General features: G+C 70.2%; 108 protein-coding genes, 5 pseudogenes and 1 riboswitch (2 of these 114 running past the window's edge). Of the genes and pseudogenes, 70 read left to right on the top strand and 43 right to left on the bottom strand.

The genetic code is table 11. From position 1 onward, the window contains the following. Together OG285_RS04540 and dmpI are read left to right on the top strand one after the other, a co-directional pair. On the top strand, positions 1-624 hold the 3' portion of the coding sequence (locus OG285_RS04540) for a LysR family transcriptional regulator (protein ID WP_371790224.1). The gene continues 267 nt to the left of window position 1, outside the view; only the last 624 of its 891 coding nucleotides appear in the window; the start codon falls outside the window, past its left edge; it ends in the stop codon at positions 622-624. Positions 625-739: 115 nt separating this feature from the next. Next, positions 740-922 (top strand): 4-oxalocrotonate tautomerase DmpI, encoded by a 183-nt coding sequence (gene dmpI, locus OG285_RS04535; RefSeq protein ID WP_266851622.1) that lies wholly within the window; start codon positions 740-742, stop codon positions 920-922. A 95-nt stretch (positions 923-1,017) separates the two neighbouring features. On the opposite strand, the gene OG285_RS04530 is transcribed toward dmpI, so the two are convergent. Next, positions 1,018-1,872 (bottom strand): GNAT family N-acetyltransferase, encoded by an 855-nt coding sequence (locus OG285_RS04530; RefSeq protein WP_371790223.1) that lies wholly within the window; start codon positions 1,870-1,872, stop codon positions 1,018-1,020. A gap of 146 nt (positions 1,873-2,018) precedes the next feature. After that, the gene (locus tag OG285_RS04525) at positions 2,019-2,846 is read right to left on the bottom strand and encodes a LuxR C-terminal-related transcriptional regulator (protein ID WP_371790222.1); all 828 of its coding nucleotides are present in this window, start codon (positions 2,844-2,846) and stop codon (positions 2,019-2,021) included. Positions 2,847-2,987: 141 nt separating this feature from the next. Here OG285_RS04525 and OG285_RS04520 point away from each other — a divergent pair, with 141 nt between their 5' ends. Together OG285_RS04520 and OG285_RS04515 are read left to right on the top strand one after the other, a co-directional pair. After that, entirely contained in the window at positions 2,988-4,667 is a 1,680-nt protein-coding gene (locus OG285_RS04520; RefSeq protein ID WP_371790221.1) for an AMP-binding protein, read from the top strand. Continuing rightward, positions 4,664-6,283, top strand: coding sequence for an AMP-binding protein (locus tag OG285_RS04515; protein ID WP_356831203.1), 1,620 nt, complete (start codon positions 4,664-4,666; stop codon positions 6,281-6,283). The genes OG285_RS04520 and OG285_RS04515 overlap by 4 nt, the downstream gene beginning before the upstream one ends. Positions 6,284-6,394: 111 nt before the next feature. On the opposite strand, the gene OG285_RS04510 is transcribed toward OG285_RS04515, so the two are convergent. Next, positions 6,395-7,225 carry a hypothetical protein gene (locus OG285_RS04510; protein WP_371790220.1) on the bottom strand — a complete coding sequence of 277 codons (831 nt, stop codon included), beginning with the start codon at positions 7,223-7,225 and terminating at the stop codon, positions 6,395-6,397. A 204-nt stretch (positions 7,226-7,429) separates the two neighbouring features. On the opposite strand from OG285_RS04510, the gene gcl reads away from it, so the two are divergent. The 4 genes from gcl (at position 7,430) to OG285_RS04490 (ending at position 11,875) form a co-directional block, all read left to right on the top strand. Further along, entirely contained in the window at positions 7,430-9,220 is a 1,791-nt protein-coding gene (gcl, locus tag OG285_RS04505) for a glyoxylate carboligase (RefSeq protein WP_356831199.1), read from the top strand. Positions 9,221-9,360: 140 nt separating this feature from the next. After that, positions 9,361-9,807, top strand: a complete 447-nt coding sequence (locus OG285_RS04500) for a MarR family transcriptional regulator (protein ID WP_356831197.1) — start codon at positions 9,361-9,363, stop codon at positions 9,805-9,807. Next, on the top strand, positions 9,800-11,221 hold the full coding sequence (locus OG285_RS04495; RefSeq protein ID WP_371790219.1) for an MFS transporter: 1,422 nt from the start codon (positions 9,800-9,802) through the stop codon (positions 11,219-11,221). Before OG285_RS04500 ends, OG285_RS04495 begins: the two co-directional genes overlap by 8 nt. 99 nt (positions 11,222-11,320) lie before the next feature. Further along, a complete protein-coding gene (locus tag OG285_RS04490) occupies positions 11,321-11,875 on the top strand; it encodes a cysteine hydrolase family protein (RefSeq protein ID WP_371790218.1) in 555 nt (184 codons plus the stop codon). Between the two features lie 419 nt (positions 11,876-12,294). Here OG285_RS04490 and OG285_RS04485 read toward each other — a convergent pair whose 3' ends face one another. The 3 genes from OG285_RS04485 to OG285_RS04475 all read right to left on the bottom strand — a co-directional run bounded on the left by OG285_RS04485 (position 12,295) and on the right by OG285_RS04475 (position 15,698). Next, complete coding sequence (locus OG285_RS04485; protein ID WP_356831191.1) at positions 12,295-13,752, bottom strand: catalase; 1,458 nt, start codon at positions 13,750-13,752, stop codon at positions 12,295-12,297. Between the two features lie 198 nt (positions 13,753-13,950). Beyond that, complete coding sequence (locus OG285_RS04480; protein ID WP_356831189.1) at positions 13,951-14,841, bottom strand: 2-hydroxy-3-oxopropionate reductase; 891 nt, start codon at positions 14,839-14,841, stop codon at positions 13,951-13,953. A 35-nt stretch (positions 14,842-14,876) separates the two neighbouring features. After that, the gene (locus OG285_RS04475; protein ID WP_356831187.1) at positions 14,877-15,698 is read right to left on the bottom strand and encodes a TIM barrel protein; all 822 of its coding nucleotides are present in this window, start codon (positions 15,696-15,698) and stop codon (positions 14,877-14,879) included. A gap of 125 nt (positions 15,699-15,823) precedes the next feature. On the opposite strand from OG285_RS04475, the gene OG285_RS04470 reads away from it, so the two are divergent. The 7 genes from OG285_RS04470 (at position 15,824) to OG285_RS04440 (ending at position 21,881) form a co-directional block, all read left to right on the top strand. Next, positions 15,824-16,084 carry a hypothetical protein gene (locus OG285_RS04470; RefSeq protein ID WP_356831185.1) on the top strand — a complete coding sequence of 87 codons (261 nt, stop codon included), beginning with the start codon at positions 15,824-15,826 and terminating at the stop codon, positions 16,082-16,084. Then, positions 16,081-16,458 carry a helix-turn-helix domain-containing protein gene (locus OG285_RS04465; RefSeq protein ID WP_356831183.1) on the top strand — a complete coding sequence of 126 codons (378 nt, stop codon included), beginning with the start codon at positions 16,081-16,083 and terminating at the stop codon, positions 16,456-16,458. The genes OG285_RS04470 and OG285_RS04465 overlap by 4 nt, the downstream gene beginning before the upstream one ends. 178 nt (positions 16,459-16,636) lie before the next feature. Further along, on the top strand, positions 16,637-17,206 hold the full coding sequence (gene uraD, locus OG285_RS04460) for a 2-oxo-4-hydroxy-4-carboxy-5-ureidoimidazoline decarboxylase (RefSeq protein ID WP_356831181.1): 570 nt from the start codon (positions 16,637-16,639) through the stop codon (positions 17,204-17,206). Positions 17,207-17,210: 4 nt separating this feature from the next. Beyond that, a complete protein-coding gene (uraH, locus tag OG285_RS04455; protein WP_356831179.1) occupies positions 17,211-17,600 on the top strand; it encodes a hydroxyisourate hydrolase in 390 nt (129 codons plus the stop codon). 7 nt (positions 17,601-17,607) lie between these two features. After that, entirely contained in the window at positions 17,608-18,531 is a 924-nt protein-coding gene (pucL, locus tag OG285_RS04450) for a factor-independent urate hydroxylase (protein ID WP_356831177.1), read from the top strand. A 173-nt stretch (positions 18,532-18,704) separates the two neighbouring features. Beyond that, positions 18,705-20,090, top strand: coding sequence for an 8-oxoguanine deaminase (locus OG285_RS04445; protein ID WP_356831175.1), 1,386 nt, complete (start codon positions 18,705-18,707; stop codon positions 20,088-20,090). A gap of 441 nt (positions 20,091-20,531) precedes the next feature. After that, positions 20,532-21,881, top strand: coding sequence for a nucleobase:cation symporter-2 family protein (locus OG285_RS04440; RefSeq protein ID WP_356831327.1), 1,350 nt, complete (start codon positions 20,532-20,534; stop codon positions 21,879-21,881). Positions 21,882-21,969: 88 nt separating this feature from the next. On the opposite strand, the gene OG285_RS04435 is transcribed toward OG285_RS04440, so the two are convergent. Then, positions 21,970-22,839, bottom strand: coding sequence for a chitosanase (locus OG285_RS04435; RefSeq protein ID WP_371790217.1), 870 nt, complete (start codon positions 22,837-22,839; stop codon positions 21,970-21,972). A gap of 266 nt (positions 22,840-23,105) precedes the next feature. Between OG285_RS04435 and OG285_RS04430 the strand changes: the two genes are divergently transcribed. Both OG285_RS04430 and OG285_RS04425 read left to right on the top strand, forming a co-directional pair. After that, the gene (locus OG285_RS04430) at positions 23,106-23,789 is read left to right on the top strand and encodes an alpha/beta hydrolase (RefSeq protein WP_356831171.1); all 684 of its coding nucleotides are present in this window, start codon (positions 23,106-23,108) and stop codon (positions 23,787-23,789) included. A 118-nt stretch (positions 23,790-23,907) separates the two neighbouring features. Next, positions 23,908-24,002, top strand: a riboswitch (TPP riboswitch). Next, complete coding sequence (locus OG285_RS04425) at positions 23,985-25,388, top strand: cytosine permease (protein ID WP_371790216.1); 1,404 nt, start codon at positions 23,985-23,987, stop codon at positions 25,386-25,388. It overlaps the preceding riboswitch by 18 nt. Before the next feature lie 26 nt (positions 25,389-25,414). Here OG285_RS04425 and OG285_RS04420 read toward each other — a convergent pair whose 3' ends face one another. From OG285_RS04420 to OG285_RS04410, 3 genes are read right to left on the bottom strand one after another with little or no spacing between them, the layout of a single operon-like run. Further along, on the bottom strand, positions 25,415-25,945 hold the full coding sequence (locus OG285_RS04420) for an adenylate kinase (RefSeq protein WP_356831167.1): 531 nt from the start codon (positions 25,943-25,945) through the stop codon (positions 25,415-25,417). A 57-nt stretch (positions 25,946-26,002) separates the two neighbouring features. Next, positions 26,003-26,623, bottom strand: coding sequence for a TIGR03086 family metal-binding protein (locus tag OG285_RS04415; protein ID WP_356831165.1), 621 nt, complete (start codon positions 26,621-26,623; stop codon positions 26,003-26,005). 29 nt (positions 26,624-26,652) lie between these two features. Continuing rightward, entirely contained in the window at positions 26,653-27,189 is a 537-nt protein-coding gene (locus OG285_RS04410; protein WP_356831163.1) for a GNAT family N-acetyltransferase, read from the bottom strand. 190 nt (positions 27,190-27,379) lie between these two features. Here OG285_RS04410 and OG285_RS04405 point away from each other — a divergent pair, with 190 nt between their 5' ends. Both OG285_RS04405 and OG285_RS04400 read left to right on the top strand, forming a co-directional pair. After that, the gene (locus OG285_RS04405; RefSeq protein WP_371790215.1) at positions 27,380-27,703 is read left to right on the top strand and encodes a hypothetical protein; all 324 of its coding nucleotides are present in this window, start codon (positions 27,380-27,382) and stop codon (positions 27,701-27,703) included. Further along, positions 27,700-29,229: a YfcC family protein gene (locus tag OG285_RS04400; protein WP_371790214.1), complete on the top strand. Its 1,530-nt coding sequence runs from the start codon at positions 27,700-27,702 to the stop codon at positions 29,227-29,229. Before OG285_RS04405 ends, OG285_RS04400 begins: the two co-directional genes overlap by 4 nt. 61 nt (positions 29,230-29,290) lie before the next feature. Here OG285_RS04400 and OG285_RS04395 read toward each other — a convergent pair. The 3 genes and pseudogenes from OG285_RS04395 to OG285_RS04385 all read right to left on the bottom strand — a co-directional run. Further along, positions 29,291-29,560 (bottom strand): annotated as a pseudogene (locus tag OG285_RS04395) (cytosine permease); the annotation flags it as partial. A gap of 309 nt (positions 29,561-29,869) precedes the next feature. Further along, on the bottom strand, positions 29,870-31,492 hold the full coding sequence (gene aceB, locus OG285_RS04390) for a malate synthase A (RefSeq protein WP_356831157.1): 1,623 nt from the start codon (positions 31,490-31,492) through the stop codon (positions 29,870-29,872). Positions 31,493-31,706: 214 nt separating this feature from the next. Beyond that, positions 31,707-32,276, bottom strand: a complete 570-nt coding sequence (locus OG285_RS04385; protein WP_356831325.1) for a nucleotidyltransferase family protein — start codon at positions 32,274-32,276, stop codon at positions 31,707-31,709. A gap of 281 nt (positions 32,277-32,557) precedes the next feature. Between OG285_RS04385 and OG285_RS04380 the strand changes: the two genes are divergently transcribed. Next, positions 32,558-32,866, top strand: coding sequence for a DUF5955 family protein (locus tag OG285_RS04380; protein WP_356831155.1), 309 nt, complete (start codon positions 32,558-32,560; stop codon positions 32,864-32,866). Then, on the top strand, positions 32,866-33,222 hold the full coding sequence (locus OG285_RS04375; protein ID WP_356831153.1) for a VOC family protein: 357 nt from the start codon (positions 32,866-32,868) through the stop codon (positions 33,220-33,222). Before OG285_RS04380 ends, OG285_RS04375 begins: the two co-directional genes overlap by 1 nt. Here OG285_RS04375 and OG285_RS04370 read toward each other — a convergent pair. Further along, positions 33,191-33,835 (bottom strand): response regulator transcription factor, encoded by a 645-nt coding sequence (locus OG285_RS04370; protein ID WP_356831151.1) that lies wholly within the window; start codon positions 33,833-33,835, stop codon positions 33,191-33,193. The genes OG285_RS04375 and OG285_RS04370 overlap by 32 nt on opposite strands. Further along, positions 33,832-35,037: a sensor histidine kinase gene (locus OG285_RS04365; RefSeq protein WP_371790213.1), complete on the bottom strand. Its 1,206-nt coding sequence runs from the start codon at positions 35,035-35,037 to the stop codon at positions 33,832-33,834. The genes OG285_RS04370 and OG285_RS04365 overlap by 4 nt, the downstream gene beginning before the upstream one ends. A 135-nt stretch (positions 35,038-35,172) precedes the next feature. On the opposite strand from OG285_RS04365, the gene OG285_RS04360 reads away from it, so the two are divergent. Next, a complete protein-coding gene (locus OG285_RS04360) occupies positions 35,173-36,216 on the top strand; it encodes an ABC transporter permease (protein WP_371790212.1) in 1,044 nt (347 codons plus the stop codon). Continuing rightward, positions 36,213-36,890, top strand: a complete 678-nt coding sequence (locus tag OG285_RS04355) for an ABC transporter ATP-binding protein (RefSeq protein ID WP_356831144.1) — start codon at positions 36,213-36,215, stop codon at positions 36,888-36,890. The genes OG285_RS04360 and OG285_RS04355 overlap by 4 nt, the downstream gene beginning before the upstream one ends. A gap of 126 nt (positions 36,891-37,016) precedes the next feature. Here the strand turns inward: OG285_RS04355 and OG285_RS04350 are convergent, their stop codons facing one another. Further along, positions 37,017-37,820 carry an IclR family transcriptional regulator gene (locus tag OG285_RS04350; protein WP_356831142.1) on the bottom strand — a complete coding sequence of 268 codons (804 nt, stop codon included), beginning with the start codon at positions 37,818-37,820 and terminating at the stop codon, positions 37,017-37,019. A gap of 298 nt (positions 37,821-38,118) precedes the next feature. On the opposite strand from OG285_RS04350, the gene allB reads away from it, so the two are divergent. The 6 genes from allB (at position 38,119) to OG285_RS04320 (ending at position 44,501) form a co-directional block, all read left to right on the top strand. Next, positions 38,119-39,456 (top strand): allantoinase AllB, encoded by a 1,338-nt coding sequence (allB, locus tag OG285_RS04345; protein WP_371790211.1) that lies wholly within the window; start codon positions 38,119-38,121, stop codon positions 39,454-39,456. A gap of 482 nt (positions 39,457-39,938) precedes the next feature. Beyond that, positions 39,939-40,763 carry an AIM24 family protein gene (locus tag OG285_RS04340; protein WP_371790210.1) on the top strand — a complete coding sequence of 275 codons (825 nt, stop codon included), beginning with the start codon at positions 39,939-39,941 and terminating at the stop codon, positions 40,761-40,763. Between the two features lie 197 nt (positions 40,764-40,960). Then, positions 40,961-42,175 (top strand): histidine kinase, encoded by a 1,215-nt coding sequence (locus OG285_RS04335; RefSeq protein WP_356831136.1) that lies wholly within the window; start codon positions 40,961-40,963, stop codon positions 42,173-42,175. Beyond that, positions 42,163-42,846: a response regulator transcription factor gene (locus OG285_RS04330; RefSeq protein ID WP_356831323.1), complete on the top strand. Its 684-nt coding sequence runs from the start codon at positions 42,163-42,165 to the stop codon at positions 42,844-42,846. The genes OG285_RS04335 and OG285_RS04330 overlap by 13 nt, the downstream gene beginning before the upstream one ends. Positions 42,847-42,850: 4 nt before the next feature. Further along, positions 42,851-44,032 carry a cytochrome P450 gene (locus OG285_RS04325; RefSeq protein ID WP_371790209.1) on the top strand — a complete coding sequence of 394 codons (1,182 nt, stop codon included), beginning with the start codon at positions 42,851-42,853 and terminating at the stop codon, positions 44,030-44,032. A 43-nt stretch (positions 44,033-44,075) separates the two neighbouring features. Further along, a complete protein-coding gene (locus tag OG285_RS04320; RefSeq protein ID WP_356831132.1) occupies positions 44,076-44,501 on the top strand; it encodes a PaaI family thioesterase in 426 nt (141 codons plus the stop codon). A 67-nt stretch (positions 44,502-44,568) separates the two neighbouring features. On the opposite strand, the gene OG285_RS04315 is transcribed toward OG285_RS04320, so the two are convergent. Next, positions 44,569-45,573: a Gfo/Idh/MocA family oxidoreductase gene (locus tag OG285_RS04315; protein ID WP_356831130.1), complete on the bottom strand. Its 1,005-nt coding sequence runs from the start codon at positions 45,571-45,573 to the stop codon at positions 44,569-44,571. Between the two features lie 76 nt (positions 45,574-45,649). Here OG285_RS04315 and OG285_RS04310 point away from each other — a divergent pair, with 76 nt between their 5' ends. From OG285_RS04310 to OG285_RS04280, 7 genes are all read left to right on the top strand, one after another. Continuing rightward, positions 45,650-46,414: a GntR family transcriptional regulator gene (locus OG285_RS04310; protein WP_356831128.1), complete on the top strand. Its 765-nt coding sequence runs from the start codon at positions 45,650-45,652 to the stop codon at positions 46,412-46,414. A 290-nt stretch (positions 46,415-46,704) separates the two neighbouring features. After that, on the top strand, positions 46,705-47,709 hold the full coding sequence (locus tag OG285_RS04305; RefSeq protein WP_356831126.1) for a sugar ABC transporter substrate-binding protein: 1,005 nt from the start codon (positions 46,705-46,707) through the stop codon (positions 47,707-47,709). Continuing rightward, positions 47,706-48,743 (top strand): ABC transporter permease, encoded by a 1,038-nt coding sequence (locus OG285_RS04300; RefSeq protein ID WP_356831124.1) that lies wholly within the window; start codon positions 47,706-47,708, stop codon positions 48,741-48,743. The genes OG285_RS04305 and OG285_RS04300 overlap by 4 nt, the downstream gene beginning before the upstream one ends. Further along, positions 48,740-49,600, top strand: coding sequence for an ATP-binding cassette domain-containing protein (locus tag OG285_RS04295; protein ID WP_356831122.1), 861 nt, complete (start codon positions 48,740-48,742; stop codon positions 49,598-49,600). The genes OG285_RS04300 and OG285_RS04295 overlap by 4 nt, the downstream gene beginning before the upstream one ends. A gap of 25 nt (positions 49,601-49,625) precedes the next feature. Continuing rightward, positions 49,626-50,771: an ROK family glucokinase gene (locus tag OG285_RS04290; RefSeq protein ID WP_356831120.1), complete on the top strand. Its 1,146-nt coding sequence runs from the start codon at positions 49,626-49,628 to the stop codon at positions 50,769-50,771. Continuing rightward, the gene (locus OG285_RS04285; RefSeq protein ID WP_356831118.1) at positions 50,771-51,352 is read left to right on the top strand and encodes a hypothetical protein; all 582 of its coding nucleotides are present in this window, start codon (positions 50,771-50,773) and stop codon (positions 51,350-51,352) included. Before OG285_RS04290 ends, OG285_RS04285 begins: the two co-directional genes overlap by 1 nt. Positions 51,353-52,145: 793 nt before the next feature. Next, on the top strand, positions 52,146-54,368 hold the full coding sequence (locus OG285_RS04280; RefSeq protein ID WP_371790208.1) for a WD40 repeat domain-containing serine/threonine protein kinase: 2,223 nt from the start codon (positions 52,146-52,148) through the stop codon (positions 54,366-54,368). A 403-nt stretch (positions 54,369-54,771) separates the two neighbouring features. Here OG285_RS04280 and OG285_RS04275 read toward each other — a convergent pair whose 3' ends face one another. Together OG285_RS04275 and OG285_RS04270 are read right to left on the bottom strand one after the other, a co-directional pair. Next, a complete protein-coding gene (locus OG285_RS04275; protein ID WP_371790207.1) occupies positions 54,772-55,350 on the bottom strand; it encodes a hypothetical protein in 579 nt (192 codons plus the stop codon). Positions 55,351-55,416: 66 nt separating this feature from the next. Further along, positions 55,417-55,626: a hypothetical protein gene (locus OG285_RS04270; RefSeq protein WP_371790206.1), complete on the bottom strand. Its 210-nt coding sequence runs from the start codon at positions 55,624-55,626 to the stop codon at positions 55,417-55,419. A gap of 262 nt (positions 55,627-55,888) precedes the next feature. On the opposite strand from OG285_RS04270, the gene OG285_RS04265 reads away from it, so the two are divergent. Continuing rightward, entirely contained in the window at positions 55,889-56,269 is a 381-nt protein-coding gene (locus tag OG285_RS04265; RefSeq protein WP_371790205.1) for a hypothetical protein, read from the top strand. Positions 56,270-56,961: 692 nt separating this feature from the next. On the opposite strand, the gene OG285_RS04260 is transcribed toward OG285_RS04265, so the two are convergent. Further along, positions 56,962-57,975 (bottom strand): YdcF family protein, encoded by a 1,014-nt coding sequence (locus OG285_RS04260; RefSeq protein WP_371790204.1) that lies wholly within the window; start codon positions 57,973-57,975, stop codon positions 56,962-56,964. 301 nt (positions 57,976-58,276) lie between these two features. Between OG285_RS04260 and OG285_RS04255 the strand changes: the two genes are divergently transcribed. Then, positions 58,277-58,864, top strand: a complete 588-nt coding sequence (locus OG285_RS04255; RefSeq protein WP_371790203.1) for a M56 family metallopeptidase — start codon at positions 58,277-58,279, stop codon at positions 58,862-58,864. A 30-nt stretch (positions 58,865-58,894) separates the two neighbouring features. Here the strand turns inward: OG285_RS04255 and OG285_RS04250 are convergent, their stop codons facing one another. Continuing rightward, positions 58,895-60,322, bottom strand: coding sequence for a sensor histidine kinase (locus OG285_RS04250; RefSeq protein WP_371790202.1), 1,428 nt, complete (start codon positions 60,320-60,322; stop codon positions 58,895-58,897). After that, positions 60,319-61,053 (bottom strand): response regulator transcription factor, encoded by a 735-nt coding sequence (locus tag OG285_RS04245; protein ID WP_356831104.1) that lies wholly within the window; start codon positions 61,051-61,053, stop codon positions 60,319-60,321. The genes OG285_RS04250 and OG285_RS04245 overlap by 4 nt, the downstream gene beginning before the upstream one ends. Before the next feature lie 182 nt (positions 61,054-61,235). Here OG285_RS04245 and OG285_RS04240 point away from each other — a divergent pair, with 182 nt between their 5' ends. From OG285_RS04240 to OG285_RS04225, 4 genes are all read left to right on the top strand, one after another. Continuing rightward, positions 61,236-62,600, top strand: coding sequence for a ferric reductase-like transmembrane domain-containing protein (locus tag OG285_RS04240; protein WP_371790201.1), 1,365 nt, complete (start codon positions 61,236-61,238; stop codon positions 62,598-62,600). 17 nt (positions 62,601-62,617) lie between these two features. Then, positions 62,618-63,052, top strand: coding sequence for an FMN-binding protein (locus OG285_RS04235; RefSeq protein ID WP_356831100.1), 435 nt, complete (start codon positions 62,618-62,620; stop codon positions 63,050-63,052). Then, the gene (locus OG285_RS04230) at positions 63,045-63,812 is read left to right on the top strand and encodes an FAD:protein FMN transferase (protein WP_356831098.1); all 768 of its coding nucleotides are present in this window, start codon (positions 63,045-63,047) and stop codon (positions 63,810-63,812) included. Before OG285_RS04235 ends, OG285_RS04230 begins: the two co-directional genes overlap by 8 nt. Positions 63,813-63,947: 135 nt before the next feature. Continuing rightward, the gene (locus OG285_RS04225; RefSeq protein WP_371790200.1) at positions 63,948-64,466 is read left to right on the top strand and encodes a DUF2231 domain-containing protein; all 519 of its coding nucleotides are present in this window, start codon (positions 63,948-63,950) and stop codon (positions 64,464-64,466) included. Positions 64,467-64,786: 320 nt separating this feature from the next. On the opposite strand, the gene OG285_RS04220 is transcribed toward OG285_RS04225, so the two are convergent. Beyond that, positions 64,787-65,074 carry a TetR/AcrR family transcriptional regulator C-terminal domain-containing protein gene (locus tag OG285_RS04220; protein ID WP_371790199.1) on the bottom strand — a complete coding sequence of 96 codons (288 nt, stop codon included), beginning with the start codon at positions 65,072-65,074 and terminating at the stop codon, positions 64,787-64,789. A 126-nt stretch (positions 65,075-65,200) separates the two neighbouring features. Here OG285_RS04220 and OG285_RS04215 point away from each other — a divergent pair. Then, positions 65,201-65,644 (top strand): annotated as a pseudogene (locus OG285_RS04215) (IS5 family transposase); the annotation flags it as partial. A gap of 907 nt (positions 65,645-66,551) precedes the next feature. Further along, entirely contained in the window at positions 66,552-67,511 is a 960-nt protein-coding gene (locus tag OG285_RS04210) for an NAD(P)/FAD-dependent oxidoreductase (RefSeq protein ID WP_371790198.1), read from the top strand. 12 nt (positions 67,512-67,523) lie between these two features. Here the strand turns inward: OG285_RS04210 and OG285_RS04205 are convergent. Then, a pseudogene (locus tag OG285_RS04205) lies at positions 67,524-67,754 on the bottom strand (transposase); the annotation flags it as partial. 100 nt (positions 67,755-67,854) lie between these two features. Here OG285_RS04205 and OG285_RS04200 point away from each other — a divergent pair. After that, a complete protein-coding gene (locus OG285_RS04200; protein ID WP_356831091.1) occupies positions 67,855-68,205 on the top strand; it encodes a hypothetical protein in 351 nt (116 codons plus the stop codon). Positions 68,206-68,329: 124 nt separating this feature from the next. On the opposite strand, the pseudogene OG285_RS04195 reads toward OG285_RS04200, so the two are convergent. Next, positions 68,330-69,954 (bottom strand): annotated as a pseudogene (locus OG285_RS04195) (ISAzo13 family transposase). A gap of 66 nt (positions 69,955-70,020) precedes the next feature. Beyond that, positions 70,021-71,399 (bottom strand): annotated as a pseudogene (locus tag OG285_RS04190) (NF041680 family putative transposase). Positions 71,400-72,683: 1,284 nt separating this feature from the next. Between OG285_RS04190 and OG285_RS04185 the strand changes: the two are divergent. The 9 genes from OG285_RS04185 (at position 72,684) to OG285_RS04145 (ending at position 81,441) form a co-directional block, all read left to right on the top strand. After that, a complete protein-coding gene (locus OG285_RS04185) occupies positions 72,684-73,817 on the top strand; it encodes an alpha/beta hydrolase (RefSeq protein ID WP_371790197.1) in 1,134 nt (377 codons plus the stop codon). 45 nt (positions 73,818-73,862) lie between these two features. Next, positions 73,863-75,092 (top strand): IS4 family transposase, encoded by a 1,230-nt coding sequence (locus OG285_RS04180; protein ID WP_371790196.1) that lies wholly within the window; start codon positions 73,863-73,865, stop codon positions 75,090-75,092. Positions 75,093-75,384: 292 nt separating this feature from the next. Beyond that, positions 75,385-76,228, top strand: a protein-coding gene (locus tag OG285_RS04175) for an IS5 family transposase (protein WP_371793443.1) whose coding sequence is annotated in 2 segments (ribosomal slippage) — positions 75,385-75,717 and positions 75,719-76,228 — 843 coding nt in all. Because the reading frame shifts where the segments join, the coding sequence is not laid out codon by codon here. A 52-nt stretch (positions 76,229-76,280) separates the two neighbouring features. After that, positions 76,281-76,781, top strand: a complete 501-nt coding sequence (locus tag OG285_RS04170) for a DinB family protein (RefSeq protein WP_371790195.1) — start codon at positions 76,281-76,283, stop codon at positions 76,779-76,781. Between the two features lie 149 nt (positions 76,782-76,930). Beyond that, entirely contained in the window at positions 76,931-78,163 is a 1,233-nt protein-coding gene (locus tag OG285_RS04165) for an IS701 family transposase (protein ID WP_371790194.1), read from the top strand. A 13-nt stretch (positions 78,164-78,176) separates the two neighbouring features. Then, the gene (gene pcaC, locus OG285_RS04160; protein ID WP_356831085.1) at positions 78,177-79,478 is read left to right on the top strand and encodes a 4-carboxymuconolactone decarboxylase; all 1,302 of its coding nucleotides are present in this window, start codon (positions 78,177-78,179) and stop codon (positions 79,476-79,478) included. A gap of 18 nt (positions 79,479-79,496) precedes the next feature. Beyond that, positions 79,497-80,129 carry an MBL fold metallo-hydrolase gene (locus OG285_RS04155; RefSeq protein WP_356831319.1) on the top strand — a complete coding sequence of 211 codons (633 nt, stop codon included), beginning with the start codon at positions 79,497-79,499 and terminating at the stop codon, positions 80,127-80,129. A gap of 30 nt (positions 80,130-80,159) precedes the next feature. Then, the gene (locus OG285_RS04150) at positions 80,160-80,939 is read left to right on the top strand and encodes an exodeoxyribonuclease III (RefSeq protein ID WP_356831083.1); all 780 of its coding nucleotides are present in this window, start codon (positions 80,160-80,162) and stop codon (positions 80,937-80,939) included. A gap of 61 nt (positions 80,940-81,000) precedes the next feature. Next, complete coding sequence (locus OG285_RS04145) at positions 81,001-81,441, top strand: DUF6278 family protein (RefSeq protein ID WP_356831081.1); 441 nt, start codon at positions 81,001-81,003, stop codon at positions 81,439-81,441. Between the two features lie 207 nt (positions 81,442-81,648). Here OG285_RS04145 and OG285_RS04140 read toward each other — a convergent pair whose 3' ends face one another. Further along, on the bottom strand, positions 81,649-82,347 hold the full coding sequence (locus OG285_RS04140; protein ID WP_371793442.1) for a CocE/NonD family hydrolase C-terminal non-catalytic domain-containing protein: 699 nt from the start codon (positions 82,345-82,347) through the stop codon (positions 81,649-81,651). A 47-nt stretch (positions 82,348-82,394) separates the two neighbouring features. On the opposite strand from OG285_RS04140, the gene OG285_RS04135 reads away from it, so the two are divergent. Continuing rightward, positions 82,395-83,018 (top strand): hypothetical protein, encoded by a 624-nt coding sequence (locus OG285_RS04135; protein ID WP_371790193.1) that lies wholly within the window; start codon positions 82,395-82,397, stop codon positions 83,016-83,018. Here OG285_RS04135 and OG285_RS04130 read toward each other — a convergent pair. Then, positions 82,957-83,700 (bottom strand): hypothetical protein, encoded by a 744-nt coding sequence (locus tag OG285_RS04130; protein WP_356831077.1) that lies wholly within the window; start codon positions 83,698-83,700, stop codon positions 82,957-82,959. The two genes, OG285_RS04135 and OG285_RS04130, sit on opposite strands and share 62 nt — an antisense overlap. 117 nt (positions 83,701-83,817) lie before the next feature. Between OG285_RS04130 and ggt the strand changes: the two genes are divergently transcribed. From ggt to hydA, 6 genes are all read left to right on the top strand, one after another. Then, positions 83,818-85,644, top strand: coding sequence for a gamma-glutamyltransferase (gene ggt, locus OG285_RS04125; protein ID WP_356831075.1), 1,827 nt, complete (start codon positions 83,818-83,820; stop codon positions 85,642-85,644). 249 nt (positions 85,645-85,893) lie between these two features. After that, positions 85,894-86,145: a helix-turn-helix transcriptional regulator gene (locus tag OG285_RS04120; RefSeq protein ID WP_356831073.1), complete on the top strand. Its 252-nt coding sequence runs from the start codon at positions 85,894-85,896 to the stop codon at positions 86,143-86,145. A 65-nt stretch (positions 86,146-86,210) separates the two neighbouring features. After that, entirely contained in the window at positions 86,211-86,594 is a 384-nt protein-coding gene (locus OG285_RS04115) for a PPOX class F420-dependent oxidoreductase (RefSeq protein ID WP_371790192.1), read from the top strand. Positions 86,595-86,836: 242 nt separating this feature from the next. Next, positions 86,837-87,679: a nitrilase-related carbon-nitrogen hydrolase gene (locus OG285_RS04110; RefSeq protein ID WP_371790191.1), complete on the top strand. Its 843-nt coding sequence runs from the start codon at positions 86,837-86,839 to the stop codon at positions 87,677-87,679. Then, positions 87,676-88,956 (top strand): aspartate aminotransferase family protein, encoded by a 1,281-nt coding sequence (locus OG285_RS04105; RefSeq protein WP_371790190.1) that lies wholly within the window; start codon positions 87,676-87,678, stop codon positions 88,954-88,956. Before OG285_RS04110 ends, OG285_RS04105 begins: the two co-directional genes overlap by 4 nt. Positions 88,957-89,007: 51 nt before the next feature. After that, positions 89,008-90,411 carry a dihydropyrimidinase gene (gene hydA / locus OG285_RS04100; protein WP_371790189.1) on the top strand — a complete coding sequence of 468 codons (1,404 nt, stop codon included), beginning with the start codon at positions 89,008-89,010 and terminating at the stop codon, positions 90,409-90,411. Positions 90,412-90,415: 4 nt separating this feature from the next. Here the strand turns inward: hydA and OG285_RS04095 are convergent, their stop codons facing one another. After that, on the bottom strand, positions 90,416-91,000 hold the full coding sequence (locus tag OG285_RS04095) for a nuclear transport factor 2 family protein (protein WP_371790188.1): 585 nt from the start codon (positions 90,998-91,000) through the stop codon (positions 90,416-90,418). A 254-nt stretch (positions 91,001-91,254) separates the two neighbouring features. Between OG285_RS04095 and OG285_RS04090 the strand changes: the two genes are divergently transcribed. Beyond that, positions 91,255-92,253: a TIGR03842 family LLM class F420-dependent oxidoreductase gene (locus OG285_RS04090; protein ID WP_371790187.1), complete on the top strand. Its 999-nt coding sequence runs from the start codon at positions 91,255-91,257 to the stop codon at positions 92,251-92,253. Between the two features lie 70 nt (positions 92,254-92,323). Here OG285_RS04090 and OG285_RS04085 read toward each other — a convergent pair whose 3' ends face one another. The 5 genes from OG285_RS04085 to OG285_RS04065 form a co-directional block, all read right to left on the bottom strand. Further along, positions 92,324-93,373 (bottom strand): biotin/lipoate A/B protein ligase family protein, encoded by a 1,050-nt coding sequence (locus tag OG285_RS04085; protein WP_356831060.1) that lies wholly within the window; start codon positions 93,371-93,373, stop codon positions 92,324-92,326. Between the two features lie 101 nt (positions 93,374-93,474). Then, a complete protein-coding gene (locus OG285_RS04080) occupies positions 93,475-94,323 on the bottom strand; it encodes a hypothetical protein (RefSeq protein WP_371790186.1) in 849 nt (282 codons plus the stop codon). A 278-nt stretch (positions 94,324-94,601) separates the two neighbouring features. Continuing rightward, a complete protein-coding gene (locus tag OG285_RS04075; protein ID WP_356831058.1) occupies positions 94,602-95,315 on the bottom strand; it encodes a phosphatase PAP2 family protein in 714 nt (237 codons plus the stop codon). After that, positions 95,312-95,926, bottom strand: a complete 615-nt coding sequence (locus tag OG285_RS04070; protein WP_371790185.1) for a phosphatase PAP2 family protein — start codon at positions 95,924-95,926, stop codon at positions 95,312-95,314. The genes OG285_RS04075 and OG285_RS04070 overlap by 4 nt, the downstream gene beginning before the upstream one ends. Continuing rightward, complete coding sequence (locus OG285_RS04065; protein WP_356831054.1) at positions 95,923-96,582, bottom strand: DedA family protein; 660 nt, start codon at positions 96,580-96,582, stop codon at positions 95,923-95,925. Before OG285_RS04065 ends, OG285_RS04070 begins: the two co-directional genes overlap by 4 nt. A 268-nt stretch (positions 96,583-96,850) precedes the next feature. On the opposite strand from OG285_RS04065, the gene OG285_RS04060 reads away from it, so the two are divergent. From OG285_RS04060 to OG285_RS04050, 3 genes are all read left to right on the top strand, one after another. Continuing rightward, positions 96,851-97,237, top strand: coding sequence for a phage holin family protein (locus tag OG285_RS04060; protein WP_371790184.1), 387 nt, complete (start codon positions 96,851-96,853; stop codon positions 97,235-97,237). Between the two features lie 483 nt (positions 97,238-97,720). Further along, positions 97,721-99,523: a gamma-glutamyltransferase gene (locus OG285_RS04055; RefSeq protein ID WP_356831050.1), complete on the top strand. Its 1,803-nt coding sequence runs from the start codon at positions 97,721-97,723 to the stop codon at positions 99,521-99,523. Positions 99,524-99,565: 42 nt separating this feature from the next. Next, positions 99,566-100,393, top strand: a complete 828-nt coding sequence (locus OG285_RS04050) for an inositol monophosphatase (protein WP_371790183.1) — start codon at positions 99,566-99,568, stop codon at positions 100,391-100,393. Positions 100,394-100,402: 9 nt separating this feature from the next. Here OG285_RS04050 and OG285_RS04045 read toward each other — a convergent pair whose 3' ends face one another. Both OG285_RS04045 and OG285_RS04040 read right to left on the bottom strand, forming a co-directional pair. Beyond that, a complete protein-coding gene (locus tag OG285_RS04045) occupies positions 100,403-100,540 on the bottom strand; it encodes a hypothetical protein (protein ID WP_371790182.1) in 138 nt (45 codons plus the stop codon). A 99-nt stretch (positions 100,541-100,639) separates the two neighbouring features. Beyond that, the gene (locus OG285_RS04040) at positions 100,640-101,443 is read right to left on the bottom strand and encodes a DUF4037 domain-containing protein (protein ID WP_371790181.1); all 804 of its coding nucleotides are present in this window, start codon (positions 101,441-101,443) and stop codon (positions 100,640-100,642) included. An 87-nt stretch (positions 101,444-101,530) separates the two neighbouring features. On the opposite strand from OG285_RS04040, the gene OG285_RS04035 reads away from it, so the two are divergent. From OG285_RS04035 to OG285_RS04015, 5 genes are all read left to right on the top strand, one after another. Then, positions 101,531-102,946 (top strand): NAD(P)/FAD-dependent oxidoreductase, encoded by a 1,416-nt coding sequence (locus OG285_RS04035; protein ID WP_356831042.1) that lies wholly within the window; start codon positions 101,531-101,533, stop codon positions 102,944-102,946. Positions 102,947-103,062: 116 nt separating this feature from the next. Next, on the top strand, positions 103,063-104,532 hold the full coding sequence (locus OG285_RS04030; protein ID WP_371790180.1) for an AlkA N-terminal domain-containing protein: 1,470 nt from the start codon (positions 103,063-103,065) through the stop codon (positions 104,530-104,532). 32 nt (positions 104,533-104,564) lie between these two features. Further along, complete coding sequence (locus OG285_RS04025; RefSeq protein WP_371790179.1) at positions 104,565-105,095, top strand: methylated-DNA--[protein]-cysteine S-methyltransferase; 531 nt, start codon at positions 104,565-104,567, stop codon at positions 105,093-105,095. Positions 105,096-105,178: 83 nt separating this feature from the next. Beyond that, a complete protein-coding gene (locus OG285_RS04020; RefSeq protein ID WP_356831036.1) occupies positions 105,179-106,339 on the top strand; it encodes a glycerate kinase in 1,161 nt (386 codons plus the stop codon). Positions 106,340-106,487: 148 nt separating this feature from the next. Beyond that, complete coding sequence (locus tag OG285_RS04015; protein ID WP_371790178.1) at positions 106,488-106,934, top strand: MarR family winged helix-turn-helix transcriptional regulator; 447 nt, start codon at positions 106,488-106,490, stop codon at positions 106,932-106,934. 102 nt (positions 106,935-107,036) lie between these two features. On the opposite strand, the gene pssA is transcribed toward OG285_RS04015, so the two are convergent. The 7 genes from pssA to ccrA form a co-directional block, all read right to left on the bottom strand. Beyond that, positions 107,037-107,891 (bottom strand): CDP-diacylglycerol--serine O-phosphatidyltransferase, encoded by an 855-nt coding sequence (pssA, locus tag OG285_RS04010; RefSeq protein WP_356831034.1) that lies wholly within the window; start codon positions 107,889-107,891, stop codon positions 107,037-107,039. Further along, positions 107,878-108,525, bottom strand: coding sequence for a phosphatidylserine decarboxylase (locus OG285_RS04005; protein WP_164265481.1), 648 nt, complete (start codon positions 108,523-108,525; stop codon positions 107,878-107,880). Before OG285_RS04005 ends, pssA begins: the two co-directional genes overlap by 14 nt. A gap of 169 nt (positions 108,526-108,694) precedes the next feature. Beyond that, the gene (locus OG285_RS04000) at positions 108,695-109,900 is read right to left on the bottom strand and encodes an acyl-CoA dehydrogenase family protein (protein WP_371790177.1); all 1,206 of its coding nucleotides are present in this window, start codon (positions 109,898-109,900) and stop codon (positions 108,695-108,697) included. A gap of 42 nt (positions 109,901-109,942) precedes the next feature. After that, a complete protein-coding gene (locus tag OG285_RS03995) occupies positions 109,943-110,446 on the bottom strand; it encodes a MaoC family dehydratase (RefSeq protein ID WP_356831029.1) in 504 nt (167 codons plus the stop codon). Between the two features lie 2 nt (positions 110,447-110,448). Further along, on the bottom strand, positions 110,449-111,423 hold the full coding sequence (locus OG285_RS03990; RefSeq protein ID WP_356831027.1) for a CoA ester lyase: 975 nt from the start codon (positions 111,421-111,423) through the stop codon (positions 110,449-110,451). After that, positions 111,420-113,432 carry a protein meaA gene (locus OG285_RS03985; RefSeq protein ID WP_356831025.1) on the bottom strand — a complete coding sequence of 671 codons (2,013 nt, stop codon included), beginning with the start codon at positions 113,430-113,432 and terminating at the stop codon, positions 111,420-111,422. Before OG285_RS03985 ends, OG285_RS03990 begins: the two co-directional genes overlap by 4 nt. Positions 113,433-113,441: 9 nt before the next feature. Further along, positions 113,442-114,159, bottom strand: the 3' portion of a protein-coding gene (gene ccrA, locus OG285_RS03980; protein WP_356831023.1) for a crotonyl-CoA carboxylase/reductase. Its footprint extends 680 nt past the window's final position; 718 of the gene's 1,398 nt are visible here — the last part of the coding sequence; its start codon lies off the right edge, out of view — the gene reads right to left on this strand; the stop codon is at positions 113,442-113,444.

The following is a 114,159-nucleotide window of genomic DNA, read 5'->3' as shown; positions in this document are numbered from 1 at the left end:
CTGGGGACGAGCACCGGACTCGGCGAGCATCTGGACCGGGTCCTGACCGCGCTGGCCGGAATCGCACCGGACCTGGCGGTCGAGCTGGTCTCCGCGCCGACCAGGACCCGGCTGGAACAGGTCGCGGGCGGGCGGCTGGACGCGGCGTTCGTCCGGGCCGCCGAGCCGGTACGCGGGGTGCGGCTCATACCGCTCTGGGAGGATCCGCTGGTCGCGGCCGTTCCGGCCGGGCACCCGCTCGCGGCACGGCCGGATGTCGCCCTGGCGGACCTGGCCGGACTCCGGCTCAGGATGGTGGCCCGGCGCACCAACCCGCCCCTTGTCGACCTCGTGATGTCCGCCTGTGCCGCCGCCGGGTTCGAGCCACTGCCCGAAGCGGCCGGCGGCTCGCTCCAGGACAGCCTCGCCACCATCGGCACCTCCCCGGCGCCGCAGTGGACCGTCGTGTACGCCGCATACGCCCGCCAACTGCGCAGCCCCCGGGTGGCGTTCCGCCCGTTCCGGCCCGTCCCGCTCGCGCTGCCCACCGCGCTCGCCGTACGGCGGTCGGCCCCGCCCGCCGGTCTCGATCTGCTGCTCGAAGCCTGCGCCGCGCCGCTGGACAGCAGCGATCACGGAGACTGATCGCTGCGTTCGCGATCTGCCTGTTGGCCGCCCGCCGTCCTTCGGGTGGACTGGGGTCATGCCGGTGAGCGACCCGGAACAACCGGACAGCCGCCGTGGGAAAGGGAGTTCAGTCATGCCGATCGTCACCATCCAGCAGGGACCGCGCGACATCGAGCTCAAGCGCGAACTGGTCAAGCGCGTCACGGACGCCTTCGTCGACTCGCTCCGTATCCCCGCCGAGGCCGTCCAGGTCTGGATCCAGGAGGTCCCCACCGACAGCTGGGCCATCGGCGGCAAGCTCACGGCCGACAAGTAGCCCCCACATAGCCGACAAGCAGCCGCTGAGAGCCGGTGACCGTCCGAGGAACAGCCGGCGGGCAGCCGCACGGAGGGGCGCCCGCCCGGCAGGCCCTATCCGAGTTCGAGTGTGGTCACGCCGTAGACGCACTGGTCGGCGACCGGGCGGATCGGCCCCGTGTACATGCGGGCCGTCTCGAAGGAGGGCGTGAGGCCCAGCGATCCGGCCAGCGCCATGGCGGCAGGATTGGACTCGGGGACGTCCACGGCGACCTGCGCCGTACCGGCTTCCTCGGCCAGCGCCCCGTACAGCGCCTCGGCGGCGGTGGGCGAATCGGCGAACAGCGGCCCGATACGCAGGACGTCGCCCGCCGCCGGGCGGATCACCGCGTACCCGGTCAGCCGCCCTTCGTCGAAGCGTACGAACGCGCGGTGCCCGTCCGTGGTCAGCCAGCGCTCCAGGAAGCGCGGACGGTCGGCCGGGTAGCACGCGCTGTCGTACGCCGCGACGGTCTCGTGGTCCCCGGCCCGGACCGGCCGTACGCCCGTCGCCCCGCGGGGCGGCAGGACGCCGGTGTGGCGGAAGGTGCTGTGGGCGGGCGCGAACCCCGACCTGCGGTAGTTGTCCTGCTGGGCGACGACCCCGTCCAGGCCGATGGTCCGGCTTCCCGCGTGGGCCTGTGCGGCCTTCCAGGTGGCCAGGCCGTGGCCACGTCCCCGCAGGTCCGGGCGGACCAGGTACCAGCCGAGGAACGCGTAGTGCGCACCGTAGTTGACGACCGAGACCGCGGAGACGGGCTCCCCGTCGAGGCGTCCGAGGAAGAACCCGTCCGGGTCCTGGGCGAAGAAGCTCCGCGCGTCGTTGATCCCCGGGTTCCAGCCCTCGTCGTGCGCCCACCGGCTGATGACGGGCCAGTCCTCCTCGGCCGCCGGCCCGACCACGAGCTGCCCGGCGGATGAGTACGTCATGCATGCTCCGTAAGTCGTATGAAATCGCAACACGTGGGATGGAGGCCGTGGGGGCTCCCCGGGCGGCGTGCCCGCCCGGGGCTTCCGCGTGGGCCTTTCCCATGGGGCCGTCCCATGAGGCCTTCCGCACGGCTTCGGCCGGGATGTTACGGCAGCAGACCCGCCCGCCGGGCCGCCACGACCGCTTCGAGCCGGGTGTGTGCCCCCAGCTTGCGCATCGCGGACCGCAGATAGCCCTTCACGGTCTCCGGCTTCAGCCCCAGTCGCGCACCGGTCGCCGCGTTCGTCGCGCCGGTCGCCACCCAGGCCAGCACGTCCACCTCGCGCGGCGCCAGTGCGACAGGCCGCCCGGGCCCGGCGCCGCCACCGCCACCGGCCAGCCGGGCGCAGACCGCGAGAAGCTCACCGCGCAGCTCCGGGTCCGCGATGCGTGGTGCCAGCGCGCGCAGTTCACTGTGCGCCTCGCGCACCTGCTCCCACGCGCCGGGCTCGGCCACCGGCTCGCGCGCCGCCGCCAGGCACTGCTGCACCTCGTCCCGCAACACCAGCGACTGCTCCACGTCGCGGGCCGCCTCGACCGCCGCGTTGTACGTCCGGTCGCCGAACGACAGCCGCTCGCGTACCGCCCCGTACAGCACACCGCGCACCTTCCGCCGCACCACCACCGGCACGGCGAGTACCGCGTGCAGTCCCTCCGCGCCCACCGCCGTGTCGTACTCATGGCTGATGTGGAGCGACGAGCGGTAGTCGGTCACCGCGCACGGCCGGGACAGCGCTATCGACTTGCCGCCGAGACCGTTGCCCGCCGATACGGCGAGGCCGCGCAGCGCCGGTGTCGCCGTACCGCTCAGTTCGGCGATGCGCAGCTGCCCGCTCCCCGTCAGCAGACCGCCGAACGCGACCGGCAGCCCGGTGGCGCGGCGCATCCGCAGCAGCGCCGCCCGCATGTCCACTGCCTCGACCGGCTCCGGCACGCGGCCGCTCCTCTCCGCCGGGGGCGGGGGCCTCCGGCGCTCCTCGGCCGGGACACCGCCTTCCCCCCCCGTTCGGGGGTGGTGGGACCCGGGCCACTGATTACACGATGCTGGGCAGCAGTCCCGCAATGAGGAGGACACATGGCGCCGAACAACGCGACGGAGGAGTTCCGGGCCGCACGGGACTTCCTGCTCCTGCACCGTGAGGAGTACCGCACGGCCTACGAGGGCTTCAGCTGGCCGCGCCCCGAGCATTTCAACTGGGCGCTCGACTGGTTCGACACCATCGCCCGGGACAACGCGAGGACCGCGCTGCACATCGTCGAGGAGGACGGCACCGAGACCAGAGTCTCGTTCGCGGAGATGGCCGTGCGTTCCGACCGGGCGGCCAACTGGCTCCGGGCGCAGGGCGTCCGGGCGGGCGACCGCATCCTGGTCGTGCTCGGCAACCAGGAGGAGCTGTGGGAGACGGCGCTCGCCGCGATGAAGCTCCGGGCCGTCGTCATCCCGGCAACTCCGCTGCTGGGAACGGCGGATCTGCGCGACCGGGTCGACCGCGGCGGCGTCCGTCATGTGCTCGTACGGACCGAGGACACCGCCAAGTTCAGCGAGGTGGCAGGCGAATACACCCGGATCGCGGTCGGCGCGGACACCCCGGACGGCTGGCTGTCGTACGGCGACGCGGCGGCCGCCCCGTCCGGCTTCGTGCCCGACGGTGTCACCGGCGCGGACGATCCGCTGATGCTGTACTTCACCTCGGGGACGACCGCCCGGCCCAAGCTGGTGGAGCACACCCACACCTCGTACCCGGTCGGCCATCTGGCGACGATGTACTGGATCGGTCTGCGTCCCGGCGATGTCCACCTCAACATCTCCTCACCCGGATGGGCCAAGCACGCCTGGTCCAATCTGTTCGCGCCCTGGAACGCCGAGGCGACGGTCTTCATCCACAACTACACGCGGTTCGACCCGGCGCGGCTGATGGCCGAGATGGACCGGGTGGGAGTGACGTCCTTCTGCGCGCCGCCGACGGTCTGGCGGATGCTGATCCAGGCCGACCTCAGCCGGCTGGGGACGCCGCCGCGCGAGGTCGCCGCGGCGGGCGAACCGCTGAACCCCGAGGTCATCGAGACCGTACGGCGCGCCTGGGGCGTGACGATCCGGGACGGCTTCGGGCAGACGGAGACCGCCGTCCAGGTGGCCAACACCCCCGGCCAGCTCCTCAAGGCGGGCTCCATGGGCCGCCCGACCCCCGGGTACAAGGTCGAGCTGCTCGATCCGGTCACGGGGGAGCCGGGTGTCAGCGAGGGCGAGATCTGCCTCGACCTCTCCGCCCGGCCCGTCGGTCTGATGACCGGATACCACGGCGACCCGGACCGCACGGCCGAGGCGATGGCCGGCGGCTACTACCGCACCGGCGACATCGGCTCGCGCGACGCGGACGGCTACATCACGTACATCGGCCGCTCCGACGACGTCTTCAAGGCATCGGACTACAAGATCTCGCCGTTCGAGCTGGAGAGCGCGCTGCTGGAGCACGAGGCGGTGGCGGAGGCCGCGGTCGTGCCGGCCCCCGACGCGCTGCGGCTCGCCGTCCCGAAGGCGTACGTGGTCCTGGCCGAGGGCTGGGAGCCGGGCCCCGACGTGGCGAAGGTGCTCTTCGCGCACTCGCGTGCGGTCCTCGCCCCGTACAAGCGGATCCGGCGGATCGAGTTCGCCGAGCTGCCCAAGACGGTATCCGGGAAGATCCGCAGGATCGAACTGCGCCGGGCGACCGCTGAGGGCTCCACCGCCGAGTACGACGAGGGGGAGCTGCGATGACCCTCTCCTACGCGCACGGCACCGGGTCGACACCCCTCCTGGGCGACACGATCGGCGCGAACCTGGACCGCGCGGTCGCCGCGTTCCCGGACCGCGAGGCGCTGGTCGATGTGGGGTCCGGGCGGCGGTGGACGTACGCCCGGTTCGGTGCCGAGGTGGACGAGCTGGCCCGCGGCCTCATCGGCAGCGGGGTCCGCAAGGGCGACCGGGTCGGGATCTGGGCTGTCAACTGCCCGGAGTGGGTGCTCGTCCAGTACGCCACCGCGCGGATCGGCGCGATCATGGTCAACATCAACCCGGCGTACCGGGCACACGAGCTGGAGTTCGTGCTGCGGCAGGCCGGGGTCTCGGTACTGATCGCCTCGACCGGGCACAAGGGCAGCGACTACCGGGCCCTGGTCGGCGAGGTACGCGGCAGCTGTCCGGCCCTGCGGTCCGTCCACTACGCCGGCGACCCGACCTGGGACGAACTGATGGCCGCCGCCCGGCCGGTGGAGCTCGATGCGGCGCTGTCCTGCGACGACCCGATCAACGTCCAGTACACCTCGGGCACCACGGGTTTCCCGAAGGGCGCCACGCTCTCCCACCACAACATCCTCAACAACGGTTTCTTCGTGGGTGAGCTGGTGGGCTACACGGAGCAGGACCGGATCTGTCTGCCGGTGCCCTTCTACCACTGCTTCGGCATGGTCATGGGGAATCTGGCGGCCACGTCGCACGGCGCGTGCATCGTCATTCCGGCACCCTCCTTCGATCCCGGGGCGACGCTGCGCGCCGTCGAGCAGGAGCGCTGCACCTCGCTCTACGGGGTGCCCACGATGTTCATCGCGGAGCTGAACCACCCCGACTTCGCCGCGTACGACCTGAGTTCGCTGCGTACCGGGATCATGGCGGGCTCGCCCTGTCCGGCCGAGGTGATGAAACGGGTCGTCGCCGAGATGCACATGGCCGAGGTGTCGATCTGCTACGGGATGACGGAGACCTCGCCGGTGTCCACCCAGACCCGCCGTGACGACGATCTGGAGCGCCGTACCGGGACGGCCGGGCGGGTCCTGCCGCATCTGGAGGTGAAGGTCGTCGACCCCGCGACCGGGGTCACGGTGGAGCGCGGTGAGCCGGGTGAGCTGTGCACCCGCGGCTACAGCGTGATGCTCGGCTACTGGGAGGAGCCGCAGAAGACCGCCGAGGTGATCGACGCGGGCCGCTGGATGCACACCGGGGACCTGGCCGTCATCCGCGACGACGGCTACGTCCAGATCGTCGGCCGGATCAAGGACATGATCATCCGGGGCGGCGAGAACGTCTATCCGCGCGAGATCGAGGAGTTCCTCTACGGCCACCCCAGGATCGCCGACGTCCAGGTGATCGGCGTACCTGACGAGCGGTACGGCGAAGAGGTGCTGGCCTGTGTCATCCCGCGGGATCCGGCCGACCCTCCGACGCTGGACGGGATCAGGGAGTTCTGCCGCGACCGGCTGGCGCACTACAAGATCCCGCGCGGGCTGCGGATCCTGGAATCCTTCCCGATGACGGTCAGCGGCAAGGTCAGGAAGGTGGAGCTGCGCAATCGGTACGGGGCGGCCGATACCGGGATGCCGGGGGGCCCGCGGAGCTGAAGCCGGGCGGAGTGCGATGCCCGCGGCGCCGCCGTTCCCGCCCCGCGGAGCTGAAGCCGGGTGTGGTGCGACGCCCGTGGCATCGCTGTTCCCGGGCGGGGCGGCCGTCGCTCAGGTCTGTGCCGCGCCCGTACTGACCAGTTCGTCGGCCGGCCCGTTGACCGGCTGCGGGGTGCCGGTGAAGTCCAGCGCGAAGAGGGGCACGGCCAGTTCGTCGGCCCGGGTGCGCGCGTCGTCGGCGTACCCCGAGAGCGAGAAGAAGACGCACGCCGCCGCTGAACTCATCCCGTGCAGCCACAGGCACTCTATGTCCCGCAGGGCGGCGGGCCGGGTGGTGGCCTCCACCGCGGCGATCACGCCCGGGCCGTGCAGGTCGATCCCGGAGGCGGGCCGCCGCTCCGGCTGCACGATCTCGCGGAAGCCCAGCCACTCCAGATAGCGCGCCGCCGCCGACACCACGTCGCCCGCGGTGCGGATCGCCAGGGGCCGGAAGGCGGGCCGGGGCGCGGCGGCCGTGCGCGGCAGCGGGATGTGGCCCGGGGGCCGCGCCGTGGTGGAGGAGTCCGTGACGGTGAGGTCCGGGTCGGCGGGGTCCGTGGCCTGGCCGCCCGGGGCGTCCGCGTCCGGGGGAGCCGTCACCGGGCGCACCGCGAGGCGCAGGACCGTACCGCAGGAGCAGCCGAGCTCGGGCTGCGGCCATTCGTCCTGCCGTCCGCATGACGCACAGCGGACCGTGACCCACTCCTCCGACCAGCTCCGGCGGGTGAGTGGTACCGGCGGTGCGTCCGTCAGCAGCGGCGGCGCGAGCGGAGCGCCGCAGGCACAGGGCAGGACCGTCGCCAGATAGGCATGTTCCTTGCGGCAGACCGGGCAGCGCACGACCGCGCTCGTCGCCCACTCGTCCGCGCCTCTTCCCGCACCCTTTCCCGCTCTCTCTCCCATGGGGCCCATCGTCCACCAAGCGGCCCGGACCGGGGGCGTACTTCGGACAGGTGACGCAAGTCCGCGGTCCCTCCCTTGACGGCAGGTGCAGCCAGCTCTTACATTGCTTCCGTATAGCAGAAATGAACTTCCGTAATGCGGAATTGGGCGATCTCAGGTTGGCGCGACAGGAGGCCCACTCCGACTGGCGAGCAGGAGTATTCAATGCCTCGTATGACCGCTGCCCGAGCGGCAGTCGAGATTCTCAAGCGCGAGGGCGTCAGCGACGCGTTCGGCGTGCCGGGCGCGGCGATCAACCCGTTCTACGCGGCCCTCAAGGCCGCCGGCGGCGTGCGGCACACGCTCGCCCGCCACGTCGAGGGCGCCTCGCACATGGCTGAGGGATACACCCGCGCCAACCCCGGCAACATCGGTGTCTGCATCGGTACGTCGGGCCCCGCCGGCACCGACATGATCACCGGTCTCTACTCGGCGATCGCCGACTCGATCCCGATCCTCTGCATCACGGGCCAGGCGCCGGTCGCCTACCTCCACAAGGAGGACTTCCAGGCCGTCGACATCGCCTCGATCGCCAAGCCGGTCACCAAGGCGGCGACCACCGTCCTGGAGGCCGCGCAGGTCCCCGGCGTCTTCCAGCAGGCGTTCCACCTGATGCGCTCCGGCCGGCCCGGCCCCGTCCTCATCGACCTGCCGATCGACGTCCAGCAGACGGAGATCGAGTTCGACCCCGAGACGTACGAGCCGCTGCCGGTCTACAAGCCGGCCGCGACCCGCGCCCAGGCCGAGAAGGCGATCCGGTTCCTGCTGGAGTCCGAGCGCCCGCTGATCATCGCCGGTGGCGGCATCTTCAACGCCGACGCATCGGACCTGCTGGTCGAGTTCGCCGAGCTGACCAACACTCCGGTCGTTCCCACCCTCATGGGCTGGGGTTCGATCCCGGACGACCACGAGCTGAACGCCGGCATGGTCGGTCAGCAGACCGGTACGCGTTACGGCAACGCCACGTTCCTGGAGTCGGACTTCGTCCTCGGCATCGGCAACCGCTGGGCCAACCGTCACACCGGCTACAAGCTGGACGTGTACACCAAGGACCGCAAGTTCGTGCACGTCGACATCGAGCCGACCCAGATCGGCAAGATCTTCGCCCCGGACTACGGCATCGCCTCCGACGCCAAGGCCGCGCTGACGCTCTTCGTCGAGATCGCCAAGGAGCTGAAGGCCGAGGGCAAGCTGCCCGACCGCTCCGCCTGGGTCGCCTCGCACCTGGAGCGCAAGTCCACGCTGCACCGCCGCACGCACTTCGACAACGTGCCGATGAAGCCGCAGCGGGTCTACGAGGAGATGAACAAGGCCTTCGGCCCGGAGACGCGCTACGTCACCACCATCGGCCTCTCCCAGATCGCCGGCGCGCAGATGCTGCACGTCTACAAGCCGCGCCACTGGATCAACTGCGGCCAGGCGGGCCCGCTGGGCTGGACCATCCCGGCCGCGCTCGGCGCCGCCACCGCCGACCCCGAGACCCCCGTGGTCGCGCTCTCCGGCGACTACGACTTCCAGTTCATGCTGGAGGAGCTGGCGGTCGGCGCGCAGCACAACATCCCCTACGTCCACGTTCTCGTGAACAACGCCTACCTGGGCCTGATCCGCCAGTCGCAGATCGGCCTGGACATCAACTTCCAGGTCAACCTGGAGTTCGAGAACATCAACGCTCCCGAGCTGGGCGTCTACGGCGTCGACCACGTCAAGGTCGTCGAGGGCCTCGGCTGCAAGGCGATCCGGGTCACCGAGCCCGACCAGCTGCTCCCCGCGTTCGAGGAGGCCAAGAAGCTGGCCGCCGAGTACCGCGTCCCGGTCGTCGTCGAGGCGATCCTGGAGCGCATCACCAACATCGCGATGAGCCCGACCGCGGACATCAGCGCGGTCAAGGAGTTCGAGGAGATCGCGACCGAGCCGGGCCACGCCCCGACCGCGATTCTTCCGCTGAAGACTTCCTGACCTTCGCACCAGGAGGGGGCGGGTCGCCGGAAACGGCGGCCCGCCCCCTCGTGCGCTCCGGGCCGGGGGAGCTATTCGCACAGCCCATACTGTACAGGTGAAACTGGACAGTTCAGGCTGTGGACATTAGCGTGGACGGCATGAGTGAGAACCCGGGCCTGTCGCCCTCGGCCGTTCAGGCGTCGCGCGAGGTCCGTGCCGTCATCAGCCGCCTGCGCCGCCGCATCCTGAACGCCTCCGAGGTCGAGGACCTCACCCTGGGCCAGGCGTCCGTCCTGGCACGCCTGTCCGGCAAGGGGGGCGTCACCGCGAGTGAGCTCGCCTCCGCGGAAGGGGTGCGGCACCAGTCGATGACCGCGACGGTCGGCTCGCTGGCCACGATGGGCCTGGTGGAGCGGAGCCCCGACCCGGACGACGGGCGGCGCCTGCTGATCACGCTGACGGCGGAGGGCCACCGCAGGGTGGAGGAGGGGCGGCAGGCCCGGACGGAATGGCTGGCCGGCCAGTTGCAGGACAAGTGCACGGAAGAGGAACGCCAGGCCGTGATCGCCGCGACAGCCGTACTGGAGCGGCTGACTCATGACTGAGGCGAAGACGGACGTCGCCCAGAGCGGGACGGACAAGCCGGGCTTCGACCGGCGGCTGCTGCCGCCGATGTTGCTGGGCTCGGTCCTGAACCCGGTCAACTCGACGATCATCTCGGTCGCGCTCGTCCCCATCGGCAGGGCCCTGGGCGCGCCGTCCTCGCAGACGGCGTGGCTGGTCTCCGCCCTCTATCTGGCCACCTCGCTTGGTCAGCCGGTCGTGGGCCGGCTCATCGACATCTTCGGCCCGCGCCGGCTCTTCCTCCTCAGCACCGGCCTCGTCGGCGTCGCCGGAGCGGTAGGCACCCTGGCACCCGACCTGGGGGTGCTCATCGTCGCGCGCGTGCTGCTGGGGTTCGGTACCTGTGCCGGCTATCCCTCCGCGATGGCACTGCTGCGCAGCGAGGCCAAGCGCACCGGACGGGACAGTCCCGGCGGGGTGCTGACCGCACTGGCGGTCACCAACCAGACCATCGCCGTCGTCGGCCCGCTGCTGGGCGGCCTGCTGATCTCCGTGGGCGGCTGGCGCGCCACCTTCGCGCTGAATGTGCCGCTGGCCGCCCTGGCCGTACTGCTGGGGCTGCTGCGACTGCCCAGGTCGGCCGGAACGGGCGAGTCCCCGCGGCACGGCCGCCCGGTGGCCCAGCTCGACCTGCCCGGCATGGGCCTGTTCGCCGCGATGCTCACCTCGCTGCTGCTGTTCCTGATGAACCTGCACCTGCGCAACTGGTACCTGCTGGTGATCGTCGCCGCCGCGGGAACCGCGTTCGCCGTGCGGGAGCTGCGGGCCGCCACCCCCTTCATCGACCTGCGGGTCCTCGGCGGCAACACACCGCTCCTGGCCACCTACGGACGCGCGCTCGTCGCCTACGTCGTCTCCTACGCGTTCCTCTACGGCTTCAGCCAGTGGACCGAGGAGGGCTATGGGCTGACGCCCTTCCACGCCGGCCTGGTGCAGATCCCCATGTTCCTGCTGGCGATCGGTGCCTCGATCATCTCCGGGCGGCGACGGAGCGTACGGGGGAAGCTGCTGACCGGCGCGGTCGGGCAGATCGTGGCCTGTCTGGTGATGCTGACGCTCACCGGGACGAGCCCTCTGTGGATGCTGCTCCTCGTCGCCCTGATCTTCGGCCTCCCGCAGGGGCTGAACAGCCTGGCCCTGCAGAACTCCGTCTATTACCAGGCCGATTCCGAACGCACCGCCTCCTCGGCCGGGCTGCTGCGCACCTTCGCCTACGTCGGCTCGATGATCGCCTCCTCCGCGACCGCCTCGTCCTTCGGACAGCGTGCCGACACCGGCGGCATGCACCAGCTCGCCTGGGTCATGCTCGGCGCCGGTGTGCTCTACCTCCTGCTGACCGTCTTCGACCGCACGCTCGGCCGTGCGGCGAAAACGGCCTCCGGGGCGGCGGAGTAGGCGCTCCGGGCAGCCCGGCCACGGCTCTCACCCGCCGCTCACCACTCGGCGCCGCGAGGCCTCCACCAACAGCGCTCCACGCACACGAAAGGCACCCTCATGTCCCGCACCGCACTGCTGCTCATGGACCTTCAGGGCAACCACCTGGCCCACCTGCCCGACGACTACCTGCCCCACGCCGTGCACGCACTCGAAACGGCCCGCGCCGCCGGTGTCCCGGTCATCCACGTGGCACTCCGGCTGCGTCAGGGGCACACGGACGCCCACCCCCGCAACAAGATCTTCGGCGCCCTTCCGCCGCACCTCTTCACGGACGGCGATCCCGGCGCCGCCATCCACCCGGACGTCGCCCCCGCCGACGGCGAGTTCGTCGTTCACAAGAACCGGATCAGCGCCTTCGCCGGCAACAACCTCCAGCAGATCCTCGCCGCCCAGGACATCGGCCACCTGGTCCTGGCCGGCATCTCCACCGGCGGGATCGTCCTGTCCACCGCCCTGCAGGCCGTCGACCTGGACTACCGGGTCACCGTCCTGTCCGATGCCTGCGCCGACCCCAGCCCCGCCCTGCACGACACCCTCATCAACGAGATCCTCACCCGGCGCGGCGAGGTCAGCACGGTCGACGAATGGGGGCAGACCCTCAACGCCGCCTGACGCTCTCCGGCCGCGATGCCACGGGCGCACGCAGCGCAGGGCACACGAAAAGGAGTGCGGAACAAGGGATCGTGGACCTTGTTCCGCACTCCGGCTCGTGCTGCTTGATACCGCCCGGCGGCACGAGGCTGGGCGCGACAGGACGTTCGTGCCGCCGGGCGGGGTATGTGGTGAGGCTGCGGGGAGGGTTTTCGCGGTGGGACAGCAGGGGACCGCGGCGGAGTGCGATCGGCCCCCCGGTCCCTCTCCTTCACATCAGGAGAGCGCCGGGGGAGCCTTGACCACCGCACTGGCATCGTCATTCCGCCGCGGTCCGCAGGCTTGTCCGGACCACCGGCCACCCCTCATCGGGACGGCGGCCCGGACCGCGCCGATGACCTGACCTCCCGTCAAGTCACTGGCGCCGTCTTTCGGTTCGCTCAGGCCTCGCGCAGGGCGCGGACAGCTTCCTCGACGCGCTTGCCGTACTCCGTGTCGGCGGCGTGGAAGTGCGCGAGGTTCTTCTCGATGACCTCGTCGAGAGTGACCTGCGAGAGGCCGCCCGCGATGTTGGCGATCAGCCGCGACTTCTCGTCGGCGGACATGAGCCGGTACAGCTCGCCGGCCTGGAAGAAGTGGTCGTCCTTGACGTGCTCGGCGGCGCCCTGCGCTCCGGTCCAGCCGGTCACGGCGATCGGGGCGGCCAGGGGGGCGTCCGTCTGGGCCGGGCCCGAGTGGGAGTTGGGCTCGTAGTTCTTGTCGCCGCGCGAGCCGTAGCGGGTCGCCATGTGGCCGTCACGGCCGTAGTTGTCGACGGTCGCGTTCCGCGGCGCGTTGACCGGCAGCTGCGTGTGGTTGATGCCCACGCGGTAGCGCTGCGCGTCGGCGTACGCGAAGAGGCGGCCCTGGAGCATCTTGTCCGGCGAGGGACCGATGCCGGGGACGAAGTTGTTCGGCGAGAACGCCGCCTGCTCGACCTCGGCGAAGACGTTGTCCGGGTTGCGGTCCAGCACGAGACGGCCCACGCGCTGCAGCGGGTAGTCGCTGTGCGGCCACACCTTGGTGACGTCGAACGGGTTGAAGCGGTAGTCGGCCGCCTCGGCGGCCGGCATGATCTGGACGTGCAGCGTCCAGGACGGGTTGACGCCCCGCTCGATCGCCTGGAGCAGGTCGGTCTGGTGGCTGTTGCCGTCCTTGCCCACCAGCTCCGAGGCCTGGTCGGCGGAGAGGCTGCGGACACCCTGGTTCGTCTTGAAGTGGTACTTGACGAAGAAGGCCTCGCCCTGGGCGTTCGTCCACTGGTAGGTGTGCGAGCCGTAGCCGTTCATGTGCCGGTACGAGGCGGGGATGCCGCGGTCGCCCATCAGCCAGGTGACCTGGTGCGTGGCCTCGGGGGAGTGCGCCCAGAAGTCCCAGACGTTGTTGGGCTCCTGCTTGCCCGTGAACGGGTCACGCTTCTGCGAGTGGATGAAGTCCGGGAACTTGATCGGGTCCTTGATGAAGAAGACCGGGGTGTTGTTCCCGACGAGGTCGTAGTTGCCCTCGTCCGTGTAGAACTTCAGCGCGAAGCCACGGGGGTCGCGTACCGCGTCCGAACCGCCCAGCGAGTCGGCGACGGTCGAGAAGCGGATGAACGTGTCGGTGCGCTTGCCCACGCTGGAGAGGAAGTCGGCGCGGGTGAAGCCGGTGACGTCGTCGGTCACCTCGAAGTAGCCGTAGGCGCCGGAGCCACGAGCGTGGACGACACGCTCCGGGATGCGCTCCCGGTTGAACCGGGCGAGCTTCTCCAGCAGGTGCTGGTCCTGGATGAGGACCGGACCACCGACGCCGGCGGTGGCTGAATTCTGGTTGTCGGCGACCGGGGCGCCTGACTCGGTCGTAAGCACGCGCTTCGACATCGTGGACCTTCCGTACTGGGGCTGCTGACGGCTTGAGGAGCGTAAATACGCTGCGAACGCCACGTCAACAGTTTGTTGAAATTGAAGTGTGAGGAGACCGGACCGCGGCAGCGCCTGGGCGCGACAGGACAGGTGTCAGCGCTGCCGCGGACCGGAGTTCGGAGGGGGCCGGAGCCCCGGAGGGTGGCGCGGGGTGGGTCAGACCTGCTGGCCGGAGAGGCGCTCGACCGAGCGCAGCAGCGCGGAGTGGTCGAGGCCGCCGTCGCCCTGGGCCCGCAGCGAGGCGACCAGCTGGGCGACGACCGCGCCGACGGGCAGGGCGGCGCCGACGTTGCGGGCGGCGTCGGTGACGATGCCCATGTCCTTGTGGTGCAGGTCGATCCGGAAGCCGGGCTTGAAGTCCCGGTTCAGGAAGTTGTCCTTCTTGCGGGTCAGGACGGTCGAACCGGCCAGGCCGCCGTTGAGGACGTCGAGGGCCGCGGAGAGGTTCACGCCGGACTTCTCCAGGAAGACCACGGCCTCGGCGCACGCCTGGATGTTGACGGCGACGATCAGCTGGTTGGCGGCCTTCACCGTCTGGCCCGAGCCGTGCGGACCGCAGAGCACGATGGTCTTGCCCAGCGCGTCGAGGATCGGCTTCGCGGTGTCGAAGTCGGCCTGCTCGCCGCCGACCATGATGGACAGGACGGCCTCGATGGCTCCGGCCTCGCCGCCGGAGACCGGTGCGTCCAGGACGCGCAGGCCCTTCTCGCCGCCGGCCTTGCCCAGGTCGACCGAGGTCTGCGGGGTGATCGACGACATGTCGATCAGCAGCGCGCCCGCCTTGGCGTTCTCCAGGATGCCGTCAGGACCGTACGCGATGGCCTCGACGTGCGGCGATGCGGGCACCATGGTGATCACCACGTCGGCGTCGCGCACCGCTTCGGCGATCGAGGACACGGCGGTGCCGCCTGCGGCAGCCAGCCGGTCCAGCTTGTCCTGCTCCAGGGTGTAGCCAGTCACCGAGTAGCCGGCCTTGATCAGGTTCTCGGACATCGGGGAGCCCATGATGCCGAGGCCGATCCATGCGACCTTGGGGAGATTGCTCATGCGGGGGTCCTCTTTCAACACGCGGGTGGAGATGGTCAGTTGGGGAGCCAGCCGAAGGCGTCGGCGCTCGGGCGGTCGCCCGGCTTGTACTCCAGGCCGACCCAGCCGTCGTAGCCGGCCTTGGTCAGCCGGTCGAGCAGGTCCTCCAGCGGCAGCGAACCCGTACCGGGCGCGCCGCGGCCGGGGTTGTCGGCGATCTGCACGTGGCCGGTCTGCGAGGCGTAGGTGTCGATGACCTCGTTGAGGTCCTCGCCGTTCATCGACAGGTGGTACAGGTCGAGCAGGAACTTCGCGTTCCCGAGCCCCGTGAGGGCGTTGACCTTGTTGACCACGTCGATCGCCGCCGGAGCGCTCACCAGCGGGCAGAGCGGCGACTCGGGCTTGTTGAGCGCCTCGATGAGCAGGATCGCGCCCACCCGGTCGGCGGCGCGGGCCGCTACCGTGAGGTTCTCCAGGGCCAGCTCGTCCTGGACGGCCGGGTCCACGCCTTCGACGCGGTTGCCGTACAGCGCGTTGAGCGCCTTGCAGCCGACCGAGGCGGCGAAGTCGGCCGCGATGTCGATGTTGGCGCGGAAGCGGTCGGACTCCTGGCCGGGGACGGAGAGCGCGCCTCGGTCCGGGCCGGGGAGCCGGCCGGCGTAGAAGTTGAGACCCACCAGCTGGGTGCCGGCGTCGTCGAGCGCCTTTTTGAGCGCGTCGAGCTCGGCCTGCGGGGGGGTGGGGGTCTCGATCCAGGGCCACCACAGCTCGACCGCGCTGAAACCGGCCGCGGCCGCGGCTGCGGGACGCTCCAGAAGCGGGAGTTCCGTGAAGAGGATCGAGAGGTTCACATCGAAGCGCTGGTCCGTGTAGCCCATAAGGCGTTCGGCGCTCCTTCCGTATTGCGGAAGTTACTTTCTACTTGATGGAAGATTGCCTGTCGTCCTGTGGAGCTGTCAAGTGGGCCTGCCGTTTTCGGTCCCCCGCGCAGTAGGTTGTGCGCGTGCGATTGAGAGTGGAATTCACGACGGAGCCCTTTGATCTGGACGATGCGCCGCCCCATGCGGTGGTCGCCCGGGAGGTCATCCAGGCCGCCGAGCTGGACGCGGTGGACGTCGGACCGTTCGGCAACACCGCCGAAGGCGGCTCGGACGAGGTACTGACCGCGGTGGACGCACTGCTCCGCCGGGCCCTGGGCGCGGGCGCCACCCGGGTCTCCCTCCAGGTGAACGTGATCGGGCAGGACGGGGAGGGCGAGAAGTGACCGAGCCGGGAGACCACCCACTCGTCGCCGCGGTGAAGCCGCTGGTCGACGCCATGGGGGCCGAGATCCTCGTACCGGACCAGGCGACCGAGGACGACGTGCTGCTCACCTGGGAGGGGGTGGACGTCCTGGCCGTGCGGCTGCCGCAGCTCTCGGACTCCCTCGACCACATCCTGGCGGCGCTGGAGCGCCGTCACGGGGTGCCGCTCTCGGAGCTCGACCGAAGGACGAAACAGGGCGTCGTGCGGATACTGGAGGCGCGTGGAGCCTTCTCCGTACGGCACGGCGTCGAGACGGTGGCGGGCGCGCTCGGGGTCAGCCGCTTCACCGTCTACAACTATCTGAACAGGGAGAACGTCGCCAAGAGTGACTGAGTGGTCTCGTGGCGGCGGCATCGGGCCCTGCCACGGCCGACAGCCGCCGTCCGGGGTACCGGGCGGCGGTTTTTGTCTGACCAAAGTTTTCAACAAAGTGTTGACGTGGTGTTTCCGAGGGCGTTAGCTATCCGCAGCCCGTCCAGCACAAGGCCCATACAAGGCCACGGAGGTCCCCGTGACTTCGAGTCCAGAGCGCTTGCCGGGGGAGATCCCCGGAGCCCCCGAGGGGCTCGCCCGGTTCAACACCCTGCGGGACAGTGCGGCGCTAGCCGCGCTTCACGAGGTCTGCGCCAGTTCGGTCTGGGGGAGCAAAATCCTCGCCCAGCGCCCCTATGCCACCGCTGAAGCCCTCTTTCTCGCCAGCGACGCCGCTACGGCCGAGCTGACCGCGGAAGACCTGGCCGAGGCGATGGCGGGGCACCCGCCGATCGGGCGGCCGAAACCCGGAGACCCGACGTCCTCCCGTGAACAGCGGGGGATGGCCGGAGCGACCGAGGAGCTCAAGGCCGAGATGCTCGAACTGAACCTGGCCTACCAGGAGAAGTTCGGACATGTCTTTCTGATCTGCGCGACCGGTGCCACCGGCGAGCAGATGCGCGACGCGATGAAAGCCCGGTCCGGCAATACGCCCGAGCAGGAGCGCGCGATCGTGCGCACCGAACTCGGCAAGATCAACCGCATCCGGCTGAATCTGGTCGCAGCGGCCACCGCGGAGAACGCGGCGGCCGCGGAAGAAGGAGAGTGAAGGCTTGAGCACGCAGACCACCGCATCGGTGTCCACGCACATCCTGGACACCAGCGTGGGACGCCCCGCCGCAGGTGTCGCCATCTCGCTCGCGGCCCGCAGCGGCCCCGGCGCGCAGTGGGCGGCACTGGGCGGATCCGCGACCGACGCGGACGGGCGCTGCAAGGACCTGCCGGCCCTGCCGGAAGGAACAACCCATGTACGCCTCGATTTCGAGACCGAGGCGTACTTCTCCAAGAAACAAGCCGAGGCACAGCAGGACGCCCCCCGCGTAAGGGACAGCGGCGCTTTCTTCCCGGAGGTGGCGATCACGTTCGCCGTCGTCCCGGGCGAGCACTTCCACGTACCGCTGCTGCTCAACCCGTTCGGCTACTCCGTATACCGAGGGAGCTAGCAACGTCATGCCCACGATTCTCGGCCAGAACCAGTACGGCAAAGCAGAGAACCGCGTAGTCAAGATCACGCGGGACGGCGACACCCACCACATCAAGGACCTGAACGTCTCGGTCGCCCTCTCGGGCGACATGGACGACGTCCATTACTCCGGCTCCAACACCAGTGTCCTGCCGACCGACACCACCAAGAACACGGTGTACGCGTTCGCCAAGGAGCACGGGATCGAGTCCGCCGAGCAGTTCGGCATCCACCTGGCCCGGCACTTCGTGACCACCCAGGAAGGGATCCACCGCGCCAGGATCCGGATAGAGGAGTACTCCTGGGAGCGCATCGCCACCTCCGACGCCAGCTCGCAGTTCATCGGTGCCGACGACGTGCAGCACTCCTTCGTCCGCAAGGGGCAGGAGCTGCGCACCTCGGAGATCACCTTCGACGGTGAGAACTGGCAGGTCATCTCGGGTCTGAAGGACCTGACGGTGATGAACTCCACCAACTCGGAGTTCTGGGGCTACGCCAAGGACAAGTACACGACGCTCAAGGAGGCGTACGACCGCATCCTCGCGACCGCGGTGTCCTCCCAGTGGCGGTACAGCTGGTCCAACGACGCGGACCGCATGCCGAACTGGGAGAAGTCCTACGAGCAGTGCAAGAAGCACATGCTCCAGGCCTTCGCCGAGACGTACTCGCTCTCCCTGCAGCAGACCATGTACCAGATGGGCTCGCGCATCATCAACAGCCGGAGCGAGATCGACGAGATCCGCTTCTCGCTGCCGAACAAGCACCACTTCCTGGTGGACCTGGAGCCCTTCGGGCTCAAGAACGACAACGAGGTCTACTACGCGGCCGACCGCCCGTACGGACTCATCGAGGCCACCATCCTGCGGGACGGCGCCGATGCCCGTATCCCGGTGGACATGACCAACCTCTGAAACCCGACCGGTGCACCGTCGCCGGCCGCCTCAGCCGGCGGCGGTGCACCGGACCCGGACCGGCACACAACTTCACTTCACCACCTCGGCACCCGGAGCCACGCGGCTGCGGCACTCAAATCCTCCTGGGGTCCTGCCGTGCCCACATCGCTACTGCGAGAGAAGGTATCCCCATGGCAGCAACGGCAGCCGCGCGCACGGTCATTGAGAACGTAGCCATCGCGACAGTCGACGCCCACGACACCGAGTACGCATCGGGCCATGTCGTGGTCGCAGGGAATCGCATCGAATCCGTCGGCGCGGGCAAGGCCCCCGACGGACTCACCGGCGTCGTACGCCGGATCGACGGCACCGGTCACCTGGTGACGCCGGGTCTGGTCAACACCCACCACCACTTCTACCAGTGGATCACCCGGGGTGTGGCGACCGACCACAATCTCTTCAACTGGCTCGTCGCGCTCTACCCGACCTGGGCGCGCATCGACGAGCAGATGGTCCGCTCGGCCGCGCAGGGCTCCCTCGCGATGATGGCCCGCGGTGGTGTCACCACCGCGATGGACCACCACTACGTCTTCCCGAAGGGCTCCGGAGACCTGTCGAGCGCCGTCATCGGCGCCGCCGCCGAGATGGGCGTACGGTTCACGCTGGCCCGCGGGTCCATGGACCGCAGCAAGAAGGACGGCGGGCTGCCCCCGGACTTCGCCGTCGAGACCCTGGAAGGCGCCCTCGCGGCCACCGAGGCGACGGTCGACCAGCACCACGACGCCTCCTTCGACGCGATGACCCAGGTCGCGGTCGCCCCCTGCTCGCCCTTCTCCGTCTCCACCGAACTGCTGAAGCAGGGTGCCGAGCTCGCCCGCCGCAAGGGCGTACGCCTGCACACCCACGGCAGTGAGACCGTCGAGGAGGAGCAGTTCTGCAAGGAACTGTTCGGCATGGGCCCGACCGACTACTTCGAGTCGACCGGCTGGCTCGGTGACGACGTGTGGATGGCGCACTGCGTCCACATGAACGACTCCGACATCGCGGCCTTCGCGCGGACCGGAACCGGCGTCGCCCACTGCCCGTCCTCCAACGCCCGTCTGGCGGCCGGGATCGCCCGTGTCCCCGACATGCTCAAGGCCGGCGTGCCGGTCGGCCTCGGGGTCGACGGCACCGCGTCCAACGAGTCCGGCGAGCTGCACACCGAGCTGCGCAACGCCCTGCTGATCAACCGGCTCGGCGCCCACCGTGAAGCGGCCCTCAACGCCCGCCAGGCGCTGCGCCTCGGCACGTACGGCGGTGCTCAGGTCCTGGGCCGCGCCGCTGAGATCGGTTCGCTGGAACCGGGGAAGCTCGCTGACCTCGTGCTGTGGAAGATGGACACCCTCGCCCATGCCTCCATCGCCGACCCGGTGACCGCGCTCGTCTTCGGGGCCGCGGCCCCCGTCACCCTCTCCCTCGTCAACGGCAAGCCGGTCGTCGAGGACAACCACCTGACCACGGTGGACGAGGACGCCATCGCCCGCTCCACGCGGGACGAGGCCCGGCGCCTGGCGGAGATCGCCGCGCGGGCCTGACGTCCGACAAGCTCCGGCCGGGGAGGACGGTCCCCGGTCGGCGGCCGCGAACCCGAGCGGGGTTCACGGCAGCCGTGACCGGGGGGCGTGTGCCCAGAGTGCATACGCCCTCCGGGGCGGTGACGTACCCGGAAGCCACCCCGGAACCCCCGTGCCCCGCCCGGTACTTGACCGAGAACACAGCAATTCCACCAGCACCCCTCCCGCAGCCGCACCTGCATTCCGCACCACCTCCCTGACACCCACGTCACCGCCGACGTGTACCCGACCGGAGGAGCCGCCGTGGCCGCCGAGCCCAGGTTTCGCACCGATGCAGCAGACGCCGACACCGAATCAACCGGAGACCCCGGGGTGACCCCCGTGGAACCCGGTCACACCTCAGTGGAACCGGGAGAGACCTCCGTGAAGCATCCGGTCGATGAAGTTCTCCCGCCCTTCAAGATGTTCAGCAGCGGCCTCCAGCATGTGGCCGCCATGTATGCGGGAGTTGTCGCCCCGCCCATGATCGTGGGCCCCGCCGTCGGGCTCAGCGCGAAGGAGACCGCCTTCCTCGTCGGGGCCGCCCTGTTCACCGCGGGCATCGCCACCCTCTTCCAGACCCTCGGGTTCTGGCGGGTCGGTTCCCGGCTGCCGTTCGTCAACGGTGTCTCTTTCGGTGGCGTCAGCCCGATGATCGCCATCGGCAAGGGCCGGGGGCACGACGGCATCGCCGTGATCTTCGGCGCGATCATCGTGGCGAGCGTACTGGGGTTCATACTCGCCCCGTACTTCAGCAAGTTGCTCCGGTTCTTCCCGCCGGTCGTCACCGGCACCGTCATCACCCTCATAGGGGTCTCGCTGCTGCCGGTCGCCTTCGGGTGGGCCCAGGGCACCCAGGGGGCGGCGGACTACGGTTCGATGAAGAACATCGGCCTGGCCGCCCTCACCCTGGTGATCGTCCTGGCCCTGCGGAAACTGCTCCGCGGCTTCCTCCAGCAGATCGCCATCCTGCTCGGTCTGGTGATCGGTACGCTCATCGCGATACCGATGGGCATGACCAGCTTCGACGCGATGCGCAACGCCGACCCGATCGGGTTCCCGACGCCGTTCCACTTCGGCGCACCGCAGTTCGAGGTCTCCGCGATCATCTCGATGTGCATCGTGATGCTGGTCTGTATGACCGAGTCGACCGCCGACATGCTGGCGCTCGGCAAGATAGTCGGCCGGCCCGCCGACGAGCGGATCATCGAGGGGGGCCTGCGCGCCGACACCGTCTCCAGCCTGATCAGCCCGTTCTTCAACAGCTTCATGGCGAGCGCCTTCGCACAGAACATCGGCCTGGTGGCGATGACCAAGGTGCGCAGCCGGTACGTCGTGGCGACGGGCGGCGGGATCCTGATCCTGCTCGGCCTCTGTCCGATGGCCGCGGCCGCGATCGCGCTCGTACCGCTCCCGGTGCTGGGCGGTGCCGGGGTCGTGCTCTTCGGCTCCGTCGCCGCGAGCGGTGTCCAGACGCTGGCCGGCGCGGCCATGGAGAAGGGCGAGAACGCCCTGATCGTCGCCACCTCCCTGGGTATCGGGCTGATCCCGATCGCGGCGCCGAACTTCTACCACGCGTTCCCGAAGAACGTGCTGGTGGTGCTCGACTCGGGCATATCCACCGGGTGCGTGGTGGCCATCGTGCTCAACCTGGCCTTCAACCACCTGGGGCGCAGGAAGGACGCCGGGGTCCCGGAGACCCCGGGCGAGCCCGCTGCCGATGACAACTCGACGCAGCAGGCCGTGGCCAAGGCGGCAGCCGCACTGCACTGACCGTGCGGCACTGACGGTGGCATGACATACGGGGCGCGTTCCGCACCAGTGGTGCAGAACGCGCCCCGCCCCCGTGCCCGCGGGCCGGTCAGCTGATGCTGTACGGGTCCCCGTATACCTTCCAGCTGAGCGGCGTGTGCAGGTCGAGATTGCCGTTCTTCAGGAAGACGCGCTGCTCGGTGTCGACCCGGCTGGTGTCGCTGTGGGCCTCCTCCTGCTGCATCGCCCAGACCCGGGCGTCGAGGAAGGCGTTGAGGTACGTGGTCTCGTTGCCGCCCTGTGCCGGGGTCTTGGCTTTGGCCAGGGCCCTCTTGCGGATGGAGCTGAAGCTGGTGCTGTCGTCCCCGTCACCGTGCATGACGATGGCGTCGTAGTAGGCGAACTGGCCCAGGACCCCGATGCCGTCGGTCTTGCCCTGCTTCACGGCCGGGTTGAAGTAGACCCGGTCGCGCTCGTCGTTCTGGGCGGTCTGGAAGGCGGTGTCCTTGGCCGCGGTCTTCCAGGCGCTCTCGAAGGCCGATCCGAGGCCCGAGTGGGAGTCGCTGCCGTTGACCTTCTCCAGGGCGGGGAGGTATTTGGCGAGCGGGTTGCCCGGCTCCCGGTCGGTGTACAGCTTCACCAGGTCCAGCATGTCGCCGGTGCCGGAGCAGAACCCGATGATGCCGGCGGTGTACCCGCGGCCGTCTCCTATGTCCTCGATGTACTTGTACTGGGCCTTCCAGTCCAGTGAGGAGTTCTCGGCGCTGGAGACCAGCTTCATGGCGATCTCCTTCTTCGCCGGGTCGTCGAGTCCTGTCGCCGCCGTGGCGACGTGCCGTGTGGCGTGTGAACTCACGTGCTCCGCCGGGGCGTTGGTCGCGTAGGCGGTGGCCGGGACGGCCACCAGGGCCAGCCCGAGCACGGTGCGCGTGATGATCCTCCGGCTGCGTCCAGCGGTGGTGCGGTGGGGGGCTTTCACCGGTCCTCCAAGGGGAGTTCGTGCGGCGATGTTCTGTTAGGAAGCTTTCCTATCAGCTACCCAGGAGGCCGTACACCCCCTGGGGTGAAAGGAGTTGAGCGAATTGGACACGCCCCGGACTGATCCTGACCGATGGCGCGCGGAGGGTGGCGAAAGGTAGGCAGGGTGTATCACCTATTTTGCCCGAAGGTGACTCCACGCAACCGGACGGCCTCCGTGCGCCACGGCGGCGGATGCACCGGCCCGCGCGCTGTAGCGTCTGCGGTATGGACGATCACTCAGTAGTCGATGTCGGCGACGTACGGCTCGCGTACCGCACCTGGGGCGACCCCTTCGGCGCGCCGGTGGTGCTGCTGCACGGCCTCGGCGGTTCGTCCGCGACCTGGGAGGAGACCGGGCGGGTGCTCGGCGAGGAGTGGCGGGTGTACGCCCTCGACCTGCGAGGACACGGGGAGAGCGACTGGCCGGACGAGTACTCGTTCGAGCTCATGCGCGACGACGTACTCGGCTTCCTGGACGAACTGGAACTGGACCGGGTCGGGGTCGTCGGCCACTCCATGGGCGGCGTCGTCGCCTACCTGCTCGCCCAGGAGCACGCGGACCGGGTGGAGCGGCTCGTCCTGGAGGAGACCCCGCCGCCGTACCCCAGGGACGTGGCCGAACCGGAGCGACCCGAAGACCCGGTCGACTACGACTGGAACGTGGTGCCCGCCATCAGGAACGAGATCCGCGAGCCCGGTCCCGAGTGGGCCGAACGGCTCGGCGAGATCGTCGCCCCGACGCTGATCGTGACGGGCGGCCCGGACAGCTCGATGCCGCAGGAGCGGATCCCCGACATGGCAGCGGAAATCCCCGACTGCAGGACCATCACGATCCCGGTCGGCCACACCGTGCACGCGCTGGAGCCCGGACAGTTCTCCGCCGCGGTCAGTGACTTCTTCACCAGCTGAGCGGCGGGTGCAGCGTCCGGCCTGGTGAACACAGCGACCCCCTGCTCGTCGCCGTCGCCCCCCGCGGCTGCGCACCCTCGCCGCGGACAGCGTGGCGCCGCACGTTAGCCTTGCCGTCGTACCGGACACGGGGTGCCCCGTCCAGGGGCTGAGATCACACCCGCCGAACCTGAACCAGTTAGCACTGGCGGAGGGATGTCGCTCATGTCATTTCCACCTGCTCCCAGCAGCACGTCGGCCACAGGTCCGCGATCCGTCTTCGACGGCCGGATGCCCGCCGAACCCGGCGACTTGCGTATCGAGGCACGCGGCATCGCCCCGGTGCCCGGGCACCATCGCTATGGCGGCCCGGGCCGGCTGTTCACCGTGTGGTTCGCCCCGAATCTGACCATGACCGGCGTGTTCACCGGCACCGTCGGTATCGCGCTCGGTCTGGACGTGCCCACCGCCCTGGCGGCCGTTGTGCTGGGCACCTTGATCGGCGCCGTTCCCACCGCGTATCTCGGAACCTGGGGCAGCCGCACCGGGGCAGGTCAACTGCCCTTGGCCCGGCTCGCGTTCGGCCGCTCCGTCCTGGTGCCCGGCCTGCTGCAATGGCTGTCGTCGGTGGCCTGGGACGCACTCATCGGGCTGTTCGGCGGAGACGCGCTGGCCCGGCTCTGCGGCTGGCCCTTCTGGCTGGGCGTACTGGTGATGATGCTGGGACAGGGGTCCCTCGGAGTGCTGGGCTACGAAGCGATCCACCGGCTCCAGAAGCTGATGACCTTCGTGCTCGCCGCCGCTTTCGCCGCCCTGGCCTTCAGACTCCCGGACAGCGTCCAGCACGCGGCCGCCGCCCACGGCGCCGACCGCGCCGGTGCGTTCGTACTGACCAGCACCATCGCGCTCAGTCTGGCGCTGTCGTGGGCTCCGTACGCCAGCGACTTCAGCCGCTACCTGCCGCAGGACACCTCCCGGCCGCGGATGTTCTGGTACACGCTCCTCGGCGTCAGCGTCTCCTTCGTGGCGGTCCAGTCACTCGGGTTGTGGGGCGCCTCGGTCTTCACCGACCAGACCGCCCGCGGGGTCGAAGGACTGCTGGGCGGCGGCATACTCGGCGGGCTGGGGCTGCTGGCCGTGGCGCTGGCCGCCCTGTGCAGCAACGCCATGAACGACTACAGCGGCTCGCTGGCGCTGCAGACCATCGGTCTGCGCGTCCCGCGTCCGTTCGCGGCCGCTCTCGCCGCCGTACTCGGTTTCCCGCTGGTGCTGTGGATGCATGCCGCCGACACCACCGCCCGCTTCCAGAACGTACTGCTGTTCGTCGGCTACTGGATTCCCGGCTTCGTCGCCGTCGTCGCGGTCGACTGGTTCGCCCGGGCCCGCGCGGGCGAACCGGTCGATCCCACCACGGAGAGCGTCCGTTCGCGGTCCGGCCGACCCGCACTGGTGGCATTCTGCGCCGCCTTCGCCGCAGCGGTCCCGTTCATGAACACGGGTCTCTACACAGGTCCGGTGGCCGCCGCACTGCACGGCGCCGACCTCGCCTACTACGCGGCCTTCCTCACCGCACTCGTCGTCTACGCCCCCTTCAGGCTGCGCCGCCGCCCGGCCGTCTGAGCGGAACAGGGAGGCGCGCGCCGGTATCAGCTGTCGCGGCCGAGGGTCTCCAGCCAGGCAGCCGTCTCCTCGGGGCGCTCGAAGCGGAGCACGCGCAGCGGCGCGAAACGCCGGTCGCGGGTGCGGCGGCGGATGTCCTCCCGGCGGGCCGCGTGCTGGGACCACGCCCACCAGGCGGGGTGGTCCCCGCGGAACCACCCCGCCACCGTCTCCCGGTTCCCGCCGAACACCCGCTCACACAGCACAGTCCGGCGCAGCGACCGCCGCAGGACCCGGGGCATGACCACTCGCCTCGGATAGTCCAGCCAGACCACCGTGTCGGCCCGCTCCCACAACAGATCGCGGACCTCGGGGTAGCCGTACGAGTCGAAGACCCAGGACGGGGTGGCAGCGATCCGGGCGACCTGTCCGGCGAACGCCTCGTTCACGGACCAGCCGGGCCCGACGAAGTGCAGCGCGTCCATCTCGTGATACGGCACGGCGCGCCGCTCGCTCAGCGCCCGGGCGAGGGTGGACTTTCCGGCCCCGGTGATACCGGCTACGAGGATGCGTCGCATCGGGGCAGGGTACGCGGCTTCGGAGGCGGCCGACGGGCCGGTGCCGGCCAGGGCTTCCTAAGGCTTCCACTCCGGGCTGCGCCCGCTGAGCCCGATCACCCGGTCGAGGAACGGGGCGTCCTGCGGAACCCCGACAGCCGGGCCGAAGGCGGGAGCCTGCGCCGGGCTGTCCGGCCGGCCGAGCAGCGCGTACGAGACGCCGAGGCTCCCCGGATCGGGCGCGTACCGCTGCCCGGTCGCACGGGCCAGGTCCCAGCCGTGTACGACCAGCTCGTTCAGTGCGATCCGACCGGCGACGGGGGCGGGCAAGGTGAATCCGCCCGCCCTGGTGTCGCCCTCCCAGGCGGCGGGGGAGTGCCAGGCCGCGATCAGCTCCTCCAGCTGCCGGGGCAGCGCCGTCCGCCAGTCAGGGGCCAGTTCGGGCTTGGGGCCGGTCCCCGGCGCCGTGTCGGTGTTCGGCCCGAAGTCCTTCCCGGCCGCGGCGCGGAACGCCACCGTGAGCCCGGAGATGTGGGCGAGCAGGTCCCGGACAGCGAAGTCCGGGCAGGGCGTGGGATCGCCCAGCTGCCCGTCGCCGACGGCGTCCGAGAGCCTCGCCATGTGCCGGGCCGGCGGTTCCAGGTCGGGCAGAGCGCCGTCCGGTTCCCTGCGCGCCTCTGTGTGCCTATCCGTGTTCATACCTTTCAGACCGGACCCGGCACGAGAACTCATCGGTCGGCCGGAAATCCCGTGGGATTCCCGGCGGCGGAGGTGAAGTCCTCCAGCGCCAGCGCATGGACGGTGCAGGGGCGGCCGAGGACGGTGTCCTCGCGCAGGGGTGTGAACCCGAGGCGCCGGGCGACCGCGGCCGATGCGGCGTTGTCGGGGTGGATCATGGAGGTGATCCGCTCCAGCCCCAGCGGCCCGAAGCCCCAGGCGAGCACGGACCGGGCCGCTTCCGTGGCGTAGCCGCGGCCCCAGTGCGCACGGGCGAAGGTCCAGCCGATCTCGGTCTCGTCGAACTGCTCCCACCAGTGCAGGCCGCAGCGTCCGATGGCCTCCCCGGTGCTCCGCAGCTCGACGGCGCACAGGCCGTGTCCCCGCCGGGCCCACTGCTGCTCGATGACACGCAGGCGCGCGGCGGCCTGCGCGGGGGTGTAGGCGCCGACGTACGAGTTGACCTCTTCGTCGGCGTGCAGCCGCACCCACCAGTCCGTGTCGGACTCGCTGAGCGGGCGCAGCCGGAGGCGTTCCGTGGTGATCACTGGCCTTGGTCCTCACTGTCCGTGGTCGGGGGCTTCGCCCGCAGGGCCCTCCCGCAAGCGGGTGGCGCCGCATCCGCGACGGTACAAGGACCGAGTGCGGCCCCACCGGTGTGGTATCGGACAAAGTGCGGGCCCACGCTCCCTGTGATGCCGTTGGCGCAGATCCTCCGGAGCGGAACAGGGGTGCACGATGGAGCTGGGACCCGGGCAGGCGGGGCAGGAGGAGTTCCGTACGCTCGCGGGCGTACGCGGCGATGCCGCGCTGACCGGTTCGGGAGGCCCCGGCCGGCTGCTCCGGAGCGGCCCGGCGGTCACGGTCGCCGGGATCGAGGCGTCCCCGGCCGGCCATGGGGCGCCACCCGTCGTGCCGTACGTGCGAGTGAACTTGAGCCTCCGCTCCCGTCCGGGGCAGGACTCGCAGGAGGTGCAGCGCAGGCTCGTCACCCGCCTGGCCGCACTGCGTCCGTCCGGTGCCGCGCCCACTGCGGCGTCCCGGTCCCGGGCCGCCGCGTGAGCACGGTCCAGACCCGGCAGGCCCCGGACGAGAAGCCACCGGAAAAACGCGGGTTCGTCTTCCCCAGTGCCCTCACCGTCCTGGCCGTCGTCACCGTCGCGGTCTGGGCACTGGCCTTCCTGATCCCGCCCGGCGCCTACAAGAGGAACAAGTCCGGGGCGCCGATCCAGGGCACGTACCACCGTGTCCCCTCCGACCGGGGGATCGTCCACCGGCTCAACGACCTCTTCCTCTCCCCGGTCAACGGCCTCTACGGCGTCCAGGACGCGAAGACCGGCCAGGTCGGCCCCGGTCTGGCCGGCGAACTGTACGGCAGCGCGGGTGTGTTCCTCTTCGTCATCGCGATCGGCGCCTTCATCACGGTGGTCTTCGCGACCGGTGCGCTGGACCTCGGCATCGGGCGTCTCGCGCACCGGCTCCGCGAGCGCGGCGCGCTGCTCATCGCGGGTGTGATGCTGGTCTTCGCGCTCCTCGGCACGGTGGAGGGGTTCGCCGAGGAGACCCTCGGGTTCTACGGGCTGATCGTCCCGCTGATGCTGGCACTCGGCTACGACCGGATGGTGGCGACCGGCACCATCATCCTGGGCGCGGGGGTCGGCGTGCTGTGCTCCACCGTCAACCCCTTCGCGACCGGGGTCGCCTCGTCGGCGGCCGACATCTCCCTCGGCGACGGCATCGTGCTGCGCGCGCTGATGTGGATCGTCCTCACCTCGGTGACCATCGCGTACGTCATCCGCTACGCGAGACGGGTCAGACGGAATCCGGAGCGGTCACTCTCCGGGTTCCTGCCCGGCGACCGTGAACAGAGCGCCACCGGGGCGGCGGAACCCCCGCGGCTGACCACCCTGCACAAGGTCATCCTGGTGCTCGTCACCCTGACGTTCGCGTTCATGATCTTCTCGGTCGTCCCCTGGGCGAGCGCCCTCACCGGAGACGCCGGCGCCACCCCGTACGGGTTCGAACTGGGCTGGTCCTTCCCGCAGCTGGCGGCCCTCTTCCTGGTCGCCGCGGTGATCGTCGGGATCGTGGCCCGCCTCGGCGAGCAGCGGCTGAGCGCCACCCTCGTGCAGGGTGCCGCCGACTTCATCTCCCCGGCGCTGGTGATCGTGCTGGCCCGCGGAGTCACGGTCATCATGAACAACTCGCAGATCACGGACACCGTGCTGCACTCCATCGAGGGCCTGGTCTCGGGCACGTCGTCGTCGGTGTTCGCCTTCTTCGTCTTCCTCGTCAATCTGCCGCTGGCCTTCCTGATCCCCTCGACCTCGGGCCACGCCACGCTCGCCATGCCGATCCTCGCGCCGCTGGCCGACTTCGCCGGGGTGTCGCGCGCCCTGGTCGTCACGGCCTGGCAGTCGGCGAGCGGCTGGATGAACCTCTGGGTCCCGACGACCGCTGTCACGATCGGCGGGGTGGCGCTGGCGAAGGTGGGGTACGACAAGTATCTGCGGTTCATCTGGCCGCTGCTGGCGATCCTGTTCGTGCTGATCGGGGGGTTCGTGGCGCTGGGGGCGGTCTGGACGTGACGCGCGGCCCGGCGACCCGGACGCGGCACGGTCTCAGATCCGCGCGTGGAGGGATGCTGCCGATCTGCACGCACCACAGGAACCCGAAGGAGATCCAGCCGAGGGTCGACAGGCCGAGGAAGGAGTTCTCGGTCAGTCCGACGAGCGGGTGGTGCAGGGTGATCAGCAGGACGTTCAGCACATGGGATGCGAGATACGTCTGGATGCCGAACCAGGCGATGGCGACGGCGCCACGGATGAGAGCCGGGATCTGGGCGCCCCCGACTCCGAAACTGATACGGCTCATGACCGGGAACGGGATGCCGGTCTTCTGGCCCATGTAGCCCGAGAGGTTGGGGGGCATTCCGGAGGCATGGAGTCCGGTTAGCTGCCGGAGTGGGCCGCACGGTCGACCGCGGAACCGGAGGCTATCCGTCCGTTTTGTGTGCGCCCACTCTGTTCGATGACCTGGGGGCCGGTCGACGGCGCCCGACCGCACAGGGGCGGGCCCAGGGGGCCAACTCCGGTCGGATCGCCGGGCCTTGTGCCGCCGGCCTGGTGGAGAAGCCGCAGGGAGAAGTTGCGGGGGAGAAAAACAGAAGGGGCAGTCCCGGTGCCGTACGGCACCGGGACTGTCCCTTCTTCGGCGTGTGGTGGAGCCTCAGCTCCCCAGCTGCTCGTACGCGGGCAGAGTGAGGAAGTCCGCGTAGTCGGCGTCCAGGGACACCGTCAGCAGCAGGTCGTGTGCCTGCTGCCACTTGCCCGCTGCGAACGCCTCCGCGCCGATCTCCTTCTCGATCGCGGTCAGTTCGTCCGCCGCGATCTTCCGGGCCAGCTCCGCCGTCGCCTGTTCGCCGCCCTCGAAGACCACGTTCGCGTTGATCCACTGCCAGATCTGCGAGCGGGAGATCTCCGCCGTCGCGGCGTCCTCCATCAGGTTGAAGATGGCCACCGCGCCCAGGCCGCGCAGCCACGCCTCGATGTAGCGGATGCCGACCTGGACCGCGTTGACCAGGCCCTCGTACGTCGGCTTGGCGTCCAGGGAGTCGATCGCGATCAGGTCACCCGGTGCCACCGTGACGTCCTCGCGCAGGCGCTGCTTCTGGTTCGGGTTCTCGCCGAGGACCGCGTCGAACGACTCCATGGCGATCGGCACCAGGTCCGGGTGGGCGACCCAGGAGCCGTCGAAGCCGTCGGCGGCCTCCCGGTCCTTGTCCGCCTTGACCTTCTGGAAGGCCACCTTGTTGACCTCGGCGTCGCGCCGCGAGGGGATGAACGCGGCCATGCCGCCGATGGCGTGCGCACCGCGCTTGTGGCAGGTGCGGACCAGCAGTTCGGTGTACGCGCGCATGAACGGCGCCGTCATCGTCACCAGGTTGCGGTCCGGCAGGACGAACTTGGAGCCGCCGTCGCGGAAGTTCTTGACGATGGAGAACAGGTAGTCCCAGCGCCCCGCGTTCAGTCCGGACGCGTGGTCGCGCAGCTCGTAGAGGATCTCCTCCATCTCGTACGCCGCCGTGATCGTCTCGATCAGGACGGTCGCGCGGACCGTGCCCTGCGGGATGCCGACGTAGTCCTGTGCGAAGACGAAGATCTCGTTCCAGAGGCGCGCCTCCAGGTGGGACTCGGTCTTCGGCAGGTAGAAGTACGGGCCCTTGCCGAGCTCGATGAGGCGCTTGGCGTTGTGGAAGAAGTACAGACCGAAGTCGACCAGTGCGCCCGGGACGGGGCGGTCGTCCAGCACGAGGTGGCGCTCGTCGAGGTGCCAGCCGCGCGGGCGCACCACGACGGTGGCGAGGTCGGCGGCGGGCTTCAGGGCGTACGACTTGCCGGTCCTCGGGTCCGTGAAGTCGATCCGGCGCTCATAGGCATCGGTCAGATTGAGCTGGCCTGTGACAACGTTCTCCCAGGTGGGGGCGGACGCGTCCTCGAAATCTGCGAGCCAGACCCTGGCGCCCGAGTTGAGGGCGTTGATGGTCATCTTGCGGTCGGTCGGGCCGGTGATCTCGACGCGGCGGTCGTTCAGCGCGGCCGGAGCCGGCGCGACCTTCCAGCTGTCGTCGTTGCGGATGCTCGCGGTCTCCGGGAGGAAATCGAGCGAGGACGTCCGGGCGATCTCGGCACGGCGCTCAGCACGGCGGACGAGCAGCTCATCACGGCGGTGGGTGAACCGCCGGTGCAGCTCGGCCACGAAGGCCAGGGCCGCATCGGTGAGGACCTCGTCCTGCCGGGGCAGGGGCTCGGCATCGACGATGGCCAGCGGAGACGGCGCTGGTGCGGACATGAGCTGTCACTCCTTCAGCGTGCAGTATCTGGCGGCCGCAGGACTCTCATGGTGGCACGGAGTGCCACGGGGTCGCGATACGGTCGCTGGCGCTCTGTGGGACACAGAGCGCTTCTGACGTGTGGATACTAGTTTCCTCATGGTGGAAGTTCAACGCTATGTTGACATCGAGATTCTCCGGATCGACAGAAGTCGTCGCAGAGTGCCAGGTCGGTCACTCCAAGTGGAACAGGTCTTCGACCGTGTCGATGTCGTACTCCTCGGCGATGTCGGAGCACTCCACGAGCATGATCGACTCCTGGTGGGCCTTGAGGTAGCTGCGGGCCCCGCGGTCCCCGACCGCCGTCGCCGCGATGTCCGCCCAGCGGTCGGCGCCGAAGAGGACAGGGTGGCCGCGCTTCCCTTCGTACGAGGCCGCCACCAGGCTCGTCGCGGCGCCGCCCGCCTCCCGTACCCGGGCCACCGCCGCCGCCCCGATCCCCGGCTGGTCCACCAGCAGGACGAGGGCGGCGTCCGCACCCGACCCCGCGAGCGACGCGAGTCCGGCGCGCAGCGACGACCCCATGCCCTCCTCCCACCGGGGGTTGTCGGCCAGTACGCATCCGGACAGTTCGGCCCGCTTGCGTACGTCGTCCGCGGCGGCACCCAGTACGACATGCACCGGACCGCACCCGCCCTCGCGCAGTACCCGGACCGCGTGCTCGACCAGCGGCCGGCCGCGGTGCTCCAGCAGGGCCTTCGGGCGGCCGCCCAGCCGCCGCCCGCCACCGGCCGCGAGCAGCAGGCCGGCGACCACCGGTCCGGCCGTGCGCTCCGGCCCTGGGCGGAGGACATCTCCTGGCCGGGGGGCATCTGTGTCCGGGTTGTTCACTTCGGTTCCGCCTTCGTATCGCATCAGGACTGGATACCTCATGGACACCACCCCGTCCGGCTGAATTCCCGCTGTGGAGTGGCGAGAACGACGCGCGGTGGCGTTAACTGACTCGTGACCCGCGGTGTCCGACCAGCGCCACACGGTCGATCAACCGTAGGGATAATCAGCACAGAGTTGTGCGAGGGGGAACTTTGTTGCGAAGTGCGGGGCAGAAGCGCGTAACGGGCACCGGTGAGGACCCGCGGGTGACGGAGCTCAGTTCCTCCGTCTCCCGGCTCCGCCGTGAACTGGGCGCCCATCCGGCCCAGTTCCCGGACCGGGCCATCGCCGAGGACGAACTGGCGGCCCTGGAGGAGATGGCCCGCAGCGGAGTGCCGGAAATCCTGCGGCTGCGTCGCTCGTTGCTGCTGGTCGCCGGGGCGATCGGCTCGGTCAGCGCACTCGCGGTCTCGCTCTCGGAGGTACGGAACGCGGTGGAGCTGTTCGGATCGGCCTCCTGATGTCCGTCCGCAGAGTGGTGCCGGACATCACGACGCACGCCATGGCGGAGAGCCGGGACTTCTACGGTCTGCTCGGGCTCGGCGAGGTCATGAACCACGGCTGGGTCATGACGCTCGCCTCGTCCGTCAACCCCACCGCGCAGATCACCCTCACCACGCACGACGCGAGCGCCGCCGTACAGCCCGACCTCTCCGTCGAGGTGGACGACGTGGACGCGGTGCACGCGGCGGTGCTGGCCGCCGGGGCGGAGATCGTGCACCCGCTGTGCGACGAGGAGTGGGGCGTACGACGGTTCTTCGTACGCGATCCGAACGGCAAGGTCGTCAATGTGCTGAGCCACCGGCACGACGGATGAGCCGCCGTGCCGAGGCCGCGGCCACCGCGGACGTACGGGAGTCGACACCCAGCTTCGCGTAGATGTGCACCAGATGGGACTTCACCGTCGCCTGGCTGAGGAACAGCGCCTTGCTGATCTGCTGGTTCGACAGACCGTCCCCGACCAGCTGCAGCACCTCCAGCTCCCGCCGGGTGAGCGACTCGCCCGGCGTGCGCATCCGGTCCATCAACCGGTGCGCCACTGCGGGCGCCAGCGCCGAGCGGCCCGCCGCCGCCGTCCGCACGGCGGCGGCCAGTTCCTCCGGTGGCGCGTCCTTCAGCAGATAGCCGCTCGCACCGGCCTCGACCGCGGCCAGGATGTCCGCGTCCGTGTCGTACGTCGTCAGCACCAGGACCCGGGGTGCTCCTTCGACGGCGGCGATGACGGCTGTGGCCTCCGCGCCGTGCATGCCCGCGCCGAACTGGAGATCCATCAGGACGACGTCGAACTCTCCCGACGCGGCCAGCTCCACGGCCTGTTCGGCGGTCGCCGCCTCCCCGGACACCCGGAATCCGGGTTCGGTGTCGAGGACGGCGCGCAGCCCGGCCCGGACCACCGGATGGTCGTCGGCGAGCAGCAGCCGGATCGTCATCGGGACACCCCTTCGGACGCGGGCACCTCTTCGGAATCGGGCAGCGGCAGCGTGACCGCCACGGCCGTCCCCTGGCCCGGTGTGGACTCGACGGCGAAGGTGCCGCCCAGGGACTCGACGCGCGAGCGCATGGCGGGCAGCCCGAAACCGCCGTCGCCGGACGCGGTACCGGCGAGCAGCGGATCGAAGCCCGAGCCGTCGTCGACGACGTCCAGGGCGACAGCGGTCCCCATGAAGCTCAGCGTGATCTCGGCGCGGGACGCCCCGGCGTGCCGGACGGTGTTGGCGAGCGCCGACTGCGCGATACGTAACAGCGCCACCTCGTACGGTGTGGGCAGCGCGACCGGAGTGCCGCTGGTGGAGAAGCGGACCCGCGGCCCGGGCCCGCCCGCGCACAGGCGGTCGAGCGCGGCCGCCAGCGAACCGTGCTCCAGCGTGGGCGGCGACAGCGCCCGTACGAAGCGGCGGGCCTCGGCCAGGTTGTCCTGTGCGGCCTGCCTGGCCTGTTCGATGTGGGCGGCGGCCGGCGCGTCGGCGGGCAGGGTGCGCCCGGCGGCCCGCAGCAGCAGCTGGATGGAGGAGAGTCCCTGGGCGAGCGTGTCGTGGATCTCCCGGGCGAGCCGCTCCCGTTCGGCGAGCGTGCCCGCGGTCCGCTCGGCATCGGCGAGTTCGGCCCGGGTCGCGATCAGCTCCTCGATGAGCCGGCGGCGGCTCTCGCTCTCGCGGTAGAGCACCTGGTAGCCGAGTACGGTGGCCACGGCCACCGCCGCACCGAGCAGCGGCCCGATGAAGGCACCCGGATTCAGTGCTGCCCCGTGCCCCACGTACGCGGCGATGGCCGCGCCCGCGGTGACGACGACCACGGGCACCGACCAGCGCACCGGCAGCAGATGCAGCTGGAGGAAGTACAGCGGGAACGCCACCCACAGCCCGTCCGGGGAGAGCACGAGCAGCCCCGCCCACGCGAGCCCCAGCACACCGAGCCAGACGGCGGCGGCCGTGCGGGAGGTCCGTACCGGGGGCCAGACCGTGCCCGCCGCGTACACCGCGCCCAGCACCGCGGCCGCCGCCACCACCGCGGGCGCGTTCGACGCGTGCCCGGCCACCGCCCGTGCGGCGGCCAGCACCAGCAGCCCCGCCATCAGCAGGTGGAGGCAGAGCCGCAGGACGAGCAGCGCGGGGGTCAGTGCACGGGGATCCATGATCCTTCCAGCGTAGGCGGATCGTCCCGGAACGCCCTCAATCGAAAGTTTGATTGCCGGCTCCGTCTTTTGATCCGTGCGGAGCCATCCGTGGCGCGATGCCCACGGGCCCCCGGTGCCCGCAGGGTTGGGCACATGTTCGTCGCATGGAGAGATCTGAGATTCGCCCGGGGCCGGTTTGCCCTGATGGGCACGGTCATCGTGCTCATCACGCTGCTGGTCGGACTGCTGTCGGGGCTGACCGCCGGGCTGGCCAGGGACAACACGTCGGCCGTCACCGGACTGTCCGCCGACCATCTGGCCTTCGCCGCGCCGCCGCCGGGCCAGTCCGCGTCCTTCACCGGATCGCAGCTGCCGCGGAGCGCCTGGCGCACCTGGGCCGCACAGCCGGGGGTGAAGAGCGCACAGCCCCTCGCCATCGGCACCGGCAACGCGGAGGCGGGCAGCCGCACGGCCGCGGTCTCCGCGTTCGCGGTGCGGCCCGGCTCGGGTCTGGCGCCCGCGGAGCCCGGGCCATCCGGAGTGGTGCTGTCCAGGGGCGCAGCGGACGACCTGGGCGCGGCGGCCGGGGACACCGTCACGCTGTCCGGCAGGAAGCTCACGGTGACCGCGGTCGCCGGGGACGACTCGTACAGTCACACCCCCGTCGCGTGGACCTCGCTCCACGCGGGGGAGCACGCCAGCGTGGTCGCTCTGACCACCACCGGCGGGGCGGACCTCGGCGCGGGAGACCGGGCGGCCGGTACGAAGACGCTCACCCTGGACGGCTCGCTGAGCGCGCTCCCCTCCTACCGTGCGGAGAACGGCTCGCTCCAGCTGATGCGCGGCTTCCTGTTCGTCATCTCGGCCATGGTGATAGGCGCGTTCTTCACGGTCTGGACCATCCAGCGCAGCGGGGACATCGCCGTGCTGAAGGCGCTGGGTGCCTCCACCCCGTATCTGCTGCGCGACGCGCTCGGCCAGGCGGTGCTGATGCTGCTGGCCGGGACACTGCTGGGCACGGCCCTTGCCGCCGGGATCGGTGCTGTCGTGCCGGGGAGCGTCCCCTTCGTGCTCGACCCGCTGACCGCGGTGCTCCCCGCCGCCGTGATCGTCGCCCTCGGCGTGCTCGGCGCCGCTCTGTCCATCCGGCGGATCACCGCCGTCGACCCGCTGACCGCTCTCGGGAGCGCACGATGACCCTGACCCTCGACGACGTGACGCTGACCTACCCCGACGGGGACGGCCGGGTGGTCGCGCTGGACGCGGTGACCCTCGATGTCCCGGCCGGTTCGCTGACGGCGGTGGTCGGACCGTCCGGCTCCGGCAAGTCCAGCCTGCTGGCTGTGGCCGCGACGCTGGTGACCCCGGAGCGGGGCCGGGTGGTTGTCGACGGGGCGGACACGGCCTCGCTGAGCCGCGCCGGAAAGGCGGCGCTCCGGCGCGAACGCATCGGCATCGTCTTCCAGCAGCCGAATCTGCTTCCCGCCCTGACGGCCGCCGAGCAGCTCCAGGTGATGGCGCATCTCTCGGGCCGGTCCGCCGCTCAAGTCCGCGAGCGTGCGGTGGATTTGCTGGACACGGTGGGCCTCGCGGACCAGGCGGGCAGGCGCCCGCACCAGCTCTCCGGCGGTCAGCGGCAGCGCGTCAACATCGCGCGTGCCCTGATGAACGAGCCGTCGGTGCTCCTGGTGGACGAGCCCACCAGCGCCCTCGACCACGAGCGCGGCGCGGGTGTGCTGGACCTGCTGGTGACGCTGACCCGGGCCCGCGGGACCGCGACGGTGCTGGTCACCCACGACCACACGCACCTGGACCGGATGGACCGGACGGTGTCGATGGCCGACGGGCGGCTCACCGTGCCGGTCGGCTGAGCCGCGGACCGATAGGCACCGGACCCGCAGGATTCCGGACCGGACCCGACCGGGTCCGGGCGTCCCGGCGTCCGAGCCGGTCCGCCGGTGTCCGTGTCCGGCCGGGCCGCCAGGTCCCCGGCCGGATCAGACCTGCTGGGTTCCCGCGCTCGCGAGCGTGGCCGAGAGCTCCTGGGCGATGCCCTGGAGGATCGGCACGATCCGCTCGGTCGCCTCCTCCGTCACCCGGCCTGCCGGACCGGAGATCGAGATCGCGGCGGCCGTGGGGGAGTTGGGCACCGGCACCGCGAGGCAGCGGACACCGATCTCCTGCTCGTTGTCGTCCACCGCGTACCCGGCCCGGCGTACGACCTCCAGCGCGTCCAGGAACCCCTCGGGTGTGGTGATCGTCTTCTCGGTCGCGGCCGGCATGCCGGTCCTCGCGAGCAGCGCGCGGACCTCGGGCGCTGAGGTGTGGGCGAGCAGCGCCTTGCCGACGCCGGTCGAGTGCGGCAGGACGCGCCGTCCCACCTCGGTGAACATCCGCATCGAGTGCTTCGACGGGACCTGTGCGACGTACACGATCTCGTCCCCGTCCAGCAGGGCCATGTTCGCCGTCTCCCCGGTCTCCTCGACCAGCCGGGCGAGATAGGGGCGGGCCCAGGTGCCGAGCAGCCGGGCCGACGACTCGCCGAGCCGGATCAGGCGCGGGCCGAGCGCGTAGCGCCGGTTGGGCTGCTGGCGTACGTAGCCGCAGGCGACCAGGGTGCGCATCAGCCGGTGGATCGTGGGCAGCGGCAGACCGCTGGCGGCCGAGAGTTCGCTCAGGCCGACCTCTCCACCGGCGTCGGCCATCCGCTCCAGCAGATCGAAGGCGCGCTCCAGGGACTGGACGCCACCGCTCGGTGCTGCGGTCTTGGCGTCGGGTGCGCTGGCGTGGGACTGCGGCACGGCGGCGGTCCTTTCGAGGCGGGCGGGGCAAGGCGCCAGCCTACCGGCCCGCGGTCCGCGGTATCCCCCTCCGCGACAGGCGAAGGGGCCGGTCAGGACCCCTTTGTCCGGATCGGGCCATCGGATGGGTACGATCCGGACGCGGAGGCGCCAGAGAGAAGCACATTCCGGTAGCCGAAATTTGGCTTTTGCTTTGTGGAATCATCCAGGCGGCCTGTCCGGTCTTGACGAGCCACGGTGCGCAGCGAACACTCCATTACTGGAACGTGAATTTCGCTATATGGAAAGAGGGGCCCGGGTGTCCACCACCGAACTGGTACTGCGCTCGACGCGAGTCATCACCCCCCAGGGGACGCGCGCCGCATCGGTCGCCGTCGCCGAGGGGAAGATCGCAGCAGTGCTGCCCTACGACGCGGAGGTGCCGGAGGGCGCCCGGCTGACGGACTTCGGGGACGACGTGCTGCTCCCCGGCCTCGTCGACACCCATGTCCATGTGAACGACCCCGGCCGCACCGAGTGGGAAGGGTTCTGGACCGCGACCAGGGCCGCCGCGGCGGGCGGGATCACCACGCTGCTCGACATGCCGCTCAACTCGCTGCCGCCGACCACGACCGCCGACAACCTGCGGACCAAGCAGGACGTGGCCCGCAGCAAGGCGCACATCGACGTCGGCTTCTGGGGCGGTGCGATCCCGTCCAACGTCAAGGACCTGCGCCCGCTGTACGACGCCGGGGTGTTCGGCTTCAAGTGCTTCCTGTCGCCCTCGGGGGTCGAGGAGTTCCCCGAGCTGGACCAGGAGGAGCTCGCCCGGTCCATGGCCGAGATCGCCGGCTTCGGCGGGCTGCTGATCGTCCACGCCGAGGACCCGCACCAGCTGGCCGACGCCCCGCAGCGCAGCGGCCCGCAGTACGCCGACTTCCTGGCCTCCCGCCCGCGCGCCGCCGAGAACGCGGCGATCGAGGGCCTCATCGCGCTCGCCCGGCGGCTGGACGCGCGGATCCACGTCCTGCACCTCTCGTCCAGCGACGCGCTGCCGCTGATCGCCGCCGCCAAGCGCGAGGGTGTCCGGGTCACCGTCGAGTCCTGCCCGCACTTCCTCACCCTGACGGCCGAGGAAGTCCCGGACGGGGCAACGGAGTTCAAGTGCTGCCCGCCGATCCGCGAGGCCGCCAACCAGGACGCGCTGTGGCAGGGGCTGGCCGACGGGACGATCGACTGCATCGTCTCCGACCACTCGCCCTGCACCACCGACCTCAAGACCCCCGACTTCGCCGATGCCTGGGGCGGTATCTCCTCCCTGCAGCTGGGGCTCCCGGCGATCTGGACGGCGGCGCGCGAGCGGGGCCACAGCCTCGACGACGTGGTCCGCTGGATGTCCTCGGCGCCTGCCGAGCTCGCCGGGCTGTCCGCCAAGGGCGCGATCGAGGCCGGCCGGGACGCCGACTTCGCGGTGCTCGCGCCCGACGACACGTTCACCGTCGACCCGGCCGAGCTGTACCACCGGAACCAGGTGACGGCGTACGCCGGGAAGACCCTGTACGGCGTCGTGCGCTCCACCTGGCTGCGGGGTGAGCGGATCGCGGAGAACGGCGTACTGGGCGAGCCGGTCGGCCGGCTGCTCGAACGCGACGCCTGAGCCCGCTGCCCGGCCACGGAGCCCGGACGCCCGTTCGTCCGGGCGTCCGGGCTCCGTGGCGTGGCCCGGCTCATGGGAGGGGGCCCCGGGCAGGGATCCCCGCGACCGTCACACCGCGTGCCGGCCGTCCACCAGCAGCCCGGCCCGTTACGTACCCGGCAGCCGCGCCCGCCGGATACGCCCTCAGTGAGGCCACCTCGTCCGCCGTCCCGAAGCCTCCCAGCGCTGTCGCCGCGCGCTGGGGTCCGGCGCAGAGAAGACATGCCGCGTCCCCGCCCCATCGTTTCGTCGGTAGTGTTCGCACGTCCCAGCAGAGCGGCGGACGGCCGTCCGTACCGGCGGGAAACGGACTGCGAGTCCGGGGCCGGGTCGGGCCCGTGGCCGCCACGGCCCGGACCGGAACCGAACGGCCGGTGCCGGCCGTTCACCTGCCGGTACGGACGGACGTACCGGCCCCGCCATCGCCCCAAGGAGAACCGGCCGTGACCCTCCAGCAAGAGATCGTCGGCAACGCCATGCAGATGGCCGTCGTCAGCCTTCAGCCCGGCCAGACCGTCTACTGCGAGGCCGGGAAGTTCCTCTTCAAGACCTCGAACGTCAGCATGGAGACGCGTCTCTCCGGACCCGGTGGTGGCGGCCAGCAGGGGCAGGGCGGTCAGCAGGGGCAGCCCGGCGGCATGGGCGGGATCCTGAGGCAGGCGATGGGCACCGCGATGCAGGTCGGCCAGCGCGCCCTGGCGGGCGAATCGCTCGCCTTCCAGTACTTCGCGGCCACCGGCGGCGAGGGCACGGTCGGTTTCGCCGGCGTGCTCCCGGGCGAGATGCGCGCCCTGGAGCTGAACGGCAACCGGGCGTGGTTCGCCGAGAAGGACGCGTTCGTGGCGGCGGAGTCCACGGTCGACTTCGGAATCGCCTGGCAGGGCGGCCGCACGGGCCGCAGCGGCGGTGAGGGCTTCATCCTGGAGAAGTTCACCGGCCGTGGCACCGTGATCATCTGTGGCGCGGGCAACTTCATCGACCTCAACCCGGCCGACTTCGGCGGCCGTATCGAGGTCGACACCGGCTGCATCGTCGCCTTCGAGGAGGGCATCGAGTACGGCGTCCAGCGGATCGGCGGTCTCAACCGCCAGGGCATGATGAACGCGGTCTTCGGCGGCGAGGGCCTTTCCCTGGCCACGCTGGAGGGCAACGGTCGTGTCATCCTCCAGTCGCTCACCATCGAAGGTCTGGCGAATGCCCTGAAGAAGGCCCAGGGCGGCGACAAGCAGGGCCCCACGGGCGGACTCTTCTCCACGAACGCGGGATAGACCGGGCGCCGGGCAGCGGACGGGCCGGGCAGCGGGGGAGTCCCGGCTGGGGCGGACCGGGCGGCAGCCGGGCGGATTCCTGACGGCGGCCGGCGGGCCCGCTGCGGTGGCTCCCAAAGTTTCCGACTCCGCGACTTTGGTCTCGACCGGCCTCCTGGACACCGCACCGGGCCCGGCCCCTGCGTAACTTTGCCGATATGACGCGTTCGGAGTACCCCTGGCTGCTGCCCTCGGCCCTCGCAGAGGCTGAGCCTGCCGCGGACCGGGTGCGGCCGCGCCGGACCCTGCGCGACTGGATCGTGGACGTCACGGCCTTCCTGGCCGCGCTGGGCATCGGCCTGCTGGCCCTGGACGCCATCAAGAACCAGGCGGGCTACTCCGACATGGAGAGCCTCGCCGACCAGGTGACGGGCGCTGTCTCCTGCTGTGCGCTGTGGGTGCGCAGGCGCTGGCCCGCGGGGCTCGCCGCGGTGCTCGTGGTGGTGAGCGCCTTCGCGCCGCTCACCGCCGGTGCCGTGCTGGTGGCGCTGTTCAGCCTGGCCGTGCACCGACCGTTCCGGCCGGTCCTCGTCCTGGGGGCGGCGGCGGTCGCGGCCGGGGGAGTGCAGGCCGCGCTGCGACCCGACCCGACCATGTCCTGGATCGCCTCGACGCTCTACGGCACGGTGCTGGTCCTGCTCGTGATGATCTGGGGCATGTTCGTGCGCTCCCGGCGCCAGCTCGTCGTGGTGCTGCGGGAACGCGCCCACCGTGCCGAGGCGGAGGCCGACCTCCGCGCCGAACAGGCTCAGCGACTGGCCCGCGAGGCCATCGCCCGGGAGATGCACGACGTACTGGCGCACCGGCTGACCCTGCTCAGCGTGCACGCCGGGGCCCTGGAATTCCGGCCCGACGCACCCGCGCCCGAGGTCGCCCGCGCCGCCGGGGTCATCCGGGACAGCGCCCACGAGGCCCTCCAGGACCTGCGCGAGATCATCGGGGTGCTCCGGACCCCCGGTGAGGGCGAGGAGAACCGGCCGCAGCCCACCCTGGTCACGCTCGAAGCCCTGGCCGCCGAGTCCCGGCAGGCCGGGATGTCGGTCACCCTGCACAACAAGGTCGCGGACCCGGCCACCGTCCCCGCCTCCACCGGCCGCACCGCCTACCGGATCGCCCAGGAAGGGCTCACCAACGCCCGGAAGCACGCCCCCGGGGCCGAGGTCACCGTCACGGTCGCGGGCAGCCCCGGGGCCGGGCTGACCGTCGAGGTACGGAATCCGCCGCCGCCCGGGGACGTGCCGAAGGTGCCGGGATCGGGCCAGGGGCTGATCGGCCTCACCGAGCGCGCCACCCTCGCGGGCGGCCGTCTGGACCACGGCGCGACGAGCGGCGGCGGTTTCCGGCTCGCCGCCTGGCTACCCTGGCCTGCGTGACCATCAGGCTCCTCGTCGTCGACGACGACCCCCTCGTTCGTGCCGGGCTCGCCCTGATGCTCGGCGGCGCCGAGGACATCGAGATCGTCGGCGAGGCGGCGGACGGCTCGGAGGTGCCCGAGCTGGTGGCCGCCGTCCACCCCGATGTGGTCCTGATGGACATCCGGATGCCGGGCGTGGACGGGCTGACGGCCACCGAACGGCTGCGGAGCGGTGCCGGTGCGCCCGAGGTCGTACTGCTCACCACCTTCCACGCCGACGAGCAGGTGCTGCGGGCGCTGCGTGCCGGGGCAGCCGGGTTCGTACTGAAGGACACCCCGCCCGCCGACATCGTCGCCGCGGTCCGCCGGGTGGCGGCCGGTGATCCGGTGCTCTCGCCCGCGGTCACCCGGCAGCTGATGACCCATGTGGCGGGCGGCGCGGCCGACGACCGCGCGGTGCGGGCCCGCCGCCGGCTGGGCCAACTCTCCGACCGTGAGCGGGAGGTGGCGCTCGCCGTCGGGCGCGGTGAGTCCAACGCGACGATCGCGGCGGCCCTGTATCTGAGCGTGCCCACGGTCAAGACCCAGGTGTCGCGGGTGCTGGCGCGGCTCGGCCTCAACAACCGTGTCCAAATCGCGCTGCTGGTCCATGACGCGGGCTTCCTCGACGGGGACGGCGACGTACGCTGAGGTGATGACGCTGATCGATCTGCGGCCGGACACCGAGGCCTTCAACGCCGATCCGTATCCGTACTACGAGAAGATGCGCGCCGCCGGACCGGTGCACCGCGTCCGCACCCAGGATGCGGACGGCGTCTGGCTGGTCGTCGGCCACGAGGAGGCGCGGGCGGCGCTCAACGATCCCAGGCTGACCAAGGACCCCCGGAAGACGCCCGGCTGGGAGGACGTGTCGGGCGGCATCTACTCCAACATGCTGGACACCGACCCGCCGCACCACACCCGGCTGCGCAAGCTGGTGGCACGGGAGTTCACCGCGCGCCGGGTGCAGGCGCTGCGCCCCCGCGTGCAGGAGATCACCGACGCCTGCCTCGACAGGATGCTGGCGGCCCCGGAGCGCACGGCCGACCTGGTGGACTCGCTCGCGTTCCCGCTGCCCATGACCGTCATCTGCGAACTCTTCGGGGTGCCCGACCTGGACCGGGCGAGCTTCCGGGTCTGGTCCAACGAGCTGATCGGGCCGACCGGCGGCGACCAGGAGAGCGCCGCGGCCCGGTCGATGAGCGCCTACCTGGTCTCGCTCATCGAGGCCAAGCGGGAGCAGCCGGGCGACGACCTGCTGAGTGCGCTGATCCGGGCCCGCGACGAGGACGGTGACCAGCTGTCTGCCCAGGAACTCGTCGGCATGGCCTTCCTGCTGCTCGTCGCGGGCCATGAGACCACCGTCAACCTGATCTCCAACGGCATACGCGCGCTGCTCGCGCACCCGGAGCAACTGGCCGCGCTGCGCGCCGACATGAGTCTGCTGGACGGTGCGGTCGAGGAGATGCTGCGTTACGACGGCCCGGTGGAGACCGCCACCTACCGGCATGCGGCGGAGCCCCTGCGGATCGGCTCCGCCGACATCGCGGCGGGTGAGCCCGTCCTGGTCTCGCTCGGCTCGGCCGACCGCGACCCGGCCCGCTTCCCGGACGCCGGCCGGTTCGACATCCGGCGCGCTCCGCAGGGGCACCTCGCCTTCGGGCACGGCATCCACTTCTGCCTCGGCGCGCCGCTCGCCAGGATGGAGGGCCGGATCGCCGTCCGTACGCTGCTGGAGCGCTGCCCCGGGCTGGCACTCGACATGGACGGCGGCGCGTACACATGGATTCCGGGACTTCTGATGCACGGGGTGCGGAAGCTGCCGGTGCGCTGGTGAGACCGGTCCCGGCATCCGGTACCGGACGAGGAGGAGAGGCGCGATGAGCGAACTCGACCTGGACCTGGCGCGCCGCACACTCGACGCGCAGCCGTTCAGCCGTCTGCTGGGGGCGCGCATCACCGGGTTCGGCGGCGGCGCGGCCGTCCTGGAGCTGGACGTCCGCGACGAACTGCTCCAGCAGAACGGCTTTCTGCACGGGGGAGTGCTGGCGTACGCGGCGGACAACGCCCTCACCTTCGCGGCCGGGACCACCCTGGGTGCTGCCGTGCTGACCGGCGGCTTCTCCATCCAGTACGTACGTCCCGGCGCGGGCCGCACCCTCGTCGCCCGCGCCGAGGTGGTGCACACCGGGCGCCGCCAGGCCACGGTCCGCTGCGACCTGGTCATGGTGCGGGACGACGGTGAGGAGGCGCTGTGCGCCGTGGCACAGGGGACCGTGCTCTCCGCCGCCGCACCACCGGCCTGACCGGACAGCACCCCTGATGACGCGTCAGTCATGATCGCGCGTGCGTCGGGCAGTCGGCCCCGCCCGGTCAGCCGGTGGGCGGCTCGTCCGTGCGGACCGGGCGGCGCTCACGCCGGGACAGCTCGCACGCCTCCGCGATGCGCAGCGCGGCCAGCGCCTCCCGGCCGTCGCACGGATTGGCCAGCTCACCCCGCGCCACCCGCAGGAAGGCGTCGAGCTCGGCCTCGTAGGCCGGCGCGAACCGTTCCAGGAAGCCGGGCCACGGCCGGTCAGCGGGGGGCGGGCCCTGCGGTTCGGCCGAGGTGAGGGGTGTCCGGTCGCCGAGCCCCACCGCGATCTGGTCCGACTCCCCGGCCAGCTCCATCCGGACGTCGTAGCCCGCGCCGTTGCACCGGGTGGCGGTCGCGGTGACCAGCGTCCCGTCGTCCAGCGTGAGCAGCGCGGCCGCCGTGTCCACGTCACCGGCCTCGCGGAACATCGCGGGCCCCGCGTCCGACCCGGTCGCGTACACCTCGGCCACCTCGCGCCCGGTCACCCAGCGCACCATGTCGAAGTCGTGCACCAGGCAGTCGCGGAACAGCCCGCCGGAGAGCGGCAGATACGCGGCGGGCGGCGGCGCGGGGTCGGAGGTGAGTGCGCGGACGGTGTGCAGCCGGCCCAGCGAACCCGACCGCACCCGCTCGCGCGCCGCCGCGTACCCGGCGTCGAAGCGGCGCATGAAGCCGAGCTGCAGCACGGTGCCCGCCGCCTCGACCTCCCGCAGCGCCGCCAGTGTGCCGGGCAGATCGATGGCGACCGGCTTCTCGCAGAAGACCGGCAGCCCGGCGCGGGCGGCCCTGCCGATCAGAGCGGCGTGCGAGGAGGTCGCCGAAGCGATGACGACCGCGTCCACGCCCCGGGCGAAGACCTCGTCGACCGAAGGGGCGGCGGTCGCGCCGGTCTGCCGGGCGACCTCGGTGGCGCGCGCCTCATCGGTGTCGGCCACCACCAGCGCGCCGACGTCCCGGTGGCCGCTGAGCACCCTCGCGTGGAAGGAACCGATACGGCCCGTCCCGATGAGTCCGATACGCATGGACCCCAACGTGGCCGCAGCTCCGTCCACTGTCAAGCCTTTGTCCTGACAACCGGACCTGGGCTACCCTCTCGGCGTGTCCAAACCCGCGGCCGACCCCGCCCTCAGCATCGAGCTCGGCGTGGACCGCAGCAGCCCGGTCCCGCTGTACTACCAGCTCGCCCAGCAGCTGGAGTCGGCCATCGAGCGGGGCAGGCTCGTCCCGGGCAGCCTGCTGGGCAACGAGATCGACCTCGCGGGGCGGCTCGGCCTGTCTCGCCCCACCGTCCGCCAGGCCATCCAGTCGCTGGTCGACAAGGGGCTGCTGGTGCGCCGCAGGGGTGTCGGCACCCAGGTGGTGCACAGCCAGGTCAGGCGCCCCCTCGAACTGAGCAGCCTCTACGACGACCTGCTCGCCGCAGGACAGCGGCCCACCACCCGGGTCCTGCGCAACGAGACCGTTCCCGCGACGGCCGAGGCCGCCGCCGCGCTCGCGGTGCCCGAGGGCAGCCAGGTCCGGTACGTCGAGCGGCTGCGGCTCGCGTACGGCGAGCCGATGGCGTACCTCCGCAACTACCTGCCCGAAGGGCTGCCCGAGCTGGACACACCGCGGCTGGAGGCCACCGGCCTGTACCGGCTGCTGCGCGCCGCGGGGATCACCCTGCACAGCGCCCGCCAGACGGTGGGCGCGCGGGCCGCGACCGCCGGGGAAGGCATACGGCTCGCGGAGCCCGAGGGGGCTCCGCTGCTGACGATGGAGCGCACCACGTACGACTCCACCGGACGGGCCGTCGAATTCGGCACGCACACCTACCGCGCCTCGCGGTACTCCTTCGAGTTCCAGCTGCTGGTACGTCAGTGACGCTCCCCGGTCGGCGCAGTTCGTAAGAATGTTCTGACAAACCATTGACGGGGCCCGGCACCCGCCGCTAGAACTCCTCTGCCGCAATCCGGCGGCCGGGAGAGAGGGCGGACCCCCTTGCGTACGACCCGTACAGCAGCAGCGCACCTCGCCGCACCCGTGGGCGGCACCCGATGATTCGCCCGCGACCAGCGGTGACCCATACTTGGGCCGCCGGTCCGCACGGGACCGGCCGCCACCGTCCGCAGCAACCGCAGCAGGCACAGGAACACCGAGAAGGGCATCACGTCGTGGCAAGGGTACGAACCTGGGTCAGCGGGGCGCTGGCGCTAGCGCTGGGGCTGTCCCTGGCGGGATGCAGCAGCACCGGCGGCAAGCGGGCCGAGGAGCGGGCGTCACGGGCCGCGGCCGTCGGCAAGGCGGCGGTGAACACCCCCCGCTGGAAGTTCGCGATGGTCACCCACTCGGGCGACGGCGACACCTTCTGGGACATCGTCCAGAAGGGCTCCCAGCAGGCCGCCGCCAAGGACAACGTGACCTTCCTCTACTCGCACAGCGAGGAGGGCCAGCAGCAGGCCCAGCTGGTGCAGACCGCGATCGACCAGAAGGTGGACGGGCTGATCGTCACCCTCGCCAAGCCCGACTCGATGAAGGCCGTCGTGCAGAAGGCCGAGAAGGCCGGCATCCCGGTGATCACCGTGAACTCCGGCTCCGAGGAGTCCAAGAAGTTCGGCGCGCTCACCCACATCGGCCAGGACGAGACGATCGCGGGCCAGGCCGTCGGCGACGAGCTCAACAAGCGCGGCCGCAAGAAGGCCCTCTGCATCCTGCACGAGCAGGGCAACGTGGGCCACGAGCAGCGGTGCGCCGGAGCCAAGAAGAACTTCCACGGCACGATGGAGAACCTGTACGTCGACGGCACCAACATGCCCGACGTCCAGTCCTCCATCGAGGCCAAGCTCCAGGCCGACCCCTCCATCGACTCCGTCGTCACCCTCGGCGCACCCTTCGCCGACGCCGCCGTCCAGGCCAAGGACACCGCGGGCAGCAAGGCCGAGATCGACACCTTCGACCTGAACGCCAAGGTCGCCTCCGCCCTGCGGAAGGGCACCCTCGGCTTCGCCGTGGACCAGCAGCCGTACCTCCAGGGGTACGAGGCGGTCGACCTGCTCTGGCTCTACAAGTACAACCGCAACGTCCTCGGCGGCGGCCGCCCGGTCCTCACCGGGCCCCAGGTCATCACCAAGCAGGACGCGGGTGCGCTGGCCGCCTACACCCAGCGGGGGACCCGATGAGCACCGCCACCCAGGTGCCCGACGAACGGCTGCTGCGGCCCTCGCTGCTGCGCCGCCTGCTCGGCCGCCCCGAGCTGGGCTCGGTCGTCGGCGCCGTCGCCGTCTTCGTCTTCTTCTCGTTCGCCGCGGACAGCTTCCTGCGGCCCTCCAGCCTCTCCACCGTGCTGTACGCGGCGTCGACCCTGGGGATCATGGCCGTACCGGTGGCGCTGCTGATGATCGGCGGCGAGTTCGACCTGTCGGCCGGGGTCCTGGTGACCAGCTCGGCGCTGATCTCCTCGATGTTCAGCTACCAGATGACCGCGAACGTCTGGGTCGGCGTCGGTGTCTCACTGCTGGTCACGCTCGCCATCGGCGTCTTCAACGGCTTCATGCTGACCCGCACCAGACTCCCCAGCTTCATCATCACGCTGGGCACCTTCCTGATGCTGACCGGGCTCAACCTCGGCTTCACCAAGCTGATCAGCGGCACCGTGTCGACGAAGTCCATCGGCAACATGGAGGGCTTCCCGTCGGCGCAGAAGGTCTTCGCCTCCCAGCTGACCATCGGCGACGTCAACCTCAAGGTCACCCTTCTGTGGTGGGCGGCGCTGATCGCCGTGGCGACCTGGGTGCTGCTGCGCACCCGCGCCGGAAACTGGATCTTCGCGGTCGGCGGCAACGACGACGCGGCCCGCGCGGTCGGCGTCCCGGTCGTCAAGACCCGGATCGGCCTCTACATGGGGGTGGCCTTCGCGGCCTGGATCTCCGGTCAGCACCTGCTCTTCAGCTACGACGTGGTGCAGTCCGGCGAGGGCGTCGGCAACGAGCTGACGTACATCATCGCGGCCGTCATCGGCGGCTGCCTGATCACCGGCGGCTACGGTTCGGCGATCGGCTCCGCGGTCGGCGCGTTCATCTTCGGCATGACCAGCAAGGGCATCGTGTACGCGGAGTGGAACCCGGACTGGTTCAAGTTCTTCCTGGGAGCGATGCTGCTCCTGGCCGCCCTGCTCAATGCCTGGGTGCGCAAGCGAGCGGAGGCGTCGCGATGACGGAGCGGACCACACCCCTGGTGGAACTCGACCGCGTCAGCAAGTTCTACGGGAACATCAAGGCCCTCGAAGAGGTCTCCCTCGTCGTGCACGCGGGCGAGATCTCCTGTGTGCTCGGTGACAACGGCGCCGGCAAGTCGACCCTGATCAAGATCATCTCCGGGCTGCACGGGCACGACGCGGGCCGCTTCCTGATCGACGGCGACGAGACGCGTCTCGGCAAGCCGCGCGAGGCGCTGGACCGCGGCATCGCCACCGTCTACCAGGACCTCGCGGTCGTCCCGCTCATGCCGGTCTGGCGGAACTTCTTCCTCGGCTCCGAGCCGACGAAGGGCGCGGGCCCCCTCAAACGCCTCGACGTCCGGCTGATGCGCGAGACGACCCGCTCCGCGCTGCTGGGCATGGGCATCGACCTGCGCGACGTCGACCAGCCCATCGGCACGCTCTCCGGCGGCGAGCGCCAGTGCGTGGCCATTGCCCGCGCCGTCCACTTCGGGGCGAAGGTGCTGGTCCTCGACGAGCCCACCGCCGCGCTCGGGGTGAAGCAGTCCGGGGTGGTGCTGAAGTACGTCGCGGCGGCCCGGGACGCCGGACTCGGCGTGGTCCTCATCACGCACAACCCGCACCACGCCTATCTGGTCGGTGACCGCTTCGTGCTGCTGAAGCGCGGCGCCATGTTCGGCAGCCACAGCAAGGACCGGATCAGCCTGGACGAGCTCACCCGGCAGATGGCGGGCGGCAGTGAGCTGGAGGAGCTCAGCCACGAGCTCCGGCGGGCGCCGCGCCCCGGCGATCCGGGCCCCGGCGGTCCCGGACCCGACAAGACGGACGGAAACCCCGCCGGGGACGCCTCCTGAGGCTACGGGTGGCATCATCTGTCCGATGAGTACGTACCGTGACTTCGCGCACCGCGGCTCCGCCCGCGCCACGGTCCTGCGGACCGTCGGGACCCGCGAGCGGCGCTCGCACCTCACGGCGCCCCGCGTCCCGACCGTCGGCATCGACATCGGCGGTACGAAGGTGATGGCGGGCGTCGTGGACGCCGACGGCGTCATCCTGGAGAAGATCAAGACCGAGACGCCGGACAAGTCCAAGAGCGCCAAGGTCGTCGAGGACACCATCGTCGAGCTGGTCCTCGATCTCTCCGACCGCCACGATGTGCACGCCGTCGGCATCGGAGCGGCCGGCTGGGTCGACGCCGACCGCTCCAGGGTCCTCTTCGCCCCCCACCTCGCCTGGCGCGACGAGCCGCTGCGCGACGCGCTCCAGGGCAGGCTGGCCGTCCCCGTCATGGTCGACAACGACGCCAACACGGCCGCCTGGGCCGAGTGGCGCTTCGGTGCCGGCCGGGGCGAGGACCATCTGGTGATGATCACGCTCGGTACCGGCATCGGCGGAGCGATCCTGGAGGACGGTCAGGTCAAGCGCGGCAAGTACGGCGTCGCGGGTGAATTCGGTCATATGCAGGTCGTCCCCGGCGGCCACCGCTGCCCCTGCGGAAACCGCGGCTGCTGGGAGCAGTACAGCTCGGGCAACGCGCTCGTCCGTGAGGCCAAGGAGATGGCCGCCGCCGACTCCCCGGTGGCGTACAGCATCATCGACCGGGTCAAGGGAAACATCCCCGACATCACCGGGCCGCTCATCACCGAACTGGCCCGCGAGGGCGACGCGATGTGCGTCGAGCTGTTCCAGGACATCGGCCAGTGGCTGGGCGTCGGCATCGCCAATCTCGCCGCCGCTCTCGACCCGTCCTGCTTCGTCATCGGCGGGGGCGTCAGCGCCGCCGACGACCTGCTCATCGGACCCGCGCGGGACGCCTTCCGGCGCCAGCTGACCGGCCGCGGCTACCGCCCCGAGGCCCGGATCGCGAAGGCGCAGCTCGGGCCCGAGGCGGGTATGGTCGGGGCGGCCGACCTCTCCAGGCTGATCGCCCGGCGGTTCCGCAGGGCGAACCGCCGCCGTGTGGAGCGCTACGAGCGGTACGCCCAGGCTGCCCGTACCACCCGCAATACTCAGGGATCCCCGTAATGACGACGTCCGTGCCCCACCAGACCTCGCCCCCCGAGGGCGGTGGGCAGTCACCGGAGGACCACCGGCACATGATCCGCCGCAGATGGCTCACCGCGGTCATCATCGTGCTTCTCATCGGTATCCCCGCCGGTTATCTGGCCATCTCCGCCGTACAGAGCCGCAACGGCGGCCGGGCCAACGAGAAGGAGGCCATGGCGACCGGCCTCACGCACCGCTGGCCGTCGAAGGTGCAGCGCCGCACCTTCGACGTCCCGATCCCGAAGAACGCGGTCGGCGTCTGGTACTACCAGACCAGCAACTGGAAGGTCAGCAGGCTGTACGTGCGGTTCACCACCAACCAGGCCGGCCTCGACGCCTTCCTCAGGAAGGCGGGCACGAGCACCGCCGCGCTCAAGGACGGCAAGATCACCGTCAGCCCGCGCAACGCGAAGATCGTCGGCTGGAAGTTCCCCGACACCCGTGACTGGGCCGGTACGACCGTCACCCGCAAGAGGCCGCAGCCCACCGTCGACATCACGGTCGACCGGACCTTCCCGCACGGCAAGAGGGTGTACCTCGTCTCGACCGACACGCCCTGACCGCCGTCCTCCGGCCGGAGCGGAGCGAGTGAGCCCGCCACGGTGAACCTCGGCCCCGACGGGCTGCCGGGTCGTCGTGCTGCGCAGTGCGGAACTCGCTGCACCACGAGGTCGACCTCACCGCGATCACCATCTGGTCCATGGAGAAGACCGGCACGCCTGGAAGGTCATCCGGATCGACCCCGAGAGGGTCACCATGCGCGAGGTCGGCATCAGCCGCCTCAGTGGCACCAGTCTCAGCGAGAGCGAACTCCTGGAGAGCCGGCAGCGCCTGGCCGGCCTCGTTGTACGGGCTCGGGCATGGGGCCGTATCGAGCCCAGCCCGCCGGGCCCGGACGACGTGGCGTGGTCAGCGCGGAGGGCATCGGCTGGGACGCCCTGGTCGCAGCGACGGAGGAGTTCCTCCCGTACGGCCTCAGAAGCCGTTGTCGTACCGATCGTGGTGTACATCGGCTCGATTGAGGCAGCCCGGTCGGGTGATCTCCGGCTTGTGCGCGTGTGAAGGCTTTCCGCGGATCCGTGGCGCGTGACTACTCGCCAACTGCCTCTTCGGGAGCGGGGGTCGGCGAGATGCCCACGAGCTTGCGAAGGAAGCGATCGACCTGGCCCTCTGACGGGGGCCAGGGCTGGCGGACGGCCCGGTGGTCCAGCTGCGCGCCCGGACCCTGCGCTCGGAGGTACCCGAATAGTGCCCAACTCCCGTGGGCAGAGCTAGACTTCAAGAGCTGACCCCAGCCGCTTGGGCCTACGGCTATCTTCCGCGAGTGCCCGGTCTCTTCAGTATGGTGGCGTTGTGACGGAGGCTTTTGACGAGGACCTGATAGTCGGCCGGTACCGGCTAGTGCGCCAGGTGGGGCAGGGAGGGATGGGAATCGTCTGGCAGGCGCTGGATGAGGTGCTCGACCGGATCGTGGCCATCAAGCAGCTCACCTCGCCCCCCGGCACGTCCATCGAAGTTCACTCCCAACAGGTCCGGCGGGCCAGACGTGAAGCGAAGATGGCCGCCCGTCTCGATCACCCAGGGATCGTGCGCGTGCACGACGTCATTGACTGGGACGGCACCCCGGCCATCGTCATGGAGTTCGTGCAGGGCCGTTCCCTTGCAGCGCGGCTGCGCGGGACACCAGCCCTGCCGGTGGCCGAGGCCGTGCAACTGGGCTTGGCGCTGCTTGATGCGCTGCGCCACGCTCATGCCGCCGGGGTGGTCCATCGGGACCTGAAACCCGACAACATCCTGCTGGCGGGGACGCGTACGGTGATCACTGACTTCGGCATAGCCCGGCCGCTCGTCGGAGCCACCACGCTGACACCGCGGGGTGCGCTCATCGGCACCCCGGCCTTCATGGCGCCCGAACAGATCGAGGGCAGGGAGGTCACTGCGGCATCCGACCTGTGGTCTCTGGGCGTCACGCTGTACACCGCAGTTGAGGGCTCCCGGCCGTTCGAGGGCGAGACGATCACCGAGCTTTGCCTGGCGATTCTCACCCGGCCAATGCCCACGCCGCGCAACGCCGGCCCGCTCACCCCGCTCCTGGAGACGCTGCTCGCCAAAGACCCCGCGGCACGAGCAACCGCCCAATCGGCCGAGCAAATGTTGGAGAGGATCGGTCGTGTCGCGGTCACGCCCTCGACGCCGGAGCTGGCTCCTGAGCCGAGCACCGGGACCGAGGTCATGGAGGAGCCCCAGCCACTGGTCGCCACTGCGGGCACCCCCACATCCCCTCGAATCGAGCCGTCCACCACCTCGGACGAGGTCGGGACGGACCACAGCCCCAGGGTGCAAGCACCGGGACCGCGGGCGGCGAAGACGAAAACGCCTGGACCGACGGGCATCCCACACAAACCGATCTCCGAACCGCGCCCCCGTGCCAAGACGGGACCGGGCGGCCTCAAACAGCCTGTTCGGCGTTCGCGTCGGCGCCTGACGGTGATCACTCTGGTGTGCGCGCTCGGCGCAGGCGCAGCAGTTGTTCCTTCCCTGCTGCACGGCTCCCCAGGGTCACGGGCCAGTGCAGGTAGCCACTCCGACACCCCAAGTGCATCTCCTTCCACCCCTCGCAACCCGACAGCCACCCCCTTCAGAACCCTCACCGGCCCCAAAGGCGCCGTGAACTGCGTGCGTTCGGTGGCGTTCTCACCGGACGGCACCACCCTCGCCGTCGGCGGCAGCAACGGCAAGGAAGGGAACAGTACATTTCTGTGGGACAGCACGACCGGTAAACACACCGCCACCCTCACCAATCCCAAGAGTGTAGAAGTGCGTTCGGTGGCGTTCTCGCCGAATGGCAGCACCCTCGCCGTGGGCGACAGCAACGGCAGTACCTACCTGTGGAACACCACCACCAGAAAGCTCACCGCCACCCTCACCCAAGAAAACTCTGTCAGCGTGAACGCCGTGGCATTCGCGCCCAACGGCAGAACCCTTGCCGTCGGCGACTTCCGCGCCATCGCCTTCCTGTGGGACATCAAGACCGGGAAGAACACTGGCGTTCTCTTCACTACCGACATGAACAGTGTGAACGCGGTGGCGTTCTCACCGAACAGCACCACCCTTGCCGTTGGTGACTTCAAGGGCCTCGTTCACCTGTTCAACCCCACCACCAACAGGGAAACAGCCAACCTCGCCGACCCTAAATCAGCCTTCGACGGAGTACGTGAGATGGCGTTCTCACCGAATGGCAGCACCCTCGCCGTGGGCGACGGCAACGGCAGTACCTACCTGTGGAACACCACCACCAGAAAGCTCACCGCCACCCTCACCGACCCCGACCGCTATCCCGTCAGTACGACCGCGGTGGCGTTCTCACCGAACGGCACCACCCTCGCCGTGGGCGACAGTAATGGCAGTACCTACCTGTGGAACACCACCACCAGAAAGCTCACCGCCACCCTTACCGACCCCGACGCCGAGGGTGCGAATTCTCTGGCGTTCTCACCGAACAGCACTACCCTCGCTGTCGGCGACAGTAACGGCAGTACCTACCTGTGGAAGGTCTCCAGGGGCGGAAAGACCTGACACACAGTGGCGGCTTCCGCACGGGACCGATTCGCCGCACTGTCCGTGCCTGTACGGGAGTTGACGGTCCGCCTGGGCCGGCGAGAGCGCGCGCTGACGAGACTGAGGATCTGCGAGAGACGGTGGCTGAGATCTCTTCTGACCTGGAACTGATCGCCGAGCCAGGCGGCACCAGCCTGCTGGGGTGCGAGGCACCGTTCACCCCGGCAAGTCTCATGTCGACCGAGCCGCCACGCCTGAACGATCTCACGCGGCAGGAGATGCACCCATTGAGGAGGTTGGTCGCTCATGGCTTGAGGGAGCGTAGGCCGATGGCCCGCCGGCCCGAGCCCAGACACGATGACGGTTCCCGGCCCGAAGGCCGGGGCATATCGCTCACACTCAGTGGACCCCTCCACTCGGATCAGGGAGCGGCAGGAGGCGAGGGCTGGTTCTGGGCCTGGAACCGGGCTTGCTTTGTCTGCTCGACGGCCTGACGGGTTGCTGTGCGTTCTTGAGACTCGATGCGCAGACGCTCGTTCCCAGCACCCAACTCGTCCTTGCGTCTCTGCGTCGTGGCTTCGATCTTCGCCTTGGCGACGGACGCTGCTGCGGTGAAGGAGGCGGCGACGGTTCCGCCGGCGAGGAGTTCATTGATCAACTCCGGCTTGGCCTGCCGCTCAAGAGCCTCATTGGCTGACTCAGCCTCAAACCTGCGCTTGAGGTCCAAAAGGAACTGGTCACCGAGCAGTTTGGAGTCGCCGAAGTCGCTGACATCGTCCGCAGCCGTGTCGCGCCGCGGGGTATGGATCAGTTCGAACCTGCCGCGAATACTCAAGACATCGTCTGTGGCTGAGCTGTGCCGACCGAGGTGTCCCTGTGCCTCACAGCTGGGATCGACTACCGGAATGAGATCGCCCAGCTCCGCACTGCCGGGTATGGCACCGCAGCAGCATGACCGAGATTCGCCGTGAGTTGACTGCGACTCAGATTTGTCATTCATGGCTTGAGGGTAGGCTTCTGGGATCCCCGATAGCGCCTCACTTCTTGAAGTGCCCTACGAAAGCGCTCACGTGGACTCGGGAGTAGCGGGCGGCGCCTGGGTCCGTAGGCGGGCTCGCTTGGTCTCCTCACGTTCGTGGAGGGCGGCTCGTTCGGTCTCCGCCTCGATCCGCCTGCGCTCGTTCCCGGCGTCCAGTTCGTTCTTCCGCCGCTGAGTCTTGTTGTCCAGGTACGGGTGTGGTGACTCGGTCGCGTGATCTTCGGCTCCGGCGCGCATGAAGGCGGGGCCTCCTGCCCAGTTGGGGATTGTCGAAGTCCGAACGACCTGTCCGGGAGCCCTTGCGTCGCGGTCTTTCGGTTCCGTGTCGGTGGAGTCCAACTTGGTCGCAAGGTCGTGTGGTTGCCCTCACCGGTTCGGGAATGCGGGCGACCACCCGGACCGCGAGCCTCGGTATCCCTCGGACATGTCGGACGTGGAGCGGTCGGCCGCGGGGGACGCGGTGCCAAGTCCATGGGCACGGACAGCAAGGCGGCGACGTATGAGTGAAGTCCTCCCCTGCCTGGTGGTGTCCGGCTGTCTGATCGCGGTGATGGGGTTCTTCGCCTGGCTGAAGCGCCTGGTGCTCCGCCGCGGACTGGCCGGGTCCGCTCTACGCGGCGCGCTGGCCTCCTACGAGGAGGCCATGCGCATCACCTCCCACGAGTCCCACATCGAGATCCGCGCCCAGACCGACCGCCAGACACCGGTCGTCTCCGACGACCCACGGTGGACCGGCCGCACCGCAGCGGGCACGAGCGCGGCCCGGACGCGGCGGTCCCGCCGCCCAGGCAGGCGCCGTCTGCGCCGATGGTTTGGCCGCCAGCCACCCGGGCGGCAACTGCGCCGACGTGCTCCTGCTCGGTGGTCACTGCAGCCGTAGGTGCACACCCCCGGGCCAGGACACCTTGCCCCTGGTGGCAGCGGCCACCCCAACCGTGCAGCTGGCGCGCTCGGCGACTCTTCTCAAACGCTGCCCAGAGTTTTGGTACCCCGTTGGTCGGGGAGAGGCTCAGTTCGCTGAAGGTCCGGCGCTTCGGGAAGACAGCAGGGGAACGCGCTTACGAGCAATGCACTCGCCTGCCTCGCCGCGCCCGTGCCCCGCGCGGAATCGAGGGCCACCCTGTGATCCGCCGTGCCAGTCCTTGAGCTGCCTTGACTCGTTGCGTGACAGGGTGTGACACGCGAGGTGCGTTCGGCGTGACTCATATCCGCCGATTCAGGACGTAGAAGGCTCCGACCATCCCCCTGGTCGGGGCCTTCGCCTTGTCTGAGATCGTGACGGCCCTAACGGTCTCAGCCGGCGGAGAAGCGCTCCGAGCGCAGGGTGCGTTCGGCGGGGCTGGTGACGGGTGGAGCGCGCGGTGGGCAGACCGCCGTCCGCCGACGGCAACATCGGCACCGGCGGTGAGGAGGCCACGATCCGGCCTGGCGTTCCGGGGACAACTGCTCGTCCTCGGCCGGAAGTTGGGAGACGAACCGGGCGAGGACGGCGGCCCGGATCGACTACAGACGGATTTCCGGATGTTCCCGAACCTGGTCCGCGGCCCGTCTTCTCAGGTAGCAAACCGGGCGTCATGCAAGTGGCCTGAGCCACCACAAGAGGAAACCGCCGAGCAGGAGGATCAGGCACACGGCGAGGTTGGTCCGCCGGTAGAGGACAAACAGCGCGACGAACTCACGGATCGTCGCACTGGGCCAGAAGTACGCGGCGGTCGGCGCGCCCATGACATGGCCCCTTACCCCTGCCCGGCGGGCGGACACGGCGGCGCGGAAGGCGTGGTAGTTGCTGGTGACGATCACGCAGCGGTAGTGCGGACGCGCCTTCTCCATGATCTCCGCGCTGAATCGGAGGTTCTCGTCGGTGCTTGTCGACCGGTCCTCGCGCTCGATCGCGGCGGCTGGGATCCCGCGCTCGACGAGGTAGTCAGCCATGGCGTGGGACTCGGGTACCTTCTCGTCGGGCCCCTGCCCGCCGGAGACGAGCAGTACGGGCCGTCGTCCCCGTGCTGCGAGCCGCGCGTAGACCTTGCGGCCCCGGTCGAGCCGGTTCGTCAGCAAGGGCGGCGGCGTCGTTCCACCCGCCAAGCCCGATCCGAGCACGACCACATAGTCGGCCTTACGGGGGATGTACAGCCGCCCGTAGACAAACGCATATCCGAGGTAGCAGAGGAACAGGAAGCCGATGTAGCCGGCCAGGGCGGCAACGGTCGCCGCCACGACCAGCAGGGTGCGCTGCTGCGTGACCGCTGCTGTGACCAGCAGGGCCAGCAGGCACAGCAGCGCTGTCCCGGAGAGCAGGGACAGCAGATTTCCCGGGCTCGCCCCCTCCTTGCGCACCATGACCACTCCGTTGGTGAGCAGGCAACAGGCGAGCGTGACGATGCCGAGTGCCAGCAGGGCCGCCAGCGCTACTGCGACGTTCTTCGCGAGAACCGGATGACCCAGGGATAGGTCGGCCAGCGATGCCCCGGTGGCGAGGACGAGCGAGAGCCCGAGCAGAACGGCGTTGCCGATCCGGCGGCGGTCTCCCAGCACCCGGGCGCAGAACAGAAGGAGGAGCAGTGCCGCCGGGACGTAGATCAGCATGTCCCACAGGGTATGCGGCGTGGTTGAAGGCCTGGCAGGGGGACTGGAGGCCGCGATCGTGCCGTGGTGAAGGCTCGGGGAAGCGGCGGAGTCCGGTGGCGCGCCCGGCGCCGCCGGGATGTGGCGTCCTCTCAGGCGGTCGCGGCAACCGGGGGCCGCTCGGGCAGGATGACGAGGAACGAGTCGCACTCCAGGTCCATGACCACCTGGACGGGAATCCCTTCGCCACGTCGCTCGGCCGCACAGGCTTCCGCGGGCCATATGCCACGCGGAGCTCCCGCCGGTGGCTTTATCGGCCTGTATGGGGCGTCGTGGCGACTGCCGGGATCTTCCCGCCACCGGAGACCTGGCCGTCCTCGACGACCCCGTCCCCACGGCCTTCGCCCTGCCCGGAATCCCGGGCAGGATCGTGGTGTCATCCGGCATGCTGCAAGCACTCGCCCCTGATGAACGGCGAGCCCTGCTGGCCCACGAGCGCGCTCACCTCCAGCGCCGTCACCACCTGTTCCTGCTCGTTCTCCAGCTCGCGTCAGCGGTCAATCCACTCCTGCATCCCCTCGCCCGGGCGGGCGCGTTCGCACCGGAACGCTGGGCCGACGAAGAAGCCGGCAGCGTCGTAGCCGACCGCAGCCTCGTGGCCCGCGCCGTCGCACGGGCAGCGCTCGCCACCAAGCGCGCCGCGCAACCAGCACTCGCGGCCACCGACGGCCCGGTGCCCCAGCGCGTACGAGCTCTTCTCGCAGCGCCCACACCCTTCCGCCGCGGCCTGGCCATGGTGTTCCCGGTCTTGATGATGGTGTGCTGTGTCAGTCTTGCCCTGGCCGCCCAGGAAATGGATCAATTGTTTGACGGCGCTACGTCCTCCCACAGCACGACGCAGGCCCGCTGAACAGCCCCTTCCCAGCCCGCCTCCGTGGTGTCATGTGGGGAGCGTGAGGCGGAAGGTGGTTCGTCCGGGGCGGCTGGCAAGCGCGACGGTTCCGTCGTGGGCGGTGATGACGGCATGGACGATGGCGAGGCCGAGCCCGGTGCTGCCCGTGCTGCGGGACCGGGCGTGGTCGGCGCGGACGAAGCGGCCGAAGACCTCGGACTGAAGCTCTTCGGGGATGCCCGGACCGTTGTCGCTGACGCTGAGGGAGACGTCGGCCGGCCCGGTGGTGAGCAGCGTGATGGTCACTTCGGTGCCAGGCGGGGTGTGGGTGCGGGCGTTGGCGAGGAGGTTGCCGATGGCCTGTTGAAGCCGGTGGGCATCGCCGGTGACGGTGACCGGCTCCTCGGGAAGGTCGAGGACCCAGTGGTGCCCGGGGCCGGCGGCGCGTGCGTCGTCGGTCGCGTCAAGGATCAGCAGGGTCAGGTCGACCGGCTCGTGTTCGAGGGGACGTCCGGCGTCGAGGCGAGCGAGGAGGAGCAGGTCGTCCACGAGGCGTGTCATGCGCTGTGACTCGGCGTCGATGCGCTCCAGCGCGTGGTGGACCTCGCCGGGAACGGTCCCCGGGTGGCGCAGGGCTGATTCTGCGTGGCCGCGGATGTTGGCGACAGGCGTGCGCAGTTCGTGGCTGGCGTCGGCGGCGAAGTGCCGGAGCCGTTCCTCGCTGGCCTGACGGCGGGTGAGGGCATCCTCGACGTGGCCGAGCATGTGGTTGAGGGCAGTACCGACCTGGCCGATCTCGGTGCGGGGGTCGGTGTCCGGAAGCGGCCCCGGCATGGCGATCTCACCGCTGGCGAGCGGCAGTCCTGCCACCTCGGCCGCCCGGGCGGCCACCCGCTGGAGGGGCCGGAGCGAGACCCGCACCCACACGGCTCCGGCGATGCCGGTGACCACGAGGGCGGCCCCGAAGAGCGCGGCTTCGACCGCTTCGAGGCGGTGCACTGTCTCCTCGACCGGGTGCAGGGGCAGGCCGGTGATCAGGATGTCCTGGTCGTCGCCGTGGACCGCGGTGACGCGGTAGGCCCCGAACATGGAGAGGCGGATGCTGCGTCCGTGGCCGTCGGCGGGGACCGCTGCCAGGATGCGGCGATCCCCGGCGGTGAGGTGGAGATGCCGGTCGGTGGCGTCGTCGACGACGGCGGCCTGGGTGACCTTGCCGTTCAGGAGGCGTGCGCCGAGGGTCGACTCGGCCTGACCCCTGGTGTCGGCCCGGTTGTCGGCATCGGGCTTGGCCTCGTGTTCCAGGCTGGCGGCGAACCTGCCGCCGGACGCGGACAGCTGATCGTCGAGGCGTCCCATCAGGAAGCCTCGCAGGGCGAGGGCCGTGGTGATGCCGACGCCGAGGCAGGCGAGAGCGAGCAGCGTGACGAGGCCCGCGGTGAGCTGACCGCGCAGGGTGCGAGGTGGCGGGCGCCTCACGGGGCCTCCGCCTTGAGGACGTAGCCGACGCCGCGCACGGTGTGGATCATCGGGGTGCGTCCGGCGTCGACCTTCTTGCGCAGGTAGCTGATGTAGAGCTCGACGATGTGGGCGCGTCCGCCGAAGTCGTACGCCCAGACCCGGTCGAGGATCTGGTCCTTGGACAGCACCCGGCGCGGGTTGCGCATCAGGAACCGGAGCAGCTCGAACTCGGTCCGGGACAGATCGATGGTGATCCCGCCGCGCCTGACCTCCCTGGCCTCCTCGTCCATGGTCAGGTCGCCCACGGTCAGCGTGTTCGTACCCGGTTCCGCCGTCATGCCGGCCCGCCGGAGCAGCCCGCGCAGCCGGGCCAGTACTTCCTCCAGGCTGTAGGGCTTGGTGACGTAGTCGTCGCCGCCCGCGGTGATGCCGGCGATACGGTCCTCGACCGCATCGCGGGCGGTCAGGAACAGCACACACACGCTGGGCGCCTCACGTCTCAGGGCGCGCAGGATCTGCAGGCCGTCGAGGTCGGGCAGCATCCAGTCCAGGACCACCGCGTCGGGACGGAAGTCACGGGCGGTCGCGAGCGCGGTCGTGCCGTCGGCTGCGGTGCGGACCTGCCAGCCCTCGCTGCTCAGGACCCCGGCCAGGACATCGGTGACATCCGGTTCGTCGTCCACGACGAGGACCCGCACGGGGTCTCCGTCCGGCCGGTGCAGAAGTGTGGTGGTACGCGGCTTGTCCATGGTCCTTTCAGCATGACCCGGCGCAGGCCGCCGTTACGCGCGTCACGTCTCTGAGTTTCCTCTGAATCGGCGCTGAGAACGGCACACGGGGCGGTTTCACGGGGCGGTTTCAGAAGGTTCACAGAGGTTGGGCTGTGAGGCTGGCTGCCCATCGCCGGAAAGCACCTTGTCCGGAGGAGCACATGCCCACCACACTCGCCACCACCACGGACACCGGCCGCGGGCTGCGTCACCGCCGCCCGCGCCGCAGCGCCGTGCCGTTCCTGGCGCCGCTGGTGATCTGGACCGGAGCGGCCGGGGTCCTCGCCCTGTGGTGGAGCGACACGACCTCGGTCGTCGGCCTCGCGGGCTGGCTCACCGGGGCAGGGCGCATCACGGGGCTCCTGGCCGGCTACGCCTGTGCGGTCCTGCTGGCCCTGATGGCCCGCATCCCCCTCCTGGACCACACCATCGGCACCGACCGCCTCGCCCGCTGGCACGCCTTGGGCGGCCGCTGGACCATCTCCCTGATCCTCGCCCACGTCCTGCTGATCATCTGGGGCTACTCCCTGACGTCCCATACGAACGTGGTCAGCCAGACCTCGACGCTCGTCCTGCACTATCCCGATCTCCTCAAGGGCACGATCGGCTTCCTGCTGTTCCTGGCCACCGGAATCCTCTCGGCCCGCGCGGCCCGCCGCAGGATGAGCTACGAGACCTGGCACTACCTGCACTTCGCCACCTATCTGGCGATCTTCCTCTCGTTCGGCCACCAGCTCTCCAACGGCGCCGACTTCGTCGGGAACCGCCCCGCCCAGATCGCCTGGTACACGCTGTTCATCGGCGTCGCCGCACTGCTCGCCCGGTACCGGTTCGCCGTCCCCATACGGCGCGGAGTACGCCACCGCCTGCGGGTGGCCTGGGTCCACCCCGAGGCCCCTGGCGTGGTCTCCGTACACCTCACCGGCGCGCACCTCGACGAGCTGCGGGCCGAGCCGGGACAGTTCCTGCGCTGGCGCTTCCTGACCCGCGGACTGTGGTGGACCGCCAACCCGTACTCCCTCTCCGCCCCCGCACGCCCCCACCACCTGCGCATCACGGTGAAGACCGTGGGCAGCCACAGCGCGGCCCTCGCCCATCTCGCACCCGGCACCCGGGTATGGGCGGAGGGACCGTACGGCGGCTTCACCGCGGACCGCCGCACCGCTGCCAAGGTGCTGCTCCTGGCTGGCGGCGTCGGCATCACTCCCCTGCGCGCACTCTTCGAGACGCTGCCGGGGCACGTCACCCTCATCTACCGGGCCCGCCGCGCCGACGACCTCGCCCTGCGTGCGGAGATCGACGCGATAGCCGCCCGCCGGCAGGCCACCGTGCACTACGTCGTCGACGAACCAGCCGGATACTCCTCACCGCTCACCGCCCGGGGCCTGAGCGAGCTGGTGCCGGATCTCGCCGAGCACGACGTCTACCTGTGCGGTCCGACCGGCATGACGCGGGCCGCCGTCCACGCCCTGCGGGAAGCCGGCGTACCGGCGCGGCGCATCCACCACGAGTCGTTCGCGTTCTGAGGATCCGAGGAGAAGCCATGCGCCGAGCCGTCATCGTCACCACAGGGATCAGCGCCGTGATCGTCGCGCTGCTCGCCCTCAAACCCCACCACCTCCCCGCCGTCGCCGGTCTGGCCCCGCGTTCCCCCACGACACCGCACACCCCCACGGGTTCCTCACCCGGGGCGTCCACGGGCACCGGGACATTCACCGGCAAGCCCATCGACACCCAGTACGGAACCGTGCAGGTCGCCGCCACCCTCGTCAAGGGCCAGCTCACCGCCGTCAAGGTGCTCCAGGCGCCGGACCAGAACGGGCGTGACCAGCAGATCGCCTCCTACGCGCTGCCCCGCCTCACCCAGGAAGCGATCGGCGCGAAGAGCGCGCACATCGACGCCGTCTCCGGAGCCAGCTACACCAGCCAGGGCTACATCCAGTCCCTGCAGAGCGCCCTGGACCAGGCCCATGCCTGACACCGCACAGGGGCTCCGGCACATCGAGCACGTGATGGGCACTGTCTTCTCCTTCGACATCCGCGACAGCCCCACGACCGCCATCCGCCGGGCCCTCACCGAGGCGGTGCGGCAACTCCACGATGTCGACGCCGTGTTCTCCACCTACCGTCCCGACAGCCACATCAGCCGGCTCGACCGAGGCAGCATCCGGCTGGCCGACTGCCCGCCCGAGGTCCACGAAGTGCTGTCCCTCTGCGCACAAGCCGCCCATATCACCGACGGCTGGTTCAGCATCGTCCCCGCCGGATCCCTCGACCCCTCCGGACTCGTCAAGGGCTGGGCCACCGAGGCGGCATCCCAACTCCTCCACGAAGCGGGCGCACATCACACATACGTCAACGGCGGCGGCGACCTCCAACTCCGCGGCCGGGCAACTCCCAGCACACCGTGGAGGATCGGCATCGCCCACCCGCTGCACCCCGGCGAACTGGCCACCGTCATCACCGTCGACCACGACCTCGCCATCGCCACCTCGGGCACTGCCGAACGCGGTGCCCACATCCTCGACCCGCACCACGGCACGCCGGCCACCACGTTCGCTTCCCTCACCGTGGTCGGCCCCCGACTGACCATGACCGACGCCTACGCCACCGCGGCGTGCGCCAGAGGCCGGGACGCTCGGGACTGGCTGGAAGCGCTCGACGGCTACGAGGGACTCGCCGTCCTGCCTGACGGCCGGACCTGGCAGACGACGGGGTTCAGCCGATATGGGGCATGAGACGCGACGCGGTCCCGTTCCCTGCCGCAGCGCGCGGGCGCCCCCTCGCGGCGGCGGAGGCATCCCACACAGCCTCCTCACCGAACCAGCTCATGTCCGCCCAGCGTTGAACACCAACTCCGAAGGAACCTCCCTGTGGGACCCGACCTGATCAACGGCATCCCCGCGCACGTCCTGCTCGTGCACGCCGTGGTCGTCCTCGTACCCTTGACAGCTCTTTCGCTCGTCCTCTGCGCCATCTGGCCCTCGGTCATGCGCCGCTTCGGTCTCGCCCTCCCGGCACTTGCCCTGGTCTCACTCATCAGCGTGCCGCTCACCACACACGCCGGCGAGTGGCTGGAGCGGCACGTGGACAGCAACGCCCTGGTCCGCAAACACACCGATCTCGGCGATGAACTGCTCCCCTCGGCCATCGCGCTGTTCCTCGCGGCCGCTGCGGTGTGGTGGGCCTACCGCCGGGCCACCCACCGCACCCCCGGCGCGGTGGAATCCACCAGCGGTACTGTGGCGACACCTCTGCGTGTCACGGCCGCGTTGCTGTCCCTGGCCATCGGAGTGGGCGCCGGCGTGCAGGTCTACCGAATCGGCGACTCCGGGGCCAAAGCCGCCTGGCACGACGGCTACTCCACCACCGCACACCCCGACCACGGCTGACACGCACCCGCTGCCACCCCCAGCCCAGGGACCGAGTGTATTGACGAGCGCATGGCATCCATCCTTCGGCCGGCGGCGCCCCGGCCGGCCTGCGCCTGCTGCACAACGAGACGACATCGAGCGGAATTGCGGTGCACGTCTACGAGTCGACGGGCCTTCCGAAGTACGGGACGTACGGGGCCGACGCGTAGCCGCCGGACCGGACTGATCGAAACGGGTCGCCGGACCTAAAATCTCCCCCGAGCATCCGCTGACCCCTTGGAATTGATTCATCTAGCCACGTGCGATGTCCGCGTTCTGCATGAGGGCGCGAAATCCGGTCAACAATGCGGTGAGGTCGACTTCGACTCGTCGTCGCTGCTGACCTCAGGCGTGCGGAACGACCAGTAGGAAGGCCTCAGCGTCCCGGGAGCGGTACAGCAGGCGTCGATGCCGACCAGGCTGATGTTGAGGTGCACCGAGCCGATCATGAAAGTGGCCAACGACGACGCGGCGGCGGACGCGAGCCGGGGGCTGAGGCCGACTCCGATGAAGAGTCTGAGGGGGCCCTGCACCCCAGCCAGCGAGGTGGGCCCGAGCCGCCCGGTCCCGCGAAGGAGCGAGGCCACGCCACATGCAGCCTCATCTGCTGGGGACGATTCAAGAAGGCCCGCTCGTGAACGTGGTACGAGCTCTTGTAGGGGTCGTGGGGGATGGCACGTTGTCAGTTGGGGGCATCCACCAACGTGGCACTTCGCGCCCGGCCGGGCAGCAAGCACCACGTCCTCGTCGATGGCCAGGGCATCCCGCTCGCGGTGTCGCTGACCGGCGGAAACCGGAACGACGTCACCCAGCTCATGCCTCTCCTGGTGAAGATCCCGTCGGTTCCAGGACTCGTGGGACGACCGCGCCGGCGGCCCGGCATACTTCTCGGCGACCGCGGCTACGACCACGACATGTACCGCCGACTCGTCTGGGCGCAGGGCATCAAACCCGTCATCGCCCGCCGTGGCGTGGCCCACGGATCCGGCCTCGGTGTGCACCGCTGGGTCGTCGAGCGGACCATCGCCTGGCTGCACGGCTTCCGACACCTCCGTATCCTCTGGGAGCGACGAGACGACATCCACGAAGCATTCCTCAGCCTCGCCACCTGCCTCATCACACACCGCCACGTCCAACGCCTTTGTCAGGACCTCTGAGGGCGGGAGGGGGACTGCCGATCATGGCCTCGGTCAGGGTGAGGTTGCAGCCCCACGGCTCGCGGGACGGCTGCGCGTCGATGTCGTCACGCCGTGGAGGCCCGCCGGGCTCAGGTGTGGCTTCATGGCGTGAGGGCGGGGGGAATGTCAGCCGGTGGCTGCGTTGTACTCGGGCTCTCCGCTTTCGAGTACGCGGAGCAGGGGGGCGGTGACTACGCGCGTCCCACGGCCGACCTGGAGCACACGGCACGGGAACTGGCCGCGGCGGACGAGGTCATACCCCTTTGCGCGGGAGAATCCGAAGGCTTTGGAAGCCTCGGCCACAGTGCTGGTGCCACCCCAGGTGGCACGGATGCGTATGGGGCTGTACACAGCACTCTCGGCATGTGCATCGGCGACTACTTGGCTCACGCGGCGGCTCCCGGGGTAATGACGCGTTCTGACGTGGTGAACGGTCGGTCTCTTCGGACACATACGGCTCTCCACTCGACGAGGCATCAAGGTGACTGCTCAAGTCGGCGACGAGGTAACTATCGTGCCCGCGAATGCCGGTTTGGCTAACCGGCATTCCCGGGCTATGTTGCCCAGCTCTCCGTGCGACGTCGTACCGATTCCGAAGCGGCTCCTGGTGGGTATGGCGCACTTCGTCTGCGGTGTTGGAGGTCCACTTCCGTGACTGGCGCGACGTCCCACCACGACGTGAGTCAAACAAAGCTTCAGGTCGTACGGCCCCAATATGCCGGAGTGGGAGTTCCACCCTGCCCGCACTGGAGAAGACCCGGCCTATGCTCGGAGCCCGTGGCGTCTCGGGGTTTTCTCCAGACCTGAGCTTGATTCCAGGCCGCCGAGTTGCCGTTCCAGCATGAAGGCTTCACGACACGCCCGGGGCAGCCGCACTGTCATCAGTATGAGCACTTACGACGTAGTCATCATTGGTGGAGGCCCGGCGGGCCTGGCGGCGGCAGTGACATTGGGCCGTGCCCGGCGCGACGTCCTGGTCATCGACGCAGGCACACCCCGAAATGCCCCCGCCACCCAGGTACACAGCTATCTCGGACGTGAAGGGGTCAACCCGCGCGAGCTGCTGGCCATCGGCCGCTCCGAGGTCGAGCAGTACGGCGGCACGATCCGCGACGCCACCGTGATCGGCGTGGAACGTGTCAGCGAGACCGGCCTGCGGGTCACCCTCGCGGACGAGACCACCGTCGACGCCAGGAGGGTGCTGGTGGCCACCGGTGTCGCCGACGAGCTGCCTGGCATTCCCGGGCTGGCCGCCCGCTGGGGCGTGGACGTGCTGCACTGCGCCTACTGCCACGGCTATGAGGTCCGCGACAAGGAGATTGGTCTGATCGCCAGCGGTGCCGCCTCCCTGCACCAGGCACAGCTGTGGCGCCAGTGGAGCGAGAAGGTCACTCTGTTCACCAATGAGTCCGTGGAACTTACCGCGGAGCAGCGGACCGAACTCGCGGCGCGCCAAATCGCCGTGGTGCCCGGCAAGGTCACCGGTATCGAGGTCACCGGCGACGCGCTCAGCGGCGTCCGGGTCGGTGACAGCGTGATCACGGTCCAGGCAGCCGTGGTCTTCCCTGTCTCGGTGGCCAAGGTCGACTCCTTGCTCGAAGGTCTGGGCCTGAAAGCCGAGGAGAAGGACATGGACGGCCAGGTCATCGGTGCGACCCTGCCCGCCGACCCCCAGATCGGCGCGACAGCTGTCCCCGGCGTGTGGGCGGCAGGAAACGTGCGAGGCCATCGAGCCCAGGTCATCGACGCCGCCGCGCAGGGCGGGCTGACCGGGGCCATGATGAACATCGACCTGGTCAGCGAGGACGTGCGACACGCCGTCACGACACATTCCGCCGCGCGCTGATAACTGATCGTTTCAGAATGAGATTCTGAGCCGTCTCAAACAGATGCCGCTGCCGCCAAGTTGGAGTAGTCCGACGTGGAGGTCGGCGCGTATCTCGTAGTGGATGCGCAGTTGTTTGAACTGGTGGAGCCAGGCGAAGGTCGGCTCGACGACCCACCTGGTTTTGCCCAGTCCCGAGCCGTGCGGGGTGCCGCGGCGGGCGATCTTGGGGGTGATCCCGCGTGCGCGGACGAGACGCCGGTACGCGGATGCTCAGTGGCGCAGGGGCTGTGGGCCAATGAGAGACATGGTTCATGAGCCCCGCCGTACCCAAGGTCATGCCCAGGACGTACCATTTTCCGGCGTGACCGACACGGATGCGCCCCGGACCAACCGTTACCTGCTCATCGGGGCCTGGATCTTCGCGATCCCTACGATCGGCGCCCTCCTGCTGGCGCTCGGCCTGAGCCTCTTCCCGCCGTCCTTCGACAACAACGGGAACTTGCCAGAGCCGATATCGTGCGGCGCGCCCGCGCTGTTCGACCGGCAGGCTTTCAAGAAGCGTAATTACGGCTCCGAACTCGGCACGTCCGGTTGCACCGCTGTGGTCGCCGCCCGAAAGTCCATGGCCTTCGGCGCTCTGACCGTGGCCGCCCCTCTCGCTCTGCTCGCCCTGGCCCTCCACCTGCACCGCCGCACGGCCCGTGCCCGCTAGCGGACGACCAGGCTCACCTCGAAGGAGTACCGCTCTGCCAGGTAGGGGAGTATGCGGTACTCCAGTGTCCGACCGCCGACGACGAGCGCCACGGTTGAGGCCGGACCTAACGGCTTGCAGATGATCAACACGTCGTCTTGATCAAGCTGCTGGGGTCACTGCTCAGGGCTCGGACCCGGGCCTGGAGGGCTGTGAGGGCAGAGGGCGGAGTGGTTGCCGGCGGGATGACGATGCTGTGCGCCTTCAGTAGCGTCCTGATCTTCAGCAGGGTGCGGTGCATGGCGGTCCGACTGCTGTCGAACAGCACGGCGAGGGGTTCCGCGGCCAGGGCGACCCGCAGGTGAAGGATGGCTGCCAGGACCTGGTCGGGGAAGTCCAGCCGGGGCGGGCGGCCGCGCTTGACGTTGCCGTGGAGGGCCAAAGTGCCGGTGAGATCGCTCAGTTGCTGCCGGGACATGCCGGTCAGGGCGGGGTCAGACAGAAGAGCGTGGTCCCACTCCGGGGCCGGTTTCTGCGGAGCCCGCGGTGCCGGGATGGCTGGGCAGGGCCGGGGGTGCAGGGCATAGTTCCAGTCGCCGTGGAAGGCGTGTCGGGTCAGTGGCAGGGACGCCGTCTCCGCGTCGCCGATCTTCACTCCGGTGGAGTAGACGTTGGTGTCCAGCTCGGCCATGACACGCAGTCCGGTGCGGGTGGTGGTCGCGGCGATGGACTGGACAATGACTTCATGGCTGGTCAGCGGGCGGCCGTGCCAGTTCATGGTGATGTGCGAGAAGAGCCGGTGCTCGATCTTGTTCCACTTCGATGTGCCTGGCGGCAGATGACACACGGTGAGCGTCAGTCCCGTTTCGGCCGCGAGCCGGGCAAGTTCGAGCTTCCAGGCCCGGGTGCGGTAGCCGTTCGAGCCGCCCGCGTCGGCGAATGAGCAGACGCGTCGCCTGCGGGTAGGCGACCCGACCCTGGCCGCACCACCAGCGGCGGATCGATTCCACCGCGAAGGCGGCGGTGTCGTGATCGGTGCCCACGTTGACCCAGCCGGTGTTCGCCGCGAGGTCGTAGATCCCGTACGGGACGGCCTTTCCCAGCTGGGGGTCGGCGAAGTGATGGACGTTCACCGGCGCCGGATCAGCGGCAGGCCGCCACTGGCGGCCGTTGTTCTTGAACTCGCCGGCGAGCTCTTTCTTCTTGGTGTCCACGCTGATCACCGTCTGGCCGTCCCGGTGATCACGGGCCTGCTCGTTGAGATGGCGGAACTGCGCATCCCGGTCGGGATGTTGGCTTCCCTCGATGGTCTTGGCGTTGGCCTGCAGACTGAAGCCTTCCTCCCGCAGCAGGTCCGCGACGGTGTCCGCACTGACTTTGTGTCCCGTCCGGGCGAGCTCCCGCGCCAGCGTGCGGGTCGACTTCACCGTCCACCGCAGCGGCGACATCGGATCGCCCCCGCTCGTCCGGCTCGACAAGCGCCAGGAGAGCCGGCCGCAGCCCCGGATCGAGATCTGCGACCCTCTTGCGGCCTCCGCCCGGCCGTCGCACCCGCCCCAGGGGCTCCTCGCCGGCCTCCAGCTCGCATACGCCCTTGCGGACCGTGGTCTCACTCACCGAGGCCGCCCGCGCGACAGCCCGAACACCACCGTGTCCCAGAACACGGGCCTCTGCGGCCATCAGCAGCCGTCGTCGCCGCTCATCCAGATGTGGGAACAACACCCCAAATATCATCGCGAGTTGGGCAGAGATCTCATCCGGGATGCGCATACCACATCAACGAGCTACGGGGCAGCAGGCAACACCTTGATGATCTGCAAGCCCTTAGCTTGGTCTTTAACCTGTGCGGCGTGGGCGAGGGGTCGTTGACTTCTTCGTCCGTTGTTTCGCGGGGCCTGGTTTGCCGACTGTGTGCACGTCATAGCGTGTGGTGGGTTGGTTGTTCCTGCGGCCGGGTGGTCGTCCTGGGCCTGGCCGCGAGGATTTCGGTGCTCTGGCCGGGCAGGCGGCCTTCGGGCGGAGGTTCCGGAAGTTTCGGCGGACGCGTGCTGGGGTGAGTCTGTCGGGTGGGGTCGGTTTCTCCCACGGCCTGCGGAGGTCGGCTGCCAGAGGACGGGCGATTCGGAGCTGGGTGAAAACCGCGAGGATCAGCCAGGTTCACCGGTCTGAGGCTTCGGGGGTGCGGATCTTCGGGCAGGTCCAGCCGAGCGTCTGCTTGAACAGGCGGAAGGTGTACTCGATGTCGAAGCGCCGCAGGAGTGCCTGCCAGAGCAGGTCGACATCGGATTCGGTGGCGCCGGTGCCGGACCACCACAGCCAGACCGGCTTCAGTGTGGCTCCGCTGGGCAGGTGCTCGACGTGAAGACGGATCACGGTGCCCTCGATGACCGGCAGTGCACCCAGCTGGGCCGTCCAGGCCGAACGATGGGTCAGTCTCGGGTGCAGGCGGTCCCAGGCCCGCGCGGTGGCGGTGCCGTAAAGGCGGGTCGCCGTCACCGTCTGGACGTCGGGAGTGTTGCAGGTGGCCGGGTCACCGAAGACGAACTCGCCGCCGTGGCGGGGTGGCCGCCCTCGGCCACCGGGCTCGCGGCAGGGGACCGCACGTCGCAGCACGCGGTCCGAACGCATCCGGCCCAGCACCCGCACCGGGAGATCTTTCAGAAGGATCGCCAGGCGGGGAACGTCGTAGCCGGCATCCACCACGATTAGGATCGACGGATCGCTGTCCGTCCACTGACCGACCGCGACCAGTCGCTCGACCAACTCGCGCATCTGCCGGGCCGTGACAGTGGCTGCGTCATCGCCAGGCGCCAGTCGTAGTGCGTCCAGCGGTGCGGGCCAGGAACTGCGGCCCGTCTCCAGCGCGCAGTCACCGAGCAGGGCCAGCCGGGAACGGGAATGTGCTGGTCCTTGCCCCGCCCATAGGTATGGCACAGGATCCGCTGCGGTGAGGTGTGAGCGCTGGGCCGCAGCCAGCAGGTCAGGTCGGCGGCCAGGACCAGCCGCCCGTCCGCCGCCCGCGGCAAAGGCACCCCGGCCAGAGCCCGTCGCAGCCGGGCCACATCGACCCGGCCTGCGGACAGGGCATCGTAGAGCCCACCGTGCCCGCGACGGTGTTCACCGACCAGCGACAGTTCCACCAGCGACCGGACCGGCCCGTCCGCGCACAACACCGCGTCCGCGAGTTCGAACAGCGCGTCCGCACGCCTGGTCAGACAGGAAGACGGGCCGAGCCGGCTGTGGGAGGCATCGACTTACCCGGCAGCTCGACCTCGCGCCGAGCACCCACGCGCAGAGCCTCGGACTTCCCCAGTGTGTGCCGGCCGGGTGCCAGAGGTGCACCGTGCCTGGAGGAACCGGCTTGTGTCTCAGGCGATGAGTGCTACGGCGGCGGCGTTAGTGAGGACTGGTTCATGACCCAGGTCCCTGGCGGCTACCAGCTCAGAGACAACTTCACGAAGAAGTGCCTGGGCGTGGACACCGAGCACATTATGGCCAGGACGTACCGGTCAAGCTGCGCACCTTCACCTACAAGCCCAACAAGCTGCAGATCTGGCTGATCGGCTGATTGGGCGGCTCTCCGTAGGGCTGCCCTCGCCACACCGCCGCGTGACGCCAGCGCCCATCAGAGACGAGTCCCACATCAGCCTCGCTGTCACCCGTATAGAGCGGCGTCAGCGAGGCTGGCCCAGTTCATCGCTGTTGTAGCCGATCAGGCCCGTGGGGCATCCCTCGCCGGCTACCGACGCCCGGGAAACCAGAAGCGCACGGGCCCGGGTCCTGAGGCAGAATTCAACAGGTTTATCAAGCCCCTTGAAGCCGAGACGGGCGACGATGTCCTCGGGAAGGCCGAGGGTCCGCAGGGCCTTGTAGGCATCGGCGAAGCCAATGCCGGTCCTGGCGGCGGCGTCTGCCGCCTTGACGGCGTCGGCGATCTGCTCGAAGCCAGGACGAGGTATCTACGGTGCGCGGGAAGGCCGGTTTGGCTAACCGGCGCTCTCGGGCTTTGTTGCCCAGCTCTCAGATGAAACGGCCCTTGCGCCGAGGCCGCCGTCGCTTGCTAGCGGGGCCTGTGACGGACGCTGGTCCAAGCTCAGGGACTCCGGCGCTGTAATCCGATGGCATCGGCGAGTATTTGCCCCGTCCCTGCTACCAGGACACAAACGGTTTGGTGACGCCATCTTCGAAGATCAGCGGGTCGTTGGGGCTCCGGCGGCGAGCAGGAAGTTCTTTCATGCCTTTAGAACTCGTAACACGATCTTGCTGAAGTGTGCGGGTGGGGCGTCGCCGGTGAGACGATTTGGCCGTTCTGAGGGTGTGGGTACTCGACCCTGGACGACGAACTCTGGGTGCTGATCGAACCGTTGCGCCTTGCCTGCGGCTTGGACGGGCAGCTACCTCAAGTGCACCTTCGAAGCGAGCACTTCACCTCCCGCGTCATCCCAACCGTGGTACCACAGAAGGGGATTGTCAGGTCGACTGTCGAACGGGGTGATGTGGTGGCTGTGGGCTATCTGGTGACCGTGGTGTTGGCCGTACTGATCGTGGTGTTCTGTCTGGCTCGCATACGCGGGCCGAAACCGCTCTTCTACTTCAGCTACCGGCTCGGCCTGGTCTTCAACGAGATCCCGCACCTCGCTCTCTACGCGTTGGTGGCCTCTACGGCACTGGCCTTCTCCGAGGGCGACATCACCACGACCTCCGACCGGGTGAACGTCGGGGTGGCAGGGGCCGCGGCTGCCGGGTTTGTGGTGGTCACCCTGCGCGGAATGCGGGCGGCGTCCGTGGTGCGTGTCGCCTTGGACGACGCGCTCGGCGTCGGGACGGGGACGCGCCGCCGGCCGCCGCTGGCACGCATTCTGCTCAGGCCCGTCCTTCGCCGCCGCCCTGACGTCAAGAGGGTGGGCAACCTCAGCTACGGGGACGCAGGCCGTCGCAACCTCCTCGACGTCTACCACCACCGCTCACGCCCCGAGGGCGGCTCCGTAATGATCCACTTCCATGGTGGCCACTACGACCAGGGTCGGAAGAACACTCAGTCGCTGCCCCTGCTCTACCGGCTCGCCAGCCAGGGCTGGGTCTGCATCAGCGCCAACTACCGGCTGCGCCCCGACTTCCCGCATCCCGCCCATCTGATCGACGCGAAGAAGGTCATCTCCTGGGCGCGCGAACACGCAGCGGAGTACGGCGCGGCGCCTGCGGCGGCCGTGTTCGTGGCGGGGAGCTCCGCGGGTGGGCACATGGCGGCTCAGGCAGCACTCACCCCCAATGAGCCGGCCTACCAGCCCGGGTTCGAGGAGGCGGACACCTCCGTGACCGCCGCCGTCGTGCTCAACGGTTTTCTCGCGGAGTACTTCGACGGCGACCCGGCGACCTCGCCGGTGAACCTCGTCCGGACGGATGCACCACCATTCTTCATCGCGCACGGGGACCTGGACGAGCTGGTGGACACGGAGAACCCCAGGGCTCTTGTCACCGCTCTGGGGTCGGTCTCCACCTCGCCGATCGTGTACGTCGAACTACCGGGTGCCCACCACGCTTTCGACCTCTTCCACTCATTCCGGTTTGAGGCGCTCATCGGCGGCGTCGAGGACTTCGCCGCGTGGGTGACGGCCCGGGAAAACCGGGCCTAGAGGCAATACCGGTGACTTTGGGGGTGGTGGGTCGTTGGGTGTGGTGTGCCAAGGCCTGGACAGGTGAAGTCGTCGGGTGAGCGGTTGTCGGACCGTATCGCTCTGGGTGTGTTGACGCGGGTGTTCCCGCCTGAGTTGGTGGACGAGGTGGTCGTCGAGTGCGGTCGTGTAGAAGAGCGGTCGCGGTTGTTGCCGGCGCGGGTGGTGGTGTACTTCGTGCTCGCGATGTGTCTGTTCTCCGGGCAGGGGTATGAGGAGGTGGCCCGGCTGCTGACGCAGGGGCTGGAGCGGGTTCGGCGGTGGGAGAAGCCGTGGAGGGTGCCGACGACAGCGGCGATTGCCCGGGCTCGCGGGCGGCTGGGGCCAGAGCCGTTGAAGGCGCTGTTCGCTCGGGTATGTCGGCCGGTCGCGGCTGAGGATACGGCCGGTGCCTGGTACCGGCATTGGCGGCTGGTCGCGGTGGACGGCACTGTCTTCGACGTCCCGGACACCGAAGCCAATGGCGGGTTCTTCGGCCGGCCGGGTTCGGGGCGGGGACAGCAGCGGAGTGCGTATCCGCAGGTTCGAGTGGCTGCACTGGTGGAGTGCGGGACGCATGCGGTGTTCGCCGCGGCCACCGGGCCACTGTCGAGACACGAACAGCAGCTGATTCCTGAGCTGTTGGACCGGCTCGGACCGGGCATGCTGGTAATGGCCGACCGCGGAATCACGGGCTTCGACCTGTGGCAGGAAGCTTCCGGAACAGGTGCCGACCTGCTGTGGCGGGTTCGCAAGAACATCGTGCTCCCGGTGCTTGAGCACCTCGGCGACGGTTCCTACCTGTCCCAGATCGCGGCCACCGGCGATCGCGCCCGCCGTGATCCGGCCACGGTCCGGGTGATCGAGTACACCCTCGGCCCGGGCGACGACACGGAGTACCGGCTCATCACCACCGTCTGCGATCCGGTCCAGGCACCCGCCGTCGAACTCGCCGCTCTGTATCACCAGAGGTGGGAGATCGAGAACACCCTCGACGAGATCAAAACCCACCAGGGCGGTCGCGAGCTGGTCCTGCGCTCGCAGTATCCCGACGGTGTCGAGCAGGAGATCTACGGATTTCTCCTGGTCCACCATGCTCTGCGGGACGTCATACACGACACCGCCCACCGGGCCGGCCTCGACCCCGACCGGATCTCCTTCACCCGCACGCTGAACGCCGCCCGCCGCCACGTCACCGACCAGGCGGCACTTTCCCCCCTCACGGCCGGCAGGGGCCCTCACCCACACCAGCCGTGAACTGCTGGAACGACTCCTGCCCCCTCGCAGACCACGCACCAACCCCCGCGTCATCAAACGCAAGATGTCTAACTGGCACCTCAAACACACCCACCACCGCAACCCACCACGCCCACCAGCTGTCACAGTCACACTCATCCCGCCCACCAAACCCACCAGTAGACGACTGAAAACACCCTAAAACAGCGGTATTGGGCCTAGAGCTCGTATCCGGGACTTGTTGATGTGGGCTGGTTGGGTGTGGCCGGTGTGACGATTCGGCCGTTCGTGAGGTGTGGGTACTCGACCGTGGATCGTGGACGATGAGTTGTGGGCGTTGATCGAGCCGTTGCTGCCGCCGTGGCCGGATCGGTCGCCGGGACCGCGGCCGGTGTGGGACCGACTCTGCCTGCGGGGCATCTTGGTCGTCCTCTACAACGACATAGCCTGGCAACTGCTGCCGCTGGAGCTGGGGTTCGGCTCGGGACAGACCTGCTGGCGGCGGCCGGACCGGTGGCAGAAGGCAGGGGTCTTTGACCGGCTGCACCGGGTCCTGCTCGCCGAGCTGAACGCGGCCGGCGATCTCGACTGGTCGCGGGCGTGCGTGGACGGCTCCCACATCCGCGCGAAAAAAAGGGGGACCCGGCACCGGTCCGTCGCCGGTCGACCGGCGGAAGACGGGCAGCAAACACCACCTGATCTGCGACAGACGCGGCACCCCGCTCAAGGTCATCACTACTGCGGCTAACGTCAACGACGTCACCCAGACCCTCGCCCTGGTCGACGGCATCCCACCCGTCGCGGGCCGCCCCGGCCGCCCCCGCCGACGACCAGAAGCCTTGCTCGGCGACAAGGGCTGCGACTCCAACCGCGACGAGCTCCGTCACCGACGGATCCTGCCCGTCATCTCCCGCAAGGGCTCACCCAACATCAAGGGCATCGGCAAGCTCCGCTACGTCGTAGAGCAGACCTTCGCCCTGCTCTACCACTTCAAACGTCTCACCGTCCGCTGGGAACATCGCACCGAACTCCACGACGCCTTCCTCTCGCTCGCCTGCGGCCTCATCTGCTGGAGACCGACTCAAGAAGGCCCGATCATGATCGTGTTACGAGCTCTTGGTACTCCAGCTGTAGATCGTGATCTTCATGCTGGATAGCTACGCAGCAGCACCGGTCGGCGCGCACTCGTGATCCGGTAGCGTCCGGGACATGACAGCCAACCAGTTCTCAATCGCTACCGAGCGGGAGGCCCTCTGCGGCTTTCTCGACAAGCAGCGCGCCGATCTGCTTCGGAAGGTCGACGGAGTTTCTGACGCGGATGCCCGCATGGCTCCGACGGTGAGTTCGTTGTCCTTGATGGGCCTGCTCAAACACTCGGCCCTCTGGGAGCGCAGGTGGTTTCAGATCGTCGTTGCGGGACGGGCACTTCTCGGCGAGTGGCCCGAAGCGGAGGTCCGGGACTGGAGGGACGAAGACTTCCGTGTCGACGAGCAGGACACGGTGAAGCACTGGACGGCCTTCTTCGAGGAGCAGGTGGCTATCTCACGGGAGATCGTCGCAGGCATGTCATTGGAGGCTCCGTGCAGTCGCCCCGACCTGGCGGACCGGAACGTGCGTTGGGTCCTGCTCCACATGATCGAGGAGACTGCCCGGCACGCCGGTCATGCGGACATCATTCGCGAGAGTCTCGACGGCAGCCGTGGTATATAACGCTCCGTCGCAAGCCGGACCTGGCAGGGGCCTGCTGACGAACATGTACGGCCACCGTTGATCATCGGTGTGTGAAGACTGAAGATCATGCGGTGGCCGCAGGTCACAGCGTAGACCCTGCTCGATGGCAAGAGGCGTTCGAATGCCTGATGGGGTGGATCGCGGGCCGGTTCAAGCGGGTCGAGCCCCGGCGCCGGGTCCGGGTCCGGCGATTGGTGCTCGGGCTCCTGTCGGACCTGCCGCGTAAGAACTGCTGGACGATCGCCGAGTGGGCCGGGGAGTCCACCCCGGATGCCATGCAGCACTTGCTCAGCCGCGCCAAATGGATCGCTGACGCTGTCCGCGACGACGTGCGCGGATACGTGGTGGAGCACCTGCATGACGAGCGGGCGGTGCTGGTAGTCGACGAGACCGGCGATGTGAAGAAGGGCATCGGCACGGTCGGCGTCCAGCGTCAGTACACCGGCACCGCGGGCAGAATCGAGAACGCCCAAGTTGCCGTCTACCTCGTCTACGCCCGTCAACGCGGGCACGCCGCAGTGGACCGGGAACTGTATGTTCCGTGTTCCTGGACCACCGACCCGGGCCGTTGCCGCGCCGCCGGACTCGGTGAGGAGACCGCCTTCGCCACCAAACCCGAGCTGGCCGCGTGCATGGTCGCCCGGTTCCTGGACGCCGGCCACCGGGCCGCTTGGGTGGCGGGCGACGAGGTCTGCGGCGGCAACCCCAAGCTGCGAAGCGCGCTGGAGGAACACGGCACGCGCTACGTCCTCGCGGTGGCCTGCTCGCACGAAGCCACCACCAGCGCGGGGAAGTTCCGCGCGGACACCCTGGCCAAGAAGGTACCCAAACGAGCCTGGCAGAAGCTCTCCGCCGGAACCGGGGCCAAGGGCCACCGCTTCTACGACTGGGCCGTCATCGACCTCGCCAACCCCGAGACCGGCAACCGTCAACTGCTGATCCGGCGCAACCGCAGCACCAGCGAACTGGCCTACTACCGCTGCCACTCGCCCGCCCGAGTGCCTCTGGCCGAGCTGGTTCGCGTCGCTGGATCAAGATGGCGAGTGGAGGAGTTCGTCCAGTCCGGAAAGGGCCTGGCCGGAGTGGACGAGCACCAGGTCCGCCGCTACGCGTCCTGGTCGCGCTGGGTCACTCTCGCCATGCTTGCGCATACCTTCCTCACTGTCGTTCGCGCAGAAGAACACATCCGCCAGCCTGCACCGCACGGCCTCACGCCGCTCACCTGCAATGAGATCCAGCACCTGTTCATCACCCTCGTCGTCCAGCCCGTCCACACCGCCGCCTACCGACTCTGTTGGTCCATCTGGCGCATGGGTCCGGAGACGACATACCGCGCGGTCGTGAGAGATTGTGAGATATGAGAGCGTGAGGCGGATGAGCGAGACGACGCAGCAGACCCTCCAATACCGCTTTGACGGGCCAGAACACGCCCCGGTCCTCGTGCTGGGCCCCTCCCTTGGTACCACATGGCACATGTGGGACCGGCAGACGCCCGAACTGTCCAGGACCTGGCGTGTCCTGCGCTTCGACCTGCCCGGCCACGGCGGTGCTCCCGCCCACCCCGTCCCCTCGGTCGCCGGGATCGCCGAGCGGCTGCTGGCCACGCTCGACGAACTGGGCGTGCAGCGCTTCGGGTACGCCGGGTGCTCCATCGGCGGCGCGATCGGCATGGAACTGGCGCTGCGCCACCCGGAGCGGGTCGCCTCGCTGGCGCTGGTCGCCGCCTCGCCCCGGTTCGGCACGGCGGACGAGTTCCGCCAGCGCGGGGTGATCGTCCGCACCAACGGTCTCGACCCGATGGCGCGCAGCGCGCCCGAGCGGTGGTTCACGCACGGTTTCGCGACGGCGCAGCCGGCCATCGTGGAGTGGGCCGTGCAGATGGTCCGCACCACCGACCCCGGCTGCTACATCGCGGCCTGCGAGGCCCTCGCGTCCTTCGACATCCGCGCCGAACTCGGCCGGATCGGCGTGCCCGCCCTGGTCGTGGTCGGCGCCGAGGACCGGGTGACCGGGCCCGCGGACGCCCGCACCCTGGTGGCGGGGATACCGGACGCCCGGCTCGCGATGGTCCCGGCCGCCTCCCATCTGGCGCCGGTCGAGCAGCCCGCGGCCGTCACCGATCTGCTGGTACGGCACTTCTCCACCGGGTGGCAGGACAACGCCTCGTCGACGACCTCGACCACCTCGCCGTCGATACCCGTGCCGCCGCAGGTGCCGGGCCTCTCGGTCCCCGTGGCGCCCATCGCCGAGATCGCCCCCGCGGCGCTCCAGCCGGACGCCGTGCCCGCCGGGCGCCCCGACCGGTACGACGCGGGCGCCAAGGTGCGCAGGGAGGTGCTGGGCGACGCCCATGTGGACCGGGTGGAGGCCGCGGCCGACGCGTTCACCGGGGACTTCCAGGAGCTGCTCACCCGCTACGTCTGGGGCGAGGTCTGGACCCGGGACGGGCTCGACCGCCGTACCCGCAGCGTGGTGACCCTGACGGCGCTGGTCGCCGGCGGTCATCCGCAGGAGCTGGCCTCGCACGTCCGCGCGGCCCTGCGCAACGGACTCACTCCGGCGGAGATCAAGGAAGTACTGCTCCAGACCGCCGTCTACTGCGGTGTTCCGGCGGCGAACTCGGCCTTCGAGGTGGCCCGGGCCGTGATCCAGCAGGAGACCACCCCCGAGACGTAGGAGGATGGCGGTATGACGATCAAACTGACCAAGAAGACCCACGCCTGCGTCCGGCTGGAGAAGGACGGACAGACGCTCGTCATCGATCCCGGGGGGTTCAGCGAGGAGGACGCGGCGCTCGGCGCCGACGCCATTCTCGTGACGCACGAGCACCCCGACCACTTCGACGAGAACAGGCTGCGAGCCGGGATGGAGGCGAACCCGGCCGCCGAGATCTGGACCCTGCGCAGCGTCGCCGGGAAGCTCAGCGCGGCGTTTCCCGGCCGGGTCCACACCGTCGGCCACGGCGACACCTTCGAGGCGGCGGGGTTCGGCGTCCAGGTGCACGGCGAGCTGCACGCGGTGATCCACCCGGATCTGCCGCAGATCACCAACGTGGGGTATCTGGTGGACGGTTCGGTCTTCCATCCGGGCGATGCCTTCACCGTTCCCGACCAGCCGGTCGAGACGCTGATGCTCCCGGTGCACGCCCCGTGGAACAAGATCTCCGAGGTGATCGACTACGTCCGCGAGGTGCGGCCGCAGCGCGCCATCGACATCCATGACGTGCTGCTCAAGGACCTGGCGCGCGGTGTGTACGACACCCATATCGGCAACCTCGGCGGCGCCGGACACACCCGTCTGATGCCGGGCGACGCCACGGACCTGTGACTGTCGGTGGCACCGGCTAGGTTTGGTCCCATGCGCATCGCCACCTGGAACGTCAATTCGATCACCGCCCGTCTCCCGAGGCTGCTGGCCTGGCTGGAGAGCACCGGCACGGATGTGCTGTGCGTCCAGGAGACCAAATGCTCCGTCGAGCAGTTCCCCGCCGACGAGCTGCGGGAGCTGGGCTACGAGTCGGCGGTCCACGCCACCGGCCGGTGGAACGGGGTGGCACTGATCTCCCGGCTGGGACTGGACGACGTGGTCACGGGGCTGCCCGGCGGCCCCGAATACGAGGGCGTGCAGGAGCCGAGGGCGATCTCGGCGACCTGCGGCCCCGTCCGGGTCTGGTCGGTGTACGTGCCGAACGGCCGCGAGGTCGACCACGCGCACTACACGTACAAGCTCCAGTGGCTCGCCGCGCTGAAGGCGGCCGCCGCCCGTGACGCGGCGGGTGAGCGGCCGTTCGCCGTCCTCGGGGACTTCAACGTCGCCCCGGCGGACGAGGACGTCTGGGACCCGGCGCTGTTCGAGGGCGCCACCCATGTCACCCCGGCCGAGCGGGCCGCGCTCACCGCCCTCCGTGAGACGGGGCTGAGCGACGTGGTGCCCCGCCCGCTCAAGTACGACCGCCCGTACACCTTCTGGGACTACCGCCAGCTTCGGTTCCCGAAGAACAAGGGCATGCGGATCGATCTCGTTTACGGCAACGAGCCCTTCACCGCTGCCGTCAAGGACAGCTATGTCGACCGCGAGGAGCGCAAGGGGAAGGGCGCGTCGGACCACGCCCCGGTCGTCGTCGATCTCGACGTCTGAGGACCTCGGGGTCCGCGCGCCTGTTGGTGCGGCGGTCCGGCGGAATGCGAGGCTGGGCGGTGTGAATATCCCTTTCCTTGACCACTGGCGCAGACGGCACGGCACGGGACACGCGGAGACGCTGGCCACGGCGGTGCGGAAAGACCCGCAGGGAGTGGGGGAGCTGCTCGCCGAGTGCGAGCTGCTACGGGTCAGGGCCGGGCAGGAAGGGCTTCAACTCGACGACTCACCGGCTTCGTTGGCTGCACTCGACCAGCTTCCGCCACGCTGGCGCGACGACCCCGAGGAGCTGCCCTGGCTGGGCAACGACGCGGGTCTCTACCTCGGGACCACCATCGTCAGAACCGTCCCCGGAGCGGTCTGGGACGTCCTGCCGGGCGGCACACCGGTGGTCCGGCTGCAGTCGGGACGCGAGATCAACGTCGTCGAGGCCGGACTCGACTGGGCGGTCGCCGGCGCACCCGAACTCTCACAGGTCTACTCGGAAGCGGCAGAGGCCTGACTGTCCGAATTAGTGCACTTCACCGCTTTTCAATACAAATACGGTTTATGGCTACTTAGCGCGTGTCGGGTGTGAAGTCCCTTGTCGGGGTGGATAGTTTCCGTCATCGACCGTCCGCAGACGGCCGGGTCCGGCCGAACCAGGAACGCTGCTGCCGGGTGCGCAGTAGCACGTAGGGCGCCATGCCCGCCCGGCAGCAGCCGGTGATCACTTCTCGCGCAGCGGGACCGACAGGTACGACGGGTCGGACTCGGGTGAGGAGAAGGTCAGCTGCGCGCCGGTCGGGTTGTGCTCGATGTGGAGCGGGTCGACGGTGTCGGTCACCAGGGCCAGATGGTGGCCCGCCGGCACGTCGTACGCCGTGGAGAACAGATCCAGGTCCACGGGGAACGCCTTGCCGGGTGTCTTCCCGTGGCAGGTGTACGGCGCGTTGCTGGCCAGCTTGCCGAGGCCGGGCGGCCCCACGTCGTAGAGGTACGCGACGAGGGTGCCGCTCTCCTTGGTGCCGGCGAGGGTGGTGTGCAGGGTGGCCGTGCCCCGGATGCGCCGTTCGGTGGCGCAGGCCCCGGACTGCCGGACGGCCGCGAACGAGCGGGGCGGCAGCGGTACCGATGCCAGCGGCGGGATCCTGGGGAACTGGTCGAGGGCGTGGGAGAGGATGGCGACGCGGCCCATGCCGATCTCCGCCGGGTCGGCCGCGGTGTTCGCCGGCGCCCAGTCGATGACGGACGAGACATCGGCGATGCCGGGCGGTTCCGCGACCTCGATGCTGCCGCCCGACTCCCAGAAGCCCCGCGAGGTGTAACTGACCACGACATAGCCGGAGTCGGCGTAACGATTATTGGACACTGCGTCAACGAACGCACTCCTGCCGCCGCCCGCCGCCGGAGGATTGTTGACTGGAATTCAGCGAAACCCTGGCGCGAACGCGTCCGGCGTCCCAAGCTCTCGGTGTGACGAATCCAGAGAACGGCGCGGACCGGGGGCGAACGGACATGACCTTGCGGCTCAGGAGGAAGCTGCGGTGGGTCCCGGTGGCTGCGGTGGTGGTACTGGTCGCCTGGGTGGTGGCCATCCCGCCGGTCGTCTCCGGGGCGTACGGAGCAGTCGGCGGCACCCTGATGGTCATCGCCGGACTGCTGCTCGCCTTCTTCACCGCCACGTTCGTCGGCTATCTGGTGCGGCCGCTGCGGCTGGCCCCGGGCGACGGCGGCCTGACCGTACGCCTGCCCCTCTGGCCCGCCCGCACCGTGCCGTGGTCCGCGGTGACGGGCGTGGCGGCCGCCGAGGTGACCGAGGGCGGCAGGACGGGCGCCCACGTCGTCGTCGACTTCGCGCCGGGCGCGGAGGCGCTGCCCCGGTTCTGCCGGCCGCGGTCGATGTACCGCAGGCTCGCACCGTCGCTCGGCCGGGGCGGGCAGGCGCAGGGGCTCTGCTTCGAGGCGCAGGTCTTCGACGTCGACCCGGCCGGGCTCGTGGCACTCATCCGGGAGTACGCGCCCGGCGGTGTCCCCGTCAGCGATCCGCCCGGTGCGAGGTACGGGGAGCCGGGACCGGGGTCTGCGCCGCACGCGTGACGTCCGCCATCAGCTCCACCACATCAGGTCCGTACGCCTGCGAGTTGACCACCTTCAGCAGCAGGCAGAAGGACTTGTCGCCGTACTTGCGCGCCAGCTTCTCGTGGTTGCGGGCCAGATAGCGGGCGGCCGCCTGGTTGGTGATGGACTGCTGGCCGCAGAAGAGGAACACGGGCCGGGCGCCCGGCTGCGCGGTGAGCCGCGCCAGCAGGACATGGGCGAGCCGACCGCTCTCCAGCCGGTAGCGCTCGCTGCCGATCTGGAAGGCGGTGCGCTCGGGCCCGGGCTCCACATCGGTGTTCACGTCGACCCCGGGCAGCAGCGACTGGAGGTGGGCGGCCATCCGGCGGTTGGACGAGGGGCCCCCGACGCAGAACTCCGTACGCTCGCCTATGCCCTGCTGGGCGGTGTCGGCCGACAGGATCTGGGCGTGTGCGCCGCAGTCCTTGACGAGGGAGGACAGTTCGAGCAGCGCGAAGACGTCGTTGCGCGCGACGGCGCCGTCGCCACCTGCCTCACGGTTCACGACCAGCAGGCACTCGGAGTTCCCGGGCAGCCCGAAGAAGCGCTGCTTCCTGCGGAGTCCGCGCCGCCACAGCGACGTGCGAGCGAGCCAGCCGAGCGCGGCGCTGACACCGGCGGCGATCACGCCGAGCAGGATGTTGCGTAGGTCGTCGTTCACTGGCATGCACCCCGTCAGTTCGGCCCTTCCCGGTGCGGCATGCTACCGACGTGTTCATGACTAAGGGGCGGTGGGCGGGCTACGCTGCGCCGTACGTCTCTCCGCTGGAGGTCATGGATGCACCGTGTCACCGTCCGGAAACTCTCGTATCTGGCCGTCGCCGCCGCCCTGTTGTCGGTGGGTGCGACCGCGCCGCCCCCGGCCGCCGGGGCGCCACCGGGGCAGTCCCGGGGGAACACGGCAGCGAAGACTCCGGTCGCGGTCGGGTACGGCGGCGCGGTGTCGAGTGTCGACCAGGACGCCTCGGCGGCGGGCATCGAGGTGCTCCGCGAGGGCGGTAACGCGGTGGACGCCGCAGTGGCGACCGCAGCCGCGCTCGGGGTGACCGAGCCGTACTCGGCGGGCATCGGCGGTGGGGGCTACTTCGTCTATTACGACGCCCGGTCCCACCAGGTGCGGACCATCGACGGCCGCGAGACCGCGCCGCGTTCCGCCGACTCCTCGCTCTTCCTGGAGAACGGCAAACCGCTCCCCTTCGCGGACGCGGTGACCAGCGGTCTGAGCGTGGGCACGCCGGGCACGGCCGCCACCTGGGACTCCGCGCTCGCTTCCTGGGGCCGCAAGTCGCTGGGGGCGGTACTGAAGCCGGCCGAGCGGATCGCCAGGGACGGGTTCACCGTCGACCCCACCTTCCGCAGCCAGACGCAGGACAACCAGGCGCGCTTCGCGGACTTCCCGGCGACGGCGAAGCTCTTCCTGCCGGGCGGGCAGCCGCCCGCTGTGGGCTCCACCCTCAAGAACCCCGATCTGGCCCGCACCTACCAGGAGTTGGGCCGCAAGGGCGTCGGCGAGCTCTACCGCGGCAGCCTCGGGCAGGACATCGTCCGTACCGTCCGCAAACCCGACCTGGCACCCGGTTCGACCCGTAACGCCCGCCCGGGTGACCTGACCGCCCAGGACCTGCGGGCGTACGAACCGCTGCACCGCGCCCCGACCGAGACCTCCTACCGGGGCCTGGACGTGTACGGCATGGCGCCGTCGTCGTCCGGCGGTACGACGGTCGGCGAAGCGCTCAACATCCTGGAGCGCACGGACCTTTCGAAGGCGTCTCAGGTGCAGTATCTGCACCATTACATCGAGGCGAGCCGGATCGCCTTCGCGGACCGGGGCCGCTGGGTCGGCGACCCGGCCTTCGAACCCGTCCCCACCAAGGAACTGCTCTCCCAGCGGTTCGCGGACTCGCGGTCCTGCCTCATCAAGGACGACGCGGTCCTGACCAGCCCGCTGGCCCCGGGCGACCCGCGCCATCCGGAGCGGTGCGCGAACAGCGGCACCGCGGCTCCCACCACGTACGAGGGCGAGAACACCACGCACCTGACGGTGGCCGACAAGTGGGGCAATGTCGTCGCGTACACGCTGACCATCGAGCAGACGGGCGGCAGCGCCATGACCGTGCCGGGCCGCGGGTTCCTGCTCAACAACGAGCTGACGGACTTCTCGTTCGCCCCGGCCGATCCGTCGGTCCACGACCCCAACCTCCCGGGGCCCGGGAAGCGGCCGCGTTCGTCGATCTCACCGACGATCGTCCTGCACGGCGGGAAGCCGGTCCTGGCCGTCGGATCGCCGGGCGGCGCGACCATCATCACCACCGTGCTCCAGACGCTCATCGGTCATCTCGACCGGGGGATGCCCCTGGTGGACGCGATCGCCGCACCACGGGCGAGCCAGCGGAACGCCGCCACGACTGAGCTCGAACCAGCGCTGTACAACAGTCCGCTGCGGGGTCAACTGGAGGCGCTCGGGCACTCGTTCACGCTGAACCCGGAGATCGGCGCGGCGACCGGGGTGCAGCGGCTGCCGGACGGCCGATGGCTGGCGGCGGCCGAGCCGGTCCGCCGGGGCGGCGGCTCCGCGATGGTGGTCCGCCCGGACGGGCGCCCCTGAGGGGCCGGGGCCTCCGGATCCGTCCGGGACACCGTGCTCTGCGTCTCGTCGACCGGGACGCAGAGCACGGCGGGGAACGGCCCGGGGGCGATGTCCGGGAGGTGGAGGAGGAGCGGCGATCAGGCTCCGGCTTCGCGCAGGACGGTGGGGGCGGTCACGTCCCGTGTGCGCAGGGTGACTCCTGCCGGTCTGTCCTGATCTCCACCGAACCAATTACTATACCGATCCCGGCGGTATTAGAATGACGGCATGGTCCGTACCCCTCTCACACCCGAAGAGCACGCACGCGGCGAGCGTTTCGGCCGCCTGCTCCGCGAGGCGCGTGGCGCCCGCACCATGACCGAGGTGGCGGCTGCGGCGGGCGTCTCGGCCGAGACGCTGCGGAAGATCGAGACCGGCCGGGCCCCGACCCCCGCCTTCTTCACGGTCGCCGCACTGGCGGCCGCACTCGGGCTCTCGATGGACGAGATCGCCGCCCGCTGCGTACTGGTGGCCGCCTGACCGCCTGACCGACGCACCCGAACGCCCGCGGCGGTTCTCCCGTGGACAGCCCTTAGGCTCCGGGCATGACCCTCGACGCGCTCGGCCGCAGCAAGTACGTCAGTCTGACCACCTTCCGGAAGGACGGCACACCCGTCGCCACCCCGGTGTGGGCCGCGCGGGACGGCGGTGAGCTCTTCATCTGGACCCGCACCGACTCCTGGAAGGTCAAGCGGCTGCGCCGGGACGGCCGCGTCCGGGTGGCCGTCTGTGACGCACGCGGCAGGGTCGCGGAGGACGCCCCGTCCATGGAGGGGGTCGGGCGGCTGCTCGACGAGGCGGACACCCGGCGGGTCCGGCGGCTGCTGAGGGCCAAGTACACCTGGCAGTTCGTCCTCGTGGACGTACCGGGCGCCATCATCCGGCTCGGCAAGCGGCCGCACACCGGGATCGCCGTGACACTCGGCTGAGAGGGCTCCGGGGGCGAGTGGGCCGGCGGTGCGGGACCGTCCCCGCCAGGTCGCCGCGCCGAGCGGGACGTGCAATCTGATCACCCGGGATGGCGAAGTGATCGTGAAGAGGCGAAACGTGATCGACTCGGCGGGTTGACGGCGATGGTCTTGCCCCCGTGTGTGACGGGGCTTACGTTCGCCTCCTACGCAACCCGTCTACGTGCGTAGAGCTTCGTGGCGCCCTGTTGAAGGAGCTGCTCATGTCACACGTCGTACGCGCCGCACTGGTCCAGGCCACCTGGACCGGCGACACCGAATCCATGATCGCCAAGCATGAGGAGCATGCTCGCGAGGCAGCCCGCCAGGGTGCGCGGATCATCGGATTCCAGGAAGTCTTCAACGCCCCGTACTTCTGCCAGGTGCAGGAGGCCGAGCACTACCGCTGGGCGGAGCCCGTACCCGACGGGCCGACCGTCACCCGGATGCGGGAACTCGCCCGCGAGACCGGCATGGTGATCGTCGTTCCGGTCTTCGAGCGGGAGCAGTCGGGCTTCTACTTCAACACGGCGGCCGTCATCGACGCTGACGGCTCGTACCTCGGCAAGTACCGCAAGCACCACATCCCGCAGGTCAAGGGCTTCTGGGAGAAGTACTACTTCAAACCGGGGAACGCGGGCTGGCCGGTCTTCGACACGGCCGTGGGCAAGGTCGGCGTGTACATCTGCTACGACCGCCACTTCCCGGAGGGCTGGCGCCAACTCGGCCTGAACGGGGCGCAGATCGTCTACAACCCCTCTGCCACGTCGCGCGGTCTCTCCGCCTACCTCTGGCAGCTGGAGCAGCCCGCCGCCGCAGTCGCCAACGAGTACTTCATCGCCGCCATCAACCGGGTCGGCCAGGAGGAGTACGGCGACAACGACTTCTACGGGACCAGCTACTTCGTCGACCCGCGCGGCCGGTTCGTCGGGGACGTCGCGGGCGACACGAGCGAGGAACTCCTCGTCCGCGACCTCGACCTGGACCTCATCGACGAGGTGCGGCAGCAGTGGGCTTTCTACCGGGACCGCAGGCCCGACGCGTACGAAGGGCTGGTGCAGCCGTGACCGACCTGCACGGCCGGCACCGGGCCGTCCTGCCGGACTGGCTCGCCACCTACTACCGGCAGCCGATCGAGATCACCCACGGCGAGGGCCGGTACGTCTGGGACGCGGACGGCAACCGCTACCTCGACTTCTTCGGCGGCATCCTCACCACCATGACCGCCCACGCCCTGCCCGAGGTGACCAAGGCGGTCAGCGAGCAGGCCGGGCGGATCGTGCACTCCTCGACGCTCTATCTCAACCGGCCCATGGTGGAGCTGGCCGAGCGGATCGCGACACTCTCCGGGATTCCCGACGCCCGCGTCTTCTTCACCACATCGGGGACCGAGGCCAACGACACCGCGCTGCTCCTCGCCACCGCCTACCGCAGGTCCAACCAGATCCTCGCGATGCGCAACAGCTACCACGGCCGCTCCTTCGCGGCGGTCGGCATCACCGGCAACCGCGGCTGGTCACCGACTGGTCTCTCCCCGCTCCGGACGCTCTACGTCCACGGCGGTGTCCGCAGCCGGGGCCCGTACACGCATCTCAGCGACGCCCGCTTCATCGAGGCATGCGTGGCCGACCTGGAGGACCTGCTCGGCCACACCCGTGACGCGGCGGCCCTGATCGCCGAGCCGATCCAGGGCGTCGGCGGTTTCACCGTGCCGCCCGACGGTCTCTACACCGCGTTCCGCGAAGTGCTGGACCGGCACGGCATTCTCTGGATCTCCGACGAGGTGCAGACCGGCTGGGGGCGGACCGGCGACCACTTCTGGGGCTGGCAGGCGCACGCCGGGAACGGCCCGCCGGACATCCTCACCTTCGCCAAGGGCATCGGCAACGGCATGTCCGTCGGAGGTGTCGTGGCCCGCGCCGAGGTCATGAACTGCCTGGACGCCAACTCCATTTCGACCTTCGGCGGCTCCCCGGTGACCATGGCCGCGGGCCTCGCCAACCTCACCTACCTCCTGGAACACGACCTCCAGGGCAACGCCCGCCGGATCGGCGGCCTCCTGCTCGAACGGCTGCGGGCGGTCGGCGCGCAGTCCCCGCTCGTACGCGAAGTGCGCGGCCGGGGCCTCATGATCGGCGTCGAGCTGGTGAAGCCCGGCACCGACGAGGCGAACCCGGAGGCGGTGGCGGCCGTCCTCGAGGCGGCCCGGGAGGGCGGGCTGCTGATCGGCAAGGGCGGTGGGCACGACACCAGCGTGCTGCGCATCGCTCCGCCGCTCTCGCTCAACGTCACGGAGGCCGAGACGGGCGCGGCCATCCTCGAACAGGCCCTGCGCGCAGGTTAGTCGGCGGGCCCCGCAGCACGCACCGGTGCACGAGAGAGGGAGCACAGCACCATGAGTACCCGCACCTTGGTTCGCGGCGGTCTCGTCATCACCGCCGCGGAGGAGACCCACGCCGACGTCCTCATCGAGGACGGCCGGATCGCCGCGCTCGCCGCGCACGGCTCCGCCGCCGCTGAGGCCTGGACCGCCGACCGTACGATCGACGCCACCGGGAAGTACGTGGTGCCCGGCGGGGTCGACGCCCACACGCACATGGAGATGCCCTTCGGCGGCACCTTCGCGTCCGACACCTTCGAGACCGGGACCCGGGCAGCGGCCTGGGGCGGCACCACGACCATCATCGACTTCGCCATCCAGTCCAAGGGCGGATCACTCGGTGAAGGGCTCGACACCTGGCACGGCAAGGCGGACGGGAAGTGCGCGGTCGACTACGGCTTCCACATGATCATGTCCGATGTGAACGAGTCGTCGCTCAGGGAGATGGACCGGCTCGTCTCGGGCGGTGTCAGCTCGTTCAAGCTCTTCACCGCGTACCCGGGGGTGTTCTTCTCCGACGACGGCCAGATCCTCCGGGCCATGCAGCGTGCCGGTTCCAACGGCGCTCTGGTGATGATGCACGCGGAGAACGGCCTCGCGATCGACGTGCTGGTGGAGCAGGCGCTGGCCCGCGGTGAGAGGGATCCGCGGCATCACGGCGAAGTCCGCAACGCGCTTCTGGAGGCGGAGGCCACGCACCGTGTGATCAAGCTGAGCCAGGTGGCGGGTGCCCCTCTCTACGTGGTGCACGTGTCGGCGCGGCAGGCCGTCGCCGAACTGGCGCGGGCGCGGGACGAGGGCCTTCCGGTGTTCGGCGAGACCTGCCCGCAGTACCTCTTCCTGTCGACCGACAACCTGGCGGAGCCCGGCTTCGAAGGCGCGAAGTACGTCTGCTCGACTCCGCTGCGTCCGGCGGAGCACCAGGCGGCGCTGTGGCACGGGCTGCGCGCGAACGACCTGCAGGTGGTCTCCACGGACCACTGTCCGTTCTGCTTCAAGGGCCAGAAGGACATGGGGAAGGGCGACTTCTCGAAGATCCCGAACGGAATGCCGGGGGTCGAGAACCGTATGGACCTGCTCCACCAGGCCGTCGTCGACGGGCACATCAGCCGCCGTCGCTGGATCGAGCTCGCCTGCGCGGCGCCGGCGCGGATGTTCGGCCTCTACCCGAAGAAGGGCACGATCACCCCGGGCGCCGACGCCGACGTCGTGGTCTACGACCCTGCTGCCGAGCAGGTCATGTCCGCCGCGACGCACCACATGAACGTCGACTACTCGGCGTACGAGGGCAAGCGGGTGACGGGCCGGGTGGAGACGGTCCTCTCGCGCGGTGTTCCGGTGATCGACAACCGTGACTACGTCGGCCACGCGGGGCACGGGGCCTATGTGCCGCGCGGACTCGGTGAGTACGCGCACTGAGCGCTCAGGCTCCGTCGAGCCACCTCCGGCCCGCCGCCTTCAGGGACGCCTCCAATTCGCTGTTCCTGGTGGGGAATTCACGGGCCACCGGATAACCGGACTTCTCCAGGACGTAGGCGAGGGCCGCGTACTCGCGCGGATAGCGCCGGACGGTGCTCTCGTCGATCTCCTGGACCTTGGCGAGGAAGGTGAAGGAGCTCATGTCGTACACGCTCGCCCGGTGGACGATGCGCCAGTCGCCGTCGCGCTTCTCGACGCGGTCCCAGAAGCGGTTGTGGGCGGTGCAGCCGAGGTCGAGGGCGACGTTCTCGGCGATGAGCATCGTGCTGGTCTCGACCAGGGCCCGGGCGCCGTTGAAGGTGATCGACGGGCCGCCGATCTGGTGCTTGGAGCGCAGGTCGGAGGCGCCCATCCGGGCGGAGGCATCCACGAATTCGCCGGCCGCCCCCTCGAACCAGGTGATCTCGATGGTGCCGTCGGGGTGGAACAGCTCACGCAGCTGCTCCCACTCACCCAGGTCGCGGTGGATCCACCCGGTCATCAGGTCGGCGATGGCGGAACGGTCCTCGACACGCGCGCTCACGGTCATGTCGTTCTCCTCCTGCGGGGTCGGGGCTGTGTTTCCTCTGCGGTACGGGCGGTACGGGCGGTACGGGCGGGGCGGGCGGCACGGGCACGGGCGGAGACCTCTCACCTGGGAGACAGCTCTGCCTGCTCGCCGCCAGTGCTGTCCACTCGTCACCGAACCGCTGTAGCCGGACAGATTACGACCCCACCCACCCGCCCCACCGGGGCCCGCGTCGCGGGACCCCCGGAATCCGCACCCGCACTTGGAGTCACGCCTTGGACTTCGGACTCGTCCTGCAGACCGATCCGCCCGCTTCCGCCGTCGTCGGACTGATGCGGCGCGCGGAGCGCAACGGCTTCCGCTACGGCTGGACCTTCGACTCGGCCGTCCTGTGGCAGGAGCCGTTCGTCATCTACAGCCGCATCCTGGAGCACACCACCGGCCTGATCGTCGGGCCCATGGTCACCAATCCGTCCACCCGGACGTGGGAGGTCACTGCCTCCACCTTCGCCACGCTCAACGAGATGTACGGCAACCGCACGGTCTGCGGTATCGGGCGCGGCGACTCGGCGATGCGGGTCGCGGGACGCAAGCCCAACACGCTGGCCAGGCTGGGCGAAGCGATCGGTGTCATCCGGGATCTCGCCGAGGGGCGCGAGGCCGACGTGGACGGCCGGCCGCTGAGACTGCCCTGGGTCGAGGACGGGAAGCTGCCGGTCTGGATGGCCGCGTACGGCCCCAGGGCCCTCGCGCTGGCGGGACAGCGGGCCGACGGTTTCATCCTCCAGCTCGCCGACCCCTTCCTCACCGAGTCGATGGTCGCGGCGGTCCGGACGGCGGCGTCCGACGCGGGCCGGGACCCGGACGCCGTGAAGATCTGCGTCGCCGCGCCCGCCTACATCGGTGACGACCTGGCCCACGCCCGCGAGCAGTGCCGGTGGTTCGGCGGGATGGTGGGCAACCACGTGGCGGACCTGGTGGCCCGCTACGGGGAGCACTCCGCGCTGGTCCCCGACGCACTCACCACGTACATCGAGCAGCGCGAGGGCTACGACTACAGCCACCACGGCCGCACCGGCAACCCGGACACGGCGTTCGTCCCCGACGAGATCGTGGACCGCTTCTGTCTGCTCGGCCCCGCCGAGGCGCACATCGAGAAGCTGCGGGCGCTGCGGGCCCTGGGTGTGGACCAGTTCGCGGTGTACGCGATGCACGACGCCCGCGAGACCGTCATCGACGCGTACGGCGAGCGGATCATCCCGGCTCTCGCCTGAGCTCGCGGAGAGGCGCGGAAGGGGGGAGCGGACGGAGCGCGGGCCCCTCCCGGAGGGGGCCCGCCGACGGTCACGGCACCCGTGCCGTCCACTCCGGAGCGGAGAACTTGGCCGCGGCCAACTCCCGTGCCCGGGCCATCTCCTCCTCCGTCACGCCGCCGTCGGCGAGCCCGTAACGGCTGCGGAAGGACCCGATCATCCGCTCGATGACCTCTTCGCGCGGCAGGCCCGTCTGCCGGGCCAGCGGGTCGACCCGCTTCTTGGCGCTCTCGATGCCCTTGCCGGACAGTTTCTCCCGGCCGATGCGCAGCACCTCGGTCATCTTGTCGGCGTCGATGTCGTACGCCATGGTTACGTGGTGCAGCACCCCGCCGCCGGCGATGCGCTTCTGCGCCGCGCCCGCGATCTTGCCCGCCTCCGTCGCGATGTCGTTGAGCGGCTGGTACCAGGCCTTGATGCCCATGTCGGCCAGCGCGCCGAGCACCCAGTCGTCCAGATACGCGTAGCTGTCGGCGTACGAGAGGCCGGACACCAGGGACTCGGGTACGGACAGGGAGTAGGTGATGGTGCTCCGCGGTTCCACGAACATGGCTCCGCCTCCGGAGATCCGGCGGACGACCGTCACACCGTGGCGCTCGGCGCCCTCCGGGTCGACCTCGTTGCGCAGGGACTGGAAGCTGCCGATGATCACGGCGGGGGCGGCCCACTCCCAGACCCGCAGCGTCGGCGGGCGCCTGCCCGCCGCGACCTCGGCGGTGATGACCTCGTCCAGCGCCATGTGGAGGGCGGGGGACTGCGGGCGGTCGTGGATCAGCTGCCAGCGGTGGGCGCTCCACTCGGTGGCCCGGGTGAGGGCCCGGCGTACGGCGACGGCGACACCCTCGGGGGAGAGGCCCAGCAGCACGGCCGACGGGGGGAGCGCGGCGGTGATCCGGGCGGCGAGCCCGGCGGCGTCGGTGTGGGCGGGCGCGCCTTCCAGGGCCGCGTCGATGGCCAGGATCGCCTCGTCGGGTTCCAGGAAGAAGTCCCCGGCCACGCGGACGTCGCGCAGCGCACCGCCCTCGACCTCCAGGTCGACGACGACGAGCTTGCCGCCGGGGATCTTGTACTCACCGTGCACTGCCCTGCCTCCAGATCTGCCCGGCCGCCCCGCGAATCCACCCGCGCACCGGCTCCGGCCGGTAACAACGCCGGAGCCGGTGGGGGCATTCCACGACGGCGTCAGTCGGCCGGGGCGGTGACCGGTGCCTTCGGCGCGTCCCGGCGGCGGTCGCCGGCGGCCAGCTTCTTCACCAGGAGCACGATCGGCACCAGCAGGGCCAGGCTGACGGGGCCGGTGCCCCAGCCGAGTCCGCCGTGGTGCGCGGGCGCCCCCATCCAGTCGGCGAACGAGGCTCCGAGCGGCCGGGTCAGGACGTAGGCCCACCAGAACGCGGCCACCGCGTCGAGCCCGAAGAGGCGCCTGCAGAGCGCCGGGACCGCGATGAGGACGGCGAAGAGGACACCCGACGGGAGGTAGCCCAGGTGCAGGGTCCCTGCGGTGAGGTCGCCCACCGCGGTGCCCAGGGCGAAGGTGGCGAGCACGGTCGCCCAGTAGAACCCCTCGCGGCGGCGGGTGCGGATGCTGTGGATGGAGAGGGTGCCCTCGGAGGCGTACCAGGTCATCAGCACGGCCGCCAGGACGACCGCGAAGCCGACCGCGGAGACCGCGTACGGGACGCCCACCACCACGTGCACGACGTCGGCGGCCATCGTGCCGAAGACACTGACCATCACGATCGCCGACCAGTAACTCCAGGCGCCGTAGCGGGGCGTGCGGAACTGGAGCACCAGCAGGGCCGTCAGGCCGACCAGCCCCAGGCCGCCGGCCGCGACCGGGCCGAGTGTTCTGGCCAGGTAGTCCGAGGCCGTCTCGCCCATCCCGGTCGTGAGGACCTTGACGGCCCAGAACCAGGCCGTCACCTCCGGGACCTTGCTCCACCCCGCAACGGCCCGCCCCCGGGCCCGTCCCCGCGGGCTGCGCACCGCGTGCGCCGGTCCGGCGGCCGTTCGGCCCACTGGCTCTCGCATGGTCTTCTGCCACCCCTCCGGGCGCCGGGCGCCGCGTCAACTGCCGTCCGGGCGTTCCCCGTCCGGTGGAACCCGACGGCCGGCCGTGCAGCGCCACCGGGCCGTCGACCGTCTACAGTACTGTAGACGTTTCTGGTCCCGGACTCGGTGTGGCCAACGGACCGTCGCTGACGCCGGGAACGGAGAACGGGAACCGGCGACCCCGCTGGATGTCACTCGTGCACGGCGCCCCGGCCGGCACTTCCCCCGGGTGGGCCGCCCGGCGAACCGGCGCACCCTCAGGCGCTTCCCCACGAGCGGTGCACGGACGCCTCTTCCCGGGGCAGGGTGCCCGCGTCGTCCGGCGAGCGCGGGACGGCGGGACAGAACCGGACGGCCAGCCGGAAGCAGATGCCGAGCCAGCAGAGGGCGAACAGCCAGCCGCCGACGACGTCCGTGGACCAGTGGACCCCGAGGTACACCCGGCTCAGCCCGACGAGCACGGCCCAGCACCCGATGCCGGCCGCGATCGTCCTTCTGCCGTGCGGCGCCCGCAGCAGCACCGCCGCGATGAGCAGACCCGCGGTCACCGCCGACGTGGTGGTGTGCCCGGACGGGAACGACCAGCCCGTCGCCTGCGTGGCCCAGTCACCGACGGGCGGGCGCGCCCGCGCGACCAGCGACATCACCCCGTACCGCAGCAACTGCGCCACGCCCAGGCAGACCAGGCAGGCGACGGCGCCGGTCACTCGCTGCCGTGCACCGCGTCCGGCGATCACACCCGCCAGTACGGCCAGCAGATACGGGACGACACCGGTGCCCGTGTCGGTGGCGCCACGCGCCGCGGCGACCCCGACCGGCGGCCGGTGGCTCAGTGACCACGAGAGGAGTCCGCTGTCCGTCAGCAGCGGGGCGCCGTGGTGCCCCGCCACCACCAGCGCCAGCAGTACGAACGCGACCAGGCTGCCCACGGCCACCGACACGGCCAGATCGGCGGCGCCCCGCCGGTTCACGACGAAACCAGCAGCGGTCGCAGCCTGGTGTCCGTGAGCCGCCTCGCCAGGGCCTCCGGGCGGCGGCGCAGCGCCTTCGCGAGCGCCAGCGCGGCCAGCGCGCCCACCAGTGCGCCGGCGGCCACATCGTGCGGATAGTGGGCGCCCACCCAGACCCGGGACGCCGCCATCGCCACCGCGCAGACCAGGGCGGCCGCGCCCAGCCGCCGGGAGACGAACAGCAGCGCCACCGCCGCCGCGAAGGCGAGGGCCGCGTGGTTGCTCGGGAAGGACCAGTCACCCGGTGCCGGACACGCCTCCAGCGTCGTCACCCGCAGGCTCCGGCACGGCCGGTCCTCGCGTACGACCAGCTTGACCGCGTCGTTGACGCAGTAGGCCAGCACCACGATCACCGGCACGGCCAGCGCCATCAGCCCGGCGGCGGCACCCTCCCGGCGCGCCCGCCACCACCCGGCGAGCATCAGCACGGCGAACAGCGCGAGACCGTACCCCGACCAGGCGGAGACGGCGGAGTCCAGCCACCCGGGGGCGCGATGGGCCAGGTCCACCGTTTCCGTGTAGAGGCCGCCGTCGATCGGCGATCCGTCGTAGGCGAGGCCGGCGAGGTTCATCCGCTGACTCCGTCGGTGCGCGGGCGGTTCCTGCGGGAGCGTCGCAGCTCCAGGGCGAGGGGCAGCAGGGACACGACGACGATCACCGCGATGATCGGCAGCAGATAGTGGTCCACGTTCGGAATGGACGATCCCAGCGCGTATCCGGCCAGCACCAGGCCCTGGCTCCAGACGAGCCCGCCGACCACCTGCCAGAGCGTGAACGTCCTGGCCGGTACGGAGAGCGCGCCCGCCATCGGGTTGAGCACCGTGCGCACCACCGGGACGAAGCGGGCGAGCACGATGGCCTTCGCGTGGCCGTACTTGCCGAGCAGCTCCTCGGCGCGGGCCGCTCCCTTGCGCAGATGTTCCGAACGGCTCCGGGCGAGGAGGGCGCCTCCCGCCTTCCGGCCGATCAGATAGCCGCACTGCGCTCCCGCGAGCGCGCCGACCGCCGATGCGAGCAGCACCATGGGCAGCGACAGCTTCAGGCTGCCGGTCGAGCTGCCGGTGCAGAGCAGCCCCGCGGTGAACAGCAGGGTGTCACCCGGCAGGAAGAAGCCGACCAGCAGGCCGGTCTCGGCGAACATCACCACGGCGATGCCGGCCACACCGAAGGCGGTCAGCACGGACTGCGCGTCGAGGAGGTTCACCGCGAGTGTCGAAGCTGTGAGCAAGGTCCCGGCCTTTCGGGTAGCACGAGGGACGGCCCGGGCGGGGGCGCCGCACCGGAGGCGGTGTGGTCCTGGCCAGGCGGCGGCGGCCACACCGAAGCGACTACAGTTCGGTAGACGGTCTACGTAACTGTAGACGATATCGGGGTGCGGAGCCGTTCCCAACTCGGCTCCGACGGCGTGTGACTGCTGGGTGGGTGGCTGCTGGGCGGGGGACCGCTGTGCGTGCTGCTGGAGCGCGGCGGAGCGGGATCGCGGGTAGGTTCCGTTCATGGAGCGCAATGAACGGCCGACCACAGCCGCTGCGAGGTGGCTCGTCCGGACCACGGCGACCCGGTACTTCGCGCTGGCGGGGGTCTTCTTCGTCTGGGCGTTCATCTGGCTGGCCTGGGCGCCGAAGCCGTACGCCTGGATCGCCACCGTTCTGTGGATCGTCATCGCCGCGGTCTTCGCGGCCCAGGGGCTCCGGCTGCGCAGGCAGGTCCAGGCCACTGAGGGGGCCAGGAACGAGGGGGCCGCACACCGGGCCGACGGATCCGGCGGAACGGACGGACCTGAGAGAACTGACGGAACCGACCCTGCGGAAACCCCTGGTGACGCCGACCGGGCCGAGGGCGCCGAGGATGAACAGGGTGGTCGCGGTCCCGGCGGCGGGTGACTGTTGCCGACGCCTCCCTGAGGTCCGATGCGGGTGTACCCGTGCCGCCGGGCGTGGACCGCAGCCGTCAGGCCGGGCATTCGGCGAGGACGGTCTGTTCCGGATCGGGAGCCCTCAACTTCCTTGACAGATCGTGCACTTCAACGAGCGGGAACGCCGACGGCCATCGCCCCCCCGACCGTGCGGCCGGTCGTGGCTCCGGGGGTGGACCAGTGCCGCTCGTCTTCCGGCCACGGACCTCGCGTGCAAGCCGCGTTGCCGGGTCCGGCTGTCCCGGGCGGCTGGTGCACACATCACTCACCACCCCCCTCGGCCACCGCTCGCCCTTCAGCCGGGAGGGGTCGCCAAGGCCCACGGCCGGTCGATAATCTGCTCGGAGATCAGGCGGCCGAGCCGGCAGGGACGACCTCCCGGACTCTCCCCGGGACCGGTCGTCAGTGGTGATCGGTCCGCGTCGACACACAACCAGCAAGGGGACGAGCGATGTTCACCACCCGGCCGACCCTGCAGGGCACCTTCGGCATGGTGTCGTCCACCCACTGGCTCGCTTCGCAGTCCGCGATGGCCGTTCTGGAGGACGGCGGGAACGCCTACGACGCCGCCGTCGCCGCCGGCTTCGTCCTGCACGTCGTCGAGCCGCACCTCAACGGCCCGGCCGGCGAGGTGCCCGCGATCATCGCCCCGGCCGGCGGCGAAGTGCGGGTGCTCTGCGGGCAGGGCCCCGCGCCCGCGGGCGCGTCCGTCGCGCACTACCGCTCGCTCGGCCTCGACCTGGTCCCCGGCACCGGACCGCTGGCCGCCGCGGTGCCCGGCGCCTTCGACGCCTGGATGCTGCTGCTCCGCGACCACGGCACCAAGTCCCTCGCCGACGTCCTGAAGTACGCCATCGGCTATGCCGAGGACGGTCACGCGCCCGTCGAGCGCGTCGGCCAGACCGTCGAGACCGTACGGGAGCTCTTCGAGACCGAGTGGCGGTCCTCCGCCGATGTGTACCTCCCCGGCGGCAGGCCGCCCGCGCCCGGCGAGCTGTTCCGCAACCCCGCACTCGCCGCGACCTGGCGCCGGCTGATAGCCGAGGCCACCGACGGTGCGCAGGACCGCGCCGCTCAGATCGACGCCGCCCGCGCGGTCTGGCGCGAGGGCTTCGTCGCCGAGGCGCTGGTGCGCCAGTCGCGGCGCCCCACCAGGGACACCAGCGGAGCCCGTCACACCGGCACGCTCACCGCCGCCGACCTCGCCGGCTGGTCGGCGGCCTACGAGGAGCCCGCGACGTACGACTGGAACGGCTGGACCCTCTGCAAGGCGGGCGGCTGGAGCCAGGGGCCGGCCCTCCTCCAGCAGCTCGCCCTCCTCCCCGACGAGCTTCCCCGGTACGGATCCGCCGACTACGTCCACCTGCTCGTCGAGGGCTGCAAGCTGGCGATGGCCGACCGGGAGGCCTGGTACGGCGACGCCGACGACGTACCGCTCGGCACCCTCCTCTCCGAGCCGTACAACGCGGAGCGCCGCGCCCTGATCACCGCCGAGGCCTCGCACGAACTGCGCCCCGGCAGCCCCGGCGGCCGCGCGCCCCGGCTCAGCGGGCAGGCCACCGCCGTGGCCGCGGGCAGGCCCGGATTCGACGCCCTGGGGGTCCCCGCCGCCGGTGCGGGCGAGCCGACCGTCGCCAAGGACGGCGCCACCCGCGGTGACACCTGCCACCTCGACATCGTCGACCGCTGGGGCAACATGATCTCCGCGACCCCGAGCGGCGGCTGGCTCCAGTCCAACCCGGTGGTGCCGGAGCTGGGCTTCCCGCTCGGCACCCGGCTCCAGATGGCCTGGCTGGACGAGGGGCTGCCGAACACACTCACCCCGGGCTGCCGTCCGCGTACGACCCTCACCCCCTCGCTCGCCCTGCGCGACGGCGTACCGGTACTCGCCTTCGGAACACCGGGCGGCGACCAGCAGGACCAGTGGCAGCTGCACTTCTTCCTCGCGGTCGCACTGACCGCTCCCGTGCGCGGAGGACTGGACCTCCAGGGCGCGATCGACGCCCCGAACTGGCACAACGACTCCTTCCCCAGCTCCTTCTACCCGCGTGCGATGCGGCCCGGCAGTGTCACCGTCGAGTCGCGGATGGGAGAGGGCATCATCGCGGAGCTGCGCCACCGCGGGCACGACGTCACCGTCGGCGGCGCCTGGTCGGAGGGCAGGCTGTGCGCGGTCGCCCGCGACCCGGAGACCGGGGTGCTGAGCGCGGCCGCGAACCCGCGCGGCATGCAGGGTTACGCCGTGGGCCGCTGAACCGGTACGGGGCTGTCACTGGGGTGTGCTGAGATGGGGGGCATGACCGAACACCTTCTGACCAGGGATTTGACCGAGGTCGACGCGGCGGTCCGCGAAGCGGCCGCCGCCGAGATCCTGCCGCGCTTCCGGCAGCTCGCCGCACACGAGATCGCTGAGAAGAGCGGTCCGCACGACCTGGTGACGGTGGCCGACCGCGGCGCCGAGGAGCACCTCACGGCCGCCCTCACCGCGCTGCTGCCGGGCTCGGTGGTGGTCGGTGAGGAGGCCGTCGCCGCCGACCCCGCTTCGTACGGGGCGATACACGGCGACGCACCCGTCTGGATCGTCGACCCGGTCGACGGCACCCGCCAGTTCGTGCGCGGCGAACCGGGCTTCTGCACTCTCGTGGCCCTCGTCCACCGCGGTGAACTCCTCGCCTCCTGGACCTACGCGGCGGCGCTGGACGAGATGGCCGTGGCCGTACGGGGCGGTGGCGCCCGGCTCAACGGCGAACCGCTCGTGGCGGGCTCACCCGCGCCCGGCGCGGAACTCCGGGTGGCCACCTCGCACCCGGACTTCACCACACCCGAGCAGAAGAAGTCGCTGCTCGCCCTCCGCACCGAAGGCGTCCGCACCAGGCCGTGCGGCTCAGCGGGCCTGGAGTATCTGGCCGTCGCCCGGGGGACCCTCGACGCCGTGGCGTTCAACTGGGAACTGGCCTGGGACCACGCCGCCGGTCTGCTGCTCGTGGAGGAGGCGGGCGGCGCCCATCTGACGCTCACGGGCGAGCCGTTCCGCGTGACGGGAGGCAACGCACTGCCGTTCACGGCCGCCCGGGACGCGGCCACCGCCCGCCGGGTGCACCAGCTGCTGGCGGCGGAAGCCTGACACGCGGGCTCACCGCCGCCGGGCCGCCCCTCCGGCCCCGGTCAGGGAGTGCGTCTCGCACACCTCGACCAGGGGCGGGAGCAGGCCGATGAGACGCAGGGCGTCGCCGTGACCGCGGTCGTCGGCGCCCGCACAGTCGTCCGCCACGACCGTGACCGCCCGCCCCGCGGTCCGCCGCGGCCAGGGCTGTCGCCCGGACACAGCAGCCGGTGGCGACTGACGGCGCCCCGCTCCCGCCGTCCGGCCTCAGCCGCCGGAGCCGAGCACCGCCCGTACCTCCGCCACCAGGGCGGCCGCCGCTTCCACGGCTGCCGCGTCCAGTGCGCGGAGCGCCGACGCCGCCCGCTCGGCGAAGCGGTCCGGAGCCCCCGGCAGCGCGGCGGCCGCCGCCAGCGCACCCTTCTCGTTGACGCACCACACCCGGTGGTGGGCGTGCAGCGACTGGGCCAGGACGCCGAAGGCCCGGGAGAGGCAGAGCGAGACGTGCAAGGTGTCCCCGCCGGCCGCCGACTTACCGGCGGCGGCCACCGAGAAGTCCGCCTCCCAGGCGGCTTCCGCCAGTGCGGCGCGGAGCGGTTCCGGGTAGCGGCGCGTCTCCTCACGCAGTGCCGTCAACTCCCCCGAGGGATCGGCGAGTACCTGGCAGAGCGCGACCTCCCCCGGATAGGCGGGCGACCAGAAGCCGAGCGGATGCCCCGGCTGGACGCCCACCTCGTAGCGGCCCTCGCGGCACTGCGACCAGACCCGCTCCACCCGGTCGAGATCGCGCAGGATCCAGTCCACCGCCACCCCGCCGACGGTGAGCCAGGCGCCGCCGTCGACCCAGGGGCCCCAGCCGCCGGGGCCCGCCACGTCGACCGGCCGGTCCGCCAGCGTGGCGGCGAGCGCGGCGAGCGCCGCCGTGTCCGGGCTGCCGCGGTAGTAGAGGCCGAGATCCCAGTCGGAGCCGGGCCGTTCGGCGCCCCGCGCCCGACTGCCGCCGAGGGCCACCGCCCTGATGCCGGGAACGCCGCAGAGCTGTTCCGCCATGGTTCCGATCGTCGATTTCATCGGCTGCGACGCTACCCCCGGCGGCACCGCCGGCGCGCGGGAATATCCTGGGAGCCTCTGGCCGTCGGCTGACGAAGGAGTCCGAAGGTGCCGTCGATGCTCGATGCTGTCGTCGTGGGGGCGGGACCCAACGGGCTGACCGCCGCCGTGGAGCTGGCCCGCCGCGGATTCGCCGTCGAGGTCTTCGAGGCCCGGGACACCGTCGGAGGGGGCGCGCGGACCGAGGAGCTCACGCTCCCCGGCTTCCTCCACGACCCCTGCTCCGCCGTCCATCCGCTCGGTGTCGGGTCGCCGGTCTTCAAGACCATGCCGCTCGACCGGTACGGCCTGGAGTGGCTGCACCCCGAACTGCCCATGGCGCACCCCTTCGACGACGGCACCGCCGCCGTGCTGTCCCGCTCGGTCGCCGAGACCGCCGCATCCTTCGGGCCGCGCGACGCGGGTGCGTACCGGCGGCTCGTCACGCCCTTCCTCGGCCGGTGGGACACGCTGGCCCGGGATTTCATGTCGCTGCCGCTCACCGCGCTGCCGCGCGATCCGGTGACCCTCGCGCGCTTCGGACTGACCGGTCTTCCGCCGTCCACCTGGCTGATGAAGCGCTTCCGCGACGACCGGGCGCGGGCGCTGTTCGCCGGTCTCGTGGCCCATGTCATCGCACCGCTCGACGGCCTCGCCACCGGCGCCGTCGGGCTGATGTTCGCCCTGGCCGCGCACGAGGGCGGCTGGCCGCTGCCGCGCGGCGGCTCGCAGTCGGTCTCCGACGCGCTGACCGGGTATCTGCGCGATCTGGGCGGAGTGGTGCACACCGGCTTCGAGGTCAAGCGGCTCGACGACCTGCCGCCCGCACGCGCGTACATCTTCGACACCTCCCCGACGGCCGCCGCGCGCATCGCCGGTCTCGGCCGGGCCTACGACGGATACCGGTACGGGGCGAGCGTCTTCAAGATCGATTACGCACTCGACGGGCCGGTGCCCTGGACGGCTGAGGCGCCCCGGACCGCCGGGACCGTGCAGATCGGCCCGAGCAGCCGTGAGATCGGCACGGCGCTGCGCCAGGCCGCCGGAGGCCGTGCCCCCGCCACGCCCTTCCTGATCAGCGCCCAGCCCAGCCTGGTCGACCCGTCCAGGGCGCCCGAAGGCAAGCACGTCTTCTGGACGTACGGACATGTCCCGAACAGCTGGGAAGGCGATCTCACCGAAGCCGTCGAGCGGCAGATCGAGCGCTTCGCCCCCGGCTTCCGCGACCGGGTGCTCGCCCGCGCCACCGCGGGACCTGCCGAGCTCTTCGCGCGGAACGCGAACTACGTGGGTGGCGACATCGCCTGCGGCGCGGCCTCCGGACTCCAACTGCTCCTGCGGCCCAAGCTCTCCCTCTTCCCCTACACGACCTCGCACCCCGCGGTGTACCTCTGCTCGGCGGCGACCCCGCCCGGACCGGGCGTCCACGGCATGTCGGGTCACAACGCGGCGAAGGCCGTATGGCGGCGGTTGCGCCGCACATGAGGGGGCGGTGTCCGGTGTGGGGCTCCCCGGGCACGCCGGTGTCCGGCCGGGTCCGGCCGAGGGAGATGTCGGATTCTCGCCAGCCGCCGGTACCGGTCGTGGCCGATGCTTGAGCCATGCACACCGACACCGAGCGCTGCGTACGCGCCGTCCAGTCGAAGGACGCCCGCTTCGACGGCTGGTTCTTCACGGCCGTCCTGACCACCGGGATCTACTGCCGTCCCAGCTGCCCGGTCGTGCCGCCCAAGGTCGAGAACATGACCTTCTACCCGAGCGCCGCCGCCTGCCAGCAGGCCGGTTTCCGCGCCTGCAAGCGCTGCCGCCCGGACACCAGCCCCGGCTCCCCGGAGTGGAACGCCCGCGCCGATGTCGTGGCCCGCGCGATGCGCCTGATCCGGGACGGCGTGGTCGACCGGGAAGGCGTTCCCGGCCTCGCCGGGCGGCTCGGATACTCGACCCGGCAGATCGAGCGCCAGCTCCTCGCCGAACTCGGGGCCGGCCCGCTCGCCCTGGCCCGTGCACAGCGTGCCCAGACGGCGCGCATCCTCATCGAGACGACGGGACTGCCCATGGCGGACGTGGCGTTCGCCGCCGGGTTCTCCTCCATCCGCACCTTCAACGACACGGTCCGCGAGGTCTTCGCCCTCTCCCCGGGCGAACTGCGTACCCGCGCCACCCGCGGCGCACGGCCGCACACCCCGGGCACCATCCCGCTCCGGCTCCCGTTCCGCGCGCCGCTCAACCCCGACAACCTCTTCGGCCATCTCGCGGCGACCGGGGTCCCCGGCGTGGAGGAGTGGCGGGACGGCGCGTACCGCAGGACGCTCTCCCTGCCGTACGGGCACGGCATCGCCGAACTCACGCCCCTGCCCGACCACATCGGCTGTCTGCTCTCCCTCACCGATCTGCGCGACCTCACCCATGCCATCAGCCGCTGCCGCTGGCTGCTCGACCTCGACGCCGATCCGGTCGCCGTCGACGGTGAGCTGCGCAACGACCCGCTGCTCGCGCCGATGGTCGACAAGGCACCGGGCCGGCGGGTGCCCCGTACCGTCGACGCGGCGGAGTTCGCGGTACGGGCGGTGCTGGGCCAGCAGGTCTCGACGGCGGCGGCCCGTACCCACGCCGCCCGGCTCGTCGCGGCACACGGGGTGCCCGTCGACGACGTGAGGGGCGGCCTCACCCATCTCTTCCCGTCGCCGCAGGCCCTGGCGGACCTCGACCCGGAGTCCCTGGCGCTGCCGCGGAGCAGGCGCACCACCCTGACCACCCTGGTCGGCGCGCTCGCCGACGGGTCGCTCACGCTCGGGGTGGACAGCGACTGGGACGAGGCCCGCACCCGGCTGCTGGCCCTCCCCGGCTTCGGTCCCTGGACGGTCGAGGCCATCGCGATGCGCGCCCTGGGTGACCCCGACGCCTTCCTCCCCACCGACCTGGGCATCCGGCGGGCGGCGGGCGAGCTGGGCCTGCCGTCGACCCCGGCGGCGCTCACCGCCCGGGCCGCGGCCTGGCGGCCCTGGCGCGCGTACGCCGTGCAGTACCTGTGGGCCACCGACTCGCACCCCATCAACCAGCTGCCCGGCTGACTCCCGCAGCGCCGGGGGAGAGGAGTACCCGCATGTCCGACAACCCGTACCCGAACCCGTCCGTGAAACGCCACACCGTGGTCGACAGCCCGTACGGTCCGCTCACGCTCGTGGCGACCGGCGGCCTGCTCAGCGGTCTGTACATGGCCGGGCAGCGCCACCGGCCGCCCGACGAGACCTTCGGTGAACCCGACCCCCGCCCCTTCGGGCAGGTCAGGGAGGAGCTGACCGCGTACTTCGACGGCGCTTTGACCGAGTTCACGGTGGAGCCGCACCTGGCGGGCACGCCCTTCCAGCGCGGTGTCTGGGAGCAGCTGCGGCAGATTCCGTACGGCGAGACCCGTTCGTACGGCGACCTCGCCGGCCGGCTCGGCAAGCCCGGGGCCTCCCGGGCCGTCGGCCTGGCGAACGGCAGGAACCCGGTCGGGATCATCGTCCCGTGCCACCGGGTCGTCGGTTCGACGGGCAGCCTCACCGGATACGGCGGCGGACTCGACCGCAAACAGCGGCTGCTGGCCTTCGAGTCGGGGGGCGCGGGCCCGGGGGAGTACGCCCTCTTCTGACCGGTCCCCATGGGCAGCGGGCCGCTGGTGCGGATAGGGTCGGAGCGGCGCGACTGCCTGTTCGAAAGCAAGGGATAAACAAGGTGACGGACGGAGCAGTAACTGAAGCCGCACGGGTGCTCGTGGCGGCCGACAAATTCAAGGGGTCCCTCACGGCCGTGGAGGTCGCTGAGCGGGTGACGGCCGGCCTGCGGCGGGTCGTTCCCGGCGTGCAGGTGGAGACCCTGCCCGTCGCCGACGGCGGGGACGGCACCGTCGCCGCCGCGGTCGCGGCGGGGTTCGACCGGCACGAGGTGCGGGTCACCGGGCCCCTCGGCGAGCAGCTGACCGCGGCGTTCGCGCTGCGCGACGGCGTCGCCGTGGTGGAAATGGCCGAGGCATCTGGCCTCCAGCACCTCCCCGCAGGGGTGTTCGCGCCGCTCACCGCCACGACGTACGGCTCCGGTGAGCTGCTGCGTGCGGCGCTCGACGCGGGGGCCGCATCCATCGTCTTCGGCGTCGGCGGCAGCGCCACGACCGACGGCGGTGCGGGCATGCTGGCGGCGCTCGGTGCGCGCTTCCTGGACGCGGACGGACAGCCCGTGGGGCCGGGTGGCGGGGGACTGAGCGAGCTGGCGACGGCCGATCTGTCCGGTCTTGACTCCCGTCTGGCCGGTACGGAGATCGTGCTCGCCAGCGACGTGGACAACCCGCTGACCGGGCCCAAGGGCGCCCCCGCGGTGTACGGGCCGCAGAAGGGCGCGTCCCCGGAACAGGTCGAGGCCCTGGACGCCGCGCTGGCGCACTTCGCCGCCGTGCTGGAGAAGTCCATCGGTGCGGGGGCCGCGGAAGCCGCTCTCGCGCCGGGCGCCGGCGCCGCGGGCGGCATCGGCTTCGGGGCGCTGGTAGGCCTGGGGGCGAGCTTCCGTGCGGGTATCGACGTGATGCTCGATGTCCTGGGGTTCGCGCCTGCCGTGGCCCGGGCGACGCTGGTCGTCACCGGCGAGGGGTCGCTCGACGAGCAGACCCTGCACGGCAAGGCACCGGCCGGTGTCGCGGCGGCGGCGAGGGCGGCGGGCAAGGAGGTCGTCGCGGTCTGCGGCCGCCTCACGCTCCCGGCGGAGGTGCTCGGCAGGGCGGGCATCCGCCGTGCGTATGCCCTCACGGACCTGGAGCCCGACGTGGAGCGCTGCATCGCGAACGCGGGCCCGCTCCTGGAGCAGGCCGCCGAGAACATCGCCCGCGATTTCCTGGTCCGCGGGTGACGGCGGGCCGCCACGGGGCGTGACGGCGTGCGAAGCGGGCCGGGCGGCACTCCGCCCGGCCCGTGCCCGTGCCGCCGGACCCGGGGCCCGGCCGGCAGCACCGACCGAATGTTTGAGATGGTCAACTTTTCTGGCGTAGCATCGCCCCATGCCAGAAACCCCCGGAGCCTGCACCGACCGGCTGATGGAGCTGCTCTCGGTGTCGCTCGGCGCCTACTACGGTGACTTCACGGCCGCGGCCGCAGCCGAAGGCCTCACCGCCAGCCAGGGCAAGACGCTCAGCGTGCTGCGCCGGGGGCCGTCCGCGATGCGCGCTCTGGCGATCACACTGGCCTGCGACGCCTCCAACATGACCGGGATCGTCGACCGGCTGGAGAAGCGCGCACTCGTACGCCGGGAGCCCAGCCCTACCGACCGGCGCGTCAAGAACGTCCTCCTCACCGCGGAGGGCGAGCGCACCGTCGACGCGATCCGGGCCGGAATGCACACGACACTCGCCGGTCTCGAAGCCCTGCCGGACGCCGACCGGACCGTACTCGCGGACCTGCTGGAGCGCGTCTTCGCCGCCCCCGCCCCGGCCGGCCGGACTGCCTGACCCGCAGCGGCCCGGGCGGGCCGCGCTCAGCGGTCCGGAACGCGAACGACAAAGGGCCCCGAGTGCACATGGCGCTCGGGGCCCTCCGGCGTTGTCCAGGAGCTACGGCAGCTGCGCCGTACGCGCCTCGCGACGGTTGTCGCGGAAGGTGTTCACCCGGCGCGCGGTGGCGAAGAGCGGAATGACCGCACCCAGCACCACCTGGAGCGCGCACCCGGTCTGCAGGAGCAGCTGGCCGCCGGGGGCGTCGAACGCCCACGCGGCGAGCAGCCCCATGGCACCCACGATCCAGCTGAGCATCCCCACCGCGAGGACGCCCCGCGGCTTCGGGTACTCGACCCGGCTCACCATCAGCCAGGCGACCCCGATGACCGCGAGCAGCGTCGGTACGAAGGGGAGCTCCAGAAGCACGATGGAGACCACGGTCAGCGCCCCGAACGGGGACGGCATGCCCTGGAAGGTGCCGTCCTTGAGCTCCACGCACGAGAACCGTGCGAGCCTCAGCACCACCGCCAGCAGCACCACGATCGCCGCCACCGCCGCGACCCGCTGGTGGGCGTCGTCCGCGACCATCCCGTACACGAGCACGAAGTAGGCCGGGGCGAGCCCGAAGCTGATCAGGTCGGACAGGTTGTCCAGCTCCGCGCCCATCGGCGAGCTGCGCAGCTTGCGCGCCACGAGCCCGTCGCAGAGGTCGAAGATCGCGGCGAGCAGCATCAGGATCACGGCGGTCGCGGCGGAGTGCCGCCCCATGCCGGTCTCCTGACTGCCCTGGAGGTGCGGGATGAGGATTCCGGTGGTGGTGAAGTACACCGCCATGAAGCCGCACGTCGCGTTGCCGAGTGTCAGCGTGTCCGCTATCGACAGCCGCATGGAGAGCGGCATGTCCTCGGTGTCGTCCTCGGCGTTCGCCTCGGGCACCCAGCCGGTCTGTGTCTCGGGATCAATCACGGTCAATTCGAGTCACCCCCGCGGTGGTGGTCTGGCCGACCTCGACCGCGACATCGATACCTTCCGGAAGGTAGATGTCGACGCGTGAACCGAAACGGATCAGGCCGATCCGCTCGCCCTGCTCCACCTTCGTGCCCTGGGGCAGGTACGGAACGATCCGGCGGGCGACGGCGCCGGCGATCTGCACCATCTCGATGTCGCCGAGCTCGGTGTCGAAGTGCCAGACAACGCGCTCGTTGTTCTCGCTCTCCTTGTTGAACGCCGGGACGAAGCCGCCGGGGATGTGCTCGACGGACGTCACGGTGCCCGCCAGCGGTGCGCGGTTCACGTGGACGTTCAGCGGGCTCATGAAGATCGCGACGCGGGTACGCCCGTCCTTCCACGGCATGATGCTCTGCACTACGCCGTCGGCCGGGGAGATGACCCGGCCCTGTGTGATCTCCCGCTCCGGATCGCGGAAGAACCACAGCATGCCCGCCGCGAGGGCGGTGGTGGGCACGGCGACAGCAGCCCAGCGGCCGGACCGGCGGGCCCGGGTCAGGCTGAGCGCCGCGGTCGCGACAGTCGGCAGGAGCCACGGCGATGCTCCGCGCGCAAGACGGACGCGACCGCGTGGTGCAGAGGTTTGGCTGTGGGGCATGAATGACCTTCGTAGCGGATGATGCCGCGCGGGAACGGGGGACGGCGGCTTTCGGGCGATGCTATCGGTTGTGGACCACAACTGGGCAAGCCAGGAAGCCGAGTCGGCGGCCGGAAGACGATGACTGGCTGTGATCTTCTTCGCTGATATATCACCACGAAAGGGACAATCAGCCCTGGAATCGGTACTCTTCGAGGAGGCGCCGACCGATGATCATTTTCTGGATCTCGGCGGTACCTTCGCCGATCAGCAGCATCGGGGCCTCGCGGTAGAGCCGCTCGATCTCATACTCCTTGGAGAACCCGTATCCACCGTGGATACGGAAGGCGTCCTCCACGACCTCCTTGCAGTACTCGGAGGCCAGATACTTGGCCATCCCCGCTTCAAGGTCGTTTCGTTCCCCGGAGTCCTTTTTGCGTGCCGCATTGACCATCATCGCATGGGCGGCTTCCACCTTGGTGGCCATTTCGGCCAGCTTGAACTGAATCGCCTGGTGCTGGGCGATCTGTTTGCCGAAAGTATGCCGTTGCTGTGCGTAACTGATCCCCAGCTCGAAGGCGCGCTGTGCTACGCCGCAGCCACGCGCTGCGACATTCACCCGCCCGACTTCGACTCCGTCCATCATTTGGTAAAACCCTCGGCCCGTAACGCCACCAAGTACGCGATTGGCCGGAATTCGCAGGCCGTCCATGATCAGCTCGGTGGTGTCGACCCCCTTGTAGCCCATCTTGTCGATCTTGCCGGGGATGGTCAGGCCCGGACGGACCTCACCGAAACCCGGCTCCTTCTCGACCAGGAAGGTCGTCATCGACTTGTGCCGGGCGGTGCCCTCGGGGTGACCCTCGTCACTCCGGCACAGGACCGCGACGAGCGAGGACGTGCCGCCGTTGGTCAGCCACATCTTCTGGCCGTCCAGGACGTAGTCGTCGCCGTCCCTGATCCCCTTCGAGGTGATGGCCGACACGTCGGAACCCAGGGCGGGCTCGGACATCGAGAACGCGCCGCGGACCTCGCCCGCGGCCATCCGCGGCAGGAAGGTGTCCTTCTGCTCCTGGGTGCCGTGCTGCTTGAGCATGTACGCCACGATGAAATGCGTGTTGATGATGCCCGACACGCTCATCCAGCCACGCGCTATTTCCTCGACACACAGCGCGTACGTGAGCAGCGACTCGCCCAGGCCCCCGTACTCCTCGGGGATCATCAGCCCGAACAGGCCGAGTTCCTTGAGGCCCTCGACGATCTGGGACGGGTACTCGTCGCGGTGTTCGAGTTCGGTCGCGACCGGGAGGATCTCCTTGTCGACGAAGTCCCTCACGGTGGCCAGGATTTCCTGCTGTACATCGGTGAGACCCGGGGTCCGGGCGAGTCGGCTCATGACTGCTTCTCCTGTGACGTCACGCTGTTGGTGGGAATTCGCCTACGGGGAAGGCACAGGGCGGCCGGGCTGTTCTCCGCCGCGCTCCTTGATGTAGGCCGCGGTGGGGACCATGACCTTGCGGCGGAAGACGCAGACGACGGTGCCGTCCTGGTTGTAGCCCTTGGTCTCGACGTACACGATCCCGCGGTCGGTCCTGGACCTGGACGGGGTCTTGTCCAGGACCGTGGTCTCGCCGTACAGGGTGTCGCCGTGGAAGGTCGGCGCGATGTGCTTGAGCGACTCGACCTCCAGGTTGGCGATGGCCTTGCCGGAGACGTCGGGTACGGACATGCCGAGCAGCAGCGAGTAGACGTAGTTCCCGACGACGACGTTCTTGCCGAAGTCGGTTGTCCGCTCGGCGTAGTTGCTGTCCAGGTGGAGCGGGTGGTGGTTCATGGTGAGCAGACAGAAGAGGTGGTCGTCGTACTCGGTGACGGTCTTGCCGGGCCAGTGCTTGTAGACGGCGCCGACCTCGAACTCCTCGTAGGTGCGTCCGAACTGCATGGTCAGGCCTCCGGGGCTTCGAAGGCGGTGGTGCGCCGCAGCCCGGCGGCGCGGCCCTTGCCGGAGACGACCAGGGCCATCTTGCGGCTGGCCTCGTCGATCATCTCGTCGCCGAGCATCGCCGAGCCCTTCTTGCCGCCGGCCTCCGATGTGCACCACTCGTAGGCGTCGAGGATCATCTCGGCGTGGTCGTAGTCCTCCTGCGACGGCGAGAAGATCTCATTCGCCGCCTCGACCTGGCCGGGGTGCAGGACCCACTTGCCGTCGAAGCCGAGGGCCGCCGCCCGCTTGGCGACCTCGCGGTAGCCGTCGACGTTGCGGATCTGGAGGTACGGGCCGTCGATCGCCTGGAGGTCGTAGGTACGGGCCGCCATCAGGATCTTCATCAGGATGTAGTGGTAGGCGTCCGCCCCGTAACCGGGCGGCTGCTCACCGACGACCAGGGTCTTCATGTTGATCGAGGCCATGAAGTCGGCCGGGCCGAAGATGATGGCCTCGTTGCGGGGTGAGGCCGCCGCGATCTCGTTGACGTTGACCAGGCCCCTGGCGTTCTCGATCTGCGCCTCGATACCGATCTTCCCGACCTCGAAGCCCATGGTCTTCTCGATCTGCGTGAGCAGCAGGTCGAGGGCCACGACCTGCTGTGCGTCCTGGACCTTCGGAAGCATGATGCAGTCGAGGTTGTGGCCGGCCCCCTCGACGACGGTGACGACGTCGCGGTAGGTCCAGTGGGTGGTCCAGTCGTTGACGCGTACGACGCGGGTCTTGCCCGTCCAGTCGCCCTTGTTCAGCGCGTCGACGATGGTGTGCCGGGCGCCTTCCTTGGCGAGAGGCGCGCAGGCGTCCTCCAGGTCCAGGAAGACCTGGTCGGCGGGGAGGCCCTGGGCCTTCTCCAGGAAGCGCGGGTTCGATCCGGGAACGGCGAGACACGAGCGCCTCGGACGCAACCGGTTCACGGGGCTGGTTGACTCGGTCATGCGGGGACCTCCAGAGGGTCGAGCTTGTTCGCTTTCCGGATCACTTCGACGATACGTCCGATGATCTCGGTGATCCCGAAGTCCTTCGGGGTGAAGACGGCGGCGACGCCGGCTTCCTTGAGGGCTGTGCCGTCGGCGTTCGGGATGATCCCGCCGACGATCACCGGGATGTCGGACGCGCCCGCCTCGCGCAGCCGCTGGAGCACGTCGGGGACCAGCTCGGCGTGCGAGCCCGACAGGATCGACAGGCCCACGCAGTGCACGTCCTCGGCCAGGGCCGCGGCGACGATCTGCTCGGGCGTCAGCCTGATGCCCTGGTAGACCACCTCGAACCCGGCGTCGCGGGCCCGCACGGCGATCTGCTCGGCGCCGTTGGAGTGCCCGTCGAGGCCCGGTTTGCCGACCAGCAGGCGCAGCCGTCCGCTGCCGAGGTCATGGGCCGTACGGGTCACGGCCGCGCGTACGGCGGCGAGCGGGGTGCCCTCGTCCGCGGTCACCGCGACCGGTGCGCCGCCCACTCCGGTGGGTGCCCGGAACTCGCCGAACACGTCGCGCAGCGCCCAGGACCACTCGCCCGTGGTGACGCCCGCGCGGGCGCACGCCACCGTTGCCTCGAAGAGGTTGGCGTCACCGGCGGCGGTCGCCTTGAGGACCGCGAGCGACTCCTGCGCGGCGCTTTCGTCGCGGTTGTCGCGCCAGGCGTGCAGCGCGGCGACGACCTTCGCCTCGTTCTCCGGGTCGACCGTCATGATCGCCGTGTCGAGGTCGGCGGTGAGGGGGTTGGGCTCGGTCGACTCGTAGCAGTTGACGCCGACGATCCTCTCCTCGCCGCCCTCGATCCTGGCCCGGCGGAGGGCGTGCGAGGAGACCAGCTCCGACTTGAGGTAGCCGGACTCGACGGCCGCCATCGCGCCGCCCATCTGCTGGATGCGGTCGATCTCCGCGAGCGACTCCTCGACGAGCTCCCCGACCTTCGCCTCGATGACGTGGGAGCCGTCGAAGATGTCCTCGTACTCCAGCAGATCGCTCTCCTGGGCGAGCACCTGCTGGATCCGCAGCGACCACTGCTGGTCCCAGGGCCTGGGCAGCCCGAGCGCCTCGTTCCAGGCGGGCAGCTGCACGGCGCGGGCCCGCGCGTCCTTGGACAGGGTGACGGCCAGCATCTCCAGGACGATGCGCTGGACGTTGTTCTCGGGCTGGGCCTCGGTGAGCCCCAGCGAGTTGACCTGGACGCCGTAGCGGAAGCGGCGCTTCCTGGGGTCCGTGATGCCGTACCTCTCCCGCGTGATGCGGTCCCAGATGCGGCCGAAGGCGCGCATCTTGCACATCTCCTCGATGAAGCGGACCCCCGCGTTCACGAAGAACGAGATCCGCGCGACCACCGCGTCGAACCGCTCGGGCTCCACCTGTCCCGAGTCGCGTACGGCGTCCAGGACCGCGATCGCGGTGGACATGGCGTACGCGATCTCCTGGACGGGTGTGGCGCCCGCCTCCTGGAGGTGGTAGCTGCAGATGTTGATCGGGTTCCACTTGGGGATGCGGGCCACCGTGTACGTGATCATGTCGGTGGTGAGCCGCAGGCTCGGCCCGGGCGGGAACACGTGCGTCCCGCGCGACAGGTACTCCTTGACGATGTCGTTCTGCGTCGTCCCCTGGAGCAGGTCCGCGTCCGCGCCCTGCTCCTCCGCGACCACCTGGTAGAGGGCCAGCAGCCACATCGCCGTGGCGTTGATGGTCATGGAGGTGTTCATCTGTTCCAGGGGGATGTCCTGGAACAGCCGCCGCATGTCGCCGAGATGGGAGACGGGTACCCCGACCCGGCCGACCTCGCCCCTGGCCAGGATGTGGTCCGGGTCGTAGCCGGTCTGGGTGGGCAGGTCGAAGGCGACGGACAGACCTGTCTGGCCCTTGGCGAGGTTGCGCCGGTAGAGCTCGTTGGAGGCTTCGGCCGTCGAGTGGCCCGCGTACGTCCGCATGAGCCAGGGGCGGTCCTTGTGACGTTCAGTCATCTGGAGACCTCAGACGTTCCGGCTGGTGGGTGCGGTCGTTCCCGCCGCGGTGTCACGGAACAGGTTGATGGAGCCGATGTGCTGTTCGCGCAGCTCCCGGTCGCGCACACCGAGCCCCTCGGCGGGCGCCAGCGCCAGGACGCCGACCTTGCCCTGGTGCAGGTTGCGGTGGACGTCGTGGGCCGCCTGTCCGGTGTCGTCGAGCGAGTACACCTTCGACAGGGTGGGGTGGATCTTGCCCTTGGCGATCAGCCGGTTGGCCTCCCAGGCCTCGCGGTAGTTGGCGAAGTGGGAGCCCACGATCCTCTTCAGCGACATCCACAGATAGCGGTTGTCGTACTCGTGGGTGTAGCCCGACGTCGAGGCGCAGGTGACGATCGTGCCGCCCTTGCGCGTCACGTACACCGAGGCGCCGAAGGTCTCGCGGCCCGGGTGCTCGAAGACGATGTCCACGTCCTCGCCGCCGGTCAGTTCGCGGATGCGCTTGCCGAACCGCTTCCACTCGCGCGGGTCCTGGTGGTGCTCGTCCTTCCAGAACCTGTAGTCCTCGGCGCTGCGGTCGATGATCGCCTCGGCGCCCATCCGGCGGCAGATGTCCGCCTTCTGGTCGCTGGAGACGACACAGACCGGGTTGGCGCCGCCGGCCAGCGCGAACTGGGTGGCGTAACTGCCCAGTCCACCGCTGGCACCCCAGATCAGTACGTTGTCGCCCTGCTTCATTCCGGCG

Source organism: Streptomyces sp. NBC_01471, from assembly GCF_041438865.1.
Lineage (GTDB): Bacteria > Actinomycetota > Actinomycetes > Streptomycetales > Streptomycetaceae > Streptomyces.
This window is presented reverse-complemented; position numbering and strand designations above follow the sequence as displayed.

Coding starts and splice junctions, on each gene's coding strand:
- aceB (WP_356831157.1), bottom strand. CDS start 31,492: ATGTCCGCACCAGCGCCGTCTCCGCTGGCCATCGTCGATGCCGAGCCC.
- OG285_RS04070 (WP_371790185.1), bottom strand. CDS start 95,926: ATGAACCTCGCCGGCCTCGCCTACGACGGATCGCCGATCGACGGCGGC.
- OG285_RS04325 (WP_371790209.1), top strand. CDS start 42,851: ATGACGCTGATCGATCTGCGGCCGGACACCGAGGCCTTCAACGCCGAT.
- OG285_RS04285 (WP_356831118.1), top strand. CDS start 50,771: ATGACGACGTCCGTGCCCCACCAGACCTCGCCCCCCGAGGGCGGTGGG.
- OG285_RS04495 (WP_371790219.1), top strand. CDS start 9,800: ATGACTGAGGCGAAGACGGACGTCGCCCAGAGCGGGACGGACAAGCCG.
- OG285_RS04230 (WP_356831098.1), top strand. CDS start 63,045: ATGCCTGACACCGCACAGGGGCTCCGGCACATCGAGCACGTGATGGGC.
- OG285_RS04210 (WP_371790198.1), top strand. CDS start 66,552: ATGAGCACTTACGACGTAGTCATCATTGGTGGAGGCCCGGCGGGCCTG.
- OG285_RS04245 (WP_356831104.1), bottom strand. CDS start 61,053: ATGGACAAGCCGCGTACCACCACACTTCTGCACCGGCCGGACGGAGAC.
- OG285_RS04170 (WP_371790195.1), top strand. CDS start 76,281: ATGACAGCCAACCAGTTCTCAATCGCTACCGAGCGGGAGGCCCTCTGC.
- OG285_RS04360 (WP_371790212.1), top strand. CDS start 35,173: ATGTTCGTCGCATGGAGAGATCTGAGATTCGCCCGGGGCCGGTTTGCC.
- OG285_RS04260 (WP_371790204.1), bottom strand. CDS start 57,975: ATGCTGATCTACGTCCCGGCGGCACTGCTCCTCCTTCTGTTCTGCGCC.
- gcl (WP_356831199.1), top strand. CDS start 7,430: ATGCCTCGTATGACCGCTGCCCGAGCGGCAGTCGAGATTCTCAAGCGC.
- hydA (WP_371790189.1), top strand. CDS start 89,008: ATGAGTACCCGCACCTTGGTTCGCGGCGGTCTCGTCATCACCGCCGCG.
- dmpI (WP_266851622.1), top strand. CDS start 740: ATGCCGATCGTCACCATCCAGCAGGGACCGCGCGACATCGAGCTCAAG.
- OG285_RS04420 (WP_356831167.1), bottom strand. CDS start 25,945: ATGCGACGCATCCTCGTAGCCGGTATCACCGGGGCCGGAAAGTCCACC.
- OG285_RS04095 (WP_371790188.1), bottom strand. CDS start 91,000: ATGACCGTGAGCGCGCGTGTCGAGGACCGTTCCGCCATCGCCGACCTG.
- OG285_RS04240 (WP_371790201.1), top strand. CDS start 61,236: ATGCCCACCACACTCGCCACCACCACGGACACCGGCCGCGGGCTGCGT.
- OG285_RS04295 (WP_356831122.1), top strand. CDS start 48,740: ATGACGGAGCGGACCACACCCCTGGTGGAACTCGACCGCGTCAGCAAG.
- OG285_RS04255 (WP_371790203.1), top strand. CDS start 58,277: ATGGGGCGTCGTGGCGACTGCCGGGATCTTCCCGCCACCGGAGACCTG.
- OG285_RS04120 (WP_356831073.1), top strand. CDS start 85,894: ATGGTCCGTACCCCTCTCACACCCGAAGAGCACGCACGCGGCGAGCGT.
- OG285_RS04000 (WP_371790177.1), bottom strand. CDS start 109,900: ATGAGCCGACTCGCCCGGACCCCGGGTCTCACCGATGTACAGCAGGAA.
- OG285_RS04110 (WP_371790191.1), top strand. CDS start 86,837: ATGTCACACGTCGTACGCGCCGCACTGGTCCAGGCCACCTGGACCGGC.
- OG285_RS04030 (WP_371790180.1), top strand. CDS start 103,063: ATGCACACCGACACCGAGCGCTGCGTACGCGCCGTCCAGTCGAAGGAC.
- OG285_RS04335 (WP_356831136.1), top strand. CDS start 40,961: ATGACGCGTTCGGAGTACCCCTGGCTGCTGCCCTCGGCCCTCGCAGAG.
- OG285_RS04025 (WP_371790179.1), top strand. CDS start 104,565: ATGTCCGACAACCCGTACCCGAACCCGTCCGTGAAACGCCACACCGTG.
- OG285_RS04040 (WP_371790181.1), bottom strand. CDS start 101,443: ATGAAATCGACGATCGGAACCATGGCGGAACAGCTCTGCGGCGTTCCC.
- OG285_RS04365 (WP_371790213.1), bottom strand. CDS start 35,037: ATGGATCCCCGTGCACTGACCCCCGCGCTGCTCGTCCTGCGGCTCTGC.
- OG285_RS04425 (WP_371790216.1), top strand. CDS start 23,985: ATGTCGCTCATGTCATTTCCACCTGCTCCCAGCAGCACGTCGGCCACA.
- OG285_RS04440 (WP_356831327.1), top strand. CDS start 20,532: ATGTTCAGCAGCGGCCTCCAGCATGTGGCCGCCATGTATGCGGGAGTT.
- OG285_RS04375 (WP_356831153.1), top strand. CDS start 32,866: ATGTCCGTCCGCAGAGTGGTGCCGGACATCACGACGCACGCCATGGCG.
- OG285_RS04430 (WP_356831171.1), top strand. CDS start 23,106: ATGGACGATCACTCAGTAGTCGATGTCGGCGACGTACGGCTCGCGTAC.
- OG285_RS03985 (WP_356831025.1), bottom strand. CDS start 113,432: ATGACTGAACGTCACAAGGACCGCCCCTGGCTCATGCGGACGTACGCG.
- OG285_RS04005 (WP_164265481.1), bottom strand. CDS start 108,525: ATGCCCCACAGCCAAACCTCTGCACCACGCGGTCGCGTCCGTCTTGCG.
- OG285_RS04015 (WP_371790178.1), top strand. CDS start 106,488: ATGCCAGAAACCCCCGGAGCCTGCACCGACCGGCTGATGGAGCTGCTC.
- OG285_RS04050 (WP_371790183.1), top strand. CDS start 99,566: ATGACCGAACACCTTCTGACCAGGGATTTGACCGAGGTCGACGCGGCG.
- OG285_RS04320 (WP_356831132.1), top strand. CDS start 44,076: ATGAGCGAACTCGACCTGGACCTGGCGCGCCGCACACTCGACGCGCAG.
- OG285_RS04520 (WP_371790221.1), top strand. CDS start 2,988: ATGGCGCCGAACAACGCGACGGAGGAGTTCCGGGCCGCACGGGACTTC.
- OG285_RS04530 (WP_371790223.1), bottom strand. CDS start 1,872: ATGACGTACTCATCCGCCGGGCAGCTCGTGGTCGGGCCGGCGGCCGAG.
- OG285_RS04270 (WP_371790206.1), bottom strand. CDS start 55,626: ATGCGCGCCGGAGCCGAAGATCACGCGACCGAGTCACCACACCCGTAC.
- OG285_RS04275 (WP_371790207.1), bottom strand. CDS start 55,350: ATGAATGACAAATCTGAGTCGCAGTCAACTCACGGCGAATCTCGGTCA.
- OG285_RS04300 (WP_356831124.1), top strand. CDS start 47,706: ATGAGCACCGCCACCCAGGTGCCCGACGAACGGCTGCTGCGGCCCTCG.
- OG285_RS04080 (WP_371790186.1), bottom strand. CDS start 94,323: ATGCGAGAGCCAGTGGGCCGAACGGCCGCCGGACCGGCGCACGCGGTG.
- OG285_RS04445 (WP_356831175.1), top strand. CDS start 18,705: ATGGCAGCAACGGCAGCCGCGCGCACGGTCATTGAGAACGTAGCCATC.
- OG285_RS04510 (WP_371790220.1), bottom strand. CDS start 7,225: ATGGGAGAGAGAGCGGGAAAGGGTGCGGGAAGAGGCGCGGACGAGTGG.
- ggt (WP_356831075.1), top strand. CDS start 83,818: ATGCACCGTGTCACCGTCCGGAAACTCTCGTATCTGGCCGTCGCCGCC.
- OG285_RS04315 (WP_356831130.1), bottom strand. CDS start 45,573: ATGCGTATCGGACTCATCGGGACGGGCCGTATCGGTTCCTTCCACGCG.
- OG285_RS04290 (WP_356831120.1), top strand. CDS start 49,626: ATGAGTACGTACCGTGACTTCGCGCACCGCGGCTCCGCCCGCGCCACG.
- OG285_RS04055 (WP_356831050.1), top strand. CDS start 97,721: ATGTTCACCACCCGGCCGACCCTGCAGGGCACCTTCGGCATGGTGTCG.
- OG285_RS04475 (WP_356831187.1), bottom strand. CDS start 15,698: ATGGGCTACACGGACCAGCGCTTCGATGTGAACCTCTCGATCCTCTTC.
- OG285_RS04370 (WP_356831151.1), bottom strand. CDS start 33,835: ATGACGATCCGGCTGCTGCTCGCCGACGACCATCCGGTGGTCCGGGCC.
- OG285_RS04515 (WP_356831203.1), top strand. CDS start 4,664: ATGACCCTCTCCTACGCGCACGGCACCGGGTCGACACCCCTCCTGGGC.
- OG285_RS04355 (WP_356831144.1), top strand. CDS start 36,213: ATGACCCTGACCCTCGACGACGTGACGCTGACCTACCCCGACGGGGAC.
- pucL (WP_356831177.1), top strand. CDS start 17,608: ATGCCCACGATTCTCGGCCAGAACCAGTACGGCAAAGCAGAGAACCGC.
- OG285_RS04115 (WP_371790192.1), top strand. CDS start 86,211: ATGACCCTCGACGCGCTCGGCCGCAGCAAGTACGTCAGTCTGACCACC.
- OG285_RS04060 (WP_371790184.1), top strand. CDS start 96,851: ATGGAGCGCAATGAACGGCCGACCACAGCCGCTGCGAGGTGGCTCGTC.
- OG285_RS04150 (WP_356831083.1), top strand. CDS start 80,160: ATGCGCATCGCCACCTGGAACGTCAATTCGATCACCGCCCGTCTCCCG.
- OG285_RS04480 (WP_356831189.1), bottom strand. CDS start 14,841: ATGAGCAATCTCCCCAAGGTCGCATGGATCGGCCTCGGCATCATGGGC.
- OG285_RS03995 (WP_356831029.1), bottom strand. CDS start 110,446: ATGCAGTTCGGACGCACCTACGAGGAGTTCGAGGTCGGCGCCGTCTAC.
- OG285_RS04165 (WP_371790194.1), top strand. CDS start 76,931: ATGGGGTGGATCGCGGGCCGGTTCAAGCGGGTCGAGCCCCGGCGCCGG.
- OG285_RS04235 (WP_356831100.1), top strand. CDS start 62,618: ATGCGCCGAGCCGTCATCGTCACCACAGGGATCAGCGCCGTGATCGTC.
- OG285_RS04265 (WP_371790205.1), top strand. CDS start 55,889: ATGAGTGAAGTCCTCCCCTGCCTGGTGGTGTCCGGCTGTCTGATCGCG.
- OG285_RS03990 (WP_356831027.1), bottom strand. CDS start 111,423: ATGACCGAGTCAACCAGCCCCGTGAACCGGTTGCGTCCGAGGCGCTCG.
- OG285_RS04500 (WP_356831197.1), top strand. CDS start 9,361: ATGAGTGAGAACCCGGGCCTGTCGCCCTCGGCCGTTCAGGCGTCGCGC.
- OG285_RS04485 (WP_356831191.1), bottom strand. CDS start 13,752: ATGTCGAAGCGCGTGCTTACGACCGAGTCAGGCGCCCCGGTCGCCGAC.
- OG285_RS04405 (WP_371790215.1), top strand. CDS start 27,380: ATGGAGCTGGGACCCGGGCAGGCGGGGCAGGAGGAGTTCCGTACGCTC.
- pcaC (WP_356831085.1), top strand. CDS start 78,177: ATGAGCGAGACGACGCAGCAGACCCTCCAATACCGCTTTGACGGGCCA.
- OG285_RS04415 (WP_356831165.1), bottom strand. CDS start 26,623: ATGAACACGGATAGGCACACAGAGGCGCGCAGGGAACCGGACGGCGCT.
- OG285_RS04490 (WP_371790218.1), top strand. CDS start 11,321: ATGTCCCGCACCGCACTGCTGCTCATGGACCTTCAGGGCAACCACCTG.